The sequence below is a fragment of the Streptomyces sp. NBC_01214 genome (assembly GCF_026340975.1).
Classification (GTDB): Bacteria; Actinomycetota; Actinomycetes; order Streptomycetales; family Streptomycetaceae; genus Streptomyces.
This window is the reverse complement of sequence record NZ_JAPEOS010000001.1, coordinates 1607045-1722387: the sequence shown is the minus strand read 5'-3', so window position 1 is coordinate 1722387 and position 115343 is coordinate 1607045. Positions and strand designations below refer to the sequence as shown.

Genomic DNA, 115343 nt, shown 5'->3' with positions numbered 1-115343 from the left:
AGCTCTTCGCCATCAGCCAGGACGAAGAGTTCGCCCGGGTCACCGGTCTGCCGGTGCGCGCGCTGAACCTCCTGATGGCCGTCACGGCCGCCCTGACCGTCACGGTGGCGATGCGGATCGTGGGCCTGCTGCTGGTCAGCGCCATGATGGTGATCCCGGTCGCGGCCGCCCAGCGGGTCACCCGCGGCTTCGCCGCGACGCTGTCGCTCGCCATGCTGATCGGCGTGCTGGTCTCCCTCAGCGGCGTGACCGCCACGTACTACCTCGACGCACCCTCCGGCGCGGCGATCGTGCTGCTCGCCATCGCCGTCTTCGTCGTGATGGCCGCCGTGTCGGCGCCCCTGGCCGGGCGCCGGGCGAAGGCGGCCCGCGCCGCCGCCGAAGAGGTCTGTACGAGGGACGATGTGAAGGTCTAGAAAGGTCGGCCGCCTGGCACAATGGGCCGAGGCCGATACGAGGAGGAACCGGTGGCGACTGCGCCTGGCGAGATGAATACCGCGCCAGTACGAGGACGATCCACCCGGCAGCGGGCCGCGGTCGCGGCGGCGCTGGACGAGGTGGACGAGTTCCGCAGCGCCCAGGAGCTCCACGACATGCTCAAGCACCGTGGCGACTCCGTGGGCCTGACCACCGTCTACCGCACCCTCCAGTCCCTCGCGGACGCCGGTGAGGTCGACGTCCTGCGCACCAGCGACGGCGAGTCCGTCTACCGCCGGTGCTCCACCGGCGACCACCACCACCACCTGGTCTGCCGCAAGTGCGGCAAGGCCGTCGAGGTGGAGGGCCCGGCCGTGGAGAAGTGGGCGGAATCCATCGCGGCCGAGCACGGCTACGTGAACGTCGCCCACACGGTGGAGATCTTCGGCACCTGCGCCGACTGCGCCGCCGCGGGCTAGGCCGCCCGTTCCGGATCTCGCCGGGCCCGCAAGCGGAAGAGACTGCCTAGACCTGCTTCAGGTTCCGGGCCAGGATCGCGCGCATGCGGTCGATGTCGTCGGGGTGCTGGGCGCCCCGCTTCGGCACGGTCGCCACAGCAGCCGCACGCGCGCCCCCGAACAGGACGAACTGCTCCGGCGTCTCCGTGTACTGCGCGAAGAGCGTCCAGTCCATCGTGTACGACATGGTCTCGCCCGTGGTCGCCGCGCCCCGCTCGTCGGCCACCGTGCGGCACTCCCCGTACGGCTCCAACACGGAGAACACCCGGCGGGCCATGCTGCGCCGGATCCGGAAGACACCGACGGTCGCGACGCACAGGGCCGCGACCGCCGAGGCCACGATCACGGGCGGCTGGGAGCCGTTGAGCAGGCCCAGCCCCACGACAGCGACGGTCGTCAGCAGCGGCAGGAGCAGCGTCTCCGCCCGGCCCGCCGGCGTCCGGCGGGCCCGGGCCCGAACCGCTCCCCTGATGTCGGCGAGCGTCAGCCGGTAGGTGAGGACGACCTGCTCCTGCTCCCCCGTCGCACCGGCCCGATCGGTCTGCTCCACCACTTGCTGATCGTAATCCCCACCCATGTTCATGCGGTGAGGATAACGGCAACTCAGCCCGCTTAACCCGCCGGCTGGTTCGGGACGGCGCCGCCGAAGCGGCGGTCTCGCTGGGCGTACTCCAGGCAGGCCGCCCAGAGGTTGCGGCGGTCGAAGTCCGGCCACAGCACGTCCTGGAAGACCATCTCCGCGTACGCGCTCTGCCAGAGCAGGTAGTTGGAGGTCCGCTGCTCGCCGCTGGGGCGCAGGAAGAGGTCCACGTCCGGCATGTCCGGGTAGTACATGTACTTCGCGAAGGTCTTCTCGTTCACCTTCGACGGGTCCAGCCGGCCGGCCGCCACGTCGCGGGCGATCGCCTGCGCCGCGTCCGCGATCTCCGCGCGGCCTCCGTAGTTGACGCAGAAGTACAGGGTCATGGCGTCGTTGTCGACGGTCTGCTCCTGCGCGACCTGGAGCTCCTGGACGACGGACTTCCACATCTTCGGCATGCGGCCGACCCAGCGGATGCGGATGCCCAGCTCGTTCATCTCGTCGCGGCGGCGCCGGATGACGTCGCGGTTGAAGTTCATCAGGAAGCGGACCTCGTCGGGCGAGCGCTTCCAGTTCTCCGTCGAGAAGGCGTACAGGGAGAGGTTCTTGACGCCCATCTCCAGGCAGCCCTTGAGCACATCGAGCACGACGCCCTCACCGACCTTGTGCCCCTCGGTGCGCGGCAGACCGCGCTCCTTCGCCCAGCGGCCGTTGCCGTCCATGACGACGGCGACGTGGTTCGGAACCAGCTCACCGGGGATCTTCGGCGGGACCGCACCGGACGGGTGCGGCTCGGGAACCTTGTACTCCCGGCGAGAGCGTCCCAGAATCCCGCGTCGTGCCATGTGCCCAGCTCCTATTTCTCGACGTATCGCAGGGAGCGTAGCCCGCGCTCCAGATGCCAGTGCAAATAGGCGGAGACCAGCCCGCTGCCCTCCCGCACGTGACGCGCCTCACACGCGTCGGCATGCCCCCAGTCGCCCGTCAGCAGGGCGCTGAGCAGGGCGATGGCCTCTGATGAGGGTACGACGCTGCCGGGCACCCGGCAGTCCCCGCATATGACCCCGCCCGCGGCGACGGAGAAGTGCCGGTTGGGTCCGTGGATGCCGCACTTCGCGCAGTCCTCGAAGCTGGGCGCGTAGCCGTTGACGGCGAGGGAGCGCAGCAGGAAGGCATCGAGGATGAGGTGGGGCTCGTGCTCGCCGCGCGAGAGGGTGCGCAGGGCTCCGACGAGCAGCAGGTACTGCTGAACGGCGGGCTCGCCCTCGTTCTCGGTGAACCGCTCGGCGGTCTCCAGCATGGCGGTGCCGGCGGTGTAGCGGGCGTAGTCGGTGACGATGCCGTTGCCGTACGGGGCGATGATCTCGGTCTGGGTGCAGAGCGGCAGGCTGCGGCCGATCAGTTCGCTGCCCCGGGCGAAGAACTGCACGTCGGCGTGGGAGAAAGGTTCCAGCCCGGCGCCGAATTTGGACTTCGTACGCCGGACCCCGCGGGCGACCGCCCGTACCCGGCCGTGGCCGCGGGTCAGCAGCGTGATGATGCGGTCCGCCTCACCCAGTTTCTGGGTGCGCAGCACGATGCCGTCGTCGCGGAACAGACTCATGGGCCCATTGTCCCGTACGGCGACGCAACCACGGGCGGCGTGTCCCCTCGGTGCGCGGCAGCGACCCCGGCCGGGCGCGGGGCCCGGACCGGGGTCACCCCTTGGGAGGGTCAGGAGGCCGGCGTCCGGGCTTCTTCTCCCTCACCCGACGGGGCCGGTACGGCTGCCGAGGACTCCTCGCCCGCCGTCGGCTGGGCGGGCAGTTCGACCTTGGGGGCGTCGTGGGCGCCGTCCTTGCCCAGGCCGTTGAAGACCAGGTTGAGGACGATGGCGGCCGTGGCACCGAGCGTCACACCGCTGTTGAGGAGCGAGGACAGGTCCGGGTCCATGTGCTGGGTGAAGAAGACCGGGACGGTCGCGGGGAGCAGGGCGAAGGCGAGGGAGACGCCGACGATCAGCGCGTTCTTCTCCTCCTTCAGGTCCACCTTGGCCAGGGTCTGGATACCGGCCAGGGCGACCATGGCGAACATGACGGTCGCGGCGCCGCCGAGAACTCCGTGCGGGACGGCGGCGACGATCGCGGCGGCCTTGGGCAGCAGACCCAGGACGATCATGAAGACACCTGCGGCGACCACCACGAACCGGCTCTTCACCTTCGTCATCCGCACCAGGCCGACGTTCTCGGCGAAGGCCACGTAGGGGAAGGAGTTGAGGACACCGCCGAGCGCGGTCGCGGCGCCGTCGGCGCGCAGGGCGCGGGCCACGGTCTCGCTGTCGACCTCCTTGCCGACGATGTCACCGACGGCGTAGGTGTCACCGGTCGTCTCGACCATGGTGATCAGCATGACGATGAGCATCAGGACGATCGGGAACCACTCGAACTGCGGGGCACCGAAGTGGAAGGGGGTGGTGACGCCGATCCACTCGGACTTGCTCACGTCACCGAACTTCGCGTCGCCGAGCAGGAAGGCGACGGTGGTGCCGACGACCAGGCCGAGGAGGATCGAGATGCTGGAGAGGAAGGGCTTGCCGATCTTCATCAGGATGAGGATGAAGAGCATCGTGCCGCCGGCGTAGGCGAAGTGCTTCGGGTCTCCGAAGTCGGGGCTGCCGAGGCCGCCGGCCGCATCGTTGAGACCGACCGGGATCAGGACGATGCCCAGAACGGTGATCACCGTGCCGGTGACGACCGGCGGGAACAGCCGCATCACCGTCCGGAACGCTTTGGCCGGGAGCCAGGCGAAGGCGAAGGTGGCGATACCGGCGGTGATCACCGCGCCGTAGATGACCAGCAGGGCGGCGGTGCCGCCGCCGGCGCCGAGACCGATGGCGATCATCGGGGAGACGGCGGTGAAGGTGACGCCCTGGATCAGCGGCAGGCGCGCACCGATCCGACCGATGCCCCAGGCCTGGATGATCGAGGCGATACCGCAGGTGAAGAGGTCCGCGTTGATCAGGTAGACCAACTGTTCAGGGCTCAGCTTCAGCGCGTTGCCGACGATGATCGGAACGATCACCGCGCCGGCGTAGAAGGCGAGTACGTGCTGGAAGCCGTACAGCGCGAGCTTGGGGAGGGGGAGCACCTCGTCGACCGGGTGCGTGCTCCGCTCTCCGTCGGTGGAAAGCCGGGCGGCGACACGTGCCATCTCAGCCTTGCCCTTCAAGGTAGGTAAGTGAGAGGAGATCTGGTTATCCCTGGGGCGTAGTGGGTCGCTAACCCGTTGGTACGCCAGGGTTGTCAGTGCATTCACGGTGAAGCGAATCGAAGCCGCGCTGTGTTAACGGCGCCGTCTTGTCGTGTGACCGGAATTGAACGCCTGTGGGTGGCCTCACACATATCGTCGACTTCGACAAACTGTTGACGTTCAGGCCCGCTCGATCTGTAGGTTTCTCCAGTGGTGCGGAGTCCGCGACAGGCGTATGCGCACAGCGGTGCGGAGCCGGACCTTCCCACCGCGCACCCGTGAAGCACCTGCCCCATGACGTGCGGATACGAGGTTTGCAGCCCTTCGAACGGGCAAACTCGAAGGCGCCGTTCCGCCCGTCCGACTGGTGGACACATCGGGCACGGAGCCCGCGCCCGCACCCTTCACACGGCGTTCACGCGTCCCGGAACGGGCCCGGTGAGGCCGGATCGTTACGTCGCGGAAGGTCGTTTTGGACGGAACGGGCCCGCCCGGAGTCCACGGGGCGGACACGAGCGGCCCTGCACGATGAATGCGCAGGGCCGCTCGTGTGAGATCCGTGGAACGCCCCCTCAGGGAGCGCGTACCGCCGACAGCAGTCGGGTCACCTCGTCCGTGTCGATCCGCAGCGCCGAGCCGACCGTCACGAGCACCTCGCGCTCGGCCGGGGTGTACGGGCCGTCCGCGAGCGCGATGCGGGCCCCCTGGAGCAGGATCGATTCGCGGCCCGGGCCGGCCAGGTGCGGGGCCAACGGTTCCAGGGCCTCGTGGAGCTCTATCGACAGCGCGGCCCCGCAACACTCCGGGACGTCGTACAGCCCGAGCCGCCCCTCGTCCGTGGACAGAGCCTCCACGAGGGACTCCAGCTGCTCCTCGGTGCAGTCCTGGAAGCCCGCGGCCCGTACGGCGCCCACCGCGGCCTCCAGCGCGCCGCGCGAAGCCGTTCCGCCCGCGGTGAGCACGGCCAGCGCCACGGTGTGCACGGCGTCGCGCAGGAGGGCCGTGAAGCGGGTGGTGGTGAGGTGGTCCAGGACGTCGGTGGCGAAGCGCGCACGGCAGCCCTGGCACTCGATGACGGGCCCGGCCTGCCCGCGGGGCAGCAGCGGCACCCCGAGGACGGTGAACCGGCGCCGCCCGGTCCGCCTGCGGTAATTGCGGTCGCCACCGCAGGCGGGGCAGAAGAACTCCCCGTCTCCCACGGTGCTCCAGGTGGTACGGGTGCCCCAGACCGTCAGCTTCCGGCCGTCCCCACCCCGAACTGGCAGCACGTCGCACCTCCGTAACCTTCCGGCAACATCGCCGGGTGGGCGTGATGTTAGCCACATCGATGAGGATGCGTCAGTCGTGTGACAAGACAACATGTCCCGGGCCCCGGACTTGGCCGGTCTGCGTCCCCGACGTCCCCCCGCCCCTGTCCCGACCCCTCTAGGGTTCGCCGCATGAACGAGAAGTCCTGTCTGGTCACCGGCGCCGCGAGCGGGATCGGTCGGGCCACCGCCCGGCTGTTGGCCCGCTCCGGGGCCCGGGTGACCGCGGCCGACATCAATGGCCCCAGGGTCGAGGCCCTGCGTACGGAACTGGCCGACGAGGGGTGCGCGATCACCGCGGTCGCCGGTGACGTCTCCGATCCGGAGGCCAACCGCGCGATGGTCGCGGCCGCCGTCGGGGCGTACGGGCGCCTGGACGTGGCCGTGGCCAACGCCGGGGTGCTCCCCCTCTCCGACGTGCGCGAGACCAGTCCCGAGGACTGGGACCACGTCATGGCGGTCGACGGCCGCGGCATGTTCTTGACCTGCAAGTACGCCATCGAGGCGATGACCGCGCAGCCGCGCCCCGGCGGGGCCCTGGTCTGCGTGTCCTCGATCTCGGGAGTGGCCGGGCAGGCCCGCCAGGCCGCGTACGGACCCGCGAAGTTCGTGGCGTCGGGGCTGACGAAGCACCTCGCGGTGGAGTGGGCAGCACACGGGATCCGGGTCAACGCGGTGGCACCGGGAACCATCCGTACGGAGCGGGTGATCGCGCTGAAGGACGAGCCGGGCGGGCCGGAGTACCTGTCGGAGATCGCGGGGGCGCATCCGATGGGCCGGCTCGGGGAGCCCGAGGAGGTGGCCCGCGTCATCGCCTTCCTGGCCTCGGACGCGGCCTCGTTCGTGACGGGCGTGGTCCTGCCGGTGGACGGCGGCTACCTGGCCCGCTGAGCCCGCCCGACGCGCCCGACCCGCCCGGCCCGGGCGACCCTGGCGGGCCGAGCCGGGTTGGCGCGGGAACGACGGAACCCCGCCCCCTCCGGAAGGGAGGGAGCGGGGTTCACCTGCGAGGGGTCAGCGGCCCGCGCGGTTGACGGCGGAGATGACCGCCTTCAGGGAGGCGCGGGTGGTGTTGGCGTCGATGCCGATGCCCCACAGGACGCGGCCGTCGATCGCGCACTCGATGTACGAGGCGGCCACGGCGGAGGCGCCCTCGCTCATGGTGTGCTCGGTGTAGTCCAGCAGGCGGGCGTCGACGCCGATGCCGGCCAGCGCGTCGAAGAAGGCCGAGATCGGACCGTTGCCGGTGCCGTCCAGGACCGTCTCCACACCGTCCACGACCGCCTCGACGGTGAGCGTGTCCGTGCCGTCCTTGTCGGTGGCCGTCGAACCGGAGCGCAGCTGGATGCGGCCCCAGGGGTTCTCGGGGTTGGGCAGGTACTCGTCGGAGAAGACGTCCCAGATCGCCTTCGGCGTGACCTCGCCGCCCTCGGCGTCGGTCTTGGCCTGGATGATCCGGGAGAACTCGATCTGCATGCGGCGCGGCAGGTCCAGCTTGTGGTCGTTCTTCAGGACGTACGCGATGCCGCCCTTGCCGGACTGCGAGTTGACCCGGATGACCGCCTCGTAGGAGCGGCCGACGTCCTTCGGGTCGATCGGCAGGTACGGAACGGCCCACTCGATGTCGTCGACCGTCTTGCCCTGGGCGGCCGCGTCGGCCTCCATCGCGTCGAAGCCCTTCTTGATGGCGTCCTGGTGGGAGCCGGAGAAGGCGGTGTAGACCAGGTCGCCCGCGTAGGGGTGGCGCGGGTGGACCTCCATCTGGTTGCAGTACTCGCTGGTGCGACGGATCTCGTCGATCTGCGAGAAGTCGATCTGCGGGTCGATGCCCTGGGAGAACAGGTTCATGCCCAGGGTGATCAGGTCGACGTTGCCGGTGCGCTCGCCCTGCCCGAACAGGCAGCCCTCGATGCGGTCGGCGCCGGCCATCAGGGCCAGCTCGGCGGCGGCGACGGCGGTGCCGCGGTCGTTGTGCGGGTGCACGGAGATGCAGACGTGCTCGCGGCGGGTCAGGTTGCGGGCCATCCACTCGAAGCGGTCCGCGTGCGTGGACGGCGTCGAGCGCTCCACGGTGGCGGGCAGGTTCAGGATGATCTCGCGGCCCTCCGCCGGCTGCCAGACGTCGCAGACGGCCTCGCAGACCTCCAGGGCGAAGTCCAGCTCGGTGTCGGTGAAGATCTCCGGGCTGTACTGGTAGCCGAAGGTGGTCTCCGGGCCCAGCAGCTTCTCCGCGTACTCCATGACCAGGCGGGTGCCGTCGACGGCGATCTGCTTGATCTGCTCCTTGGAGCCGCGGAAGACGACCCGGCGGAAGGTCGGGGCGGTCGCGTTGTACAGGTGGACGGTGGCGCGCTTGGCGCCGACCAGGGACTCCACGGTCCGCTCGATCAGGTCCTCGCGGGCCTGGGTCAGTACGGAGATGGTGACGTCGTCCGGGATCGCGCCCTCTTCGATGATGGAGCGCACGAAGGCGAAGTCGGTCTCGCCGGAGGAGGGGAAGCCGACCTCGATCTCCTTGTAGCCCATGCGCACCAGCAGGTCGAACATCTCGCGCTTGCGGGCGGGGGTCATCGGGTCGATCAGCGACTGGTTGCCGTCGCGCAGGTCGGTGGAGAGCCAGCGGGGAGCCTTGGTGACGCGGGCGTTCGGCCAGGTGCGGTCGGGGATGTCCACCTGCTCGTACGAGCCGTACTTGTGGATCGGCATCCCGGAGGACTTCTGGGTGTGGGTCGCGTTGGTGATGGGCGTGGGGCGACCGACAAAAGGCTGCTGGCTCATGGCGTTGGGCTCCTCGCGTGTCCGCGTGTAGTTCGCTGGGACGGCCGACGGCGGTAGTGAAAACCGCAACACCAAACTCCGCGGGGAGGGGGTCGGCCTACGACTACAGACCCTCGCCGCGGCAGCTAAGGAGAAGCAGCCCGAAACGCATGATGGGCCGAGCCTAGCCGAGCCGCGCCGTGACGCGAGGACCTGTTTCAGTATGCAAGACCCGAGCGCCCGATTTGCACCAAATGTGAGCCAAGCCTCCTTTGCCCCGCCCGGGTCCGGTCGTTCCGTCAACCCAGCGTCACCACTTTCAGACAAGTGAATGAATCATGGTCGCAGGTAGTGACACCGCCATGACCCACTGCCACATTGCCGGGCATGGATGCCTCCCACACCCACCGCCATCACCCCGTCTTCTGCACGGTCGTACCGCCGCACCTCCTCGACAAGGCCGCCCTGTCCGAGGACTCCCGCCGCGCCGACCTCGCCCAGCGCACCCTGGAGCGCGACTCCCTGCTGCGCACCCGGCGCCGGGTCACCGCCGTCCGCGGGATCGTCCCCGCGCTCGCCGCGCCGGCCTCCGACGATCCGGACCGGACCGTCTACGACGCCCAGCACCGCACCCGGCTGCCCGGGACGAAGGTCCGCGGGGAGGGCGACCCGCTCAGCAAGGACGCCACCGTCAACCGCGCCTACGCGGGGCTCGGCGCGACGTACGAACTCTTCCTGAAGGGCTTCGGCCGGCGCTCGATCGACGACTCCGGGCTCCCCCTGGACGCCACCGTCCACTACGGCGAGGAGTACAACAACGCCTTCTGGGACGGCCAGCAGATGGTGTTCGGCGACGGGGACGGGGACCTCTTCCTCGACTTCACCGTGTCGGTGGACGTCATCGGACACGAGCTGACCCACGGGGTCACCCAGTACACCGCGAACCTGATCTACCGCGGCCAGTCGGGCGCCCTGAACGAGTCGATGTCGGACGTCTTCGGCTCGCTGATCAAGCAGTACTCGCTGGAGCAGAGCGCCGATGAGGCCGACTGGCTGATCGGGGCCGGGCTGCTCGGCCCCAACGTCACCGGGGTCGCGCTGCGCTCGATGAAGGCCCCGGGCACCGCGTACGACGACGACGAACTCGGCAAGGACCCCCAGCCGGCCACGATGGACGACTACGTGAACACCCACAGCGACAACGGCGGCGTCCACATCAACTCCGGCATCCCCAACCACGCCTTCTACATCGTGGCGACCGAGCTGGGCGGCAAGGCCTGGGAGCGGGCCGGACGGATCTGGTACGACACTCTGACCGGCGGCGACCTCACCCCCCGGGCGAACTTCGCGGACTTCGCCCGGCTCTCGACCGCGGCGGCCGTGACCCGGTACGGGGCCGGCGGCGCCGAGCACCAGGCGCTCCAGAAGGCGTGGTCCGCGGTGGGTGTCCCGCTCGCGGGGTAGAGGGCACCCATGCGCATTCAGGTGGTACGGACGGGCGGCTTCGCGGGCATCGAGCGCCGGGCCGAGGTGGACACCGCGGGCCGGCCGGACGAGGACGAGTGGAAGGCCCTGGCCCAGCTCGCGCTGCGGCCCGGTCCGCCGGGCGACCCGGCGGACCGGGTGCGCGACGGCTTCTCCTACCGGATCACCGCGGACGGGCGGACGGTGGCCTGCGCGGAGCCGAACCTGTCGGACGCCCAGCGGGCGCTGATCTCGCGCGTGCTGAAGGAGGGTGCCTGAGCGGGTCCGGAAAGGAGGTGCCCGCGCGGCGCCGCTTTGTTTGGATGGCCGGATGACCGACCACATGATCGATTCAACGCTGTCCGAGCTGGAGCGGTACTACGACACGGTGCCGCGGGTGGGCGGGGCCCGAGCCGAGGACTTCGGACCGCTGACCCTGTTCGTCCAGGAGGGCGCGGGCTGGCCGTACTACGCGCGGCCCTCGCTCGGCGGCCCCGAGGCGACCCGGGCCGACGTGGAGCGGGTCTGGCAGCGCCAGCGGGAGCTGAAGGTTCCCGAGGCCTTCGAGTGGGTGGCCGAAACCAGCCCCTCGCTCCGGGCCGCGGTCGAAGCGGCGGGACTCCACGTCCACGCCCACCCGCTGATGGTCCTGGACCCCTCTGCCGAGGCCCTTCCCCCGCACCCGGAAGTCCGTCTCCTCGACGCCGACGACCCGCTGCTCACCGCCGCCGTGACGGTCCCGGCCCTGGCCTTCGCGGCACCGGGAACGGCGGTCGGCGAGGCGGGCCCCGCGGAACTGGCGGCGGCGCTGACGGACCCGGCGGCCGAGGCGGGCCGGGCCCGGGTGGCCGGGAAGCTGGCGGCGGGCAGCACGGCCTTGGCCGCGGCCGTACGGGACGGCGTGGTGCTCTGCGCGGGCCAGTACAACCCGGTCGGGGACGTCGTGGAGGTGGTGGGCGTCGGCACCCTCCCGTCGGCCCGCCGCCAGGGCCTGGCCCTCGGGGTCACGGCCGCCCTGGTCGCACGGGCCCGGGAGCGCGGGGCCCGCACGGTCTTCCTGTCGGCGGGCGACGAGGACGTGGCCCGCGTCTACGCCCGCATCGGCTTCCGCCGGGTGGCCACCGCCCTGATCGCCGAGCCGGAGGTGTGATGCGCCTGTTCGGGCGGCTGCGGGCAGCGCGCAGAGCGCCGGCCCCGACTCCGGACCCGCCTCCGGTCTCGGTCCAGGACCAGGCCCGGGCCCGGGGGTGGCCCGCGCCGCCGTCCCCGCCGAACCACCCCCCGCTGACCGCGGCCGAGGTGGCCGAGGCCGAGGAGGAGCTGGGGATCCGCTTCCCGCCCGCGTACCGCTCGTACCTGACCGAGGTCAGCTCGGGCGGCAGGCTGCACCGGCTGGCGAAGGGCCCGGCCGGCTGGTGGTGGGACGAGAACGACACCGTGCAGCGCGACCTGCTGCGCCTCCCCTTCCCACACCCGGACTCGTACGCCGCGGACGGTGGCCTGTGGGGCGGGGCCGACGCGTACGAGGACCGTGAGACGGCCGGCGCCGTCGTCCTCCAGGACAACGGCTGCGGTTTCGCCACGCTGCTCGCGCTCACGGGACCGCTGGCCGGCACGGTGTGGTGGGACGGCCGCGCCACGTGCGAGCTGATCGTGCCGCTGTCCTTCGACCACCCCGGCGGCGCGCCCCCGCTGACCTTCCAGGAATGGCGGGACCTGGGCCTGACCGACCTCTCGCACCTGCTGGGGCCGGACTGGGGCCGACCCGCGGATTTCTGAACCCGTCAGACTCTTCTTTTGCCGGGTCGGCAACAAAGTTTGCCGTACCTCGTCGGGCGGGCGGAGCATCGGCCGTACCGGCACCCGACTGGAAGAGGAAGCCATGGCCGAGCACGCGCACACGCACACGCACACCCACCACCACCCCGAGCCCGGGGCGCTGGCGGGCGAGGAGTTCTGGGACGGCCGGTACGGGGAGAACCACCGCATCTGGAGCGGCGAGGCCAACGCCATGCTGGTGCACGAGGTGTCCGCCCTCGCCCCGGGCCGGGCCCTGGACCTGGGGTGCGGAGAGGGCGCCGACGCCGTGTGGCTGGCCCGCCGCGGATGGACGGTCACCGGGACCGACATCTCCGGGGTCGCCCTCGGCCGGGCGACCGAGCACGCGGCGGAGGCCGGGGTCGCCGACCGCGTCTCCTTCGCGCGGCACGATCTGACGGAGTCCTTCCCGCAGGGGGAGTTCGACCTCGTCTCCGCGTGCTTCCTGCACAACTACGGGGACTTCCCCCGTGACGCGGTCCTGCGCACGGCCGCCGCGGCCGTGGCCCCCGGCGGCACGCTGCTCGTGGTCGGCCACGCGGGCTGGGCACCGTGGCAGGAGGAGCGGGAGGAGGCCCACTTCCCCACGCCCGAGGAGGTCCTGGCGCAGCTGGAGCCGGTCACGGCGGGCTGGGAGGTGCTGCGGGCCGAGGAGACCGAGCGGATCCAGAACCAGCCCGACGGAACGCCCGGGACCCGTACGGACAACGTGGTCCGGGTGCGCCGGCCCGCGTAGCCCGACGGACGAACTCACGGACGCACGGACGGAACGACGAACGGACGCGGCCCCGAGCGGGGCGGCGTCCGTTCGTCGTCATGTCGTCATGTCGTCGCAGCGGGCGGTTCGCGCCTCAGAAGCCGAGCTTACGCAGCTGCTTGGGGTCCCGCTGCCAGTCCTTGGCGACCTTCACGTGCAGGTCGAGGAAGACCGGGGTGCCGAGCAGCGCCTCGATGTGCTTGCGCGACTTCATCCCGACCTCCTTCAGCCGGGAGCCCTTCGGGCCGATGATGATGCCCTTCTGGCTCGGCCGCTCGATGTAGACGTTGGCGTGGATGTCGAGCAGCGGGCGGTCCGCCGGACGGTTCTCGCGCGGGATCATCTCCTCGACGACCACGGCGATGGAGTGCGGGAGCTCGTCCCGTACGCCCTCCAGCGCGGCCTCGCGGATCAGCTCCGCGACCATGACCATCTCGGGCTCGTCGGTGAGGTCGCCCTCCGGGTACAGCGGCGGGCTCTCCGGCAGCAGCGGCGCGATCAGATCGGCCAGCAGCTGGACCTGGGTGTCGCCGACGGCCGAGACGGGAACGATCTCGGCCCACTCGAAGCCCAGCTCGGCACCGAGCTGGTGCACGGCGAGGAGCTGCTCGGCCAGCTGCTTGGACTCGACCAGGTCGGTCTTGGTGATGATGGCGATCTTGGGGGTCTTCTTGATCCCCGCCAGCTCCTTGGCGATGAACTTGTCGCCGGGGCCGAGCTTCTGGTCGGCCGGCAGGCAGAAGCCGATGACGTCGACCTCGGCCCAGGTGGTCCGTACGACGTCGTTGAGGCGCTCGCCGAGCAGGGTGCGCGGCTTGTGCAGGCCGGGCGTGTCCACGAGGACGAGCTGGGCGTCGGGGCGGTGCACGATGCCGCGGACGGTGTGGCGGGTGGTCTGCGGCCGGTTGGAGGTGATCGCGACCTTGGTGCCCACGAGTGCGTTGGTGAGGGTCGACTTCCCCGCGTTGGGGCGGCCGACGAAGCAGGCGAACCCCGCACGGTGCGGGGCGGTGGACTCGGGGGAACGATCGCTCATACGGGCCATTCTCCCCGATGCGGCTCCCAGCGCCGACCAGATCACGGCGACAAGGGCCGGCACGACCATCGGCGAGGGTCGCCGGACCAGGTCCGCACGGCCCTGAGCTGTGGTTCCGTCGGCCCGGGCGCGCACCGTGACCTCGGCCCATTCCGCTCTGGGCGCGCCCTCCCAACGGGCGCTGAGCCGTACTTCCTGACCCGGCAGCAGTTCGGCGGGCAGCCCGCCGAGCTCGCGGGCGAGGAGCGGGCGGCCGAGGGCCCCGGTGGCGGTGAGGGCGGCCCGGGGGCGCAGGGTGACATTGCCGATGTTGTGGAGCGTGTACGCGACGTCCGCGCCGGAGCCGCGACGCTTCACGGTGACGCCCCGGACGGTGAGGGCGGGGGCGGTGGGGCCGGTCACCCGCAGGTACAGCCGGGCGGCGACGGCCTTCTGCACGCCGATCCCCCGGGCGGTGTCGGCCACGGCCCCCGGCCGTTCCTCCAGGGCCACGACGGCGCCGGGGTGGTCCCCCGGTTCCGCCCGGTCGGGGACGGTGACGGTGAAGCGGACGGAGACCGACGAGCGGGCCGCTACGGTGACCCGCTCCCGGTCGAGCTCCGCCCACGCGGCGGTGGCCAGCCGCGGCTCGTCGGGGCCGCGCAGGGCGAAGCCGCCGTCGCGGGCGGTGTTGTAGGCGTCGGCGGCGTACAGCCGGAAGGTGCGGGGCCGGTCGGTGCGGTTGGTGAGGGTGACGGCGTCGGCGACGGACTGGCCGGGCGCGGCGGCGAGGTAGAAGGAGGGCCGCTGCCCGACGGTGTTCGCGACGGGCAGCACGGACCACTGCCCGTCGTCCGACGCTTGCCCGTTGTCCGACGCTTCGGCCGTTCCGCTGAGCCCGACGAGGATCGGCAAGGTCGCCCCGGCGAGGGCAAGCGCGGCGCGGAGCCGTCCCCGACCCGCCCTTCCACCGTTCCCCGGGCTCTGCCCGGACCCGGTCCTCACACGCCGGACGGGCTGAAGTACAGCCCCGCCGGGCGTCACGACAGGGTCAGGGTCAGGACCGCCGTGTACGCACCCGGCGGGGTGTACGGCGGCACCTTGAGCGTGACCGTGGCATCGATGGTGAACGTGCCGCCGACCAGAGGTGCGTCGGGGGTGGAGGCGAGCACCGCCCCGTCGGCCCCGACCACGCCCGCGCTGCCCGGCGTACAGACGCTGCGGCTCCCCTCGGCCGCCGCGCACCTCGGGGTCCAGGACAGGGAGGCGCCCGGGATGCGGATCCCGCCGGGTCCGGTGAAGTCGGTGACCTTGCCGATCAGGGTCCAGCCGGCCGGGCCGCCGCGGGCGTCGGTGACGGTCACCGTCCCGATCCGGCCGGGGGCTGCGCCGCCGTCGCCGTACGGGACGGCGCCCAGGGTGATGTCCGCGCCGCTCTGGGCCATGCCCAGGACGCCCGGCTCGACGGTGGCCGTGACCTTCTGCGTGGCGGCGGGCTGCGGCGGAGCCGCGTCGATGACCGTGTACGCGGCCGGGCCCGAGCCCTGGCGCGCCGACCAGGCCCGACCCTCGTAGGCGATCAGCGCGGTGGTGGCCCTGTCCGTGACCGGCAGCTCGACCAGGGCCGTGCCCAACTCGTCGGCGGTGGCGCTCCCCCGGTCGGCGGTCTCGGCGGCGCCGGCCCGACCGGCCACGGTGACGGCCGCGCCCGGCGGGAAGCCGGCGGCGGTGACCTTGACCTTGGCGCCCGGCCCGCCCTGGGCCGCGCCGAGGAAGACGGTGCGCAGGTTGGCCGTGGGCAGCCCGGTCGCACTCAGGCGGGCGGAGACGGGGACGGCGGACGCGGCATCGGCGGTGCAGGTGGTGTCGAGGTCCAGCAAGTGGCTGGTGTGCAGGGTGTAGCCGCCCGGGGCGAGCGTGGTTTCGCCGGGCGCGGTGACGGTGAACGTGCCGGTCATCGTGACGGCGGGGAGGGTCGCGCCCGCCGGCACGGGGTCGTTGCGCTTGGCCCCGACCACGGTGACCTCGCCGCTCTGGGCGCCCGCCAGCAGGATCCGGCCGGTCGGCGTCAGCACGTCGGCGGGGAGTTCGCCGCCGACCGGGTTGACGGCGGGGGTCCGGACCACCTGGTAGGTCACGGTGACGGTGTCGCCGACCTGCGGGGCCGGGTTGTCGACGGTGATCCGCGCGGCGGTCGGCCCGTCCGCGGGCGGGCGCCCGGCCTCCTGGGGCGCCGGGCAGTGGGTCGGGAAGTCCACCTGGCCCGGGGGCGCCTCCCCCTCGGCCGCGGCGGGTGCGCTCAGGGCGCTCCCGGTCGTGGCCGCCAGCACGGCCAAGCCCACGGCCGCCGGCCATCTCCGCTTCCGCGCCCCTGTTCGCACTGCCCGCCCCTTAGGTTCCCGCGCGCCCGAGCCCGGCGCAGGGGGCCATTCACGAGCGGGGGGCGGGAGAAGTCAATGCGCGGGTCCGGCAGCAACTGATGGCCCATCAGGAGCTGGCAGGGTGACCGTCCCGCCGGCCGCGCGGAAGGTGCGCCGGTAGGCCGTCGGGCTCACCCCCAGCGCCGCCTGCACGTGCTTGCGCAGCGACTGGGCCGTACCGAAGCCGCTGTCCCGCGCCACCTGCTCCATCGGCAGCTCCGTCTGCTCCAGCAGCTGCCGGGCCCGCTCCACCCGCCGGCCGACGATCCACTGGCCCGGGCTGACGCCGGACTCCTCGCGGAACCGGCGCGTGAAGGTCCGTACCGACATGGACTCCTGCCGGGCCAGGTCGGTCAGCCGGAGCGGTTCGTGCAGCCGGTCCAGCACCCATGCGCGGGCCGCCGTGGTGGTGGCGAGCTGCGGCTCCGGCATCGGGCGCGCGATGAACTGCGCCTGCCCGCCCTCCCGGTGGGGCGGTACGACGGTCCGCCGGGCCACCTCGTTGGCGACGGCCGCGCCGTGGTCGCGGCGCACGATGTGCAGGCACAGGTCGACCCCGGCGGCGACTCCGGCCGAGGTCAGCACGTCCCCGTCGTCGGTGTAGAGCACGTCCGGGTCGACCCGCACGGCAGGGAAGAGCCGCTGGAAGTGCTCGGCGGAGGCCCAGTGGGTGGTGGCGGGACGCCCGTCGAGGAACCCGGCCGCGGCCAGCACGTATCCGCCCGTACAGATCGAGACCAGCCGGGTGCCGGGCCGGATGTGCGCGAGGGCCGCCGTGAGCTCGTCGGTCAGCCGGCCATCCTCGTGCACCGGGCCCAGCTCGTACGAGGCCGGCACCACCACCGTATCGGCGGTGGCCAGGAGTTCCGGGCCGTGCTCGACGTGGATCGCGAAGTCGGCGTCCGTGCGCACCGGCCCCTGGGCGAGCCCGCAGGTGAGAATCTCGTACAGCGGCTGCCCGGCCGGGCCCTTGGCGCGCCCGAAGATCCGGTGCGGGATACCGAGCTCGAAGGGCAGCAGCCCGGTGAGGGCGAGGACGACGACCCGGTGTGCCTTCTTCTCCGACTCCATGGCCCGATCGTAGCGAAGCATGACAGTCAAGCCACTTTCCTGCGGTCCCCAGGTGGCCGGAAGCTGTCGTCGTGCCCCAGACAGCCTCCGCCTCCGCCCCCGTGGACCGCCGCTCCCCGCGGCGGCCCGCCCGCGTCCACCGCGCCTGGTTCGTCGCCGCCGTTGCCTTCGTGACGATCATCGGCGCGGCCGGCTTCGCCTCCCTGCCCGGACTGCTCATCGAACCGCTGCACGCCGAGTTCGACTGGTCGCGCGGGACCATCGGCCTCGCCGTCTCCGTCAACCTCGCGCTGTACGGGCTCACCGCCCCCTTCGCCGCGGCCCTGATGGACCGTTTCGGCATCCGCAAGGTCGTGGCCCTCGCCCTGCTCGTCATCGCCTCGGGCTCGCTGGCCACGGTGTGGATGACCGCGCCCTGGCAGCTCGTGCTGTTCTGGGGCGTCCTCGTGGGGCTGGGCAGCGGCTCCATGGCCCTGGCCTTCGCGGCGACGGTGACGAACCGCTGGTTCATCGCCCGGCGCGGGCTGGTCACCGGCATCCTGACCGCGGCCGGGGCCTCCGGCCAGCTGGTCTTCCTGCCGCTGCTGGCCTGGCTGGTCGAGCACCACGGCTGGCGCCCGGCGACGGTGACGGTCTCCCTCGCGGCCCTGGCCGTCGCCCCCTTCGTGTGGCTGCTGATGCGCGACCACCCGGCGGACGTGGGACTCGCACCGTACGGCGGCACGTACGCGCAGAAGCCGGCCCCGGTCCCGGGAGCTGCCCGGCGCGCGCTGCGGGTGCTCTTCGACGCGGCCCGCACCGGCCCGTTCTGGCTGCTGGCGGGCACCTTCGCGATCTGCGGGGCCTCGACCAACGGCCTGGTCAAGACCCACTTCGTACCCGCCGCACACGACCACGGCATGCCGGTGACGGCTGCGGCGGGGCTGCTGGCGGTGGTCGGCGTGTTCGACGTGATCGGCACGGTGGCGTCGGGGTGGTTCACGGACCGCTTCGACTCGCGGCGGCTGTTGGCCGTCTACTACGCCCTGCGCGGGATCTCGCTGCTCTTCCTGCCGATGCTGCTGGCACCGTCGGTGCAGCCGCCGCTGCTCTTCTTCATCGTCTTCTACGGCCTGGACTGGGTCGCGACCGTCCCGCCCACGATCGCCCTGTGCCGCGAGCACTACGGGGACGACGGGGCGATCGTCTTCGGCTGGGTCCTGGCCTCGCACCAGGTCGGCGCGGCGGCGGTGGCCTTCTTGGGCGGCCTGACCCGCGACCTCACCGGCTCGTACGACACCGTCTGGTACGCCTCGGGCGCGCTGTGCGCGATGGCCGCCCTGATGGCGATGACCATCCGCCGCCGCTAGCCTCCGGCGGCCTGCCCACTCCCGGCCCAGTAGCCCCGCTGGCTCCTTCAGCCTGGCCGGGGCCGATTCCAGCCCCGCCACTTCCAGCCCCGCCGGCGTTTGAGCAGGGGGCACCTCCCAGCGGTAGCTGGGGGAGGGTCCGGGCGGAGCCCGGTGCCCGGCGGAGCCGGGTTTCCTGGGGCTCCGCCCCAGACCCCGCGCCTCAAGCGCCGGCGGGGCTGGGTCCGGCCCTGCCGAGGCCGGGAGGGCCCGGACCCGGCGGTCGGGCGGACTCGGGCGCGGAAGGTTCGTCGGTCGCCCCGCCGGGAGGCTAGGGGCCGGCCGGGGTGCTGGACTTCAGGCTGCCGTCCGGGGCCGCCAGCAGGACCGGGGTGTCCGGGCCACCGAGGTCGCGGACGGCCGCGCGGTCGGCCTCGGCCGGGGCGTCGGCCGCGCTGACGACGGCCGCGGCCTCCAAGGACCGCGCACCGCTCGCCACGGCCATCGCGACCGCGGTTTGCAGCGCACTCAGTTTCAGGGAGTCGAGCTCCACCGTCCCGGCGACGTACGTGCGGCCCGTCTCGTCCCGCACCGCCGCCCCCTCGGGCACCGCGTTGCGGGCCCGGGCGCTGCGCGCCAGGGTGATGATCTTGCTGTCCTCGGGGTCGATCCCGGTGCTGTCGGTCATGGGCGAAAGCATAGGGAGCCGCCCCGCGCCCCCGCACGACCACCCCGCCGCCGGGGCGGGGGGCACCGCTACGGCCGGTCCAGCCGCAGCCGCTCCGCCTTCGGCAGGCCCGCGACCACCAGGTCGTACGAGTCCTCCACCAGCTCCCGCACCAGCCGCTCCGGCAGGCCGCCCGGCCCGCCCACGGTCACCGTGTTCCAGTGCCGCTTGTTCATGTGGTAACCCGGCACGATCGCCTCGTGCTCCTCGCGCAGCCGCACCGCCAGCTCCGGGTCGCACTTGAGGTTGACCTTGAGCGGATCCGCATCCAGCGCCGACAGCGCGAACACCTTGCCCAGCACCTTGAACACCGAGGTCTCCGGGGTGAAGGGGAACTCCTCCACCGCCGCGTTGAAGCCCAGGCAGAACGCGCGCAGTTGCTCCGGGGTCATTCCCCCTCCTCCCCCGCGGCCTCCGCCGCGGCCACCGGTTCGACCAGGACCGTCACGATCTTGTTCCGCCGGCCCGCCGGGGATTCGGCGGTCAGCCGCAGCGGGCGCCCGTCGGGCAGTTCCACCACCGAGGAAGCGCCCGCGATCGGCACCCGCCCCAGCGCCTTCGCCAGCAGTCCGCCGACCGTCTCCACGTCCTCGTCGTCGAACGCCTCGACCTTGAACAACTCACCGAGGTCGGTGATGTCCAGCCGCGCGGTGACCCGGTAGCGGTCCTCGCCGAGGTCCTCGACCGGCGGCAGCTCCCGGTCGTACTCGTCGGTGATCTCCCCGACGATCTCTTCGAGGATGTCCTCGATGGTGACGATGCCGGCCGTGCCGCCGTACTCGTCGATGACGACGGCCACGTGGTTGCGCACCTGCTGCATCTCGCGCAACAGGTCGCCCGCGTTCTTGGTGTCCGGTACGAAGACGGCCGCCCGCATCGCGGTCGAGACCAGGTCGGCCTCGGCCTCCCGGCTGATGTGCGTCTTGCGGACGAGGTCCTTCAGGTAGACGATCCCGACTATGTCGTCCTCGTTCTCCCCGGTCACCGGGATGCGGGAGAAACCGGACCGCAGCGCGAGCGTGGTCGCCTGACGGACCGTCTTGTACCGCTCGATGCAGACGAGGTCGGTGCGCGGCACCATCACCTCGCGCACCAGCGTGTCGCCGAGCTCGAAGACCTGGTGCACCATGCGGCGCTCGTCGTCCTCGATCAGCGATTCCTTCTCCGCGAGGTCCACCATCGCGCGGAGCTCTGCCTCGGAGGCGAAGGGCCCCTTGCGGAAGCCCTTCCCGGGCGTGAGCGCGTTGCCGATGAGGATCAGCAGCTGCGGGATCGGCCCCATGATCCGGGCCAGCGGCACGAGGACGTACGCGGCCGCGGTCGCCGTGTTCAGCGGGTGCTGGCGGCCGATCGTGCGCGGGGAGACGCCCACGGCGACGAAGGAGACGAGCACCATGACGGCGATGGCCACGAGCAGCGCGGTCCAGTTCTCGCCGAACTCGTCGAGGCAGACGTAGGTGACGAGCACCCCGGCCGCCATCTCGCACGTGACCCGGACGAGCAGGGCCACGTTGAGGTAGCGGGTGGGGTCGCCGGCGACCTGGGCGAGCTTCTCGCTCCCGCGCCGACCCTCCCGTACGGCCTGCTCGGCCCGGAAGCTGGAGATGCGGGCGATGCCGGACTCGGCGCAGGCCGCGAACCAGGCCACCACCACCAGCAGCACCGCCCCGGTGATCAGCTGGGGGGCGTTCACGAGACGGTCGGAGCCGGGGACGGACCGGTGATGCCGCGCTCACCGCGCCAGCCGTCGACGATGGCCGCCTGGAGGCCGAACATCTCTGCCTTCTCGTCCGGCTCCTCGTGGTCGTAGCCGAGCAGGTGCAGCACTCCGTGGACGGTCAGGAGCTGGAGCTCCTCGTCCATGGAGTGCTGCGTCGGGGCTTCCTCGCCCTGCCGCTTGGCGACCTCGGGGCAGAGCACGATGTCGCCGAGGAGCCCCTGCGGGGGCTCCTCGTCGTCCTTGGTCGGCGGCCGGAGCTCGTCCATCGGGAAGGACATGACGTCGGTCGGACCGGGCAGATCCATCCACTGGATGTGGAGCTGCTCCATGGCGTCCTCGTCGATGACGATGACGGAGAGCTCGGAGAGCGGGTGGATCCGCATCCGGGTGAGCGCGTAGCGGGCGATGTCGAGGATCGCCTGCTCGTCGACCTCGGTTCCGGACTCGTTGTTGACGTCGATCGACATGGTGCGCTGGGTTCTACTTCCGCTGGTGGCCGTTCGAGGCCTGCTGGCCGTCGTCGTACTTCTCGTACGCGTCGACGATACGGCCGACCAGCTTGTGCCGGACGACATCCTCGGACGTGAGCCGCGAGAAGTGGATGTCCGGCAGCCCTTCGAGGATTTCTTGGACCTGGCGCAGACCGCTCTTGGCGCCACCCGGCAGGTCGATCTGGGTGACGTCACCGGTGACGACGATCTTCGAGTCGAACCCGAGCCGGGTCAGGAACATCTTCATCTGCTCGGCGGTCGTGTTCTGCGCCTCGTCGAGGACGACGAACGCATCATTGAGCGTGCGTCCGCGCATGTACGCCAGGGGGGCCACCTCGATCGTGCCCGCCGCCATCAGCCGCGGGATCGAGTCGGGGTCGATCATGTCGTGCAGCGCGTCGTAGAGCGGGCGCAGGTACGGGTCGATCTTGTCGAAGAGCGTGCCCGGCAGGAAACCGAGCCGCTCCCCCGCCTCGACGGCGGGCCGGGTCAGGATGATCCGGCTGACCTGCTTGGACTGCAGGGCCTGGACGGCCTTGGCCATGGCCAGGTAGGTCTTGCCGGTACCGGCGGGGCCGATGCCGAAGACGATCGTGTTCTTGTCGATCGCGTCGACGTACCGCTTCTGGTTGAGGGTCTTGGGTCGGATGGTGCGGCCGCGGCTGGAGAGGATGTTCTGGGTGAGCACCTCCGCGGGCGTCTCGGCAGGCCCGTCGCCGTTGCCGTTGCCGTTGCCGCTCGCCTTGAGCATGGCGATCGAGCGTTCCACTGCGTCCTCCGTCATCGACTGCCCGGTGCGGAGCACCAGCATCATCTCGTCGAAAAGTCGCTGGATCAGGGCGACTTCCGCCGCTGCACCGATCGCGCTGACCTGATTGCCCCGAACATGGATGTCGGCCTTCGGGAAGGCCTTCTCGATCACGCGCAACAGGGCGTCACCCGAGCCGAGCACGGTCACCATCGGGTGCGTGGCCGGAACGGTGAAGTGGGCTCGCGCCTGCCCCGGCGCGGGGATGTGGGCTGTCGGTGTCTGAGTCATGGGCCGGCACTGTGGCCTGCGCATACCTCCCGCTGAGGGGCCGCGCCGATCGACGACCTCCGGAGTACCAAGCGTACGTCTCCGCCGCGGCTTCCCCGAGAGGTTTTACCGCCCGATCGCGCCGCGAGATCGCCTCTTTCGGATCGTGCCGGCCCGACGAGATCCGGGGGACGGCCTAGAGCGAGTGCCGGAAGCCGATCGTCGGTACGGCCCTGCGCCGGGCCGCCGGAGTCCCGCCCGGCGGGACCAGGTCGTCCAGGAAGCCGTAGCGGCCGCGCAGCTCCTGCGGGGCGTCCCGCCACCAGTGGGCCACCTCCGGCCAGCCGGGGGCCGACAGGGAGCCGCCGAACTCCTGCACCGACAGGGCCGCCGTCAGCCCAGCGAAGGCCAGCCGGTCCGCGAGCGGCCAGCCCGCCAGGGTGCCGGTCACGAAGCCCGCCACGTAGACGTCGCCCGCACCCGTCGGGTCCAGCTCGTCCACCGTGATCCCGGGGACGTGCGCGGTCTCCCCGGTGTGCCCGTCCACCGCGTACGAGCCCTCCGCGCCCATCGTCACCACGGCGATCGGCACCCTCTCGGCCAGCGCCCGGGCCGCGGCTCTCGGACAGTCGGTCCGGGTGTAGCGCATCGCCTCGCCCGCGTTCGGCAGGAAGGCCTCGCAGTGCTCCAGGTCGGCCAGGGCCCCCAGGTCCCACCGGCCGCTCTCGTCCCATCCCACGTCCGCGAAGATCCGCGAGCCGCGCCGGGCGGCCTCGCCGATCCACTCCTCGCCGCGGCCGGGTCCCAGCGCTGCCACGGCCGCGCGGGCCCGTGGCGGGCACTGCGGGAAGGGCCCGGGGCCGGCCGGCGGTGGGGCCTCGTGGCCGTGCGAGACCATCGTGCGCTCGCCCTCGTAGGCCATCGAGACGGTGACGGGGCTGTGCCAGCCGGGGATGGTGTGCGACATGGACAGGTCGATGCCCTCGCCCTGTTCGAGGGCGTCCCAGCAGTACTCGCCGTAGTGGTCGTCCCCGAAGGCCGCGGCCAGCGAGGTGCGCAGGCCGAGCCGGGCCAGGGCGGTGGCCATGTTGGCGACGCCGCCGGGGCTGGAGCCCATGCCGCGCGCCCAGGACTCCGTACCGCGCACGGGGGCCGAGTCGAGGCCCGTGAAGATGATGTCGAGGAAGACCGTTCCGGTCAGGAAGACGTCACAGCCGGGTTCCTGGGGGTCACGGAGCGGACCGAGCGGGTCCACTGCTGCTGCGCGGATTTCGTAGTCCCGACCGGTCACGGCGATCTCCCCGTTGTTCCTCGAAGGCCCGTTTCTGCATGACGTTTTCCAGCGGAAAGCTGCCAGCCCTGCCCACCCCGGGCAGGACCAAAACCCAGTGTGGCGCAGATCACCCCCGGAGGGCCCTTCGTCACTCAAACCACTCGGACCGCTCGACGAACACGGCCCCGGCCCGGTCCCGGCAGGGGCCCTGCCGGGACCGGGCCGGGACGGGACCGGGTCGGGCCCGCCGTCAGCCCCGCTTGGGCAGGGGCACCCGCACCAGGTCCGCGGCCACCGTGAGCTCGCCCTCGAAGCCGGCCGCGCGGGCCTGGCGCTCGAACTCGGCCGGGTCGGTGTAGCGCTGCGAGAAGTGCGTCAGCACCAGGTGCCGCACGCCCGCGTCCCGCGCCACCCGCGCCGCCTGGCCGGCGGTCAGGTGCCCGTGGTCGGTGGCCAGCCGTTCGTCCTCGTCGAGGAAGGTCGACTCGATCACCAGCATGTCGCAGCCCTCGGCCAGCGCGTCCACGCCCGGGCAGAGCCGGGTGTCCATGACGAACGCGAACCGCTGTCCGGGACGGGGCTCGCTGACCTCGTCCAGGGTGACCTCGCCGAGCCGGCCCTCGCGCTGGATCCGGCCCACGTCCGGCCCCTTGATCCCGTGCCGTGCGAGCAGCTCGGGCACCATGCGGCGCCCGTCGGGCTCGGTGATCCGGTAGCCGAAGGACTCGACCGGGTGCGAGAGCAGCCGGGCCTCCAGGACGTACGAGGACCCCTGCGCGAGCACGCCGTCCGCCGCCACCGGCTCCTCGCGGAGCGGGACGGTCTCCCGGTAGGCGGTGGCGTACCGCAGCCGGTCGAAGAACTTCTGCCCCGAGGCCGGGTAGTGCGCGGTGACCGGGTGCGGGACCTGGTCGAGGTTGATCCGTTGGATCACCCCGGCGAGGCCGAGGCTGTGGTCACCGTGGAAGTGCGTGATGCAGATCCGGTTGATGTCGTGCGCGGCCACCCCGGCGCGCAACATCTGGCGCTGGGTGCCCTCGCCCGGGTCGAAGAGGATGCCCTCGCCGTCCCAGCGCAGCAGGTAGCCGTTGTGGTTGCGGTGGCGGGTGGGCACCTGGCTGGCCGTGCCCAGCACCACGAACTCTCGTACGGACACGTGCTATCCGGGGGGCCACTGGAGGCCGCGGCCGCCGAGGACGTGCGCGTGGGCGTGGAAGACGGTCTGCCCGGCGCCGGAGCCGGTGTTGAACACGACCCGGTAGCCGTGTTCGACGATCTTCTCGTCGAGGGCGACCTGGCCGGCCTCGCGCAGTATGTCGGCGGCCACGCCCGGCTCGGCCTCCACGAGGGAGGCCGCGTCCGCATAGTGCACCTTGGGGATGACGAGCACGTGTGTGGGCGCCTGCGGGTTGATGTCCCGGAAGGCGACCGTGGTCTCGGTCTCCCGTACCACGGTCGCGGGGATCTGCCCCGCGACGATCTTGCAGAACAGGCAGTCGGCCTGCGGTTCCCCGGCCATTGCTTCGCCTCCCGTGACGGTGATCAGTCCGGGCATCGTATCCAGCCGGACGCCCGTGGCGGGCCGGCATTTCGGCCGGACGGGCCGATCGGTCCCGGCAAGGCCGGACCAGGAGCCGAAGCGGCCCGTCAGGACGGGCGGGCCGTCAGGACGGGCGGGCCGTCACGACCAGCGGCCGGTGCGAGCCAGCAGCACCGCCGTGGCCGCCGTCCCGGCCGTGGAGGTCCGCAGGACGGAGCGGCCCAGACGGTAGGGGTGGGCCCCCGCGGCGGCGAAGACGGCCAGCTCCTCCGGGGAGACACCGCCCTCCGGGCCGACCACCAGCACGACGGAACCGGCCTTCGGGAGCTCGGCCGTCGCCAGCGCCCCGGACGGGGTGTCGCGGTCCTCGTGGAGCACCATCGCCAGGTCGGCGCCGGCCAGCAGCGCCGCCACCTGCTTGGTGGACATCGCCTCGGCCACCTCCGGGAACCGCACCCGGCGGGACTGCTTGCCCGCCTCCCGGGCCGTGGCCCGCCACTTGGCCAGGGACTTGGCCCCGCGGTCGCCGCGCCACTGCGTGATGCAGCGCGAGGCCTGCCAGGGCACGATCGCGTCCACCCCGGTCTCGGTCATCGTCTCGACGGCCAGTTCGCCCCGGTCCCCCTTGGGCAGCGCCTGGACCACCGTGATCCGGACCTCGGGCTCCGGCTCCTCCGCGACGGTGTGCAGGTCCATGACGACCAGCCGGTCCTTGCCCTCGGCGGCCTTGACCACGCCCTCCGCCCAGTGGCCGCGCCCGTCCGTGAGGACCACGTCCTCGCCCGGGTTCAGCCGTTTCACGGACACCGCGTGCCGGCCCTCCGGGCCGTCCAGGACGAACTCCGGCCCCGCGGGGACCTCTTCCACCACGAACACCGGGGCGGTCATGACGCACTCCTCATCTGCTTTGCCTTCAACGTGCTCTGCGCCTGGGCCAGTTCGGCCGCCAGCACCTCCACCAGCTCCCCCGCCGGCAGCGGTCGCGCCAGCCGGTGCCCCTGGCCCGCCCACAGGGCCATGCCCTGCGGGTCCCCGGCCGCGGCGGCGGCCTTGCGCAGCCCCGAGGTCAGGTGGTGGACCTGCGGGTACGCGGCCGGGGCGTACGGCCCGTGCTCGCGCACGAAGCGGTTCACCAGCGCCCGCGCCGGCCGCCCGGAGAAGGCCCGGGTCAGCTCGGTGCGGACGAACAGCGGGTCCGTCAGCGCCTTCTTGTGGACCGGGTCCGCCCCCGATTCCGGGCAGGCCAGGAAGGCCGTCCCGAGCTGCGCCGACTCCGCGCCCGCCGCCAGCAGGGCCGCGATCTGCGCGCCCCGCATGACCCCGCCCGCCGCGATGATCGGGAGCGCCACGGCCTCCCGCACCTGGGCCACCAGCGCGAGGAGGCCCACGGTCGCCGTGCCGTCGATCTGCGGGTCGTCCCGGTGGGTGCCCTGGTGACCGCCGGCCTCGGCGCCCTGGACGCAGACCGCGTCCGCACCCGCGTGCTGGGCGCTGCGGGCCTCCTCGGCGGAGGTCACCGTGACGACGGTGTACGTACCGGCCTTGCGCAGGGCCGCCAGGGCCGCGAAGGCAGGACAGCCGAAGGTGAACGAGACCACCGGGACCGGGTCTTCGAGGAGGATGGCGAGCTTGGCGTCGTAGCCGTCGTCGCTGGTGCCGATGATGTCCTCCTCCGCGAGCGAGATCTCGTACCAGCTCGCCTCACCGGCCAGTTGCCCGCGGTAGGTCTCCACGGCGGCCGGATCGACGTAACCGGTCTGCGGCATGAAGAGGTTGACGCCGAAGCGGCGCCGGGTCAGCGCGCGCACCTGCTTGATCTCCTGGTACATCCCGTCGGCGGTCTTGTAGCCGCCGGCGAGGAAGCCCAGTCCACCCGCCTCGCACACGGCGGCGGCGAGCGCGGGACAGGAGGCGCCGCCCGCCATGGGAGCCTGCACGATCGGATACGGGGAGAGACCGTTCGATGCCGAGGACATGGACTGCATCGTGCCACGTCCGGCGCATGGGGCCGAATCATGGCATTCGCCTGGCATAGTCCGCTTCCCGACCGGTCTCCGGCCGGCGCGGGGCCCATGTGACGAGCCCGGCCGGGGAATCCCCAGGCCGGGCTCGTGACGGTGGATCGCGGTCGGTCAGCGACCGTTGAAAGCGTCCTTCAGACGGCTGAACAGACCCTGCTGACCCGGCGCGAACTGACCCATCGGCCGCTCCTCGCCGCGCAGCTTCGCCAGCTGGCGGAGCAGGTCCTCCTGCTGTGCGTCCAGCTTGCCCGGGGTGGTGACCTCGACGTGCACGATCAGGTCGCCGCGTCCGCCACCGCGCAGGTGGGTGACGCCGCGCCCGTGCAGCGGGATCGCCTGGCCGGACCCGGTGCCGGGCCGGATGTCGATCTCCTCCAGCCCGTCCAGCGTCTCCAGCGGGCACTTCGTGCCCAGCGCGGCCGCCGTCATCGGAATGGTGACCGTGCAGTGCAGGTCGTCCCCGCGCCGCTGGAAGGTCGGGTGCGCCAGCTCGTGGATCTCCACGTACAGGTCGCCGGCGGGGCCGCCGCCGGGGCCGACCTCGCCCTCGCCCGCGAGCTGGATCCGGGTGCCGTTCTCGACGCCCGCCGGGATCTTGACCGTGAGGCTGCGGCGGGAGCGGACCCGGCCGTCGCCCGCGCACTCGTGGCACGGGGTCGGGACCACGGTGCCGAAGCCCTGGCACTGCGGGCAGGGGCGCGAGGTCATGACCTGGCCCAGGAAGGACCGGGTGACCTGCGAGACCTCGCCGCGGCCGCGGCACATGTCACACGTCTGCGCCGAGGTGCCGGGAGCGGCGCCCTCACCGGAGCAGGTGTTGCAGACGACGGCCGTGTCGACCTGGATGTCCTTGGTCGTCCCGAAGGCCGCCTCGTCCAGCTCCAGGTCCAGACGGATCATCGCGTCCTGGCCGCGCCGGGTCCGCGAGCGCGGGCCGCGCTGCGAGGCCTGGCCGAAGAAGGCGTCCATGATGTCGGAGAAGTTGCCGAAGCCACCCGCTCCGAAGCCGCCCGCTCCGCCACCACCGCCCGAGGAGGACAGCGGGTCGCCGCCAAGGTCGTAGACCTGCTTCTTCTGCGGGTCCGACAGCACCTCGTAGGCCGCGTTGATCTCCTTGAAGCGCTCCTGCGTCTTCGGGTCCGGATTCACATCCGGGTGGAGTTCACGCGCGAGGCGCCGGAAGGCCTTCTTGATCTCGTCCTGCGATGCGTCGCGGCGCACGCCGAGAACGGCGTAATAGTCCGTGGCCACTTACGACTCCGCCAGGATCTGTCCGACGTAACGTGCCACTGCGCGTACCGCTCCCATCGTTCCGGGGTAGTCCATGCGGGTCGGTCCGACCACGCCGAGTTTGGCGACTGCTTCGCCGCCCGAACCGTAACCGACCGAGACGACCGACGTGGAGTTCAATCCCTCGTAGGCGTTCTCGTGCCCGATCCGTACGGCCATTCCCGACTCGTTTGCCTCGCCCAGCAGCTTGAGGAGCACGACCTGCTCCTCGAGTGCTTCGAGCACCGGCCTGATCGTCAGGGGAAAATCGTGTCCGAAGCGGGTGAGATTGGCGGTACCGCCGATCATCAGCCGCTCTTCGGCTTCCTCGACCAGGGTTTCGAGGAGTGTCGCGAGCACGGTGGAAACCGTGCCGCGGTCCTCGGCCTCGAAGGATTCGGGGAGGTCCTGGACGAGCGGGGGCACATCGGTGAAGCGGCGCCCGACGACCCGGCTGTTGAGCCGGGCCCGCAGGTCCGCCAGCGAGGTCTCCCCGAAGGGGCTCGGGCAGTCGACGAGCCGCTGCTCGACCCGCCCGGTGTCCGTGATCAGTACGAGCATCAGGCGCGCGGGAGCGAGCGAGAGCAGCTCCACGTGCCGGACGGTCGACCGGGTCAGGCTCGGGTACTGGACGACGGCGACCTGCCGGGTGAGCTGCGCGAGCAGCCGCACCGTGCGGCCGACCACGTCGTCGAGGTCGACGGCGCCGTCGAGGAAGTTCTGGATGGCCCGGCGCTCGGGCGACGACAGCGGTTTGACCCCCGCCAGCTTGTCGACGAAGAGCCGGTAGCCCTTGTCGGTGGGGATCCGACCGGCGCTGGTGTGGGGCTGGGCGATGTAGCCCTCTTCCTCCAGCACGGCCATGTCGTTGCGCACGGTGGCGGGCGAGACGCCGAGCCGGTGCCGCTCCGTGAGCGCCTTGGAGCCGACCGGCTCCTCCGTCCCGACGTAGTCCTGGACGATGGCGCGCAGCACTTCGAGTCTGCGTTCGCTGAGCATCGCGCACACCTCCAGCTGTGGTCCGTTGCCGTCTTCTGCCGTGTTCGTTGGCACTCTGATCGTTCGAGTGCCAGAGAGCCCCCGCTCAGTGTACGGCCGGGCGGTAAGCCCCTGGCAAGGGAGGCCCGCCAGGGTAGCGTCGCGGTATGGACGTGCATTGGGAAGGGGCCGGCTGGGAACGGCTGACCGGACGGGCCGGCCGGCGGCGGCTGCCGGTGTGGGACTGCACCGTGGGGCTAGTGGTGGGCGAGGATTCGGTCCTTCTGATCGACCCCGGCTCGTGCGTGCGCGAGGGCGCGCAGGTACGGGCCGAGGCGGAGCGGCTGACGGGCCGGCACGTGACCCATATCGCATTCACGCACGGTCATTTCGATCACGTCCTGGGCGCGGCCGCCTTCACCGGGGCCGAGGTCTTCGGGGCGGTCGGGTTGGATTCGCTGTTGGCGGCGGGGCGCGAGGAGCTGCGCGAGGACGCGGTCCGGCACGGGCTCGCGGAGGCCGAGGCGGCCCAGGCGGTGGACCTGCTGGTGCTGCCGCGGCATTCGGTGTCGGGCGAGTGGACGCTGGAACTGGGCGGCGTACAGGTGCTGCTGGCCAATGTGGGGCCCGGGCACAGCGGGCACGACCTGGCCGTCTTCGTACCGGGCGAGCGCGAGGTGGTCTTCTGCGGGGACCTGGTCGAGGAGTCGGGCGAACCCCTGGCGGGCCCGGACGCCACCCCCGGGCAGTGGCCCGCCGCCCTGGACCGGCTGCTGTCACTGGGCGGGGACGACGCACTGTACGTGCCGGGTCACGGAGCGGTGGTCGGGGCGGAGTTCGTCCGTGCGCAACGCGCCACACTGGCGGCCCGTTTCGGCGTGTCGGAGGCGTGACGCGCCCGGCTCTCCTACTGTCGGCCGGATGCGCGAGTACTCCCCCGACCTGACCCCCCAGTGGAAGCGACCCAAGGCGGTGCCCGAGGTGGCGGCGGACCGGGACCTCGTGGTCGAGGTCGCCGGTACGGACTTCTGCGGCGCGGTGGTGGCCTGCGAGGCGGGCACGGTGACCCTGGAGGACCGCTTCGGCAAGCGGCGGGTCTTCCCGATGGAGCCGCGCGGGTTCCTGCTGGACGGTGAGGTGGTCACCCTGGTCCGGCCCGCGCGCGGGCCCGCGGGGCCTCGCCTGACGGCCTCGGGCTCGCTGGCCGTGCCCGGGGCGCGGGCGCGGGTGGCGCGGGCGGGCCGGATCTACGTCGAGGGCCGGCACGACGCGGAGCTGGTGGAGCGGGTCTGGGGCGACGACCTGCGGATCGAGGGCGTGGTGGTGGAGTACCTGGAGGGCATCGACGACCTCCCTGCCGTCGTCGCCGACTTCGCCCCGGCCGCGGACGCCCGCCTCGGCGTGCTGGTCGACCACCTCGTCCCGGGTTCGAAGGAGTCCCGCATCGCGGCGTCGGTGACCTCGCCGGACGTCCTGATCGTGGGCCACCCGTACGTGGACGTCTGGCAGGCCGTGAAGCCGTCCGCGCTGGGCATCCCCGCGTGGCCGGTGGTCCCGCCCGGCCAGGACTGGAAGACGGGCATCTGCCGGGCCCTGGGCTGGCCGGAGAACACGGGCGCCGCCTGGCAGCACATCCTGTCCCGGGTGACGTCCTACAAGGACCTGGAGCCGACGCTCCTGGGCTCGGTGGAACACCTCATCGACCACGTCACGGCCTGACCGCCCACCCAGCCCCGCCGGCGGTTGAGGCGCTCTTTCAGCCCCGCCAGGGGGCACCTCCCAGCGGTAGCTGGGGGAGTTTGAGGCGATCTTTCAGCCCCGCCGGCGGTTGAGGCGCGGGGGTCCGGGGGCAGCGCCCCCGGCAACGGCGCCGCAGGCCGGTCAGTCCACCAGGTCCCGGACCACCGCATCGGCCAGCAACCGCCCCCGCAGGGTCAGCACGGCCCGCCCCGCCTCGTACGGCACGGCGTCCAGCAGACCGTCCGCCAGGGCCCTGCGGGCCGCCGCCAGCCCGGCCGGGGCGAGCAGCGACAGCGGGACGCCGTCCACCAGCCGGAGCTCCAGCAGGATCCGCTCCACCCGCCGGTCCTCCTCGGAGAGGAGCTCGCGACCCGCGCCCGGCGACCGCCCCTCCGCCAGCGCCGCGGCGTACGCGCCCGGGTGCTTCACGTTCCACCACCGCACCCCGCCCACGTGCGAGTGCGCGCCCGGCCCCGCGCCCCACCAGTCGGCGCCGCGCCAGTACAGCTCGTTGTGCAGGCAGCGCCCGGCCTCCGAGGTGGCCCAGTTCGAGACCTCGTACCAGGAGTACCCGGCCTCGGCCATGACCGAGTCCGCGATCAGGTACCGGTCGGCGTGCACGTCGTCGTCCGTCATCGGGACCTCGCCGCGGCGGATGCGGCGCGCCAGCTGCGTGCCCTCCTCGACGATCAGGGCGTAGGCGCTGATGTGGTCCGGCCCGGCGCCCAGCGCCGCCGAGAGGGTCGCCCGCCAGTCCTCGTCCGACTCGCCGGGAGTGCCGTAGATCAGGTCGAGGTTGACGTGCTCGAAGCCCGCCGCCCGCGCCTCCGCGACGCACGCCTCGGGGCGCCCCGGCGTGTGGGTGCGGTCGAGCACCTTCAGGACGTGCTGCTTGGCGCTCTGCATGCCGAAGGAGACCCGGTTGAAGCCCCCGGCGCGCAGCTCGGCCAGGTACTGCGGGTTCACCGACTCCGGGTTGGCCTCGGTGGTGATCTCGGCGTCCTCGGCCAGGCCGAATTCGTCCCGGATCGCCGCGAGCATCCGTACGAGGTCCCCGGCGGGCAGCAGCGTGGGCGTGCCGCCGCCCACGAACACCGTCCGTACGGCCCTCGGGTCGTCCCCGAGCACCTTCCGCGCGAGGCGGACCTCGTCGATCAGGGTGTCGGCGTAGTTCTCCCGGGAGGCGAGCACGCCACCGGTGCCCCGCAGCTCGGTGGCCGTGTAGGTGTTGAAGTCGCAGTACCCGCAGCGCGTGGCGCAGTACGGGACGTGCAGGTAGAACCCGAGCGGCCGCTCCCCCGCGCCCGCCAGGGCATGCGGCGGCAGCGCGCCGTCTTCGGGCATGGGTTCACCATCGGGGAGTGCGGAAGGCATGCCCCCATCATCCCGCACCCACCACACCGCCCGGCCCCGCGCAGGTCCAGCCCCGCCGCGTCACCTCCAGCCCCGCCGGCGTTTGAGGCGGGGGTCCGGGGCGGAGCCCCGGGAGACGGCTGGCAGGCGACACCCGGGGCCCGCCCGGGAAGGCGGGGTGCGCGGGGCGGTCCGCCGCCCCGCCCCGCCGGGCCCGCGGCAGGCGTTACGCCTCGCGGGACCCCTCGTACATCTCCTCGATCAGGTGCTTGAACTCACGCTCGACCACCGGCCGCTTCAGCTTCAGGCTGGGCGTGAGGTCGCCGTGCTCGACGTCGAGGTCGCGCGGAAGCAGCCGGAACTTCTTGATCGTCTGCCAGCGCTGCAGGCCCTCGTTCAGGGTCTGTACGTACGTCTCGATCAGGCGGTTGGTTTCCGGCGCCGCCAGGACCTGTCCGTACGTCTTGCCCTCCAGCCCGTTCTCGGCGGCCCAGGTCAGGATCGACGGCTCGTCGAGGGCGATCAGCGCCGAGCAGAAGTTCCGGTCGGCGCCGTGCACGACGATCGTCGACACGTACGGGCAGATCGCCTTGAACTGGCCCTCGATCTCCGCCGGGGCGACGTACTTGCCGCCCGAGGTCTTGATCAGGTCCTTCTTGCGGTCGGTGATGCGCAGGTAGCCGTCGGCCGACAGCTCGCCGATGTCGCCCGTGTGCAGCCAGCCGTCGGACTCCAGGACCTCGGCGGTCTTGTCGGGCTGGCGGTGGTAGCCCTGCATGATGCCGGGGCCGCGCAGCAGGACCTCGCCGTCGTCGGCGATGCGGACCTCGGTGCCGGGGAGCGGCTTGCCGACCGTGCCGGTGCGGTAGGCCTCGCCCGGGTTGACGAAGGAGGCCGCGCTGGACTCGGTCAGGCCGTAGCCCTCCAGGATGTGGACGCCCGCGCCGGAGAAGAAGAAGCCGATCTCGGGGGCCAGGGCGGAGGCGCCGGAGACGGCGGCGCGCAGCTTCCCGCCGAAGGCCTCGCGGAGCTTGGAGTAGACGAGCGCGTCGGCGATCTTGTGCTTGGTGGTGAGGCCGAAGGGGGCGGTGGCCTGGCCGGTGCGGCGGAAGTTGTCCTGGGTGACCTTCGCGTACTCGCGGGCGACGCCGACCGACCATTGGAAGATCTTGTACTTGGCTCCGCCGGCGGCGCGGGCCTTGGCGGCCACGCCGTTGTAGACCTTCTCGAAGATGCGCGGGACGGCGGCCATGTACGTCGGCTGCACGACCGGCAGGTTCTCGATGATCTTGTCGATCCGGCCGTCGACGGCGGTCACGTGCCCGGCCTCGATCTGCCCGGAGGTCAGCACCTTGCCGAAGACGTGGGCCAGCGGCAGCCACAGGTACTGGACGTCCTCCTTGCCGATCAGCCCGGTGGCGACCATGGCCTTGGCCATGTACGACCAGTTGTCGTGCGGCAGCCGGACGCCCTTGGGGCGGCCGGTGGTGCCGGAGGTGTAGATGAGGGTGGCGAGCTGGTCGGAGGTGATGGCCGCGACCCGCTCGTTGACCGCCTCGGGGTGCTTGGCGAGGTACTCCTTGCCGCGCGCCTCCAGCTCGGCGAGGGAGAGGACCCAGCCCTCGGGGTCGCCGTCGGCGGCGACCGCGTCGTCGGCGTCCAGGACGACGACGTGGGCGAGCCCCGGGAGCTCGGCGCGGCGCTCGCGCGCCTTCGCCAGCTGCTTGGCGTCCTCGGCGATGAGCACCCGGCTCTCGGAGTCCGAGAGGATGAACGCCGACTCGTCCGCGTTGGTGCTGGGGTAGATCGTGGTGACCGCACCGCCCGCGCACATCACGCCGAGGTCGGAGAGGATCCAGTCGACCCGGGTGTTGGAGGCGAGCGCGACGCGCTCCTCCGTTTCCAGGCCGAGGGAGATCAGCCCGGCGGCGATGGCGAACACCCGCTCGGCCGCCTGGCCCCAGCTGAGTGATTTCCAATCGTCGGCGCCGCCCTGGCCGCCGGCCGCCGGTACGGGGTACCGGTAGGCCTCGTCGTTCGGCGTCGCTGCGACGCGCTCAAGGAAGAGCACCGCCACGGTGGGCGGGCGGTTCTCGAGATAGGTCTGTGTGTCGCTCACGACATCCTCCGGACCGATCCACGCGGTAGTGCGTGGGCGTGGGGCGCTGGGGAGCGCTGGGGACTGGCAGGTAAACAGCCGGTGGCTTTTAAACTGGCGAGTAACCGTCGAGCAGTGATCAGACTAGAGCGCGACCGGCGCGTGCGTAAGGGCCCGCGAGCGGCCGCTTCATAACGAAACAGGCCCCCGCACCTGAGTGCGGGGGCCTGTTCGCGTCGGGTGACGGCGGGGCCGCTACTTCTTCTTGCCGCCGGACTCGTCACTGGAGAGGACGGCGATGAAGGCCTCCTGCGGGACCTCCACGGAGCCGACCATCTTCATCCGCTTCTTGCCTTCCTTCTGCTTCTCCAGCAGCTTCCGCTTACGGGAGATGTCACCGCCGTAGCACTTGGCGAGGACGTCCTTGCGGATGGCGCGGATGGTCTCGCGGGCGATGACGCGGGAGCCGATCGCGGCCTGGATCGGCACCTCGAAGGCCTGCCGCGGGATGAGCTCGCGCAGCTTGGCGACGAGGCGCACGCCGTAGGCGTAGGCGGCGTCCTTGTGCGTGACGGCGGAGAAGGCGTCGACCTTGTCGCCGTGCAGCAGGATGTCGACCTTGACCAGGCTGCCGGACTGCTCGCCCGTGGGTTCGTAGTCCAGGGAGGCGTAGCCGCGCGTCTTGGACTTCAGCTGGTCGAAGAAGTCGAAGACGATCTCCGCGAGCGGGAGGGTGTAGCGGATCTCGACCCGGTCCTCGGAGAGGTAGTCCATGCCGAGGAGGGTGCCGCGGCGCTGCTGGCACAGCTCCATGATCGCGCCGATGAACTCGGTGGGCGCGAGCACGGTGGCGCGCACGACCGGCTCGAACACGTCCGAGATCTTGCCCTCGGGGAACTCGCTCGGGTTGGTGACGGTGACTTCCTTGCCGTCCTCCATGACCACCCGGTAGACCACGTTGGGCGCGGTGGCGATCAGGTCGAGGCCGAACTCGCGCTCCAGGCGCTCACGGACCACGTCCAGGTGGAGCAGGCCGAGGAAGCCGACGCGGAAGCCGAAGCCGAGCGCCGCCGAGGTCTCCGGCTCGTAGACGAGCGCGGCGTCGTTGAGCTGGAGCTTGTCCAGGGCCTCGCGCAGGTCCGGGTAGTCCGAGCCGTCGAGCGGGTAGAGGCCCGAGAAGACCATCGGCCGCGGGTCCTTGTAGCCGCCCAGGGCCTCGGTGGCGCCGTTGTGCAGGCTGGTGATGGTGTCACCGACCTTGGACTGACGGACGTCCTTCACGCCGGTGATGATGTAGCCGACCTCGCCGACGCCGATGCCGTCGGACGGGGTCATCTCCGGGGAGGAGACACCGATCTCCAGCAGCTCGTGGGTGGCGCCGGTGGACATCATGCGGATGCGCTCGCGCTTGTTCAGCTGGCCGTCGACCACACGGACGTACGTGACGACGCCGCGGTACGAGTCGTAGACGGAGTCGAAGATCATGGCGCGGGCCGGGGCGTCCTTGACGCCGACCGGGGCCGGAACCGTGGCGACGACCTTGTCGAGCAGCGCCTCGACGCCGAGACCGGTCTTCGCCGAGACGCGCAGCACGTCCTCGGGCTGGCAGCCGATCAGGTTCGCGAGTTCCTCGGCGAACTTCTCCGGCTGGGCGGCCGGCAGGTCGATCTTGTTCAGGACGGGGACGATCGCGAGGTCGTTCTCCATCGCCAGGTACAGGTTGGCGAGGGTCTGCGCCTCGATGCCCTGGGCGGCGTCCACCAGGAGGACGGTGCCCTCGCACGCGGCGAGGGAACGCGAGACCTCGTAGGTGAAGTCGACGTGCCCGGGGGTGTCGATCATGTTGAGGATGTGGGTGTTGCCCTGACCCTCGCCCGTGGTGGGCGCCCAGGGCAGCCGGACCGCCTGGGACTTGATCGTGATGCCGCGCTCACGCTCGATGTCCATGCGGTCGAGGTACTGGGCGCGCATCTGCCGCTGGTCGACCACACCGGTGATCTGGAGCATCCGGTCGGCAAGGGTCGACTTGCCGTGGTCGATGTGCGCGATGATGCAGAAGTTGCGGATCAGCGCCGAGTCGGTACGGCTCGGCTCGGGCACGTGGCTGGGGATCGCGGGCACGCAGTGTCCTGATTCTCGGGTCGCAGTCGGACGCATTTGCGGAGCGTCGGTCGGAGCGAACGTCCGGCTCCCGTCGCTGTCGGCGGCGCGATGTCGGATCTATTCGCAGACTCCCATGGTCCCATGGACGGGGCAGTGCGCTCGGTTTGGGCCGCCCGCAGCGTGCCTGGTAGCCTGAGCAGCTGTGTCTCGTATGCCCTCTCAGCAGGGGGTCCCCCGGACGAAGTCTGGGGGAGAGGCACAATCCGAAGATCAAACTCTGAACCTGAAAAGGCTCTTTCGTGGCGAACATCAAGTCCCAGATCAAGCGGAACAAGACGAACGAGAAGGCGCGCCTGCGCAACAAGGCCGTCAAGTCCTCGCTCAAGACCGCGATCCGCAAGGCCCGCGAGGCCGTCGTCGCCGGTGACGTCGAGAAGGCCACCGTGGCTTCTCGCGCTGCCGCGCGTGCGCTCGACAAGGCTGTCTCGAAGGGTGTCATCCACAAGAACGCCGCCGCCAACAAGAAGTCGGCGCTGGCCACCAAGGTTGCCTCCCTGCAGGGCTGAGCTCCCTGATGTGATCGCCGGAAGGGACCCAGTGGGCCCTCTCTCCCGCTCCTGACCGGCACCCCGCTCCGCACACGAAGCGTTCGCCACGCGGGTGCGGCGCAACCAGAAGTAACCGAAGGCCCCGGCCGCCACCCTTCCCCAGGGCGGTGGCCGGGGCCTTCGTGCTGCGCGGCGCGCCCCAGCGGGCGGGCCCGCTCAGTCGTAGAGGTCCTGGGGCGGTACGCGGTGCGGCAGGGGGCGGCGCCAGTCGCCCTCGCGGGCGACGAGGACCTGCCGGGCCAGGGTGCGCACCTCGCTCCAGGCCGGCTCCGCGGTCAGTGAACCGGCCCACGGGCCGGCGCGGCCGCGGATGTCCGCCTCGGCGAGGATCCGGCCGATGGCCCGGAGGTCCCGCAGGGCCTCCGCTGCGAGGGTCCCCCGCTCCTGCATCCCCTGGGCCAGGTGGAGGACGAAGTCGACGTCCTCGGCCAGAGCGGCGCTCTTCACCCCGTGCTCACCGGCCCAAGCCAGCTGGTCCGGGGCATTGGCGGCGAGGACGGCCAGCAGCCTCGCGATCCAGCGCTCCCAGTAGTCGGCATCGTCATACATGCGAGGTCCGGGCTAGCGGCGCTGGGGACGGGCCGCGCGGGCCACCGCGACGACGGCCTTCTCCAAGGCGTACTCGGGGTCGTCGCCGCCGCCCTTGACCCCCGCGTCGGCGGCGGCCACGGCGCGCAGGGCGTCCGAGACCCCGTCCGCCGACCAGCCGCGCATCTGCTGGCGGACCCGGTCGATCTTCCACGGGGGCATGCCCAGGTCCCGGGCGAGGTCGCCGGGGCGGGCTCCGCGCGGGGCGGAGGCGAGCTTGCCGATCGCGCGGACGGCCTGGGCCAGGGCGCTGGTGATCAGGACCGGCGCCACCCCGGTGGACAGGGACCAGCGCAGGGCTTCGAGCGCCTCGGCCGCGCGCCCCTCGACCGCCCGGTCTGCGACCGTGAAGCTGGAGGCCTCGGCCCGGCCGGTGTAGTAGCGGGCGACGACGGCCTCGTCGATGGTGCCCTCGACGTCGGCGCACAGCTGCGCGGCGGCGCTCGCCAGCTCCCGCAGGTCGCTGCCGATCGCGTCCACCAGGTTCTGGCAGGCCTCCGGGGTCGCCGACCGGCCGAGCGTGCGGAATTCGCCCCGCACGAACGACAGCCGGTCCGCGGCCTTCGTCATCTTCGGGCAGGCGATCTCGCGCGCGCCCGCCTTGCGCGCGGCGTCCAGCAGGCCCTTGCCCTTGACCCCGCCCGCGTGGAGGAGGACCAGGATGATCTCCTCGTAGGGCGCGGCGAGGTAGGCCTTGACCTCCTTGACCGAGTCGGCGGACAGGTCCTGCGCGTTGCGCACGACCAGTACCTTGCGCTCGGAGAAGAGCGAGGGGCTCGTCAGCTCGGCGAGCGTGCCGGGCTGGAGCTGATCGGAGGTGAGGTCGCGGACGTCCGTGTCGGCGTCGGCGGCGCGGGCGGCCGTCACCACCTCGCGCACGGCACGGTCGAGCAGCAGCTCCTCCTGCCCCACCGCGAGGGTGAGCGGGGCAAGCGGATCGTCGGTGGAGTTCTTCCTGGTGGCCATCGGCTCCAGCATCCCACGCCGCACTGACAGCCCCCCGCCCCGCGTGCCCGAGAATGGTCGCGTGAATGTGCGACATGTACTCGTCCTGCCCGACCGCGACGCCGCCGAGGAGGTGGCCCAGGAGGCCGTCGACCGCTTCGGCCTCCCGGAGGAGCCGCAGTTGGTCCGCGACGCGCTGGCCGGCGAGGACGACGCCGAGGACGCCCAGTGGCTGGTGATCGTCGAGGACCCGCGGGAACGGCTCGACACCACCTCGCTGGACGACCTCGCCGCCGAGTACGAGGGCTGGCTGGAAGCCCCGTAGGGGACTGCGCGTCAGGCCTTGCGCACGGCCTGGACGTCCAGCGTCACGTCCACGCTCGAACCGATGGCCGCGATCCCGTGGGCCAGGATCGACTGCCAGTTCAGGGTGAAGTCCTCGCGGTGCAGCTCGGTGGTGGCCCGGCAGGCCGCCCGGAGCTCGCCCTCCAGGCCCGTGCCCAGACCGAGGTACTCGGTGTCCAGGGTCACGGACCGGCTGACCCCGTGCAGGGTGAGCGCGCCGGCGACGGTCCAGCGGCCGCCGCTGCGGTGGATGAAACGCTCGCTGTAGAACTCCACCGTGGGGTGGCGGACGGCGTCCAGGAAGTCCCCCGACCTCAGGTGGTCGTCGCGCAGCCGCAGCCCGGTGTCGATGCTCGCCGCATCGATGATCACGTGCATGGAGGAGTCCTCCATGCGCTCGGCGATCCGCACCGCCCCCGCGAACGTGGTGAACCGGCCGCGGATCCGGGCCAGGCCGATGTGGCGGGCCGTGAAACCGATGGACGAGTGCGTCGGGTCGAGCTCCCAGTGGCCGGGCTGGGGCAGCAGCGGCGGCTCCACCGTGTCCAGGATGATCTCCGCGGTGCCGGGCTGCCCCGGGTCCCCCACGATCGTCACCCCGTGGAAGGGCGCGTACCCCTCCGCGGTGACGGAGAGCCGGTACTCCCCCTCCGGTACGGCCACGGCGAAGCCGCCGTACGGGTCGGTCTCGCCGCTGACGATGCGGCGGCCGATCGGGTCGGTCACCTCGAACGCGGCCTGCCGGACCGGCCGGTGGACCGTGTCGAGAACCCGGCAGCTGAGCAGACGCGCCGTCGGCGGCAGCGTCAGTGTCGCGGATGTGGGCGGGCTGGAACTTCCGGCCGTCTCCATCCCCCGTCGGCGACCGAACATGACTGATGCACCCCCGTGCTGTGTGGACTTGGACCGTTCTGGCGAAGACGCATTCGATCATGCTGTCGGGTTGTGGGCAAACAGAGCGGTCACGCCCGGTATGGCCGCGCCGATTCCGCCGCCGATTGGCCGGAAATGAACGTAGCCGAACTCCGCTTCCGGCGACCGCGATCGAGCCGTCGGTGTCGGTGCGCAGCACGGTCGCACCCAACTCCCGCAACCGGGCGAGCGTACTCGGCGCAGGGTGTCCGTAGCGGTTGGCCACGCCGACGGGAACGAGCGCGAGCCGTGGCCGGATCCGGGCGTACAGCTCCGGGTCCTGGTGCGCGGAACCGTGATGGGCGACCTTGAGGACGTCCACCGGACCGAGGTCCGGATGCGCCCTCAAGAGGGCCTGCTGGGCGGGCGGTTCGAGGTCGCCGAGTAGGAGCAGGGTCAGCCCCGCGCCACGCACCAGCAGGGCGACGCTCGCGTCGTTGGGCCCCTCGGGAGGGGGTCCGGCCGGTGGCGGCCAGAGCACCTGCCACTCGAACGCTCCGGCCCGGCGCCGCTCGCCCTGCACCGCCGTGACGATCGGCACGCCGGCGGCCGCTGCGGTCCGCCGGACGAACTCGGCCTGTCCCGGCGGCTCTTCGAGCGCGGTGGCCTGGATCACGCCCACGGACCGGCCCCGCAGCACCCCCGACAGGCCTCCTACGTGGTCGGCGTGAAAATGCGTCAGCAGGAGCATCGGAACGCGGTGCACGCCCAGGGCGCGCAGACACTCGTCCACCGGTCCGGGCTCCGGGCCGGCGTCCACCACCAGGGCCTCCCCCGGGCCGACGGAGAGCGCAGCGGCGTCCCCCTGCCCCACGGCGCACTGGACGTAGCTCCAGTCCGGCGGCGGCCAGCCGGAAAGCGTACGGGTGAGCTGCGGCGGCCTCAGGACGGCCAGGAGCAGCAGTGCCGCCAGGGCGGAGCACAGCCACCCGCGCCCGCGGAACCGGGTACCGACGACCACTGCGACGGCCAGGGTGGCGGCGGCCAGCAGAACGCCGCCGGTGAGCCCGCCCGGCCATGACAGCTCCGCGCCCGGAAACCGGGCCCCGGCCCGGGCCACGCCCGCGATCCACCCCGCCGGCACCCCCGCACCACGGGCGAGCAGCTCCGCGGCGGGCATCCACACCGGGGCCGCCGCGAGCGCGGCGAAGCCGAGTACCGTCGCGGGACCGGCGGCCAGCTCGGCCAGCAGGTTGCACGGCACCGCCACGAGGCTGACCCGGGCGGCCAGCACGGCCACCACGGGCGCGCACACGGCCTGCGCGGCCGCTGCGGCCCCCAGCGCCTCGGCGAGCCGTGGCCCCGCCCCACGGCGCCGCAGGGCTTCGCTCCACCGCGGAGCGAGGGTGAGCAGCGCCCCGGTGGCCAGCACGGAGAGCAAGAAGCCGTGGCTGCGGGCCAGCCACGGGTCGTAGAGCACCAGCAGCAGCACGGCCGCGCCCAGGGCCGGGATCAATGACCTGCGCCGTCCGGTGGCGATGGCCAGCAGGGTGACCGCCCCGCAGCCAGCGGCCCGCAGCACGCTCGGTTCCGGCCGGCACACCACCACGAAGGCCAGTGTCAGGGCCGCCCCGCACAGGGCGGTCACCCGCAGCGAGAGGCCGAGCCGGGGCGCCAGCCCGCGCCGTTCGGCCCGCTGCGCCCGGGCCGGGGGCCCGATGAGCAGGAACAGCACCACGGTCAGGTTGGAACCGGAGACGGCCAGCAGGTGCAGCAGGTCGGTGGTCCGGAAGGCCTCGTGCAGATCGGGCGGAACCCTGGACGTGTCCCCGACGACCAGCCCCGGCAGCAGGGCCCTGGCGTCCGGTGCGAGCCCTTCGGTGGCCTCGCGCAGCCCGGCCCGCAGCCGCCCCGCGGTCCGTTGGACGGTGTCCGGGCCGCCGGTCACCCCGGGCGGGGTGTCACCGGCCGGGCGCAGCAGCGCCACGGCCCGCTCGCCGCCGTGCGCCGGGGCCAGCCGGGCGACCACCACCACCCGGGTGGAGGGCTGTAACCGGGCCCATCCCGGATGCCCGGCCAGCACGCGTACCGGGGATTCGACCCGGGTGCTCGACCCGTCGGGCCCGGTCACCCGGGTCACCACCGCGTCCAGCACCACCACCGGCGGCCCGCTCGTGCTCCGGGCGGTCCTCGGGTCGGAGCCGACGGTGAGCTCCGCGTGAACACGGGCGTGCTCCCGTGCCAGACCGGTCACCGGCCCGGCCCGCGCCTCGGCCCGCTGGAGCCCTGCCACCCCCGCGCCGGCGGCCCCGCACAGCAGGGCCGCCGCAGCGACCGGCGCGAGCCGCCACAGCCGACCCGGACGCCGGCACGCGCCCAGCATCAGCAGGCCCGCGCAGACCATCGCCAGGCCCACCCCGAGGGCGGTCTGGTGGACGGGCATGTCCAGGGCGACGGCGGCCGCCGCCCAGGCGGCCACGGCGGGCACCGCGAGGCGGAGGTCCGGCGGGACCGGTCCCGCCGGGCGGTTCACGGCCGCACCAGCGTGCGCAGGTCGGCGAAGCGCCGCTCACCGATGCCGTCGACCTGGCGGAGCTCCTCCACGGAGCGGAAGCCGCCGCGGGCGGTACGGAAGTCGACGATGTGCTGCGCCAGCACCGGCCCGACCCCCGGCAGGCCGTCGAGCTGGGCGACCGTGGCCGACCCCAGACTCAGCGGCCCGGGACCGAGACCGGCGCCGGGACCGGAGCCGGAGCCGGCGCCGGAGCCCGTCCCGGCGGCCGGCGGTGGCGGCTGCGCCGGGGCACCGACGACCACCTGCTCGCCGTCCACCAGTACACGGGCCCGGTTCAGCCCGGTCGTGTCGGTGCCGGGACGCACTCCCCCGGCGGCGGCCAACGCGTCTTCCACCCGCGAACCGGCGGGCAGCCGTCGTACCCCGGGATCCCGGACCTTGCCGCTGACGTCGACGACGATCCGCGCGGCCCCACCGGCCCCACCGGCCACCGCTCCCGCGGCCGGAGGCCCGGCCGGTGCCGTGGCCGCCGCCGGTACGGCCCCCGGGGCGACCACCGCGGGCACGTTCACCGCCCGCGGCCTGGCCGACCAGTACTGCTGCCCGGCGAAGCCGACCGCGGCGAGCAGCACCACCCCGAGGGCAGCCACCGCACGCGGCCGCACCTCGCAGCGGTCCTGTAGCCACAGCGGCAGTCGCTCCCGCACGGCCAGCCTCCGCGCGGCCCCTGAGGGCAGCCCGGACGCCCCCTCGGGCGGCGCCTGGACATCCACCCCGTCCGGGGCCCCGGACGGCGCTTGGAGCGCCCGGAGCGGCGGGGGCAGCGGCGGGGGCAGTGCATGCGGCGGGCTGCTGCCGCCCAGCAAGGCCTCGGCCCGGCGGCGCACCGCGCCGATCTCCGGATGAGGAACCCGCCGACCACGACGCGCCGTACGACGATGGCGCGGGCGACTGCCGGCGAGCCGGCCGTCGGAAAGTCGGCCGTCGGAGGGACGGGGGCGGCCCGGGCCACTGGTGGCGCCCGACGGATGCGAAGCACGCGTTCGAAGAGTCATGCCACGACCGTAGAGGCCGATCCCGTCTCCGGTTCGGATCACTCAATTCCGGTGGAAAAAAGCTCCGTTGTGGATAACCGAGCCACCCGTTCCGGTGATCAGCGGGGCGAGACGACCGCCGCCAGCAGCCCCGGGCCCGTGTGCGCCCCGATCACCGCTCCGACCTCGCTGACGTGCAGTTCGACCAGCCCGGGGATGCGCTCGCGGAGCCGCTCGGCGAGCTTCTCCGCCCGTTCCGGAGCCGCCAGGTGGTGTACCGCCACGTCGACGTCGGCGGACCCGGCGCGCTCGACGGCCAGCTCTTCCAGGCGGGCGATGGCCTTGGCCGACGTACGGACCTTCTCCAGCATCTCGATCCGCCCGCCGTCCAGCGTCAGCAGGGGCTTCACCGCCAGGGCGGAGCCGAGGAGGGCCTGCGCGGCCCCGATCCGGCCGCCGCGGCGGAGGTAGTCGAGCGTGTCGACGTAGAAGTACGCGGCCATGTCCGCCGCGCGCTTCTCGGCGGCCGCCACGGCCTCGTCGACGGATCCGCCCGCCTCGGCGACCTCGGCGGCGGCGAGCGCGCAGAAGCCGAGGGCCATCGCGATCATGCCGGTGTCGACGACACGCACGGGTACGGGTGCGGTCTTCGCGGCGAGCACGGCGGCGTCGTAGGTGCCGGACAGCTCGGCGGACAGGTGCAGGCTCACGATGCCGGTCGCCCCGGCGTCCGCGGCCGCCCGGTAGGCCCGGACGAACTCCTCCGGGCTGGGGCGCGAAGTGGTCACCGACCGGCGCTTCTGCAGGGCCAGGGCCAGGCTGCGCGCCGAGATCTCGGTGCCTTCCTCGAGTGCCTCGCCGCCGAGCACCACGGTGAGCGGGACGGAGGTGATTCCGTGCCGCGCCATGGCCGGTCGGGGCAGGTAGGCCGTGGAATCGGTGACGATGGCGACATGGCGGGACATGAGCCGGAGGTTACCGCCCGCCGGGGCATCACGGCAGCCTGGCCCCACGACGCGACCGTCGGCGGGGCTGCTACGTCCTGCCGTCGAAGTGGCGTCGGTGAGGCCCGCAGCGTCCGGTGCCGTGCACCACGAGGCCGGGGAGGGGGTCGACGCGGAGCGGCGGCGACCGACGAGACCGCGGCGGGCGAGCGTGCCGGACCCCGCGAGCCTGCGTGCCGGACGCCGCATGCGAGCGTGCTGGACCCCGCGAGCCCGGCCTGACCGACACGGCTCCCCCGAGCGGCGAGAGCCTACGGTACGAGCCGCCGCGCGCCCCGCCTCAGGTGGTGCTCTCCGGTCGGCGCGCCTTCTGCCAGGGGTACTGCGGCGCCGGAGCAGCCGGATTCAGGGCCTGCGGTTGATCCGCGCCCCGAGCCGGGCTCGCCGCCGCGGGCTGCCCCGCAGCGCTCCCCGATGCCTGTGCCGGAGCCTGCGCCGGACCCGTCGCGGCCCCGTTCGCCTGCGCCGCGTCCCACGCCGCGGCCGCCGCCGCGAGGTCGTCCACCGGCTCCCGCGCCCAGTCCCGCAGCGCATCGGACTCGACCTCGATCTGCGCCGACAGCGTGGACAGGTCGTCCTGTGCGAAGCGCTGTGCCCGGTCCCGCGCGGCCCACCGCAGCGAGTCCGCGGCCTGCTTGATCTTGGCCGTCCGCTCCCGCAGGTCCGGCAGGCGCTCCGCGATCCGCCCGCGGTCCGGGTCCTGCTCGAGCCGCTTCAGCTCGTCGTCGAGCTCGCGCCCGTGCGTGCTCAGCCGCTCGAACAGCGCGATCGACTCGTGCAGCGAGGCGTCCACCCGGACCCCGTCCTGCAGCGCCTGCTCCGTGGCGCGCATCGAAGTCCGCAGGTCGAGCCGCAGCTGCGCCAGCGCCCCCGTGACCCCGACCTGGCCGAAGCTCTTGGCGCGCAGCGTGGTGTCCTCCACCGTCCGTCGCGCCTGCGTGATGGTCCGGTCCACACCGCGCTTGGTCGCCTGCACCACCTTGACGGTCGCGTACACGCCCAACCCCAGGAAGGTGAAAAGCACCATCAGCGCGAAGATGATCAACGCGGCCTCCATGAGCATCCCTTCCCCAGTACCCGACGGCTCTTTTCCGTCCCCTCCACGGTAAACGCCACGGGCAGGCCAGGGGTTCCAATCGAACCCCCAACCTGCCCGTACGGGATTCCCCCTATGCGGGGGTGCACCCTCAGATGACGATGTTCACCAGCTTCGGCGCGCGCACGATCACCTTGCGGATCTCCGCGCCGCCCAGCGCCGCCACGACGCCCTCATCGGTCACGGCCAGCTGCTCCAGCTCCGCCTCGGAGATCGCCGGCGGCACCTCCAGCCGCGCCTTGACCTTGCCCTTGACCTGCACCACGCACGTCACGCTCTCGTCCACGACGTACGCCGGGTCCGCCACCGGGAAGTCCTGGTGGACCACCGACTCGCTGTGACCCAGCCGGTGCCACAGCTCCTCCGCGATGTGCGGGGCCAGCGGGGCGACCAGCAGCACCAGGGCCTCGGCGACCGAGCGCTCCAGCGGGCGGCCCGCCTTCGTCAGGGCGTTGTTCAGCTCGGTGATCTTCGCGATGGCGGTGTTGAAGCGCAGCCCGGTCAGGTCCGAGCCGGCCCCGTCGATCGCCTTGTGCAGCGCGCGCAGGGTGTCCTCGGCGGGCTCGGCGTCGACGACCGTCACCGCGCCCGTCTCCTCGTCCACGATGTTGCGCCACAGGCGCTGCAGCAGCCGGTACTGGCCCACCACGGCCCGGGTGTCCCACGGACGGGAGACGTCCAGCGGGCCCATCGCCATCTCGTACAGGCGCAGCGTGTCCGCGCCGTACTCCTCGCAGATCTCGTCCGGCGTGACGGCGTTCTTCAGGGACTTGCCCATCTTGCCGTGCTCACGCTTGACCGGCTGGTCCTGGTAGAAGTAGCCGCCGTCGCGCTCCTCGACCTCGGCCGCGGGCACGTAGACACCGCGCGCGTCGGTGTACGCGTACGCCTGGATCATGCCCTGGTTGAAGAGCTTGTGGAACGGCTCCGCCGAGGAGACGTGCCCCAGGTCGAACAGCACCTTCGACCAGAAGCGGGCGTACAGCAGGTGCAGCACCGCGTGCTCGGCGCCGCCCACGTACAGGTCGACACCGCCGTGCGGTGCGCCCTCACGCGGGCCCATCCAGTACTGCTCGATCTCCGGGTCCACCAGGGCCGAGGCGTTGTTCGGGTCCAGGTAGCGCAGCTCGTACCAGCAGGAACCGGCCCAGTTGGGCATGGTGTTGGTCTCGCGGCGGAAGGAGCGCACGCCCCGGCCGTCGCCCAGGTCCAGCTCCACGTTCACCCACTCGCCGTTGCGCGACAGCGGGGTCTCCGGCTTGGACGTGGCGTCGTCCGGCTCGAAGGTGCGCGGGGAGTAGTCCTCGACCTCCGGCAGCTCCAGGGGCAGCATCGACTCGGGCAGCGGGTGCGCGACGCCGTCCTCGTCGTAGACGATCGGGAAGGGCTCGCCCCAGTAGCGCTGACGGCTGAACAGCCAGTCGCGCAGCCGGAAGTTGACGGTGCCCTCGCCGATGCCGCGCTCGGTCAGCCAGTCGGTGATCGCGGCCTTCGCCCGGACGACGTCCAGGCCGTCCAGCGAGATGCCCGCGCCCGTCGAGTTGACCAGCTTCGCGTCGTAGGAGACGAAGGCGTCGTCCCACTCGGCCGGGTCGGTGCCGCGCCCGTCCGACGGCTCCACGACGCAGCGCATCGGCAGCTCGAAGGCGCGCGCGAACTCGAAGTCCCGGCTGTCGTGCGCCGGGACGGCCATGATCGCGCCGGTGCCGTAGCCCATCAGCACGTAGTCGGCGATGAAGACCGGGACCTTGTCGCCGCTGACCGGGTTGATCGCGTACTCGCCGGTAAAGACACCGGTCTTGTCCTTGGCCTCGGCCTGCCGCTCGACGTCCGACTTCGCGGCGGCCTGCTTGCGGTAGGCGCTGACGGCCTCGGCCGGCGTGGCGTGCCCGCCGGTCCACACCTCGTGGGTGCCCTCGGGCCAGGCGGCCGGGATGAACTTCTCCACCAGCGGGTGCTCGGGCGCCAGCACCATGTAGGTGGCTCCGAACAGGGTGTCCGGACGGGTGGTGAAGACGGTGATGGCCTCGTCGCCCAGCGCGAAGTCGACGCGCGCGCCCTCGCTGCGGCCGATCCAGTTCCGCTGCTGCAGCTTGATGGCCTCGGGCCAGTCCAGCGCGTCCAGGTCGTCGATCAGCCGGTCGGCGTAGGCGGTGATCCGCATGTTCCACTGGCTCAGCCGGGACTTGAAGACGGGGAAGTTGCCGCGCTCGGACCGGCCGTCGGCGGTGACCTCCTCGTTGGCCAGTACGGTGCCCAGCCCGGGGCACCAGTTCACCGGCGCGTCCGAGGAGTACGCCAGCCGGTACTCGTTCAGCACGTCGGCCCGCTCGGCCGCGGTCAGACCGGCCCAGGCGCGACCGCCGGAGACCTCACGGGAGCCGTCCTCGAAGGCGGCGACCAGCTCGGTGATCGGCCGGGCCTTCTTCGCATCGGCGTCGTACCAGGAGTTGTAGATCTGCAGGAAGATCCACTGGGTCCACTTGTAGTAGTCCGGGTCGATCGTGGCGAACGACCGGCGCTTGTCGTGGCCCAGGCCCAGCCGGCGCAGCTGGACCTTCATGTTCTCGATGTTGGCCTCGGTCGAGACGCGCGGGTGCGTGCCGGTCTGCACGGCGTACTGCTCCGCCGGCAGGCCGAAGGCGTCGAAGCCCAGGGTGTGCAGGACGTTGTGGCCGGTCATCCGCTGGTGGCGGGCGAAGACGTCGGTGGCGATGTACCCGAGCGGGTGTCCGACGTGCAGGCCCGCACCGGAGGGGTACGGGAACATGTCCATGATGAACTTGCTGGGCCGTGCGACCACTGCGGGGTCCCCGGCCAGGTCACCGGTCGGGTTCGGGGCCTCGTACGTGCCCTGCGCGTCCCAGACGTCCTGCCAGCGTGCCTCGATGTCGGCGGCCATGGCAGCCGTGTAGCGGTGCGCCTCGGCCGCCTCGGGGGCCGGGGTGTTCGTCTCGCTCATGATTTCTGAAGCTCCATCGATCGACTCTGCCGTCTCTGCCTGCCCAAACGAAAAAACCCCTCGCACAGGAGGGGGCGCCGCGCCGGGTCCGACCATCTCGAAGGGTCGGTACTGATCAGCGCGGCTCGGTAAGCAGAAGGCGTACGGCACGCATGGCGTCAGGGTACCGCAGCGGCCCCTTCCGACGCTCGGCCGTTCCACCCGTCGACACGACGCACGGGGACACGAGGGGCACCAGGGGCACGACGAGAAGCGGGCCACCCGATCCGGGTGGCCCGCTTCTTCACTGTGGAGCTAAGGAGAATTGAACTCCTGACCTCCTGCATGCCATGCAGGCGCTCTACCAACTGAGCTATAGCCCCTTGTTGTGCTTGCCGCTTCGGTTTCCCTTGCCGGTTCCCCTTGGCGACGTCCCAAACATTACACGGTCATGGCCCTGGTCCAAAAATCGGTTTCCACCGACCAGAGGCCATGTCCGGTTTGGGTCAACCTGTCACGCTCTCGCGAACTGATAGAACCGCTTGAGCGTGCAGTGCTCGTCGAGCAGCCGCCCGTAGATCGGCTCCCCTTCCAGCTCGCGGTACGTCTCGATCGGGTCGCCTTTTATGATCAGCGCCCGAGCGCATTCCTCGCACCAGTACTGGTAGTCGGGGTTGACCGGGTCCATGTCCCGCACGATCGGCGTGCCGTTGTTGCACCAGTCGCACCGGCGCCGGTGTGCACCCATCCGTCAGCGACTCCCTCCCGCGTCGGGCCGTCGTCTCCCCCTCCGGCGGTCACGATTCTGCCATGCCGGTGCGGGCCAGGTCAGCAAACGCTAAGGGTACAAAAGCAAGGATCCCGCCCCCTATTGGGGACGGGATCCTGATTGTGGAGCTAAGGAGAATTGAACTCCTGACCTCCTGCATGCCATGCAGGCGCTCTACCAACTGAGCTATAGCCCCGCTCTCCGCCGCGCTCCCCCGTCTCCGGTGTTCTGCGCTGCGAACAAGAAGAACTCTAGCCTGTGACCAGCCGGAAAGTGAAATCCGGGTGGCAGCCCCGCCGGGGAGCGGCAGAAGACCGCTCAGTCGTCGTCGCCGAGCACCGGTTCCGGCAGCGTGCCGGCGTTGTGCTCCAGCAGGCGCCAGCCGCGCGCGCCCTCGCCGAGGACGGACCAGCAGCAGTTGGAGAGCCCGCCGAGGCCCTCCCAGTCGTACGCGTTCAGGCCCAGCAGGCGCCCGATCGTCGTACGGATGGTGCCGCCGTGGCTGACCACGACGAGGGTGCCGGACCGCGGCAGCCGGTCGACGTGTTCCAGCACCACCGGCGCGGCACGGTCGGCGACCTCGGTCTCCAGCTCACCGCCGCCGCGGCGGACCGGTTCGCCGCGCTTCCACGCCGCGTACTGCTCGCCGTACTTCTCGAGGATCTCGTCGTGCGTGAGGCCCTGCCACTCGCCGGCGTACGTCTCGCGCAGCGCCGCGTCGTGCGACACCGTCAGCCCCGTGAGGGCCGCCAGCTCGGCAGCCGTGGCGGAGGCGCGCTGCAGGTCGGAGGCCACGATGGCGTCCGGCTTCAGCGAGGCGAGCAACCGCGCGGAGCGGCGCGCCTGCGCCACGCCCGCCTCGGTCAGCTCGATGTCCGTGGAGCCCTGGAAGCGGCGCTCCAGGTTCCACGAGGTCTGGCCGTGCCGCCAGAGGACGATCTTCCTGCCGGACTTGCCCGAGGTGGTCGCGCTCAGAACAGATCACCGTCCAGTTCGTCGTCGCCCGCCGCCTCGCGCAGCTTGGCGTGCTCTTCGGCCTTGCCGATGGTGAGCTTGGCGTCCTCGGGGAGTTCGATCTCGGGGCAGTCCTTCCACAGGCGCTCCAGCGCGTAGAAGACACGCTCCTCGCTGTGCTGGACGTGGACGACGATGTCGACGTAGTCGAGCAGGATCCAGCGGGCGTCGCGGTCCCCCTCGCGGCGCACCGGCTTGGCGCCGAGCTCCTTGAGCAGGCGCTCCTCGATCTCGTCGACGATCGACTTGACCTGGCGGTCGTTGGGCGCCGAGGCGAGCAGGAAGGCGTCGGTGATCGACAGCACGTCGCTGACGTCGTACGCGATGATGTCGTGCGCGAGCCGGTCGGCCGCGGCCTGGGCGGCGGCGGTGATGAGCTCGATGGAGCGGTCCGTGGCGGTCACTGGCCATGCTTTCGGGTTGGCGGGCAGATCCTTACAAGGGTCTCATGTACCGCCGACACCGCCCGCGCGCAGCGTCGCGCGCGGGCGAAAGCCTCCCTCGGTGCCGCTCCGGAGCCCGGTCAGAACGCCTTGTAGTCCTTGCCCAGGATCACCACGACCTCCGCGTTGACCGCGTTCTCCGCCTTCTTCACGGCCGTCTCGGGCAGTCCCAGCGTCTTGGCGACCTCGATCGCGCGGTCCCGCTGCGCATCGTCCTGGTAGGTGATCTGCGAGGTGGCCGCCGTCTTGTCGGCCTTGCCGCCGTCGACGAAGGCGTAGCCGCCGTTCACCAGCGCCGCCTTCGCCGCGACCTGCGTCTTCTCGTCGCCGCTGGCGTCCTTGAGGCCGACGCGCGGGGCCGCACCGGGCTGCGCCGCGGCGCCCGAGCCGCCCAGCACCTCCTTGACGACCGACTTGTTCGCGTCGTCCGTGAGCGTGCCGTCCGCCTTCACCGCGAGGACGTCCGTGCGGTACGCGCCCACCTTGGCGTGCGCGCCGAGCCGGGACAGGAGGGCACCGAGGGTCTGCGCGTTCAGGGCCGGGTCGAGGATCTGACCGACGCTCTCGACGGTCACGGCCGCCGCCTTCGGGTCGCTCGGGACCTTGCGCAGCACCGCCTGGAGCACCTTGCCCACGCGTTCCAGCTGCTTGGCCTCCGGTTCGCCCTGCCCGCGGAACGTGGCGTACGCGACGGCCATCGAGCCGCTCAGGCTCTGCTTCTGGCCCTGGGCCACGGCCGGGGTCTTGGCCGCGTCGTCGGCCGGGACCGCGGTGTCGGTGTCGACCTCGATGCCGCCGATCAGCTCGACCAGGCTCTCCAGGAAGGGGGTGTCCAGGCGCCAGGTGCCGCCGATGCGGGTGCCCAGCACGGAGTCGAGGGCCTCGCGGGTGCCGAGACCGCCTTCCTCGACCGACTTGCCGAGCCCCGTCGGCGTCCCGTCCTGGCCGCTGACGGCCAGGGCGTTCGGGAGCAGGACGGTGGCGCCCTGCTTGGTGGTGACGTTGTCGACGAGCAGCGCCGAGGAGGTGCCGCCCTTCTTGGTGTTGTGCAGGTGGACGACGATGATGTCGCGCTTCTGCGGGCCGGCGTCGGCACTCGCGCCGGTCTTCTTCTCGCCCGGGCCGTCGAGGAAGGGCAGCTTGCCCGCGTACCAGAGGTAGCCGAGTCCGCCGACGACGAACAGGGCGAGGACGACAATCAGCGCCACCACCCGGTTGCGGCCGCGGCGACGGGCCTCCTCGCGGCGTTCGGTGCGGCTCTCGGTGAACTTGAGCCAGTCGATGACGTCCTCGGAGTCCTCGTCCGGCTGGTCGATGAAGGCGAACATCTCGGTGCGGTAGTCCCGGTCCGCCCGGGGCCCGCCGTCGTGCTCGCGGTCGCGGTGGTCCTGCTCGCGGTCGCGGTCGCGCTCGTCGCCCCGCGCACCGCCCTCTTCGGCGTCCGGCCGGCGCGGCTCGGGGACCTGGGCGGCCGGCCGCTCGGCGGGGGCCGGGGGCTCCGGGGCGGTCTGCTGCGGGATCCACTGCTGGGTCTGCTGCGTGTCGTACCCGTAGGCGGGCGCCTGGGCGTACTCCTGCTGCCCGTAGTTCTGGGCGGCTGGCTGCTGCGGGTAGTACTGCTGCTGTTGCGGCTGCTGCTGGCCGTAGCCCTGGTAGTCGTAGCCGTACTGCTGCTGCTCGTACTGTTGCCCGTACTGCTGCGGGGCGGCCGGAGCGGGCTGGGCGGACTGCGCGGGCACCTGGCCGTACACCGGCCGCCCGTACGCGTCGTAGCCGACGAGCTGTTGTTCCTGGGCGGCATACGGGTCGTACGGATCCTGTCGGTCGTTCACCGCGGGGCCCCTCTCTCCGGAAGCTCAGGCTCCCCGGTACAGCTCACGCTTGTCGATGTAGCGCACGACGCCGTCCGGCACCAAATACCAGACAGGATCCCCCTGGGCCACCCTCGCACGGCAGTCGGTGGACGAGATCGCGAGCGCGGGCACCTCCACCAGGGAGACGCCGCCCTCCGGGAGCCCGTCGTCGGTGAGCACGTGGCCCGGACGGGTGACTCCGATGAAGTGGGAGAGCGAGAACAGCTCTTCTGCGTTGCGCCACGTCAGGATCTGCGCGAGCGCGTCGGCACCGGTGATGAAGAACAGGTCGGCGTCGTCGTTCTGCGCCTTCAGGTCCCGCAGGGTGTCGATGGTGTACGTCGGCCCGCCGCGGTCGATGTCGATGCGGCTCACCGAGAACTGCGGGTTCGAGGCCGTGGCGATGACCGTCATCAGGTAGCGGTCCTCGGCCGGCGAAACGGCACGCTGCGACTTCTGCCACGGCTCGCCGGTCGGCACGAACATCACCTCATCGAGGTGGAAAAGGGCGGCCACCTCACTGGCGGCCACCAGGTGTCCGTGATGGATCGGGTCGAATGTCCCGCCCATCACGCCGAGCCGGCGCTTGACCGGACCGGTAGGCATCTCCTGCTCTCCCATGAGCGCAGAGCCTACTGGCCCGGGGGACGCGTCGTTCTCGGCGGGTTCAGCCGGTTCGGCCGGTTCAGCGGTCGCGGTTCAGGCGCGTGGTGACCCAGAGCATCAGCATCAGGATGACGAAGGCACCGCCGCCGGTCAGGTACGGGTTCAGGCTGTCGTGGTTGCCGCCGTGCTGCTCGGCCCCCTCCGAGGCGAGGACGACCAGGTTGTGGGCGGTGGTGGAGAGGCTCATCAGGCAGGTACCTATCGAGTCGGGGAGCGGGCGGAGACTTCGCTCACATCGTATGCGGGGGCCTGGGGCACGCTCACGCCGACTCAGGCGTTGGAGAGGATAGACGCAGGGACGAAGAGGTCCATACAGGGGAGGGCGCAATGACGGAAACAGGGTTCGAGAAGGTGCCGGCGCGGGATCGCAGGCGGTTCCCCGGCATCTCGTCACGGGCGTACGAGCATCCGGCGGACCGCTCGGCGCTGGTGGCACTGCGCAAACTGAGCGGCTTCGACACGGTGTTCAAGGCGCTGAGCGGGCTGCTTCCGGAGCGGAGCCTGCGGCTCCTGTTCCTGTCGGAGTCGGTGCGCGTGGGCGAGACGCAGTTCCCGCACCTGCACGCGATGCTGCGCGACGCCTGCTACGTCCTGGACCTGGAGAAGGTCCCGCAGATGTACGTGCAGCAGGACCCGATCCCCAACGCCATGTGCATCGGGCTGGACGAGCCGATCATCGTGGTGACCACGGGCCTCGTCGAGCTGCTCGACGAGGAGGAGATGCGTGCGGTGGTGGGCCACGAGGTGGGCCACGCGCTGTCGGGGCACGCCGTCTACCGCACGATCCTGTTGTTCCTGACCAACCTGGCGCTGAAGATCGCGTGGATCCCGCTGGGCAATGTGGCGATCATGACGATCGTGACCGCGCTGCGGGAGTGGTTCCGCAAGTCGGAGCTCTCGGCCGACCGGGCCGGACTGCTGGTGGGACAGGACGTGCAGGCCTCGATGCGGGGCCTGATGAAGATCGCGGGCGGCAACCACCTCCACGAGATGAACGTGGACGCCTTCCTGGCCCAGGCCGAGGAGTACGAGTCGAGCGGCGATCTGCGCGACTCCGTGCTGAAGATCCTGAATCTGCTGCCCCGGACGCACCCCTTCACCACGGTGCGGGCGGCCGAGCTGAAGAAGTGGGCGGAGAGCCGCGACTACCAGCGGATCATGGACGGCCACTACCCGCGGCGGGAGGAGGACAAGGACACCTCGGTGACCGACTCCTTCCGCCAGTCCGCCGCGCACTACGCCGATGCGGTGCGCACCAGCAAGGACCCGCTGTTCAAGCTGGTCGGTGACATCGCGGGCGGCGCGGCCGACGTGGGCGGCAAGCTCCGCGACAAGTTCACGGGCTCCGGAGCCGGAGCCGGCACCGCTGCGCAGGACAAGGCAGGACCTACGGAGCAGGGCTGACGGGAGCGGCCTGCGGGGCCGGGGGCGGTGTCGCGGGCGGGCTCACGGCCGGGGTCGCGGGCGAGGCCAGGACGCCGCACAGCCCGGCCGTGCGCCGCGGTTGGCCGCTGGCGTACGGGTCGCTCGCGGCCGGGCCCACCGTGGTCGGGCCGGCTCCGGCCAGGAGCGGGCGGAAGGCCCCGGCCGGGTCGGCGGAGCAGTCCTGCGGCCCGGCCATCACATAGGCCGAGGCCAACTCCAGCCGGCGGGCCGTCAGGTCCTCCCGGTCGAAGCGCAGCCGTAGCTCTCGCCGGACGGTGAAGAGCGAGGCGCCTTCGGCCGCGGCCGGGGATCCGGTGGCGGGCCGTACGGCGTAGACGAAGGTGTGGTCGGTGGTGACCTCCAGCATGTCGGGGGCCACCTCCTCGAAGGTGAGCGTGCCGCTCACCCGTACCCGGGAGTCGGCCACGACGGCGGTGTCCTGGTCGAAGCGGACCAGCCAGCCGGTGGCCGCGTGGCGGCCGTCGCCGGAGGGCGAGGTCATGCTGCGGTCGAACTGCGCCAGCTGGTCCGGGTCGAGCAGGACGCGCACCGGGCGGGAGGCCGCTCCGGCGAGGATGTCGGGGTCCAGCGAGGACTGCACCAGGTAGTCCTTGGAGATGGACAGCGCGGCGACGACCTGGGCGTCGGTGAAGTGGTGCGTACGGCGCACGGCGGGCAGAGTGATGCCCGCCGCTCCGACCCGGTAGTCGGCGGCGGGGCTCTTCGCGTACAGCTCGGTGGGGCGGCCGCCGGGTACGTGGGTGGTCGGCGCGAGCGGGACCACGGTGCTGTTGAGCGCCTGGGCGGGTCCCCCGGGCGGGGGTACGTAGGGGTTGCGCAGCCCCATGTAGACGGCGAAGGCGAAGGCCGTGGCGATGAGCAACACGAGCAGCATGCCCTGCCGTGCGCCCCGGCCGGGGGTGCTGGTCCGGGACGCGGAGCCGCCGCCGGACCAGATGGATCGGCTGCGCACGGCACGGGCGTGTTCGCCCATGCGTTCCTGCGCGGAGTACTCCTGGAGCCGGGCGGCCCGGACGAAGTCCTCGTCGAACACCACCGACCGGTACTCGTCCGGCCGGAAGTCGTCCGGCCGGAAGTCGTCGTCGCCCCCGCCCATGCCCTCGGGGGTGCTGTTGGGTGGATCTCCTGGCACGGCCATCGCTTCTCCCCGCTGTCCCCGCTTCAGAGAAGCCCCCAGCTCCGGCGGATGCGAGTGGGGTCGTACCTTCAGGGTTGGCGAACGGAGGGGTACGTAAACGCGCCGACGCCGGTGACTTCACCCCTGGGGGTGCTGGCGGGAGCCGGAGCGGGGTCCGCCTCGCCCGAGGCACTGCGGTACACGGCGCTGAAGGCGAGCGCGACCATGCCGAGGCCCATCACGAAGGCGAGGACCCAGGCGACGGGGCGCAGCCACGGTGCGCGGCCGCGGTAGGGGCGCAGACTGCCGCCGTAGGCCCCGTACGGGCCGTCCGGGTATCCGTAGCCGCGGTCGTGGTCCCAGCCGTGGTCGTCGTCGTACCCGTCGGGGTGGCCGTACCCGTAGCTGTCGTAGTCGTCGTCGGCCGTCCAGCCGCCGGCCACGGCACGGGCGGCTTCGGCCTCCGCGCGCGCTCGGTCGGCCGCCCGTTGGCGCTCGGCGGCGCTCGGTTCTTGGATCTCGGCGTTCCGGACGAAGTCCTCGTCGAACACCACGGAGGCGAAGTCGAAATCCGCGCCTCCGCGGTCGTCGTCGGGCTCCCCGTCGTCCGGGAACGGCTTGCCCCCCACGTCGTCCGGCACAGCAACAGCCTAGACCTGGGGGGCCGCCTTGGGCAGGGTGTCCGCCGAATTCCGGCCACACCGTGCTCGAGGTGTCACTACCGAACGTGACCGTCGCCGGTGACGATGTACTTGGTGGAGGTCAGCTCGGGAAGGCCCATCGGGCCCCTGGCGTGCAGCTTCTGGGTGGAAATACCGATCTCCGCACCGAAGCCGAACTGGCCACCGTCCGTGAACCGAGTGGATGCATTCACGGCGACCGTGGTCGAGTCGACCAGCTGGGTGAAGCGGCGCGCGGCGGCCTGCGAGGTGGTGACGATCGCCTCGGTGTGGCCGGAGGTCCAGCGGCGGATGTGGGTGACGGCGTCGTCGAGGGATTCCACGACCGCGGCGGCGATGTCGTAGGACAGGTACTCGGCGGCCCAGTCCTCGTCCGTGGCGGGCAGGGCGGTGACCTTGCTGCCCTCGGCGGCGGCGAGGACCCGGGCGTCGCCGTGCACGGTGACGCCGGCGTCGGCGAGCGCGTCGAGGGCGCGCGGCAGGAAGGCGTCGGCGATGTCGCGGTGGACGAGGAGGGTCTCGGCGGAGTTGCAGACGGAGGGCCGCTGGGCCTTGGAGTTGATGAGGATGTCCACCGCCATGTCCAGGTCGGCCTGGGCGTCGACGTAGACGTGGCAGTTGCCGGTACCGGTCTCGATGACCGGGACGGTGGACTCCTCGACCACGGTCTTGATGAGGGAGGCGCCGCCGCGCGGGATGAGCACGTCGACGAGGCCGCGGGCGCGCATCAGCTCGCGGACGGAGTCGCGGGACTCGCCGGGGACGAGCTGGATCGCGTCGGCGGGCAGGCCGACGCTCAGGAGGGCGTCCCGCAGGATGGCGACGAGGGCGGTGTTGGAGGAGTAGGCGGAGGAGCTGCCGCGCAGCAGGACGGCGTTGCCGGACTTGAGACAGAGGGCGGCGGCGTCGACGGTGACGTTGGGGCGGGCCTCGTAGATGATGCCGACGACGCCGAGCGGGACGCGGATCTGCCGGAGGTCGATGCCGTTGGGGAGGGTGTTGCCGCGGACGACCTCGCCGACGGGGTCGGGGAGGGCGGCGACGTCGCGGACGTCGGAGGCGATGGCGGCGACCCGCTCCCGGGTGAGGGTGAGGCGGTCGATGACGGTCTCGCTGGTGCCGGCGGCGCGGGCCTTGTCCGTGTCCACGGCGTTGGCCGCGATGATCTCGGCCGTACGGGCCTCCAGCGCGTCCGCGATCGCCAGCAGGGCGGTGTCCTTGGCGGACCGCGGGAGTGGGGCGATCGCCGCGGCGGCGGTACGGGACCGCTGCGCGGTGGCGAGGACGGGCGAGGTGGCGCTGGCGGTGGCGGTGGCGGCATCGAGCGAGGTCATGCCGCCCAGGGTAATCCCCCGGCGGTACGCCACCGCTGGGGTTCCACCCCGCGAGACGGCCTCCGGCCGGGTCGGCGGGGTGGGGCCGGGGCTTCGCGGCTCCCGCGGCTCCCGCGGTCGGTGGCGGTCCGGGGTGGATGCGGGGCCGCTGCGCGGGGCCTTCTCCCCGCCCCGCCCTTTCGCCCCTTCCCCGGGCTCCGCCCGGACCCGGTCCTCAAACGCCGGACGGGCTGAAAGACCCGGCGCACTGCCCCGGACCGGCCCTCGAGCGCCGGACCAGCTGAAAGACCCGGGGCTCCGCCCCGGACCCGGACCTCCGAGCGCCGGACCAGCTGAAAGAGCCGGGGCTCCGCCCCGGACCCCGCTCCTCAAACGCCGGAGGGGCTGAATGGTCCAGGACCGGCTGGATGGCGCCGGGGGCTGAGTGGGCTAGTACGGGTGCACGCCCACCGGGTGGGCCGGGGGTGGGCCGTAGCCCTCCGCCACGCGTTGGTGGTACGTGGCGCGGTCGATGACCTCCAGGCCGACGATCTCCCACGGCGGGAGCTGCGCCGAGGAGCGGTGTTCGCCCCACAGCCGCAGGGCGACGGCCGCCGCGTCGTGGAGGTCCCGGGCCTCTTCCCAGTAGCGGATCTCCGCGTGGTCCTCGGCGTACCGGCTGGTCAGCAGGAAGGGATGGTCGTGGGCCAGTTGTTCCAGCCCGCGCCGGACCTCGGACAGCGGCGCCGGCTTGCCGGAGACGCTCAGGGTCACGTGCCACAGGCGCGATGCGTGATCCTGCTCCTCCCCGCCACCGCCGCCGTCACCGTCCCCCGTGCCGACGCTGGTCAGCGCTCGTCTCACCAGTCGCCTCCTGTCTCCGCCACGCGGGTCCGCCCGCCCCTCACAGTTGACCAGTCCACGGGCCGCCGCGCTCCGCTTTTACCGAACCTCAGCCCTCCAGCAGGACCAGATCGTCCCGGTGGACGACCTCCCGCTCGTACGCGGGTCCGAGTTCCCGCGCGAGCTCGCGAGTGGAGCGGCCGAGGAGCTGCGGGAGTTCCTTGGCGTCGAAGTTGACCAGGCCCCGGGCCACGGCGCGGCCGTCCGCGGAGCGCAGTTCCACCGGGTCCCCGGCAACGAAGTCGCCTTCGACCGCCGCGATCCCGGCGGGCAGCAGCGAGCTTCCGCGCTCGGTGACCGCGCGGACGGCGCCGTCGTCCAGGACCAGGTGCCCCTGCGGGGTCGACGCGTGCTGGAGCCAGAGCAGCCGGTCCGCCGAGCGGCGTCCGGTGGCGTGGAACAGCGTGCCGGTTCCCCGTCCGGCGAGGGCGTCGGCGGCCTGGCTCGCGGAGGTCAGCACCACGGGGATCCCGGCGGCGGCCGCGATCCGGGCCGCCTCGACCTTGGTGACCATGCCGCCGGTGCCCACGCCCGCCTTGCCGGCGCTGCCGATGGAGACGTGCGCGATGTCCTCGGGTCCGCGGACCTCTTCGATGCGCGTGGTGCCGGGCTGGGAGGGGTCGCCGTCGTAGAGGCCGTCCACGTCCGAGAGGAGGACGAGGAGGTCGGCGCGGACGAGGTGGGCGACGAGGGCCGCCAGCCGGTCGTTGTCGCCGAAGCGGATCTCGTCCGTGGCGACGGTGTCGTTCTCGTTGACGACGGGGAGGGCGCCCATGGCGAGCAGCTGGTCGAGGGTGCGGTAGGCGTTGCGGTAATGGGCCCGGCGGCTGGTGTCGTCGGTGGTGAGGAGCACCTGGCCGACGCGGACGCCGTACCGGGCGAAGGAAGCGGTGTAGCGGGCGACGAGCAGGCCCTGGCCGACGCTCGCGGCGGCCTGCTGCCGGGCCAGGTCCTTGGGCCTGCGGCGCAGGCCGAGCGGGGACAGCCCGGCGGCGATGGCTCCGCTGGAGACGAGGACGATCTCCTTCTCGCCTCCGCTGCGGGCCTTGGCGAGGACGTCGACGAGCGCGTCCACCCGGTCTGCGTCGAGCCCGCCGGCCGCGGTGGTCAGGGAGGAGGAGCCGACCTTGACCACGATCCTGCGGGCGTCCACGACACCTTGCCTAGCCGCTGACACGTCTGTCCCCTTGCCCCTTGCCGAAATGCCTGTCGGCGACATGCACGTCGCCGAGATGCCTGCCGTCTCAATCTACGGGGTGGGCGCGCGGGGCTGCTCGGGGGTTTCAGACCCTGGACGAGGACCCCGCCTCCACGACAGGGGCCTCCTCGGCCCGGGCGGCACCCGGGACGAGGATCTTGCGGGAGAGCAGGAAGGTGAACGGGATGGCCACGACCGCCGCGACCAGCGGGGCGATCCGGGTGTCCATCCCGGCCCAGGTCACCAGCGCGTAGAGGCCGACGGACTGGATGACGAAGTTGGTGATGTTCGTCAGCGGGAAGAGGAAGAACTTCTTCCAGGTCGGTCGGGTCCGGTAGGTGAAGTAGGTGTTCATGAAGAACGAGCCGACCATCGCCAGGACGAAGGCGAGGGAGTATGCGGCGAAGTACGGCATCCACGGGTGCAGGAGCAGGTAGATGACGAAGAAGGTGCCGGTGTTCACGCCGCCCACGAGGGCGAATCTGAACACCTGGCCGAGCTGGTCCTTGCGGCTCATCGGGCGCTGCGCTCCACGATCGTAGGCTCTGCGACCGGGGCCGCCGGCCGGTCATCGGTCCGCGGGAGCGGCTGTGCTCCGTGCGATTCCTTCACCAGGAAGTGCGGCCTGCGCTTGGCTTCGTAGTAGATGCGGCCGATGTACTCACCGATCAGGCCCAGCATGATCAACTGTACGCCGCCCAGGCCGGTGATGATCGCCACGAGGGTGACGTACCCCGGGGACTCGACGCCGTTGGTGATCGCCATGATCGTGATCCACAGGGCGTACAGGCCGGTCAGAGCGACCAGCGACACGCCGAACCAGATCCCGATCCGCAGCGGCTTGTTGTTGAAGGAGATCAGGCCGTCCATGCCGTAGTTCAGCAGGGCGCCGAACTTCCACTTCGTCTCGCCGGCCTCGCGCTGCGCGTTGCGGTAGTCGAAGTGGACGGTGTCGAAGCCGATCCAGGAGAACAGCCCCTTGGAGAAGCGGTTGTACTCCGGCAGCGACAGCAGGGCGTCCACGGCCGGGCGCGAGAGCATGCGGAAATCGCCGACGCCGTCGGTGAGCTCCACGTCGACCCAGCGGTTGACGCCCCGGTAGTAGAGGCTGCTGAGCGCGGAGCGGAGCTTCTTGTCGCCCTCGCGCGTGCGGCGGGCGATGATCTGGTCGTGTCCCTGCCGGTAGTGCTCCAGCATGGTCGCGATGAGCTCCGGCGGGTGCTGGAGGTCCGCATCCATGATCACTACGGCGTCGCCCGTGGCCTCGCGCAGGCCCGCGAGCATGCCGGCCTCCTTGCCGAAGTTCCGGCTGAAGGAGACGTAGCGGGTCTCCTCGCCGTGTTCGGCGGCGATCTTCCGGAGCTTGTCGAGGGTGCCGTCGCGGCTCCCGTCGTCGACGTAACAGACCTCGTACTCGACGGGGAGGGCGTCCAGGACCCTCCGGATCTCCACATCGAAGCTGTCGATGACGGCTTCTTCGTTGAAGCAGGGGACAACTACGGACAGCTTCGTCATGAACACTTCCTGCTGGATCCGAACGGGTGATTGTCGGCGGCCGGACCCGCCTCTCACCTCTTCCTTAGAAGTATGCACGGCGAGGGTCGGGCGGGAGTCGGACTGCGGGAGTCGAGGGCGGCACACGGTAGCGTGGACGAGATAAGCGGAATCAGCTGAACGTAACGAAACGAAGGGATCGAGGTGCACGTGCCCGACGTCTCCGTGGTCGTCATCGTCTACAACGACGCAGAGCGTCTGCCGACAGCAGTCCAGTCGGTTCTGGACCAGACCCTGCACAGCGTCGAAGTCGTGATCGTCGACGACTGCAGCAAGGACCGCTCGTACGCGGTCGCCCAGGAACTGGAATCTGCGCATCCAGGGAGAGTGCGCGCCTTCCAGCTGCCGGAGAACAGCGGCGGCTGCGGTGCGCCGCGCAACCACGGCATCCAGCAGGCCACCGGAACGTACGTGATGTTCCTCGACAGCGACGACGTGCTGGAGCGCAACGCCTGCCGGAACATGCTGGACGCCGCCGAGCGGACCGGATCCGACCTGGTCGCGGGCATGTGCGTACGCGTGCACCTCGACAACCGGTGGGGCAAGACCACCGAGTGGTACCCCTGGATCTACTCGCGCACCCGCACCCTGGAATCGATCACCGAGTACCCCGACCTGCTGGTCTACGACACCCTCTCCACGAACAAGTGCTACCGGCGCGCGTTCCTGCTGGAGCAGGGCCTGGAGTTCCCGGTCGGCATCCACTACGAGGACCTGCTGTTCTCCGCGCAGGCCTACGTGGCCGCCCGCCGCATCACGCTGATCCCGAACCACGTCTACTTCTGGAACGTGGTCGAGAAGGCCGCGGCCCTGTCGATCAGCAACCGGCGCCACGAGATCGCGAACTTCGTCCACCGGATGGAGATCCACCGCCGCGTCGACCGCCTGCTGGCCGAAAAGGGCCACACGGACATCAAGTCCGCGAAGGACGCCAAGTTCCTCAAGCACGACCTCGTGCTGCACCTGCGCGACCTACCGCTGCTGAGCGACGAGTACCGCCAGGAGTTCGCCCGCCTCGCCAACGGCTACCTGGAGGGGATCGACCCGGCGGCGTACGAGAACGTCACCTACCTCCAGGCGATCTGCGCCTACCTGCTGGGCAAGGAGGACTGGGACAACCTGCTCCCGGCCGCCGACGCCATGACCAACAAGGGCCGGCTCACTTCCCCCCTCGCCGAACGCGACGGGCGCGTCTACTGGTGTGCGCAGCACATCGACGGTCCCGACGGCGCCGAGGCCCGCCGGATACTGGACGTCACCGAGCAGGCCTTCCACACCACGCCGCTCACCTCCCTCACCCTGGGCAACCGGCTCACCTCCTACGAGGACGACGGCCGGGGCACAGTCACCATGTCCGGCGCCGTCGTGAACCCGCTGGGCCGGATCCCGGCCGACGCGCAGCTGAAGGCCACGCTGGAGTTCCGGGCCCGCCGGCAGATCGGCGTGCGCTCCTTCAGCTTCCCGGTGGAAACCGTCCGCCACGCCGGTGACACGATCGAGTGGACCGGCACCGCCGACGTCGCGAGCACGGTCCGCCCGCTCGGCATCATCGACGCCGTCTGGGACGTCCGCCTCAAGCTGACCGCGGGCGGCGAACGGATCACCACCCGTGTCGCGATCGGCGGGGTCGACCTGGAGTCGGCGGCCCGGCTGCGCGTGCGCCCGCGGCTGACCCGGCTGGTCTCCGACCGCTTCGGGCCCCAGATGACCAAGAAGGGCAACCTCAGCTACGTGCTGAGCGCCGAGGGCGCCGCCGCCGTCCGCACCCAGTCGCTGATCAACAACGCCATACAGGGCAAGGCGGCCGGCGTGGTCAAGCGGGGCCTGCGCAAGGCGCTGCGGGCTCGCCGCAACATGGGCTCCGGCGAGCAGAAGGTGAAGGTCTACCACGAGGTCTTCTCGAAGCTGCCGATCAAGAAGGGCACGGTCGTCTTCGAGAGCCACATGGGCAAGCAGTACAGCGACAGCCCCAAGGCGATCTACGAGGAGCTGGTCCGCCAGGGCGCGCCGTTCGAGGCGATCTGGTCGTACGCGGGCGCCAAGCCCACCGGCTTCCCCAAGGAGGCCACCTTGGTCAAGCGCTGGAGCTGGCCGTACCTGCGCGCCCTCGCCCAGGCCGAGTACTGGGTCGACAACCAGGGCTTCCCGCTGGCACTGGCCAAGCGCCCGGGGACCACGTACATCCAGACCTGGCACGGCTCGGCGCTCAAGCGGATGGGCTTCCACGAGCCGCGGACCAAGGCGCAGGGCCGGGCCGGCCAGGCCCGTTTCCAGGCGGCCGTCGACCGCTTCGACCACTTCCTGATCCGCTCCGAGCACGACACCCGCACCCTCGCCAAGGGCTTCCGGCTGCGCGACGAGGTGCTGCTGCGCACGGGCTACCCGCGCAACGACGCCCTCGTCGAGGCGCACCGGACCGAATCGCACAGCGGTGAACGGGTGCGCGGGCCCCTCGCGGGCGAGCTCGGCATCGACCCGGACAAGAAGGTGCTGCTGTACGCGCCGACCTTCCGGGCGGGCGCGGACGGCGCGGTGGAGGGCTTCGCCTTCCCCTTCGACGTGGAGGAGTTCGCGGACCGGCTCGGCGACCGCTTCACGCTGCTGGTGCGGACCCACTACCTCAACAGCGTCTCGCTGCCGCCGTCCGTCGCGGGCCGCGTCATCGACGTGTCCCGGCACCACGACATCACCCCGCTGCTGGCCCTCGCCGACGGTCTGATCACCGACTACTCGTCCGTGATGTTCGACTACGCGGTCCTGGACCGGCCGATGCTGTTCTTCGCGTACGACTACGAGAAGTACGCGACGGACATCCGCGGCACGTACTTCGACCTGAAGGAGAAGGCCCCGGGCCCGGTGGTGGCCACGGCGGACGAGCTCCTCCAGGCGCTCGCCGCCTTCGAGGAGGCCGACGTCAAGTACGCCCAGGCGCGGCAGCGTTTCCTCGCCGAGTTCGGCGAGTACGACCGCGGGGACGCGGCCCGCCAGATCGTAGAGAAGTTCTTCACCAGGAGCGGCAAGTGAGCCAGCAGACCGCCACCCCGGGCGGCCGTGACATCTTCATCGTCTCCAACAACGTCGACGAGATCGGCGGCGTGACCACCTGGTCGCACCAGATGGCCCGGCAGTTCACCGACCGCGGCCACCGGGTGCACATCGTGGGCATCGCCCCGGTCGCCGACGACATCCGGCAGCAGCTGCCGCAGGGTCTGCCGTACGAGATGACCACGCTCTACGACGCACACCCGCCGTCGGCCCGCCGGCTGCGCGGGATCAAGGGCCGGCTGAACGCGCCCGAGCGGCGCCGCCAGGCGGCCCGGCGGGCGCAGATGCGGGTCAAGGCGGAGCGGCTGAGCGAGCTGCTGCGGGCAGCCCGTCCGGGCGGTGTCGTCATCGTCACCCAGGTCTGGGCGATGGAGTGGGTGGCGCTCGCCGACACCAAGGGGCTCACCGTCATCGGGATGAGCCACGAGTCGTTCGAGGCCAGCCAGAAGTCCACCCGCGGGGAGCGGGTCCGCCGCTTCTACCCGCAGGTCGACCGGCTGTTGGTGCTGACCGCCGAGGACGCGGACCTGTGGATCCGGGCGGGCATGGAGAACGTGGGGAGCATGCCGAACCCGCTGCCCTTCATGCCCGACTCCCCCGCGCCGCGCACGGAGAAGGTCGTGGCGTGCGTCGGCCGCCTCGGCTTCGAGAAGGGCGTCGACCTGCTGCTCGACACCTGGGCGGACGTCGCACCGCACCACCCCGACTGGACCCTGCGGATCTACGGGGCGGGCGCGGAGGAGGCGACGCTGAAGGCGTACTGCACCTCGCTGGGCCTGGACGACTCCGTGGAGTGGATGGGGAGCACCGCCGACGTACTGGGCGCCCTGCGCGGAGCCTCGGTCTTCGCCCAGGCCTCACGGGCCGAGGGCTTCCCGATCACGCTGCTGGAAGCGATGGCGGCGGGCCTGCCGCCGGCCGCCTTCGACTGCGCGCCGGGCGTACGGGAGATCGTCGAGCACGGCGAGGACGGGCTGCTGGCCCGGCTGGGCAACACGATGGAGCTGGCCGGGCACCTGCGCGAGCTGATGTCCGACCGTGAGCTGCGCGACCGGCTCGGGGACAACGCCTTCCGTTCGGTCAAGCGCTACTCCAGCCCCGAGATCACCGACCGGTGGGAAGAGCTGTTCTCCTTCCTGGAACGCTGACCGCCGCCCCCTGCACGGTACGCATGTGAAGCAGCCCGCCCCGGACGCGTCCGGGGCGGGCTGCTTCACGTGCGGCACGGGCGGTTCGGCTGCCGCCCGGTCAGGGCTTGTGGACGTCCCGGTGGGCGTCCTTGCGGGCCACCTTGTTGGCCTCCCAACCCGCCCAGGCGGAGGTGACCATCTCACGGACGTCGTGCCGGGCCTTCCAGCCCAGCTCCCCGGTGATCTTGTCGGCCGAGGCGACGACCTTCGCCGGGTCGCCGGGGCGGCGCGGGCTGATCACGGGGGCGATGTCGTGCCCGGTGTTCTCGTTCATGAGCGCGACCATCTCGGCGACGGAGACGCCCTCGCCGCGCCCGATGTTGACGGTCAGGTCCTTGTAGTCGCCGGCCGCGGCCCACTCGGCGAGCTTGCGGGCGGCCGCCACGTGGGCCTCCGCGAGGTCCTCGACGTGGATGTAGTCGCGGATGCAGGTGCCGTCCGGGGTCGGGTAGTCGTCACCGAAGATCTTGGCGCCCTGGCCGGCGTCGTAGCGCTCGAAGACCATCGGGACCAGGTTGAAGACGCCGGTGTCGGCGAGCTCGGGGGCCGCGGCGCCCGCCACGTTGAAGTAGCGCAGGCAGGCGGTGGAGATGCCGTGCGCCCTGCCCGCGGCGCGCACCAGCCACTCGCCGGCCAGCTTGGTCTCGCCGTAGGGGCTCAGCGGCTTGCACGGGGTGTCCTCGGTGACCAGGTCCACGTCGGGCATGCCGTAGACGGAGGCGGAGGAGGAGAAGAGGAAGTTGCGGACGCCCGCGTCGGCCACGGCCTGGAGCAGGACGGCAAGGCCCTGCACGTTCTCGTGGTAGTAATACATCGGCTTCTCGACGGACTCGCCGACCTGCTTCTTGCCTGCCAGGTGCACCACGCCGGTGATCTTGTGCTTGCGGATGACCTCCTCCACGGCCAGCCGGTCGAGGACGGAGCCGACCACCAGCGGGACGCCTTCCGGTACGCGGTCCTCGTCGCCCGTGGAGAGGTCGTCGAAGACGACGACCTCCTCCCCCGCGAGCCGCATCGCGCGGACGACGTGCGCGCCGATGTATCCGGCGCCACCGGTGATCAGAAACGTCATGTGTGTCTCCTTGGTCCTGTCCGACTTCGGGATGAAGGGCGCGGCGGTGCGCAGGTCTGCGGCCGGGACCGCCTACGGGGCCTCAGCCCGCCCCACGGCCCGCCCGGGCCCGGTGGAGGCGGTTGCGCACGAGGTACAGCGCGCCCTCGGCGCCGGGCGCGAGGCGCAGCGCGAGGGCGCCGGCCCCCGTCCGGTAGGGCTGCGCCAGCAGCACACCGTACCGGCTGCTGGGCAGCGCCCGACGGCGAAGCAGCCGGCCCTGGGGGCGCAAGGAGGTGAACACCGAGCTCCCGTCGGCACACCGCACGCCCACCCCGACGTTCCACGCCTGCATCCTGCGCAGCCCCTGGCGGCGGCCCGTGACGGCCAGGTCGGCGAGGCGGAACGGCAGCACGGCGACCCAGCCGCCGCTGCGGTCGGGGTACAGCTCGACCGGCTGCGCGAGGACCGGCTCGCCGCCCGCGCGGGGCATGAAGCTCAGCTGCGCGGTGACGGGCCCGGCCTCGGCGAGGCGCCCGTACAGGTCGTGCAGGCGGATCCGTACGGCGGCGCGGCCGGCCGGTTCGGCGTCGACGGTGACGGGCAGCTCGCCGACCGGCAGCGCGGGCAGACCCGCCAGCTCGACCGGGAGCTCCTCGCTCCACACCGGAACTCCGGTGGGGCCGGTCGCGTACGGGGGCAGCAGCCGCGGCGGTTCGGCGGCCAGCCGGGTGAGCCGCTCGACATCGGCGGGCGGGGTGGCGGTGGCGCGCAGCACGGCAACGATCCAGCGGGCGTGGGCCGCGGCGGACTCGATGTCGGCGTCGGGGAAGGTGTCGACGTACTCGCGGGTCAGGGTCCACCAGGCGGCCTGGTACTCGGGGTCCCGGCCGAGCTCGCGCAGGTACATGCGCAGGTCGTACTCCAGGAACTTCACCCGGCAGGCGCTGCCCAGCACCGGGGAGGCCTCGGAGAGGATCCGGGCGGCCGTGCGGTGGGCCTCGATGCGGGAGCGCCAGTTCCCGACGTCCTTGCGGTCCAGGGAGATCGACACCTGGGCGGCGCTGCGGCGCACGTGCCAGACGTAGACGAGGTCGCCGGTGACGGCGATGCGGGGGGCCGCGGCGAGCACGCGGGCGGTGAAGACGAAGTCCTCGTAGATGAACCGGCCGTCGGGGAAGCGCAGGCCGTGTTCCTGGAGGAAGGCACGCTCGTACAGCTTGTTGACGCAGAGCGTGTCGCGGACGAGCTCGGGCCGGTCCACCGGCCGCTCGATCACCTCGCCCGGTACGTGCAGTCCGGGCATCCACGGGACGTCGTGGTGCTGGGGCAGCTCGCGCCGTACCGCCGCGCCGACGGTGACCGGGGCGCGGTGCTCCTCGGCGGTGCGCACGAGGGCGTCGGCGGCTCCCGGCGGCAGGACGTCGTCGCTGTCGAGGAAGAGCACGTACCGGCCGGAAGCAGCCGCGATCCCGTCGTTGCGCGGGGTGCCGCACCCCCCGCTGTTCTCCGTCCGGTGCACGACCTTGAGGCGGGGGTGGACGGCGGCCAGTTCGTCCAGCACCCGCGCGGTGCCGTCGGACGAGGCGTCGTTCACCGCGATGACCTCGGCGACCACCGGGCCCTGGGCGAGGGCCGAGGAAACGGCCTCGCCCACGAGCCCGGCGTCGTTGTACGCGATGACCACGACGGAAACCGTGGGGAGGTTGCTGCTGTTCACCCGGAAGATCCTAGGCGACCCACATAAAGGGGCCTTCAAACCTTCCGGGCACAAGTCCCTCGGGAGGGGCTCAGAACGGCTTGAATTCGTCGTATTCCTTCTGCGCCGAGTCCCCGCGCTGGGCTTCCTTGTCCTTGCGGCGGGTGGTGGCCGGACGCGGGGCGTCCAGACGGTGGTCCTCGCCGCGGCGGCCCAGCATCTCGGCGCCGGCCATCACGGTCGGCTCCCAGTCGAAGACGACCGCGTTCTCGTCGGAGCCGATGGCCACGCCGTCGCCGGCACGGGCGCCGGCCTTCTTGAGCGCCTCCTCGACGCCGAGGCGGTTGAGGCGGTCGGCCAGGTAGCCGACGGCCTCGTCGTTGTTGAAGTCGGTCTGGCGGACCCAGCGCTCCGGCTTCTCGCCGCGCACGTTGTAGACGTCCTCGACCTCGTCGTAGGTGACGGTGAAGCCGGTGTCGTCCACGGCCTTCGGACGGATGACGATACGGGTCGCCTCCTCCTTCGGCTTGCGGGCGCGGGCCTTGGCGATGACCTCGGCGAGGAAGTAGGAGAGCTCCTTCAGACCCGTACGGGCGACCGCGGAGACCTCGAAGACCTTGTAGCCGCGGGCCTCCAGGTCCGGGCGGACCATGTCGGCGAGCTCCTGGCCGTCCGGGATGTCGACCTTGTTGAGGACGACGAGGCGCGGACGCTTCTCCAGGCCGCCGCCGTAGAGCTTGAGCTCCTCCTCGATGACGTCGAGGTCGGCGATCGGGTCGCGGTCGGACTCCAGCGTGGCGGTGTCCAGGACGTGCACCAGCACCGAGCAGCGCTCGACGTGGCGCAGGAACTCCAGGCCCAGGCCACGGCCCTGGCTGGCGCCGGGGATCAGACCCGGGACGTCGGCGATCGTGTAGACCGTGGAACCGGCCGTGACGACGCCCAGGTTCGGGACGAGGGTGGTGAAGGGGTAGTCCGCGATCTTCGGCTTGGCGGAGGAGAGCACCGAGATCAGCGAGGACTTGCCGGCGCTCGGGAAGCCGACCAGCGCCACGTCGGCGACGGTCTTGAGCTCCAGGACGATGTCGCCGGTGGTACCGGGGACGCCGAGGAGCGCGAAGCCGGGGGCCTTGCGGCGGGCGGAGGAGAGCGCGGCGTTGCCGAGACCGCCGCGGCCGCCCTCGGCGGCCACGTAGGTGGTGCCCTGACCGACCAGGTCGGCGAGGACGTTGCCCTCCTTGTCGAGCACGACGGTGCCGTCCGGCACGGGCAGGATCAGGTCCTGGCCGTCCTTGCCGGAGCGGTTGCCGCCCTCGCCGGGCTTGCCGTTCGTGGCCTTGCGGTGCGGGCTGTGGTGGTAGTCCAGCAGGGTGGTGATCGCCTGCTCCACCACCAGGATGACGTCGCCGCCCCGGCCGCCGTTTCCGCCGTCGGGGCCGCCGAGCGGCTTGAACTTCTCCCGGTGAACGGAGGCGCAGCCGTGGCCCCCGTTACCCGCGGCGACGTGCAGCTCGACGCGGTCCACGAAGGTGGTCATGGGTGTTCCTCCAGATACATACGGGAATGTCCCGGGCAGGTCGTATGACTACCACTGCCCATTAAAACGTGGTCTGTATGACAACGCGCCGAGGGCGGACCTCTCTTCCCGGCTTGCGCCGGGAAGAGCTGAGATCCGCCCTCGGGAGGTTACGAACGCGCTAGATCAGCAGGAGCTGGATCAGGCGGCCGGAACGATGTTGACGACCTTGCGGCCACGGTGCGTGCCGAACTGGACCGAACCGGCCTGCAGCGCGAACAGCGTGTCGTCGCCACCACGACCGACACCCGAACCCGGGTGGAAGTGGGTGCCGCGCTGGCGGACGAGGATCTCACCAGCGGAAACGACCTGACCGCCGAAGCGCTTCACGCCGAGCCGCTGGGCATTGGAGTCGCGCCCGTTCCGGGTGGACGATGCGCCCTTCTTGTGTGCCATGTCTCAGTCCCTCTTACTTCGCAGCCGCGGGGATACCGGTGACCTTGATCGCCGTGTACTGCTGGCGGTGACCCTGGCGACGGCGGTAGCCGGTCTTGTTCTTGTAGCGCAGGATGTCGATCTTGGCGCCCTTGTGGTGGTCCACAACCTCGGCCGTGACCTTGATGCCGGCCAGGACCCACGGGTCGCTGGTCACGGCTTCGCCGTCGACAACGAGCAGGGTCGAGAGCTCGACCGTGTCGCCAACCTTGGCAGTGGAAATCTTGTCAACCTCAACGATGTCGCCGACAGCAACCTTGTGCTGGCGACCACCGCTGCGCACGATGGCGTACACGCGGATCTCTCTCTCACTCGGGACGGATGCTCCTGAAGCCAGCCGCTCAGGCAAGCCCCGCCGAGAAGGCGGAACCGCACCGATCCGGATTGGACGAGCGGCCTCTCTCGCCCGACGCTTGCGCGTACGGAACGTGAGGAAGGTGCTCAGGAGCGCGGCGCTCTCTAAGACACGCCGACGGTCTAGGTTACGGGGCCGGTTCCGGAGGGTCAAACCGGGCCCGTACGGCCGTGGGCCCCGCCACTCGGCGGGGCCCACGAACGTCGTGTCACTCAGCGGTGGATCAGGCTTCGGTCGGAGCCGAGACGGACGGAGGCGTCTGCTGCTCCGCCGCCGCGGTCTTCTTCGTCGCCCGCTTCACCGCGGTCTTCTTGGTCGTGGCCGCCTTCTTGGCCACGGTCTTCTTGGCGGCCGCCGCCTTCTTGGCCGGGGCCTTCTTCGCCGCGGTCGCCTTCTTGGCCGGGGCCTTCTTGGCGGCCTTCTTGGCCGGTGCGGCCTCCTCGACCACCGGTGCGGCTTCCTCGGCCGGAGCCGCGGGAGCTTCCTCGGGCGACGGGGCCTCGACGACCACCACGGCGGCCTCTGCCGCGCCGGCCGGGGAGCCGGCGGGGGCGGTGGCCTTGCGGGTGGCACGGCGACGCGGGCGGGCCGGAGCGGCCTCCACGACGGGGGCCTCCTCGACCTCGGCGACGACCTCGGGCTCGGGCTCCGGCACGACGACCGGCTCCGGCTCCGGGGCCACCTCGGCCGCGGGGGCCGGGGCGCCCGCCGGGGCGGTGGCCTTACGGGTCGCGCGGCGACGCGTACGGCCCTTCGGCGCGGCCTCCTCGACCGCCTCCGCGACCTCGGCGGTCTCGGCGACGAACTCGGGAGCCGGCTCCAGCACCGTCTCGGCCGGCTCGGTCACCGGCTCGTCCACGGCCGCGGGAGCCGGAGCCTGGACCGGAGCACGGTCCGGAGCGACCGCACCGCGCGGGGCGCCCGCCGGAGCGGTCGCCTTGCGGGTGGCGCGGCGCCGGTTGCGGCGACCGCTGATGCCCGCGGCGGCCTCGGCCTCGGCCGGGCTGCTGTAGAGCTCCTCGTCCGCGACGAACTCCGGCTCGGGCAGGGCGCGCGGCGCGGCCGCCTCGGCAGCCACCTCCGCCTCGGACTCGAAGGCCTCGGGCTCGACCGTCTCGACCTCGTGGTCGTGCTGGTCGAACTCGGCGCGACCTCCGCGGCGCTTGGAGCGCTTGCCGTTGCCACCGCCGCCGATCGCGGTCGGCTGCTCCATGTGCACGATGACACCGCGGCCGTTGCAGTGGACGCAGGTCTCGGAGAAGGACTCCAGCAGACCCTGGCCCACCCGCTTGCGGGTCATCTGGACCAGGCCCAGCGAGGTGACCTCGGCGACCTGGTGCTTCGTACGGTCACGGCCCAGGCACTCCAGCATGCGCCGCAGGACCAGGTCGCGGTTGGACTCCAGGACCATGTCGATGAAGTCGATGACGACGATGCCGCCCAGGTCGCGCAGCCGCAGCTGGCGCACGATCTCCTCGGCCGCCTCCAGGTTGTTCCTGGTGACGGTCTCTTCGAGGTTGCCGCCCTGACCGGTGAACTTGCCGGTGTTGACGTCGATGACGATCATCGCCTCGGTCTTGTCGATCACAAGCGAGCCGCCCGAGGGCAGCCACACCTTGCGGTCGAGCGCCTTGGCGAGCTGCTCGTCGATCCGGTACGTCGCGAAGACGTCGACCTCGGAGGTCCAGCGGGACAGCCGGTCGGCCAGGTCCGGGGCCACGTGGTTCACGTAGCCGTGGATGGTCTCCCAGGCGCCGTCGCCGCTGACGATGACCTTCGAGAAGTCCTCGTTGAAGATGTCGCGCACGACGCGGACGGTCATGTCCGGCTCGCCGTACAGCAGGCTCGGCGAAGAGGTCGAGATCTGCTTCGACTTCTTCTGGATGTCCTCCCACTGGGCCTGCAGGCGCTCGACGTCGCGGCGCAGCTCGTCCTCGCTCGCACCCTCGGCGGCGGTGCGCACGATGACGCCCGCGTCCTCGGGGACGATCTTCTTGAGGATGGTCTTCAGACGCGCGCGCTCGGTGTCGGGCAGCTTGCGGCTGATGCCGGTCATCGAGCCCTCGGGCACGTAGACCAGGTAGCGGCCGGGCAGCGAGACCTGGCTGGTCAGGCGGGCGCCCTTGTGGCCGATCGGATCCTTGGTGACCTGCACCAGGACGGACTGGCCGGACTTGAGGGCGGACTCGATGCGGCGCGGCCCGTTGGCCATGCCGAGCGCCTCGAAGTTGACCTCACCGGCGTACAGGACCGCGTTGCGGCCCTTGCCGATGTCGATGAAGGCGGCCTCCATCGACGGCAGCACGTTCTGGACCTTGCCCAGGTAGACGTTGCCGACGTACGAGGTGGCCTCTTCCTTGTTGACGTAGTGCTCGACGAGCACGTTGTCCTCGAGGACGCCGATCTGGGTGCGCTCGCCGGCCTGGCGGACGACCATGACGCGCTCGACGGCCTCGCGGCGGGCCAGGAACTCGGCCTCGGTGATGATCGGCACGCGTCGGCGGCCCTGCTCGCGGCCCTCGCGGCGGCGCTGCTTCTTCGCCTCCAGGCGGGTCGAGCCCTTGATGGACTGGACCTCGTCGGAGGACTCGGCCTTCTCCCGCGCGGGGCGCGGTTCGCGGACCTTGACGACGGTGCGCACGCCGTCCTCGTCGCCGGCTTCGGCGGCCTCGGCAGGGCCCTCGCCACTACGGCGACGGCGACGGCGGCGACGGCGGCTGGAGCTGGAGCCGAGGGCCTCGTCGGCCTCCTCGTCCTCTTCCTCCTCGGCGTCCCGCTCGGCGGTCTCCTGCTCGGCGCCCTCGGCCTCGTCCTCGGCGGACTCGTCGAGGTCGGCGGCCTCACCGCGACGGCGGCGACGGCCACCACGACGGCGGCGGCGCGACGGGCGCTCGCCCGACTCGTCGCCCTCTTCGAAGTCGGCGGACTCCTCGTCCAGCTCGGCGGCCTCGGCCTCCGGCTCCTCCGCGAGCACCTCGGGAAGGGAGACGGGGGCGGGCTCGGCGACCGGAGCGGCCTCGGCGGCGCCGCGACCACGGCGACGGCGGCGACCGGCGGGCTGCGCGACGGGGGCCGCGGTGACCTCGGCCTCGAACTCGGTCTCCTCTTCCTCCTCGACCTCTTCGGCCGGGGCGGCGGCGCGAGCGGCCGCGGCGGCCATGGCAGCGGTCTCGGGGGTCTGGAACATCGGCTCGGCGAAGACCGGGGCCTGGAAGACGGCCACGGCGGGACGCGCAGCGCGGCGGGCGCGGGCCGGGGCGGCCGGCTCGGCGCTCTCGGCGACGGGCTGCGGGGCGGCGGCCGGAGCGGCGGAGCGGGTGGCGCGGCGGCGGCCGCCGCGCTTGGGCGAGTCCACGGCGTCGGCGACGGTCACGGCGCGGACGGCCTTGGGGGCCTCCTCCTCCACGACGGGCGCCGGCTCGGCGGCGGGAGCCTCGACCACGGCAGCGGCCTCGGCGGCCGGAGCGGTCACGGCACGGGTGGCACGACGACGGGCACGCGGCGCCGGAGCGGCCGGAGCCTCCTCCTCCACCACGGGCGCCGGCTCGGCGGCGGGAGCCTCGACCACGGCAGCGGCCTCGGCGGCCGGAGCGGTCACGGCACGGGTGGCACGACGACGGGCACGCGGCGCCGGAGCGGCCGGAGCCTCCTCCTCCACCACGGGCGCCGGCTCGGCGGCGGGAGCCTCGACCACGGCAGCGGCCTCGGCGGCCGGAGCGGTCACGGCGCGAGTGGCACGACGACGGGCACGCGGCGCCGGAGCGGCCGGAGCCTGCTCCTCCACCACGGGCGCGGCCTCGACCACGGCGGTCGGAGCCTCCGGGGCGGCGACGGCGCGGGTCGCGCGGCGACGGGTCCGCGGAGCGGGAGCGGCGGGCTCCTCGGCGGCGGGGGCGGCGGCAGGGGCCACCGGCTCGGCGGCCGGGGTCTCGACGACGACGGCCTCGGCGGCCGGGGTCGCCGGGGCGGCCACGGCGCGGGTCGCGCGGCGGCGGGGACGAGCGGGGGCGGCGGCCGGAGCGGCCTCTTCGGCGGGGGCGGCCGGGGCGGCCTCGGTCACCGGGGCCGTCTCGGCGACGGCGCCACCGGGCGGGCCCGCGGGCCGGGAGGCGGCACGGCGGCGACGGCGCGGCGGCAGGTTGTCGCTGGGGCTGCCGTTGTCGGCGCTACCAGCAGGGGTGGTGTCGTTTTCGTTGTTGAGCATTGCGGGCGGTTCTCCCGTCACGCTCCCGGGCGCCGCGGCTGACTTCCGGTCCGGCACGGCTCCGCGTAATGAGCGCGGAACCGGCCTCCGGGGCGCGTTCGCCACACGGGAGCTGTAGTCCATGGCCGCCGGTTCCGTACGTCTTGTCCGTACGGCCTGGCGGAAGTCTTCAGGTCTGTGCGCGGCCCGACCCAGGTGGCTCCCGAGTGCCAGGGCTGCGCGACGACGGCGTTCCTTACGCGGCGGGACCTTCCGGCGCCGTCGCGTCGGCTGCTACGGCGGCCGTGGGTGGAGCGGCCGTGTCAGCCTCGCGGTCGGGCGCGAGCGGGTCGGTCACCGTGCCGGACTCCTCGTCGAAGAGCCCCTGCGCCAGCCTGGTCACCGCTGAGGGGACCGGCGGCGCCAGGTCGGCCACAGCTCGGAGACCGGACAGGACGTCGTCGGGTCGCACGGCAGGTGTCAGATGCCGAACAACCAGCCGCAGTATCGCACAGGCATTGTCCAGCGGCCTATCAGCCGGGGCGGGAAGCGCTTCGAGACTGACGACCGCGCCACGCGTGTCGAAGGTCCGCATTCCGTTCTTGGTCCGGCGCTGCACCTCCACGTTCTCGGCGGCGAGGAAGGCCGACACGGCCCGCTCGGCCTCGGCGAGCTCCACTCCGTCCAGGCGCAGCTCCCAGACGGAGGCGGTCAGCCGGTCCGCGAGGCCCGAGGTGCGGGCCTCGACGGCGTCGATGATGTCGAGTCCGGTGGGCATCGACTCGTCGAGCAGCTCGCGGAGCTTGTGCGGGTCGCGGGGCTCTGCGAGGGCGATCTCCAGGTACTCGGCCTCGCTGCCGGTGCCGGTCGGGGCGGCGTTCGCGTACGAGACGCGCGGGTGCGGGGTGAAGCCGGCCGAGTACGCCATCGGCACCTCGGCGCGGCGCAGGGCCCGCTCGAAGGCGCGCTGGAAGTCACGGTGGCTGGTGAACCGGAGGCGGCCGCGCTTGGTGTAGCGCAGTCGGATGCGCTGCACCACCGGTGCGGGAGGCGGGCCTTCGGGCTGTCGCTTGCCCAGTGGTTCTTCTCCTTGTGCGGGGCTCCGCGGCTCGCGCGTCGCCCTGAGGTCTGTCGACCCGCTCCGGCTCACCCCTGCCGTCGGGGCAAGGAGATCTCGTCAGCGGGTGCCGCGTGGGCGGCTGTCGTACTACCCAGAGTACGCGCCCGTGACCTCGACGGTTCCACGGGAGGAGCACCGAACAGCGCTCGGCGTACGGTGGCGCGCGCCTCGCGGACCGCGGCGCGACCGCTCCGCCAGACCTCGCGCACGGCGTGCCCGACGGGGGTGAGCACGTGCCGGTACACCCGGGAGGCGGGCCAGCCGACCAGCACCCAACCGACCCACTTGAGCCCCCGCCACAGGGCGCCGACGATCCGCCCGGCCACGTGCCAGGCCCATACGAGGACCTGCCCGACCGGCGCGAGCACGTACCGGTACAGGGCGACGGCCAGCCACGCGACGCCGAGCCCGACGGGCCGCAGCAGGTACCGGTACCCGGCGACCGCCAGCCATACGAAGCCCAGCCCGACCGGACGCAGCAGATACCGGAACACCGCGACCGCCAGCCATACGAGCCCCAGGCCGACGGGACGCAGCACGTACCGGTGGAACACTGCGGCCAGCCACACGATCCCGCGGCCGACGGGCGCGAGCACGTAGCGCCACAGCCCGACCCACGGCCACACGAACAACGTCATGCCGAGGGCCCATCCGATCCAGCCGACGCCCTTGGCGAGGGGCGCGAGCAGGTAGCGCATGCCACCCCGGCCGACCCAGGCCAGCGCTTCCCCGAGCGGACGCAGGAGGCGGACGGTCAGGAACCGCCCGGCCGGCGCCAGCACCTGGCCGTACAGACCCCGCCACACCCATGTCAGCCCCTGGCCGACCGGAACGATCACGTACCGCCACAGCCCGACCCACGGCCAGACGAAGACCAGCTTGAACAGGGCGGTCAGCAGCCAGCCCAACGCCCGGAGCAGCGGCTCGAGGACGTGGACGTACAGCGGCCGCAGGACGTGCCGGTGCACGGCCCGGCCCCCGGCGACCAGCAGTTCCCAGACCACTCGTACGGGCAGTACGACGAGTACGGCGACGACCTTCACGGGGACCCTGATGACGCCCACCAGGCACCCGTCGCCACCGCCGGCCGGAGGCCGCTTGTCCGTTTCCATGCAGGTGAGGACACGACGGAGGCCCCCACCCGTTGCGGGCGGGGGCCTCTCGTGACCCAACGGTTACTTCACGACGGACAGCGGCAACAGCTTCTTGCCGGTGGGGCCGATCTGGATCTCGGTCTGCATCTGAGGACACACGCCGCAGTCGAAGCACGGGGTCCAGCGGCAGTCGTCGACCTCGGTCTCGTCGAGGGCGTCCTGCCAGTCCTCCCAGAGCCAGTCCTTGTCGAGACCGGAGTCCAGGTGGTCCCAGGGCAGGACCTCCTCGTAGGTGCGCTCGCGGGTCGTGTACCAGGCCACGTCCACGCCGTAGGCGGGCAGCGTCTTCTCGGCCGCCTCCATCCAGCGGTCGTAGCTGAAGTGCTCGCGCCAGCCGTCGAAGCGGCCGCCCGACTCGTACACGGCGCGGATGACGTCGCCGATGCGGCGGTCACCGCGCGAGAGGAGGCCTTCGACGATGCCCGGCTTGCCGTCGTGGTAGCGGAAGCCGATGGAGCGGCCGTACTTCTTGTCGCCGCGGATCTTGTCGCGGAGCTTGCCCAGGCGGGCGTCCGTCTCCTCGGCCGACAGCTGCGGCGCCCACTGGAAGGGGGTGTGCGGCTTGGGCACGAACCCGCCGATGGACACCGTGCAGCGGATGTCGTTCTGGCCGGAGACCTCGCGGCCCTTGGCGATGACGTTGACCGCCATGTCGCCGATCTGGAGCACGTCCTCGTCGGTCTCGGTGGGCAGGCCGCACATGAAGTACAGCTTCACCTGGCGCCAGCCGTTGCCGTACGCGGTGGCCACCGTCCGGATCAGGTCCTCTTCCGAGACCATCTTGTTGATGACCTTGCGCATGCGCTCGGAGCCGCCCTCGGGGGCGAAGGTCAGGCCGGAGCGGCGACCGTTGCGGGTCAGCTCGTTGGCCAGGTCCACGTTGAACGCGTCCACGCGGGTCGACGGCAGGGACAGGCCCACCTTGTCGTCCGTGTAGCGGTCGGCGAGGCCCTTGGCGATGTCGGCGATCTCGGTGTGGTCCGCGGAGGACAGGGAGAGGAGGCCGACCTCCTCGAAGCCGGTGGCCTTCAGACCCTTCTCCACCATCTCGCCGATGCCGGTGATGCTTCGCTCCCGCACGGGGCGCGTGATCATGCCGGCCTGGCAGAAACGGCAGCCGCGGGTGCAGCCGCGGAAGATCTCCACGGACATGCGCTCGTGGACGGTCTCGGCGAGCGGGACCAGGGGCTGCTTGGGGTACGGCCACTCGTCGAGGTCCATGACGGTGTGCTTGGACACGCGCCACGGCACGCCGGAGCGGTTGGGCACGACACGGCCGATGCGGCCGTCCGGCAGGTACTCGACGTCGTAGAAGCCCGGCACGTAGACGTTGCCGGTCTTGGCGAGACGGAGGAGGACCTCTTCGCGCCCGCCCGGCCGCCCCTCGGCCTTCCAGGTGCGGATGATCTCGGTCATGTCGAGGACGGCCTGCTCGCCGTCGCCGATGACCGCGCAGTCGATGAACTCCGCGATCGGCTCGGGGTTGAAGGCCGCGTGGCCGCCCGCGAGGACGATCGGGTGGTCGACGGTGCGGTTGCGGGCCTCCAGCGGGATGCCTGCGAGGTCCAGGGCCGTGAGCATGTTGGTGTAGCCCAGCTCCGTGGAGAAGGACAGGCCGAACACGTCGAAGGCGGAGACCGGGCGGTGGCTGTCCACGGTGAACTGCGGCACCTTGTGCTCGCGCATCAGTTCTTCGAGGTCGGGCCACACGCTGTAGGTGCGCTCGGCGAGGACGCCCTCGCGCTCGTTGAGCACCTCGTACAGGATCATGACGCCCTGGTTGGGCAGCCCGACTTCGTACGCGTCCGGGTACATGAGCGCCCAGCGGACGTCGCAGCTCTCCCACTCCTTGACCGTGGAGTTGAGTTCACCGCCGACGTACTGGATGGGCTTCTGCACATGCGGAAGCAGGGCCTCAAGCTGAGGGAAGACCGACTCGGTCATCACGCGACTTTCGTGAAGCGGGCAGGGGGCAGCTCTCAAGCGTACCTCGATGCTCAGCCGCCCCCACCCACATGATCATCCCAGGCCGGCCCGCAGCGCCGGGTCGGAGCACTTCGCCCAGACGTCGGGGAGCTCCCTCTCGCGCCGCTCCGCCAGGGCCTCCTCGCGCGCGTAGAGCACGCCCCAGGTGAAGGCGGACTCCCCCGCGGCCGTCGCCTGGACGGCGAGGCCGCGCAGGGCGCCGCGGGCCACCACGCTGTCCTGGTGGTCGCCGAGCAGGTTCTGCACCGCCTTCCCCGCCTTGGCCAGGTTCTTCGCCGGTCCGCCGAGTACGGGCACGGCCGACTCGGCCGCGTACCGGACGCGCTTGGCCGCCTTGCGGGCGTCGTGCAGGGCCAGGTCGCGCTGCTCGCCCTCGGCGAGCGAGAGGGCGCTCTCGACGCGGACGGCGAGGCGCGCGTAGTCGCGGAGCACCGCCTTCGGCAGGACCGCCTCCGGGGGCCGGGCGGCGCCCTTCAGCAGGGGCGGCGCGTCCAGCACGGCGTCGAGGGAGTCCAGCAGGGCCACGTAGCGCGGGCTGTCGAGCACGGCCAGGGCCCGGCGTCGCGAGCCGGAGCGGCGGGCAGTGTTCCACACGCGCAGCCTGCTGCGGACCGGCCCGATCATGAGGGTGCGGGGCAGCTCGCCGAGGTGGGTCTGGATCCGCTCCAGCAGGACCTCCTGGTCGCGGTCGACGCCGAGCTCGGCGGCCAGCCAGCGCAGCTCCTCGCCGATCGGGTCGGTGGCGGCCCGGTCGATCACCTTGCGGTACGTCTTGAAGGCGCTGCGGATCCGGCGGCTGGCGACCCGCATCTGGTGGACGGAGTCCGGCAGCCCGCGGCGCACGGCCGGGTCCTGGGCGACGAGCGCGTCGCGCTGTTCGCGCAGGTACGCGAGCACGTGCGCGCCCGTGGTGCCTTCGGGGCCGCCGCCCGCGGGCCGGGCCGGGGGCTCGCCCGCGGTTTCGGCGAGGGCCCGGGCGAGCTTCGAGGGGGCGTCGGAGACCCGGAGTCCGGCCTTGCGGAAGGTCTTCTCCACGGCGTCGAGCAGTTCGGGGTCGACGCCGTCGGCGAGTTCCACCTCGACCTCGGTCCAGGTGACAGTGGTCTCGCCGCGCTCGGCGACGACGGCGTCGGTGCTCAGTTCCGCGAGGAGGGCGCCGCCCGCGTCGAGGAGGTGGCTGACCTTGCGCGAGGAGAGGAGTCTGACCTGCGGCTGGAGCCCGGCGCCGCGGACGCGGGAGCGGACGAGGGCGGCGAGGGAGGGCGGGACCGTGTCGCTGAGCGCGGCCCCGATCTCGTCGCGCACTCCCGGGGAGACGGGGAGTTTGAGGTGCCAGCCCTCGTCCGCGCCGCCGGTTCTGCGCCGCAGGGTGAGGCCGTCGGCGGCGAGCCGCTGGTCGGGGGTGTCGTAGTAGACGGCGTCGAGGTCCACGGTGCCCTGGTCGGAGACGGCCGCGATGGCGGCCGTGCCCGTTAGGTCCGGCACCCCGTGCCGGGCAGATTTGGCCTTGGAGAACTCGAATTTCCGCTCGATTTCGCGCTTGGTGTCCGCCATAGACCGAACTTAGTCCTGAACGGATCACGTCGGCAGGGTGAACGGAACATCAGGCTGACAATGGCCGCTGCACCTTGATCGACTGAAGGAGGCCGATCGCCACCCACACCGCGAACATCGATGATCCTCCGTACGAGACGAACGGTAGGGGGAGCCCGGCCACCGGCATGATCCCGAGGGTCATCCCGATGTTCTCGAAGGACTGGAAGGCGAACCAGGCGATGATCCCGGCGCACACGATCGTCCCGTACAGCTCGGTGGTCTCCCGGGCGATCATGCAGGCCCGCCACAGGATGACGCCGAGCAGCAGCAGGATCAGTCCGGCCCCGACGAAGCCGAGCTCCTCCCCCGCCACGGTGAAGACGAAGTCGGTCTGCTGCTCGGGCACGAACTGGCCGGTGGTCTGCGAGCCCTTGAAGAGCCCGGAGCCGGTCAGACCGCCGGAGCCGATCGCGATGCGCGCCTGGTTGGTGTTGTAGCCGACGCCCGCCGGGTCGAGCTCGGGGTTGGCGAAGGCCGCGAAGCGGTTGATCTGGTACTCGTCGAGGACGCCGAGCTGCCATATCAGGACGGCACCGCTCGCGCCGGCGCCGAGCAGGCCGATCACCCAGCGGTTGGAGGCGCCGGAGGCCAGCAGCACGCCGAGCACGATCACGATCATGACCATCACGGAGCCGAGGTCGGGCATCAGCATGACGATGCCCATCGGGGCCGCGGCCAGGCAGAGCGACTTGACGACCGTGCGGTGGTCGGGGTGGGCGAGGTCGCCCGCGTCCACCCGGGTGGCCAGCAGCATCGCCATCACCAGGATGATCGTGATCTTCACGAACTCGGACGGCTGGAGGGAGAATCCGCCGCCGATGACGATCCATGCGTGGGCGCCGTTGATGGTGGCGCCGAGCGGGGTCAGTACGGCGAGGATCAGCAGCAGGGAGAGCCCGTAGAGGATCGGCACGGCGCCGCGCAGGGTGCGGTGGCCGAGCCAGATCGTGCCGATCATCAGCACGAGGCCGATGCCGGTGTTCAGGGCGTGCCGGGCAAGGAAGTAGTACGGGTCCCCCTGGTTCAGCGCGGTCCTGTTGCGGGTCGCCGACCACACCAGCAGGGCGCCGATGCAGGAGAGGGCGGTCGCGGAGAGGAGTATCGGCCAGTCGAGCCGGCGCACCACCGAGTCGCGGGCGGTGAGCTTGGCCATCGCCCCGCGCTCGGGCGCGTACCGGGAGACGGAGAACTTGTTGGCGGTCTGCATGTCTTCCCTTAGTCCTGGCGAGCCGCGGGCGGTGCGGGCGGCCCGGCGAGCACGGCCGGTTCCAGATCCTCCGGGGACGCCGGCACGTACGGCCGGATCTCCGGGGGGATGATGGAGCCGTCGGGCTCGATCCGGGGCAGCTTCGCCTCGGGGCCCAGCAGCAGGGCCTTCTTGAGGTCCTGCTTCCCGTCCATGGTCAGACCGTAGATGGCGTTGTAGAGGTTGCGGACGGCGGGGCCGGAGGCGCCGGAGCCGGTGCCGCCCTGGGAGATCGTCATGACGATCGTGAAGTCCTTGGTGTAGGTCGCCAGCCATGACGTGGTCTGCTTGCCGTAGACCTGGGCGGTGCCGGTCTTGGCGTGCATCGGGATCTTGTCCATCGGCCAGCCGCCGAACCGCCAGGCGGCGGTGCCGCCGGGCTCGACGACCGAGCGCAGGCCCCCGTCGAGGTCGCGGATGGTCTTGGCGTCGATCGGCAGCCTGCCGTGCGACTGGGGCTTGATCATCTCGATGTGCTTGCCGTCGGGGCTGATCACGGCCTTGCCGACGGTGGGGTTGTAGAGGGTGCCCCCGTTGCTGATGGCGGAGTACGCGGTGGCCATCTGGATGGGGGTGACGAGGACGTCGCCTTGGCCGATGGCGAAGTTGATGCTGTCGTAGGCCTTCAACTGGTTGCCTTCGAGGCAGCTCTCGTAGGCGATCTGCTCGACGTAGGTGCCGCCCCGCTTGCCCTGCTTGCACCAGGCGTTCTTGTTGGCCTTCCAGAAGTTCTGCTTCCACTTCCGGTCGGGGATCCGGCCGGTGACCTCGTTCGGCAGGTCGATCCCGGTTTCGGAGCCGAGTCCGAACTCCCGGGCGGTCCGGTAGAACCAGTCGTGGGCGTCCCTCTTGGGGCTGAGGCCGCCGTCGCGCTGCCACTCCTTGTGGCCCAGGGCGTAGAAGACGGTGTTGCAGGAGAACTTGAGGGCGTCCCCGAGGGTGATGGGACCGTGCCCCTTGGACTCGAAGTTCGCGAAGCTCCGGCCGCCGAGGCTGTAGGAGCTGCTGCAGTTGTACTTGTCGTCGAACTTGTAGCCGGCCCGGACGGCCGCGCTCGCGGAGACCACCTTGAAGATGGAGCCCGCGGGGGCCATGCCCTGGATGCCCCGGTTGAGCAGCGGGTAGTTGGAGCCCTTGCTGGTGAGCTTGGCGTAGTCCTTGCCGGAGATGCCGCCGACCCAGGTGTTGGGGTCGTAGTCGGGCTGGGAGGCCATCGCGACGATGCGGCCGGTCTTGGCCTCCATGACGACGACGGCTCCGGAGTCGGCTTCGTACTTGCGGCCGGTGATGTTGTCGGTCTCGTTGCGGACGACCTTCATCGCGTCCTGGAGCTCGTACTCGGCGACGGCTTGGACCCGGGCGTCGATGCTGGTGACGAGGGTGGATCCGGCCACGCCCGGGTCGGACTTGGTCTGGCCCATGACCCGGCCGAGGTTGTCGACCTCGTACGAGGTGACCTCCGCCTTGCCGCGCAGCTGCCGGTCGTAGGTGCGTTCGATGCCGGAGCGCCCGACCTGGTCGGAACGCAGGTGCGGCGAGTCCGAGTCCTTGGCCTTTTGGATCTCCTCGTCGGTGACCGGCGAGAGGTAGCCGAGCACCTGTGCGGTACGGGCCCCGCCGGGGGCCGGGTAGCGGCGGACGGCGGTGGGTTCGGCGGTGATGCCGGGGAAGTCCTCCGGGCGTTCGCGCAGCTGCAACGCCTGCTGCGTGGTGGCTTCGAGGGTGACCGGGATCGGCTGGTAGGGGGAGCCGTTCCAGCAGGGCGCGGGGGTCTGGGAGTCGCAGAGCCGGACCTTGTCCATGACCTCCTTGGGGGTCATGTCCAGGACGTCGGCGAGGCGGGTCATGACGCCCTTGCCCTTGTCCTTCATCTTCATCAGCGCGGTGCGGCTGGCGGAGACGACGAGGCGGGTCTCGTTGTCGGCGAGCGGGACCCCGCGGGCGTCGAGGATCGAGCCGCGCACGGCGGGCTGGACGACCCGCTGGACGTGGTTGCTCTTCGCCTCGTGGTAGTACTCGTCGCCGTTGCGGATCTGGAGGTACCAGAGCCGCCCGCCGAGGGTGAGCAGCATCGAGAGCACCAGCACCTGGATCATGACGAGCCTGATCTGCACCCGGGAGGTTCGGCCGGTCTCCGGAACGTTGGTCACGACTGCTCCTCCCTCACAGCTTTTTGACGCTCTTCACACCCTTGACCGCCTTGACCCCCTTTATACGGACGGCTTTGTTGGCCCGCGAGCGGGCGGTCTTCAGGCGCAGGCCGCCGCGCTGGCTGCCGATGCGCAGGCCCGTTCCGCCGGCCAGCCAGCCGGCGGAGACGTCGGCGGCCTTGTTGGCGGGGCCGCCGCCGGCCTCGACGGCCATCGGGTCGTTCTCGGCGCGCCGGGCGAGGGCCATGATGAACGGCACGGTGAACGGCGCGAGCAGCAGGTCGTAGAGGGTCGCGGTGAACAGCAGACCGGTCAGACCGACGTGGCGGGCGGCGGTGTCGCCGACGAGGGCGCCCACGCCCGCGTAGAGCAGGGTGGAGCCGATCGCGGCGGCGACGACGGTGAGCATCGGGCCCCAGGCGGAACGGAACCGGCCGCCGTCGGGGCGGGTCAGCCCGGCGACGTAGCCGATGACGCACAGCACCAGCGCGTACCGCCCGGCGGCGTGGTCGGCGGGCGGGGCCAGGTCGGCGAGGAGACCGGCGGCGAAGCCGATGAGCGCCCCGCTGACGTGCCCGTACACGAGTGCGAGCGAGACGACCGTGAGGAGCAGCAGGTCGGGCACGGCGCCCGGCAGTTGGAGTCGACCCAGGACGGTGACCTGGATGACGAGCGCGACCACGATGAGGGTGGCCGAGAGCAGGATCCGGTTGAAACGCATGCGTGGTCTGCTCCTAGTCGTCGGCCGGCTTGGCGGGGGCGCCGGCGGACCCGGACGGGGTGACCGTGACGGTGACCGTCGGGGTGGGCTTGGGGGCCTCGGGCTTGGGCGGCAGGACCGCGTCGCGGGGGTCCTCGCGCGGCGGCATCACCACGACGCCGACGATGTCCAGGCGCGAGAAGCCGACGAACGGACGCACCCAGACGGTGCGGGTCAGGTCGCCGCGCGAGGGGTCGACCTTGACCACCTCGCCGATCGGCACGCCGGGCACGAAGGGCTTGTTGCCGCGCGAGCCGAAGGTGACGAGCCGGTCGCCGGGGTTGACCTTGGCCTTGCCGTTGAGCATCTGGACGGACAGGGCGCGGTCGCCCTGGCCGGTGGCGAAGCCCAGTTCACCGGTCTTCTCCAGCCGGGTGCCGACGGTGAAGTCGGGGTCGTTGGCGAGGACGACGGTGGCGGTGTCGGGACCGACGGTGCTGACCCGTCCGACGAGTCCGTCCCCGTTGAGGACGGTCATGTCGCGTTCGATGCCGTCCTTGCTGCCGGCGTCGATGGTGACGGTCCACGAGAAGCCCTGGGCCGCTCCTATGGCGATGACCTCGGCGCCCTTGATGCCGTACTGCCCGGCACCGGCCCGCTTGAGCATCTCGTCGAGCTCGTGGATGCGGCTGCGGGTCTGGTCCTCGCTGCCCAGCTTGGCCTTCAGCGCCGCGTTCTCGCGCTCCAGCGTGGCGATGCGGTTGTGGCGCTCGCCGGAGTCCCGTACCGCCCCTATGGCGTTGGCGACCGGGTCGACCGCGGTCGCCACACCTTCCTCGACCGGGCCGAAGACCGCTGCGGCGGCCTGCCGGGCACCGTCGACCGGCGACTCCTCGCCTGCCCTGATGTCCACCGTGATCAATGCGAACGCGATGGCGATCAGGAGCACCAGGAGCAGCCGGCTTTCTCGTGTGTCCCTCACGTGCGGCGGCCGTGCCTTCCTCGTCGGATTTCTCTTTTGCCTGTATATCAACGATCCGCCGCACGGGCCCGGTAGCACCCGTACGGCGGATCCTTGTGTGTTCCGCATGGCCCCTCCGGCAAGGAGGGGCATCTGTCAGCGACGGGGCTGGGCGTCCAGGACCTGCTGGAGGGCCTCGAACTCCTCGACGCACTTGCCGGAGCCGAGCGCGACCGAGTCGAGCGGGTCCTCCGCGATGTGGATCGGCATGCCGGTCTCCCGGCGCAGCCGCTCGTCGAGGCCGCGCAGCAGCGCGCCGCCGCCGGTCAGGACGATGCCACGGTCCATGATGTCGCCGGAGAGTTCCGGCGGGCACTTGTCGAGCGTGGTCTTGACCGCGTCGACGATGGAGTTGACCGGCTCTTCGATGGCCTTGCGCACCTCGGCGGCCGAGATGACGACCGTCTTGGGCAGGCCGGAGACGAGGTCACGACCGCGGATCTCGGTGTGCTCGTCCTTGTCGAGGTCGTACGCCGACCCGATGGTGATCTTGATCTGCTCGGCGGTGCGCTCACCGAGGAGGAGCGAGTACTCCTTCTTGATGTGCTGGATGATCGCGTTGTCGAGCTCGTCGCCGGCCACCCGGATGGACTGTGCCGTGACGATTCCGCCGAGGGAGATGACGGCGACCTCCGTGGTGCCGCCGCCGATGTCCACGACCATGTTGCCGGTGGCCTCGTGGACGGGCAGGCCCGAGCCGATGGCGGCGGCCATGGGCTCTTCGATGATGTGCACCTGGCGGGCGCCGGCCTGCGTGGACGCCTCGATGACGGCGCGTCGCTCCACTCCCGTGATGCCGGAGGGAACGCAGACCACCACGCGCGGGCGGGCCAGGTAGCGGCGCTTGTGGATCTTAAGGATGAAGTACCGGAGCATGCGCTCGGTGATCTCGAAGTCGGCGATGACGCCGTCCTTGAGGGGCCGTACGGCGACGATGTTGCCGGGCGTGCGCCCGATCATCTTCTTCGCCTCCGAGCCGACCGCCAGGATGCCACCGGTGTTCGTGTTGATGGCGACCACGGACGGCTCGTTCAGGACGATCCCCCGGCCCCTCACGTACACCAGCGTGTTGGCGGTCCCGAGGTCGATCGCCATGTCACGGCCGATGAACGACATTTTGTTCCCCTTGTTCCCCATGAGGAGCGTCTGGCCTTCCAGTTGATAGCGGCTGCTGTCAGGTCGGCGAGGTGGGTGTGTGGGTGGAGGCCCCATCGTAGTGCCGCAAGTACGAAGACCGCGCGACGGGACTCCGGCAATCCCGCCGGAATGGATAGCCGCCCCCTCAGTGGTGACGACGTGTCCTGCCCAGGCGTTCCCGCTGCGCCCCGGAAATACCGTGGGGCGACCGAAATTACTTCGGTCGCCCCAGGTCATGAGCGCTATTCGGCTGATGTTCCGTCAGGAAAGAGTGCTCAGAGCGCCGGGAAGAACAGCTTCAGCTCACGCTCGGCGGACTCCTCCGAGTCCGAGGCGTGGATCAGGTTCTCACGCGTGATCGTGCCGAAATCACCCCGGATGGAGCCCGGCGCCGCCGCGATCGGGTCAGTGGGTCCGGCCAACTGGCGGACACCCTCGATCACCCGCTCGCCTTCGACCACCAGGGCGACGATCGGGCCGCTCGCCATGAAGCCCATGAGGGGCTCGTAGAACGGCCGGCCCACGTGCTCGGCGTAGTGCTGCTCCAGGATGCTCCGATCGAGCGTGCGCAGCTCCAGGGCCGGGATGCTCCAGCCCGCCTTGCGCTCGATACGGCCGATGATCTCGCCCACCAGGCCACGCCTGACCGCGTCCGGCTTGAGCAGGACGAGCGTGCGCTGGGTCATGTTGTAACTCCTTGCGGCAAACGGGTGCGGTTACCCGAGGCTACAGGGATGGGGCAGGGCGGGCGCACGGACCCCGAACCCCACACCCGCGAGGAGTGGGACGCGCATCGCGGCGCACACGAGGGCGAGCCCGGGCCGGCCCCGCCAAGGCGGGGAAGCGTGCGCCGCCCAGGACCGCTCGAGCACGCGGGCGGACGCCCGCACCACGCCCGGACCACGCCCGTACCAGATCAGGCCTGGGCTTCGCCCTGCGCGGCCGCCCAGCGCGCCTTGATCGTGTCGATCTTGCGGCCGTAGTGCACGGAGCACCACCACAGCCCGGCGAACACCGCGCCGAGGAAGAACATCGTCGGCACGACGAACCCGCTCACGATCAGGCCGATCTGCAGGGCCCAACCCAGCTGGACCGCCCCGGGACGCGACAGCATCCCGCACAGCAGCACCGACAGCAGCATGGCGATCCCGCACACCGTCCAGACCGTGGCCTGGGTCAGATCGGGGTCCTTCATCGCCACCAGCCCCGCGAAACCGATCACGAAGAACTCGCCGATCAGCGTGCTCGCACACAGCGTGCGCATCCCTCAGCCCCTCTTCAGCAGCAGGCGGGCCTCGCCCACCGTGATCACGGAACCGGTCACCAGGACCCCGGCCCCTCCGTATTCGGCCTCTTCCTCCGCCAGGGTGATCGCCGCCTCCAGGGCGTCGTCCAGCCGTGGCTCCACCTGCACCCGATCGGGGCCGAAGACCTCGACCGCGACGGCCGCCAGCTCGTCCGCGCCCATCGAGCGGTGACTGGAGTTCTCCGTCACCACCACCTCCGCGAAGATCGGCTCGAAGGCCTCCAGCACCCCGCGGACGTCCTTGCCCTCGCTCGCGGCGACGACCCCGATCAGCCGGCTGAAGCCGAAGGACTCGGTGACCGCCTCCGCGGTGGCCGCCGCGCCCGCCGGGTTGTGCGCCGCGTCCAGGACCACCGTCGGGCTGCGCCGCACGACCTCCATGCGGCCCGGCGAGGACACCGAAGCGAAGGCCTTGCGCACGGTGTCCACGTCCAGGACCCGGGCGTGCTCCTGGCCGATCCCGAAGAAGGCCTCGACGGCGGCCAGCGCCACCGCCGCGTTGTGCGCCATGTGCGCGCCGTACAGCGGCAGGAAGATGCCGTCGTACTCGCCGCCCACACCGCGCAGCGTCAGCTGCTGGCCGCCGACCGCGACCTCGCGCGAGACGACGCCGAACTCCATGCCCTCGCGGGCCACCGTGGCGTCCACCTCGACGGCCTTCTTCAGCAGCACCTGCGCCGCGTCCACCGGCTGCTGGGCCAGGATCACGGTCGCGTCCTGCTTGACGATGCCGCCCTTCTCCACGGCGATCTCACCGGGCGTGGAGCCGAGCCGGTCGGTGTGGTCCAGGCTGATCGGGGTGACCACCGCGACGGACGCGTCGATGACGTTGGTCGCGTCCCAGCTGCCGCCCATGCCGACCTCGACCACGGCCACGTCCACCGGGGTGTCCGCGAAGGCCGCGTAGGCCATTCCGGTGAGCACCTCGAAGAAGGACAGCCGGTACTCCTCGGCGGCGTCGACCATCTCCACGTACGGCTTGATGTCGTGGTACGTCTCGACGAACCGCTCGGCGGTGATCGGCGCCCCGTCGAGGCTGATCCGCTCGGTGATCGACTGCACGTGCGGGCTGGTGTAGCGCCCGGTGCGCAGCTCGAAGGCGTTCAGCAGGGCCTCGATCATGCGGGCCGTGCTCGTCTTGCCGTTGGTACCGGTGACGTGGATGGACGGGTACGCGCGCTGCGGCTCGCCCAGCACGTCCATCAGTGCCGCGATCCGCGACACCGAGGGCTCCAGCTTGGTCTCGCCCCAACGGGTGGCGAGCTCCTGCTCCACCTCCAGCAGCGCCTTGGCGACCTCGGGGTCGACGGGCGGGGCGGGTACCGGGTCGCCCTGGGGCGGTCCGGCCTGGGCGCGCAGGGTGCGGCTACCGGCCTCGATCACCGCCAGGTCGGGGTCGCGGTCGGACTCTTCCGCCACGATCTGGTCGAACTCGTCGAAGGACGCGGCGAGGTCGTCGTTGTGGTCGCGGTCGTGGCTCTCGGGCTGCTGGTCACTCACAGGGCCAGTCTACGGACGGGGACCCGGGGGACTTTCGGCCCGGCCTTTTCGGGACCTCCGGCGCCGGGAGCGACCGGACCGTTATGCAAGCCTTGCGGCAGGAGATAGGGGAATAAATGCCGCAGGCCAGCAGCAATAAGACGACATCCAGCCGCGACATAGGGATGGACCTGGGCACCGCCAACACCCTCGTCTACGCACGGGGGCACGGGATCGTCCTCAATGAGCCGTCCGTGGTCGCCGTGCGGGCCGGCACCACCACCGCCCTGGCCGTCGGTACGGACGCCAAGGAGACCATCGGCCGCACCCCCGGCTCCATCACCGCGATCCGCCCGCTCAGGGGCGGCGTGATCTGCGACTACGAGGCCGCGGAGGAGATGATCCGGCACTTCGTCCGCAAGGCCGTCCCGGGCCGGCGGCCCCGCACCCGGATGGTGATCTGCGTGCCCTCCGGCGTCACCCCGGTCGAGCGGCGGGCCATCGTCCAGGCGTCCACCCGGGCGGGAGCCAGGGTCGTGCACCTGATCGAGGAGCCGATGGCCGCGGCGATCGGCGCCGGGCTGCCCGTGGCCGAACCCCGCGGTTCGATGGTCGTGGACATCGGCGGCGGCACCTCCGAGGTCGCCGTCATCTCCCTGGGCGGCATCGTCACGTCCCGGTCGCTGCGCGTCGGCGGGGACCGGCTCGACGCTGCGGTCATGGACCACGTGCGCAAGGAACACGCTCTGCTCATCGGGGAGCGCACCGCCGAGGACGTCAAGCTCGCCATCGGATCGGCCTGGCCGGTCCCGGACCGGCCGGAGCTGGAGACGCGCACCTTCACCGTGCGCGGCCGCGAGAAGGTCGGCGGCATGCCCAAGACCCTCCGGCTGACCGTCCAGGACGTCCGGGCCGCACTCGACGAACCGATCGAGGCGATCATCGCCGCCGTCCGCGCCACCCTGGAGGAGTGCCCGCCGGAGCTGTCCGGCGACGTGATGGAACACGGCATCGTGCTGACCGGCGGCGGCGCCCTGCTGCCCGGCCTGGACCTGCGGATGGCTTCCGCCACGGGCATCCCGGTCTTCGTCGCGGACGACCCGCTGGACTGCGTGGCGCTGGGCTCCGGCCGCTGCGTGGAGGACCTGGACACCCTGGGCGTCCTGCTGGCCCCGGCGAAGGCCTAGGGGGCCGTAAGGGACGGCCCGGGCCGTCCCTCCCGGACCTCGTCGGCCGAACCCGCGGCGTCCGGTGGCGTGCAGGCCACGTGACGTCCCGGGCGGGCCGGGCCCGGCGCGACCCGGAGGGGACGGCCTAGCCGCGCGGGAGGGTGGCGACGACCTCGTACGAGTTCCGCGTGCGCGTCGTCGTCAGGGTCCCGCCCAGGCTGCGCACGCGCTCGGACATGCTCGCCGTGCCCGAGCCCGCCGAGACGGGTGCCCGGCCCGGGGTCCGGTCCGGCAGGGCGTTGCTGACCGCTATCCGCAGCCGCGGGCCGTCCGCCGTGATCGACACGTCGATGGTCTCCCCGTGCGCGTGCTTGGCGGCATTGGTCAGGCACTCCTGCACCACCCGGTAGACCGCCGCCTGCCGCAGCGGGGAGAGCCCGTGCACGTCCTGGTCCATCGCCAGCCGGACGGGCGAACCGGCCCGCCCGCTCTCCTCGGCGAGCGCCGGCAGCCCGTCCACGCCCGGTGTCGAGGCCCGTTCCCCGCGCTGCACGATGATCTCGTTGAGCACCAGATGGGCCCGCCGGGCGGTGTCGGCCAACTCCTCGAAGTCCGGCCCGTACGCCGTCTCGCGCGCCCGCATCGACAGCACCTCGGAGCGGACCGTGAGCAGGGTCAGCTCGCGCCCGACGAAGTCGTGGACGTCGCGGGCCACGGAGGTGCGCTCCTGCTGGACGGCGTGGAGCACGGCCGACTCGGCCCGTCGGGCGGTCAGCTCCCCCACCAGGTCGTGCCGGTAGGCGGCGATGCCCACCGCGGAGGCGAGCACCCCGATGGGCACGACCACGCTGAGGAACCCGCTGAGGGTCTGCCCCGCGGGCTCGGGCCAGCCCGGCAGGACGAACATGACCAGCGCGAAGGCGACGTAGCCGAGCGTGGCGAGGATCCCGGCCCGGCGCCCGCGGTAGCGGCCGACCGAGTAGAGGGCGAACTGGACCAGGGTGAGCTCGTGCAGCCACCCGATGAACAGCAGAGCGGCCAGGTACGAGATCCAGGGCTGCCGGCGGCGCACCAGCAGGGTGGCGCAGCCCAGGGCGAGCACGACGGCGGCGGTCGACCCGGTCAGCGAGTTGTCGGCGGCGGCCAGACCCGGAAGGTCGAGGGCCATCAGGCCGAGGCAGCCGAGCGCGGTGAGCACGTCCACGGCCCGCGGCGACCCGGCCCAGCTCTCGGTGTGCCGGCGGCCGGAAGCCACCAGCCGGTCGAAGGCCGGGACGACGGGCTTGACGCGCATGCCCTCCATCATCCGTGGTCAGCGCTGCGGTTCGGATCACCGGGAACCGAAAAAGTAGTGATGTAGGGCACTTCGGACAGTCTCCGCCGTGACGCCCGCTCCCGCACGGGGAAGGGATGCGGCGAAGGCCCCCGCGTCGACCGACGGCGCGGGGGCCTTCTCCTGTGCGTGCGTACCGGGTGCTAGGCGGCCGGGAGACCGTCCAGCTGCGCCTGGAGCCGGGCGATGTCCGCCTCGGCCTTGGCGAGCCGGCCCTTGATCTTGTCCACGACGTTGTCCGGGGCCTTGGCGATGAACGCCTCGTTCCCGAGCTTCGCCTCGGCCTGCTGCTTCTCCTTCTCCGCGGCGCCCAGGTCCTTCGTCAGGCGCTTGCGCTCGGCCGCCACGTCGATGGTCCCCGACAGGTCGAGCGCGACGGTGCCGCCGGCGACCGGGAGGGTCGCGGTGGCGCTGAAGGAGTCACCCTCCGGCTGGAGGCGCAGCAGCTGCCGGATGGCCGCCTCGTGCGCGCCCAGCCCGGTGGCGCCCAGCTCCAGACGGGCCGGAACCTTCTGGCCGTCCTGCAGCCCCTGCTCCTTGCGGAAGCGGCGGACCTCGGTGATCACCGACTGGACGGAAGCGATCTCCGCCTCGGCCGCCGCGTCGCGGAAGCCACTGTCCTTGGGCCAGTCGGCGATGACGAGGGACTCGCCACCGGTCAGCGTGGTCCACAGCGTCTCGGTGACGAAGGGGACGACCGGGTGGAGCAGTCGCAGCATGACGTCGATGACCTCGCCGAGGACGCGGCCGGAGACCTTGGCCTGCTCGCCGCCCGCGAAGAAGGTCGTCTTCGACAGCTCGACGTACCAGTCGAAGACCTCGTCCCACGCGAAGTGGTAGAGCGCCTCGCTGAGCTTCGAGAACTGGTAGTCCTCGTAGTACGCGTCGACCTGCGCGACCGTCTCGTTCAGCCGGGACAGGATCCAGCGGTCGGTGGCCGACAGCTGCTCGACGGGCGGCAGCTCGCCCTCGATCGTGGCGCCGTTCATCATCGCGAAACGGGTGGCGTTCCAGATCTTGTTCGCGAACTTGCTGGAGGCCTGGACCCAGTCCTCGCCGATCGGGACGTCGACACCCGGGTTGGCGCCGCGGGCCAGGGTGAAGCGGACGGCGTCGGAGCCGTACTTGTCCATCCAGTCCAGCGGGTTGACCACGTTGCCGAAGGACTTCGACATCTTCTTGCCGCGCTCGTCACGGACCATGCCGTGCAGGGCGATGGTGTGGAACGGCGGGGTGCCGTCCATCGCGTAGAGGCCGAACATCATCATCCGGGCGACCCAGAAGAAGAGGATGTCGTAGCCGGTGACCAGGACGGCGTTCGGGTAGAACTTCGCCAGGCTGTCGGTCTGCTGCGGCCAGCCGAGCGTGGAGAACGGCCACAGGCCCGAGGAGAACCAGGTGTCCAGGACGTCGGTGTCCTGGGTCCAGCCCTCGCCGGTGGGCGGCTGCTCGTCCGGTCCGACGCAGACGACCTCGCCGTTCGGGCCGTACCAGACCGGGATGCGGTGACCCCACCACAGCTGGCGCGAGATGCACCAGTCGTGGAGGTTGTCGACCCAGTCGAAGTACCGCTTCTCCATCTCCTGCGGGTGGATCTTGACCTCGCCGTTGCGGACCGCGTCACCGGCGGCCTTGGCGAGCGGGCCGACCTTGACCCACCACTGCATCGACAGACGCGGCTCGATGGTGGTCTTGCAGCGCGAGCAGTGACCGACGGAGTGCGTGTACGGGCGCTTCTCGGCGACGATGCGGCCCTCGGCGCGCAGCGCGCCGACGATGGCGGAGCGGGCCTCCAGCCGGTCCAGGCCCTGGAAGGGGCCGTGGGCGGTGATGATCGCGTGCTCGTCCATAACGGCGAGGTTCGGCAGGTTGTGGCGCTGGCCGATCTCGAAGTCGTTCGGGTCGTGCGCCGGGGTCACCTTGACGGCGCCGGTGCCGAACTCCGGGTCGACGTGCTCGTCCGCGACGACCGGGATGCGCCGGCCGGTGAGCGGCAGCTCGATCTCGGTACCGACGAGGTGCTTGTAGCGCTCGTCCTCGGGGTGGACGGCGACGGCCGTGTCACCCAGCATCGTCTCGGCGCGGGTGGTCGCGACGACGATGGACGCGTCGCCCTCGCCGTAGCGGATCGAGACGAGCTCGCCCTCGTCGTCCTGGTACTCGACCTCGATGTCGGAGATCGCGGTCAGGCAGCGGGGGCACCAGTTGATGATGCGCTCGGCGCGGTAGATCAGCTCGTCGTCGTAGAGCTTCTTGAAGATGGTCTGGACGGCCTCGGAGAGGCCCTCGTCCATGGTGAAGCGCTCGCGGGACCAGTCGACGCCGTCGCCGAGGCGGCGCATCTGGCCGGAGATCTGACCGCCGGACTCGCCCTTCCAATGCCAGACGCGCTCGACGAAGGCCTCGCGGCCGAGGTCGTGGCGGGACTTGCCTTCCTTGGCGAGCTCGCGCTCGACGACGTTCTGGGTGGCGATGCCGGCGTGGTCCATGCCGGGCTGCCACAGCGTCTCGTAGCCCTGCATGCGCTTGCGGCGGGTGAGGGCGTCGATCAGCGTGTGCTCGAAGGCGTGGCCCAGGTGCAGGCTGCCGGTGACGTTGGGCGGCGGGATGACGATCGCGTACGGAGGCTTCTCGCTCTTGGCGTCCGCCTCGAAGTAACCGCGCTCTACCCAGCGCTCGTAGAGCTTCCCTTCTACCTCGGCCGGCGCGTACGTGGTCGGCAGTTCGGAGGTGGGGCTGCTGGGTGTCTGCGTGTTCTCGGTCACGGGGCACAGTTTAGAGCGGTAACAGTCCAGTCATGAAACCGGTATTCCCCGGGCCCGGCACCTTTCCCGCGCCTGGCTTCCGTCAGGATGTGTGAAACGTATAAGCAACCTCATTGGGGGACGCGGGATGAGCTACAACCAGCCAGGGCCCTACGGGCAGCAGCCCCAGCAGCCGGGACCGTACGGGCAGCAGCCCCCGCCGCCGCCCGGCCCCTACGGCCAGCCCGCCCCCCAGCCCAACCCGTACGGTCAGCCCGCGGCCCCGCAGCCCGGTTACGGCTACCCGCAGCAGCCGGGCGTCCCCCCGCAGGGCTACCCCCAGCAGCCCCCGACGCCGGCGTACGGCTACCCGCAGCAGCAGGCCCCGTACGGCGGCCAGCCCCCGAAGAAGTCCAAGGCCGGCGTGATCATCGGCGCGGTCGTCGCGGTCGCGCTGATCGCGGGCGGCGGCTGGTACTTCCTGGGCGGCGGCACGGACGGCGACGTCTCCGCGGACACCAAGGGCTACAAGCTGGTCGCCCCGGAGTCGGTGGACGACTTCAAGAAGGACCCGGCATACAAAGAGCCGCCCTTCAGCGACCAGGACAAGAAGGAGGCCGAGGCCGGCGGCGTCAAGAACCCGTCCCGGGTCGGCATGACCTACACAGCCGGCGACCCGAAGAACCCGCTGACGGGCAAGGGCCTCAACTTCAAGGGCCTCTACGGCGAGATCGCCGACCCGGAGAAGGCGGTGGACGGCTACTTCGCCCTGGCCAAGGTGAACGCGGCGAAGGACGGCAAGTCCGACGTCCAACTGATCGGCAGCCCCAAGGCGATGACGCCGACCGGCTTCAAGGGCGCCGTGATGAAGTGCCAGGAAGCGAAGCTCACCGTCAAGGACACGTCGACCAAGGGTCCCAAGGAGTTCACCCTCCCGATGTGCATCTGGGGCGACTACAGCACCCTGACCATGGTCACCGCCACGGATGTGGCCTCCGTGTTCGCGAACAAGCCCGGCTACACGCTGGAACAGACCGCGGAGCTGGCCGCGAAGCTTTACAACACCGCCCGCGTCAAGAGCTGATCAATCCGGGTAGGCGTGGGGCATCATGCATGCCCCACGCCATCCTTCCCGGACTTCAGGCGAGTTGGTAACAGGCCGTAGAGGCGTCGTTCTGCTTCACGCCGAGGTTCACCAAAGCCATGAAGCAGGCATGCCGATTCATGCCCGACAAATCCCAGGCGGCGGCATGATCACATGCATCCTGCACCCGCGGACCCACCGTGTAGCCCACGTTGCGCAGGTAGACCTGGCAGTCCGCCGACGAGGCCGACGCGGGCGAGGCGGCCACCAGAGGCAGGGCGGCTGCCGCGAATGTCGACACCAGGACACCGACCGCGCGCTTCTTCTTCATTCCTCGTCCCTCCGTGGAAAGTTCGACATACGGAGTTGATCAAGGAAATCGACCCAAGGCATCACAGATCGAATACAGGGCCGATTATCGACCAAGATGGTCCGGAATGCGAGGAGGGGCGTCAGGCCATCGGCCTGACGCCCCTCCTCAATCCCTTGGCTGCTAGGCCGACTTCTCGTGCGGGCCCTGGTCCTTCGGGACGATCCGGGGGACCAGCGTCGGGTTGACGTTGGAACGGACCACCTCCGAGGTGATGACCACGCGGGCCACGTCCTTGCGGGACGGGACCTCGTACATCACCGACATCAGGACCTCTTCCATGATGGCGCGCAGGCCGCGCGCGCCCGTCTGGCGGAGGATCGCCTGGTCCGCGATGGCCTCGAGCGCCTCGCGCTCGAAGTCCAGCTCCACGCCATCGAGTTCGAACAGCCGCTGGTACTGCTTGACCAGCGCGTTCCGCGGCTCGATCAGGATCTGGAGCAGGGCCTCACGGTCCAGGTTGTGCACGGAGGTCAGCACGGGCAGGCGGCCGATGAACTCGGGGATCATCCCGAACTTCACCAGGTCCTCCGGCATGACCTCCTGGAACTGGTCGCTGGCCTCGATCTCGCGCTTCGAGCGGATCGTCGCCCCGAAGCCGATGCCCTTGGCACCCGCACGCGACTCGATGATCTTCTCGAGGCCGGCGAAGGCGCCGCCCACGATGAAGAGCACGTTCGTCGTGTCGATCTGGATGAACTCCTGGTGCGGGTGCTTCCGGCCGCCCTGCGGCGGTACGGAGGCGGTCGTGCCTTCCAGGATCTTCAGGAGGGCCTGCTGCACGCCTTCGCCGCTCACGTCGCGCGTGATCGACGGGTTCTCGCTCTTGCGGGCCACCTTGTCGATCTCGTCGATGTAGATGATCCCGGTCTCGGCCTTCTTGACGTCGTAGTCGGCGGCCTGGATCAGCTTCAGCAGGATGTTCTCGACGTCCTCGCCGACGTACCCGGCCTCCGTCAGCGCCGTCGCGTCGGCGATGGCGAAGGGGACGTTCAGCATGCGGGCGAGCGTCTGCGCGAGCAGCGTCTTGCCCGAGCCCGTGGGGCCCAGCAGCAGGATGTTGGACTTGGCGAGCTCGATCGCGTCGTCCCGGCCCTGCGCGCCGCCGTTCTCGCCGGCCTGCACGCGCTTGTAGTGGTTGTAGACCGCTACGGAGAGGGCCTTCTTCGCCGGCTCCTGGCCGACGACGTAGCTCTCCAGGAACTCGTAGATCTCACGGGGCTTGGGGAGTTCCTCCCACCGGACCTCGGAGGTCTCCGCGAGCTCCTCTTCAATGATCTCGTTGCAGAGGTCGATGCACTCGTCGCAGATGTAAACACCGGGTCCTGCGATGAGCTTCTTCACCTGCTTCTGGCTCTTTCCGCAGAACGAGCACTTGAGCAGATCGCCGCCGTCACCGATGCGTGCCACGAGGTGCTTCCCCTTCGCCTGGGAGACGCCTGGTTCAGCGCTCCTGGTGCCTCATATCCGACGGTACCTTGCCGGGGGCCCCGTGCGGGGCCCCCTTGACGTGGTTCACATCGCTGAATCCGACGATGTGCCCGCGTCAACTGGCGGCAAGGATCAGTGGGAGTTCTTGCGGGTCGAGACGATCTGGTCGATCAGGCCGTACGCCAGGGCGTCCTCGGCCGTCAGGATCTTGTCGCGCTCGATGTCGTCGCGGATCTTCTCGATCGGCGTCGTCGAGTGCTTGGCCAGCATGGTCTCCAGCTGGTCGCGCATGCGCAGGATCTCGTTGGCCGCGATCTCCAGGTCGGAGAGCTGCTCGCGGCCGGTGCCACCGGAGGGCTGGTGGATCAGCACGCGGGCGTTCGGCAGGGCCATGCGCTTGCCGGGGGTACCGGCGGCCAGCAGGACCGCGGCGGCGGAGGCCGCCTGGCCCATGCAGACCGTCTGGATGTCCGGCTTCACGAACTGCATCGTGTCGTAGATCGCCGTCAGCGCGGTGAAGGAGCCACCGGGGCTGTTGATGTAGATGGAGATGTCGCGGTCCGGGTCCATCGACTCCAGGCACAGCAGCTGCGCCATGACGTCATTGGCCGACGCGTCGTCGATCTGCACGCCGAGGAAGATCACGCGCTCCTCGAAGAGCTTCGCGTACGGGTCGTACTCGCGCACGCCCTGCGAGGTGCGCTCGACGAAGCGCGGGATGACGTAGCGGTTGTCCACCTGCGGGCCGGTGTAGAGGCCGCTCGCGGAGAAGTTGTTCTGCATCTGGGTGTTCACCATCCTGGTGGCGTTCTGCGGGCTGTCGGCTGCTGGGTACTGACGGTGGTTACCGGGATCAGGCCCCGGTGCCGCCGCCGCCCGGAACGTTGGACGCGGCCGAGATGATCTCGTCGATGAGGCCGTACTCCTTGGCCTCCTCGGAGGTGAACCAGCGGTCGCGGTCACCGTCGCGGATGATCGCCTCGACGGTCTGGCCCGAGTGGAACGCGGTGATCTCGGCCATCCGCTGCTTGGTGCGCAGCAGGTACTGGGCCTGGATCTTGATGTCCGACGCGGTGCCGCCGATGCCGGCGGAGCCCTGGTGCATCAGGATGTCGGTGTTCGGCAGGGCGAAGCGCTTGCCCTTGGCGCCACCGGTGAGCAGGAACTGGCCCATCGAGGCCGCCATGCCCATGCCGATGGTGACGACGTCGTTGGGGATGTACTGCATGGTGTCGTAGACGGCCATGCCGGCCGTCACGGAGCCACCGGGGCTGTTGATGTAGAGGTAGATGTCCTTCTCCGGCTCGGCGGCCAGGAGGAGGAGCTGCGCGGTGATCTTGTTGGCGATGTCGTCGTCGACCTGCTGGCCGAGGAAGATGATGCGCTCGCCGAGCAGCCGGTTGTAGACATGGTCGCCGAGGCCGCCACCGATGGACGGCTCACCCGCGGCGTAAGGCTTCAGATTCGTCACGTATCCACCTGCTCGTCTCCGACGGCCATGTGCCGTCTCAGCGTCTCGTTCTGGGGTCCGGTCCGGCCGGAGCGGACGGGTCCGCCGGCGCCCGGGTACTCACGTGCCCTCGTATTCATGGACCCTAACGCGCAGGTAGGACAACGCCATCCCGCTTCCCGAACTGTTCGCTCGGAGCGCAAGCTCCGGCGGCCTTACGGGGCCCATACCGAAGGGCCCGGACACGACTGCGTCCGGGCCCTTCGGGGCACTGCTCAGTGGGCTTCGCCCGGGGTGTTACTTGGCCTCTTCGTCCTTGACCTCGTCGTCACCGTCGACGGCGGCCAGGGCGGTCTCGGCGGCCTGCTCCTCGTCCTCGTCGGACAGGTCCACGACCTCACCGTTGGTGTCGACGACCTTGGCGGCCTCGACGACGACCGCGAGGGCCTTGCCGCGGGCGACCTCGCCGACCAGCATCGGAACCTGGCCACCCTCGACCACGGCCTGGGCGAACTGGTCGGGGGACATGCCGGAGGAAGCGGCGCGGCGCATGAGGTGCTCGGTGAGCTCCTCCTGGTTGACGCCCAGCTTCTCCTTGTTGACCAGCGCGTCGAGGACGAACTGGGTCTTGATGCCCTTGATCGCCTGCTCGGAGGTCTCGGCGTCGAACTCCTCGACCGTCTTGCCCTGGAACTCCAGGTACTTCTCGATGGTCAGACCCATCTGGCCGAGCTGGTGGTGCTCCAGGTTGTGCTTGCGGGTCTGGACCTCGTCCGCGAGGAGCTTCTCGGGGATCGGGACCTCGACGAGCTCCAGCAGCTTCTCCAGGACGCGCTCCTGGGCCTGCGTGGCCTGGTCGTACTGCTTCATGTTCTCGAGGCGCTTGCGGCTGTCGGCCTTGAGGTCCTCGATGGTGTCGAACTCGCTCGCGAGCTGCGCGAACTCGTCGTCCAGCGCCGGGAGCTCCTTGGCGGAGACCTTGGTGACCTTGACGGTGACCTCGGCGTCCTTGCCCTCGGCGGAGCCGCCCTTCAGCTGCGAGGTGAAGGTGGCCTCGCCGCCGGCCTCCAGGCCGGTGACGGCCTCGTCGATGCCCTCGAGGAGCTCGCCCGAGCCGATGGTGTAGGAGACGTCGGAGGCGACGCCGTCGGGCAGCACCTCGCCGTCGACCTTGGCCTCGAGGTCGATGGTGACGACGTCACCCTCGGCGGCGGCGCGCTCGACGTCCGTGGTGGACGCGAAGCGGCCGCGCAGCTGCTCGACGGACTTCTCGACGTCCTCGTCCGAGACCTCGATGGCGTCGACCTCGACCTCGATGCCGGAGAAGTCCGGGATCTCGATCTCGGGACGAACGTCGACCTCGGCCGTGAAGGCGAGGACCTCGCCGTCCTTCAGCTCGGTGATGTCCACGTCCGGCTGGCCCAGCGGGTTCAGGTCGGCCTCGTTGACGGCCTCGGTGTAGAACTTCGGGAGCGCGTCGTTGACGGCCTCCTCCAGCACCGCACCGCGGCCGAAGCGCTGGTCGATGACGCGGGCCGGGATCTTGCCCTTGCGGAAGCCCTTCACCGTGACCTGCTGGTTGATCTTCTTGTACGCCGCGTCGAGGCTGTCCTTGAGCTCCTCGAAGGGCACCTCAACAGTGAGCCGAACCCGAGTCGGGTTCAGGGTCTCCACGGCGCTCTTCACGGTTCGGTCTCCTTGTGGCTGACTGCTGGGGATTCTGCCGTCGCGCTGTGATTCAGCGGTTCAGCGGACTTCGGCCCGGTACATCAGACACACGGGCACGCAGCTTGCATAGTAACCGCAAGCGGCAATCAGCCCACAACGCGATCTTGTGGAGACACTGCTGCTGGTCGGGGTGGCCGGATTCGAACCGACGACCTTCCGCTCCCAAAGCGGACGCGCTACCAAGCTGCGCCACACCCCGTCGGTGCGACACGTAGGGTACATGCCCGGAGACACTCTGATGCGCGGGGTTTCCGAAGGCATTTCGGGCGGACCTCCGCCACGACGCCGAATGTGGTGTGCACCCACCGGGAGCGACCCGCTAGGATGCTGTCCGTGCCGAGGTCCCCGGACCTGCGGCGCGCGCATTGCGGGTGTAGCTCAATGGTAGAGCACTAGTCTTCCAAACTAGCTACGCGGGTTCGATTCCCGTCACCCGCTCAGAAGTACGAAGGGCCAGGTCAGAGGAGGTTTCCTCAACCTGGCCCTCCGTCGTTCCCGGGGCCGTGATCAGCTCCGCGTGCCGCCTGCGTGCCCCCTGCGTGCCCGCTGCGTGCCCGCTGGGGCGGTGGATCCTCCTTCGCGCCGGTGGCGGCCTTTCGGCCCTTCTCCACGAGCCCGATCGGCGCTCGCGTGCGGTGCTGTGACCCATGTGCGTCATCAACTCCCGCGTACTGGCGCCCGTTGACGCGGCGAGCGTGTTGCCCGTGTGTGCCGAAGATCATGAAAGTGCACCCCCTCGGCCCGACGAAGACACGCCCTGCGGGTGCAGGTCGGCGGGGCGGGGCGTCAGTCGTGTGGGTGCAGGGCCATGGGCTTGGCGGCCTCCTCCAGGTCGCCCGCGGCGCACAGCTCGACGAGTTCGGCCACGTCCGTCCGGAGGGTGCCGAGGGTGTCCCGCCGTCGGTGAACACCTCGTACTCGATGTTGCCGAGCATCAACAGGATGGGAAAGCGTGCGGGACTGCGGGCTGTCAGTGATCGGGCATACCGTCTGGCCCGTGACGAACAGACCCCCTGAGAACTGGCGTGCCTACATGGCCGAGACGGCCCGCGAGGTGGCGGCCGGGACCTTGCCCCCGGAGTGCGCCGGCGTGGCGGATCTCTACCCCGAGTCGTTGCTGCGGGCGACGGACGCAGCCCTGGAAGCGTTCGAAGACGAAGTGCACGCACTGCGGGAGCCGTCCGACGAGGCTGTCTTCGGGACGGTTGAGCGAGTGGCTCTCGCACTCAACGCAGTCAACCGGGACAAACAGCATGGTGGCCCTCACTTCTGCACGGAAGAGCGGGAGCAACTGTGCGAATACATCGACCTCACCCTGAGCGGGCACGGTGTGGACGTCGCCGCTCTGGCCGCGAGGCGGGGCATCGATCGGGCGGCGATCACAGACCGCTGGCGCGACTGGTGAGGCCCCTGTCCGCGCCGGACGCGTGCCAGGTAGGGCCGGGGGGAACAGCGATCAACGACGGCTGTCAGAGCGAGCCTCCAGGCGCTCTCTGCCGCCCGTTTGCTCGGGCCGGCGCCCGGAATGGGGTGCCGAGCATGTCGAGCGGCCCTCCCAGATGCCCCCGGTGCGGTCAGCCGATGAGGAGCCGCGGTCTCGCCCTCTTCACGCGTGAGGACGACGGGCGGCAGATCTGGTGGCATGGGGCGGATCGGCCGGACGAGCCCGTGGAGCTCTGTCCGACCCCGCACCTCTTCGACGGGTGACGGTGCCGGGCTGCTGCGTGCCGCCGTCCGACCACCTTGCCGCTGTGACCGGCGGGTTTCGCTCCGGTCCCTCAGCTGCCGCTCAGTGGCGATCCCCATGCGGGATCGTGGCGCGGTCTTCTCGTCAGGTGGGCGAGCAGATGCTGCGCCGTGCTGAAGGCGGTCTCTTGCGGCGCTCCCACGGAAGTCAGGGCGGCGCTGAGCCTTGCCGGCGCCGACTCCGACACGTCGGAGTCGGTGAGGAGGGGAAGGAGCAGCAGGAGGCGGGCGGCCGTGTCCTCGACGCCTTCGGCCGCGGAGGGCGGGCTGTCGGCGAGGCGGACCAGTTCGTGCCACGTCAGCCCGGTCCCCGAAAGGTCTCCCCGGCCCGGATGGGTGAGGAGGTAGTCGGTGCCGTAGTCGCCGACCAAGTTGCGGTAGATCACCACGACTCCGGGACCGTTTTCAGCCGGTACCCGGAACACCGGCCAGCCTTCGGGATCGAAGAGGACCTCGGACAGGGCATCCGCATCGGCGCCGTCATCGCCGAACCACTCCGGAACGGGACGCACAGGGCTCGCCCCCTCGCCACACATCTCCATGAGGTGGTTCGACCAGAAGCCCGGCCGGGCCAGCAGTGGCTCGCCCGCAACCAGCGGGCCGTCGTCGTATCCCTTGAGCAGCACCCCTGGATGCTGTCACCAGCCACTGACACGCCCCCTCCGAGCTCGGCGGAGCGCAGGGGATGTTCATCACCGTCTTCCGTGAGGAAGACCGTGTAGATCCATGACCTGTCGCCACCGACGTCCCCCAGGGCTCAGCGGGCCGTGCCCCTTCTTCGCCCGCGCCGAGCGGGCTCGGTGCGCGGCCTAGTCCGCGCCACCGCCACCGCCGCCACCGCCGCCCCCGCCGCAGCTGAAGCCGCCGTCCGCGGCGTGGTGATCGGACTCGTTGTCGAGGGCTTTGCCCATGCGGCGCAGGGTGCGTCCGAGGCCGTCGGGGCCGGTGACGAGCAGTGCGTACCGGACGGGGCCCGGGTCGAGGAGCGCCGGGCCTTCCCGTACGTACGGGGGAAGGCTTCCCCCGGCTACTGTTGCCGCCAGGCGGCGGCGCCCCGCCCGGGTGGGCCGTCGGCGCCAGTTGCGCACGAGGCCGAGGAGGACGAGGCGGCGGGCGAGTTCGTCGACCTCGTCGCAGTGCCCGAGCGCCTCGAACACCTCGTGGACGCGCTTGCTCCGCGGGCAGGCGGCGATCACCGCGCGTTCGACCGGATGCTGCGGGAGTTCTGCACCGATGGTGCGTAGCCGAGCGGCCTGCAGGGACAGGGTCCCGCGCTCGACGAGCGAGATGATCGCGCTCTCCACGACCCGCCGCTCGCCACCGGCGAGGTAGGCGTACTCGTACAGATCGAGTGCCTCTCCCCCGCTGACCGCTGCCGTCTGGTGGTGCTCCCTTGCCATACCGTCTCCCCCGGCTGGACGCCCTGTGCCGCATGGTGTCCCGGAGTTGACGGTTCCGGCCCGCCTTCAGCCGTACTCAGAGCTTCTTCTGAGCCTTTGCGGCTTCCTGGGCTGCCGGGATGGACGCGGAACGGGCGGCGAGGGTCGCCGGGACGGCGCCTGCCGGCGCCTGACGACGCCGTGCGCGGGGGTCAGAGCTTGATGTTCGCGATCATCGTCGCGAGGGAGTTCAAGAAACGATTCACGTCGTCAGCGATCGAGCTGGACGCGAGGAAGAAGCCGAAGAGCGCCGCGACGATGGCGGGGCCCGTCTTGATGTGGTTGCCGCGGATCAGCACCACCAGGATGACCGCCAACAGAACCACCACTGACAGCGAAATGGCCACTACTGATCACACCTTCGGTCGTCCCCTGGTCGGCCCGGGGCGCACGGCCAGGCACACCCCCACATGGACCATCCTCCCACCAACGGGCCTTGGCTATACGCCCCGTGCCGAACAGCCGTCGTTCCGTTTCCGCCAACCACATGTGCGACACGAATATTTCGGGCGCGGTGCACGGGTCACGGGGTGGCGAGGCCGAGGAGGGAACGGATATTCGCATACTTTGCGGACAGCCTCTCGCGCGTGGGACCGTCCAGCACGGAGAGGCGTACGGGGTCCGCGTTGTGCGCGAGGTCGGCCTCCTTGATGAGCAGGGCGCCCGGGGTGGCCAGGATGCGGGCCGCGTACTGCTCGACCGGCTCGTCCGGGCGTTTGGTGACCGCGAGGACCATGTCCTTCACCGTCTGCGGGAGGGCCGCAGCGTCCAGCCAGGTGAGGCTGAGGGCCTCGTCCTCGATGGCGTCGTGGAGCCAGGCCGCCGCCTGTTGTTCGGCGTTGCCTCCGCGCAGCCGCACGCCCTCGGCCACGGCCGCGAGGTGTTCGGCGTACGGCCGACCGGCCTTGTCGGTCTGGCCCTCGTGCGCGCTGCGCGCCAGGGACTCGACCTCGATCAGAGTCAGGGGGCTGTTGGTCATGCGATCTCCCTTGCCGCTGCGCCGAGTGCCTCCGCTGCCCGGCGTACGTCCGCTTGCGTGGTACGCCAGTTGGAGAACGCGGCACGCAGGGCGGCGGTTCCCCCGTAGACGGTGGGAGTGACGAACACCTCGGTGGCCACCGCCTCCCGCAGGGCGGTGAGGCGCTCCGGGGTGGGGGCCTCGGCGAGGGTGAAGCAGACGACGTTCAGGCGGACCGGGGCGAGGACGGTGAAGGCGGGGTCCGCCTCCAGGGCGGCGCCCAGCGCGCGGGCGCAGGCGATGTCGCGTTCGACGATCTCCCGGTGGCCCTGGCGGCCGTACGCGCGGAGCGTGAACCAGGCGGCGAGGGCGCGCAGCCGGTGGGAGTTCTCGGGGGTGAGGTGGACGAGGTCGGGGTGGTCGCCGAGGGGGCCGAGGTAAGCGGCGGAGTTCTGGAAGACGCGGGCCTGCAGGTCGCGCCGGCGGGTGAACTGCACGGCGCTGTCGTAGGGGACGTTGAGCCATTTGTGCAGGTCGACGCAGACGGAGTCGGAGGCGTCGAGGCCGTCGACGAGGTGCGCGTGCTCCGCGGAGAGCGCGGCGAAGGCTCCGAACGCGGCGTCGGTGTGCAGCCAGAAGTCGTGGCGCTCGCGCAGGGTTTCGATCGCCCGGAGGTCGTCGAAGTCGACGGTGTTGACGGTGCCCGCGTTGGCGACGACCACGGCCGGCCCCGGGGTGTCCGCCAGCGCGCGCTCCAGGGCGGCGGGGTCGACGGCCTCGCGGCCGGGCAGGGTGGGCACCCGCACCAGGGAGTTGCGGCCGAGGCCCAGCACCGAGAGGGCCTTGGCGATCGAGGAGTGCGGGGCGCCGGAGAGCACGCGGACCGGGCCGAGGGCCGCCGCACCGTCCTCGGCCGGGGACACGCCGAGGCGTTCGCCGAGCCATTCGCGCGCGATGGCGAGGCCGGTGGTGTTGGACATGGTGGCGCCGGAGACGAAGGTGCCGGAGTGGGCGGCGGTCAGGCCGAACAGGTCTCGGAGCCAACCGACGGTCTCGCGTTCGAGGTCCTGTCCGCCGCCGTCGAGGGCGGAGTTGGAGTTCTGGTCGTGGACGGCGGTGAGCCAGTCCCCGGCGAGGGCGGCGGGGGTGGCACCTCCCGTGACGAAGCCGAGGTAGCGCGGTCCCGCGGAGGCCGACAGCCGCGGCTCCCAGCGGTCGCGGAAGGCGGCGAGCGCGGCGTCCGTGCCGGTGGCGCGCTCCGGGAGGGGCTCGGGGTCGTGCGGTTTTCCGGCGGGCGGTACGACGGGACGCGCGTCCAGGGTGGCGAGCGCGTCGGCGGCGGCGTCGCGGGTGGCGTCGAGGAGTTCGGGGAGCCGGGCGAGATCGGCGGCGAGCGTGCGGTCCATGGGGGCACGTTAGGCGCGGCCGGGGCCGAGGGGGCGGGCCAATCCACGGGAACTGGCCCGCGCGGCGTCGTAGGCTCGCCGGATGATCGCAAAACGGTGGTGGGGGCGAGGAATACCGGGCCTGGTCACGGCGGGAGCTCTGGCGGGGGTGCTGGCGGGGGCGGCCGGATGTTCGATGCCGCCGGCCCCGAGGGCGGCTCCGGGGCCCACCGCGGTGAGCGTGCCGGCGAAGCCCGCGCCCGTCCGGAGTGCGCCCTCGACACCGCCCGCCACGGTGGAACCCTGCCCCGAGGGCGGGGTCCGGCTCGTCGAGATGGAGGGCAACGCGGCCATGGGGCTGCGGGTGGCGAGCTTCCAGCTGGTCAACTGCGGTGCGCAGCCGTACGTACTGGAGGGCTACCCGCAGCTGTCGCTGCGCGACGACCGCAACGATCCGCTGGAGGTCGCGGTGGAGCACGGGTCGGCGGGGATCACCACGGGCACGCCGAACCTGGACGAGGCGCCGCGGCCGGTGACGCTGGCCCCGGGACAGGCGGCCCTCTTCGGGATCGTGTGGCGCAACCTCGTCACCGAGTCGGCGACGCCGGCCGTGACGGCGCGGATCGTGGAGGTCGAGCCCCGGCCCGGCGCCCCCCAGCTGTGGCTGCGGCTCGAGGCACCGGTGGACCTCGGGAACACCGGGAAGCTCGGGCTCGGGCCGTGGCAGCCGTTGGTCCGCTGAGCCTCAGGCGGCGGCGACAGCACCGGCTGCTACAGCACCGGCGGCCGGAGCGCGGCGGGCGGTGAGTGCGGTCATCCGGGCCGCGACGGCGGCCGCGGAGCTGCGCGGCAGCCGGTCCGCGATCAGGCCGTCGGCGAGGAAGAGCACCTGGTCGGCGTGGGCGGCGGCGGCCGGGTCGTGGGTGACCATGACGACGGTGGCGCGCAGGGAGTCGACGGCGTCCCGGAGCAGCCCGAGGACCTCCGCCGCGGTGGTGGTGTCGAGCGCGCCGGTGGGTTCGTCGGCGAAGACCACGTCGGGTCGGGTGACGAGGGCCCGGGCGATGGCCACGCGCTGCTGCTGGCCGCCGGACAGCTCGGCCGGGCGGCGGCCGCCCTTGCCCTCCAGACCGACGCGGGCGAGCAGCTCGGCGGCGCGGGCCCGGCCCTCGTGCGCGCGGCGGCCGCCGGCGAGCCGCATCGGGAGCAGTACGTTCTGCTCGACGGTGAGGGACGGCAGCAGGTTGAAGGCTTGGAAGACGAAGCCGAGGCGGCTGCGGCGGAGTTCGGTGAGCTCGTTCTCGTTCATCGCCGTGATCTCGGTTCCGCCGAGCCGAACGGATCCCTCGGTGGGCAGGTCGAGTCCGGCGGCGCACTGCAGGAAGGTCGATTTGCCGGAGCCGGAGGGTCCCATGACGGCGGTGAAGCTGCCGCGCGGCAGGCTGAGGTCGATCCCGCGCAGCGCGTGTACGGCGGAGCCCCCGCGTCCGTAGGCCCGCCGTACGCCGCGCAGCTCGACGGCGGCCGCGGTGTCGGACGGCTCCCGTGCGGCCTGCCGGTGCTGCTCGTGCTGCTCGTGCTGGCCGTGCTGGCCGTGCTGCCGCTTGCTCCGTCGGAGCCCCGTGGTGTGCCGCCTCTCGCCGCCGTCCTGCTCGTGGCTCCGACGCTACGGATCATGGTGGGGCGGCGGCCATGACGCCGCCCGGCGGACCGGTGGTGGGGCAAGCCCCACCCCGCGGTCAGGCGGAGCGGCGGATGAGCAGCAGCGCGCGGTCGTCGTTGACGTTCTTGGCGACCTTCTCGATCAGGTGCCAGGCCGCGCCGTCCCATCCGGCGGCGACGTAGCGGTCGGCCTCGCCGGTGAGGCGGTCCATGCCCTCGCTGATCTCCCGGTCGGAGGTCTCGACGAGGCCGTCGGTGAAGAGCATCAGGACGTCGCCGGGGCGCAGGTTGCCGCGGGCGGGGATGAATTCGGCGCCGTCGTAGACGCCGAGGAGCGGGCCCTCGCCGGACTTCTCCTGCCAGCGGCCGGTGCCCGCCGAGAGCTGGAGGGCGGGGAGGTGGCCGGCCGAGAGGAGCTCGTAGTCGCCGGTCTCCAGGTCCAGGACGAGGTGGATGGAGGTGGCGAAGCCCTCGTCCCAATCCTGGCGGAGCAGGTAGCCGTTGGCGGCGGGCAGGAAGCCGTGGGCGGGCAGCGCGCCGAGCAGTCCGCCGAAGGCGCCGGAGAGCAGCAGGGCCCGGGAGCCGGCTTCCATGCCCTTGCCGGAGACGTCGGTCAGGACGATCTCCAGGGTCCGGCCGCCGTTGGTGCGGGCCGCGACCACGAAGTCGCCGGAGAAGGACTGGCCGCCGGCCGGGCGCAGCGCCATCTCGCGGTGCCAGCCGCGCGGCAGGGCGGGCAGTTTGCTCTGCACCCGGATGCGTTCGCGCAGGTCGAAGAGCATGGTGCCGCCGCGCCGCCAGGGCACGCCGACGCGGCTGCGGAACTGGGCGATGACCAGGCCGAAGAACCCGCAGGCCGCGACCACGAGCACGGTGCCGGGGGTGACCCTGGCCGGTCCCTGGGTATAGGGGCCGAGTACGAGGGCCTCGACGATCAGCGCGGTCGCGGAGGCGGCGTACAGGGCGAGGAGGCTGGCGGGGCGCAGCAGGAGGCCGCCGGCCACGATCGGCAGGACGAGGGCCGAGGGCGAGAACCAGACGGGCAGCATCAGCGTGCCGCAGGCGATCGCGGGCACGGTGAGCAGCAGGCCACCGAAGGCGAGCCAGTCGGAGGCGTCGCCGCGGAAGTAGTCGACGGCTGATTTGCGCAGGGCTGTGCGGCACCGGTGCGACAGCATGCGCATCCGGGCCATGAGGGGTTCCACTCGTGCTCCGGCCATTGCTTCGGGACCCTATCCATCCTGACTGTGGATGCGCAGGGGTACCCCCGGACCTGGGGCTCGGGGCGCCCGAAAACTCTTCGACTGCGACGGAGTGGCCGGGTGAGGATGGCGGTATGGATCTTGAGATGCGCGTTTTGCAACGAGACGAGTGGGATGTCTGGTTCGATCATCTAGAACTGGCTTTCGGTGGCGTGGCCGAGCCCCCGGAGGGCCGGACGCTGTTCCGGGCCCTGACGGAGCCGGACCGTGCGCTCGGGGTCTGGCAGGGCGAGACGTGCGTCGGCTCGGCGGCGGCCTTCAGCTTCCGCCTCTCGGTGCAGGGTGGCGCACTGGTTCCCGCGGCCGCGGTGACCTTCGTGGGAGTCGCGCCGACGCACCGTCGTCGCGGCATCCTCGGCTCTCTGATGCGGCGCCAGCTGGACGACGTCCGGGCGGCCGGTGAGCCGCTCGCCGTACTGACGGCCTCCGACCCGGCGATCTACGGGCGCTTCGGGTACGGGCTGGCGACCTACTCCATGTCCCTGGAGATCGACACGACGCGCGTGCGGCTCGAGGTGCCGCCCGGGACGGACGCGGTGCGGCTGCGGCTCGCCGACCCGGAGAAGTCGCTGGCCGCCTGCGAGCGGGTGTACGCCGACCTGGTGACCCGGCGGCCCGGGGCGCCGGCCCGGCAGCCCGGCTGGGAGCGGATGGCCATCACGGATCCGCCCGGGGAGCGGGGAGGCGCCTCCCCGCTGATGTGCGTGGTGGCGGAACGGGCGGACGGCGAGGTCGCCGGGTACGCCCGCTACCGGGTCAAACCGGACTGGAACTCGTCGGGTTCGGACGGGACGGTCCAGGTCGAGGCCCTCGACGCACTGGATCCGGCGACTACGGCGGCGCTGTGGCGCTACCTGTTCTCCATCGACCTGACGTGGACCGTACGGGCCGCCAAGCGCCCGGTGGACGACCCGCTGCTGCACCTGGTCAGCGACGTCAGGCGGTCGAAGCCGGCCATGCGCGACTCGCTCCACGTGCGCCTGGTGGACCTGCCGGCGGCCCTGGAGGCGCGCTCGTACCGGTCCGCGATGGACGTGGTCGTGGAGGTCGAGGACGCGTTCTGTCCGTGGAACGAGGGGCGGTGGCGGCTGGTCGCGGACGCCGAGGGCGCCGCCCGGTGCACCCGCACCGCGGAGCCGGCGGACCTGGAGCTGTCGGTCCGGGAGCTGGGTTCCGCGTATCTGGGCGGGATCACCCTCACCTCGCTGGCCGCGGCGGGCCGGGTACGGGAGCTGCGCCCGGGAGCTCTCGCGGAGGCCTCGCGCGCCTTCGCGGGCGACGTGGCGCCCTGGCTGCCGCACGGCTTCTAGGAACGGCGCGACCGAACGCCCCGGCGGCGCGGTGACCCGGCGGCCCAGTGACCCGGTGACCCGGTGACCGCGTCAGCGGGGCTGGCAGCCGGGGCACCAGAAGAGGTTGCGGGCGGCGAGGTCGGCGGTGCGGATCTCGCCGCCGCAGATGTGGCAGGGCATGTTCGCCCGCCGGTAGACGTACACCTCGCCGCCGTGGTCGTCGACGCGCGGCGGCCGGCCCATGGCCTCGGGCAGGTGCTCGTCGCGGACGGTGTCGATGCGGTTGTTGCGCACGCCCTCGCGCATCAGCGCGACCAGGTCGGCCCACATGGCGTCCCACTCGCCGCGGGTGAGGTCACGACCCGGGCGGTACGGGTCGACGCCGTGCCGGAAGAGGACCTCGGCGCGGTAGACGTTGCCGATGCCCGCGACGATCTTCTGGTCCATGAGCAGGGCGGCGACGGTGGTGCGGGAGCGGGAGATCCGGGCCCAGGCGCGGTCGGGGTCGTCGTCGGCGCGCAGCGGGTCCGGGCCGAGGCGGTCGTGTATCGCCTTCTTCTCGCCCTCGCCGATCAGTGCGCAGGCGGTGGGGCCGCGCAGGTCGGCGTAGTGGTCCTCGTTCAGCAGGCGCAGCCGGACGGTGTCCGTGGCGGGCGGGGCCGGGGCCGGGCCGAAGCCGAGCTTGCCGAACAGGCCGAGGTGGATGTGGATCCAGGCGTCGCCCAGTTCCAGGAAGAGGTGCTTGCCGTGCGCCTCGGCGCCGTCCAGCACGCGCCCGTCGAGCACGGCCGCGCTCTGCTCGAAGCGGCCCTGGGGGCTGCTGACGCGGACCGGCCGGCCGGCGAACCGCTCGGCGTGGTCCTGGGCGAGGCGGTGGATCGTATGCCCCTCGGGCACGGCGGAGCTCCTCGGAAAGAGAAACCGGCCGCACCGCCCCCGGGAAGGGGCGGCACGGCCGGAAGCGGGATCAGCCCTGCTGCGGGTGGTGGGCCGGGATCGGGGGGAGCTCGCCGGTGGTCTCGTAGGCGGAGAGCATGTCGATGCGGCGGGTGTGGCGCTCCTCGTCGGAGTACGGGGTCGCCAGGAAGGCCTCGATGAAGCTGACGGCCTCGTCCTGCGTGTGCATCCGGCCGCCGACGGAGATGACGTTGGCGTTGTTGTGCTCACGGCCGAGCTGGGCGGTCTGGACGCTCCAGGCCAGGATGGCGCGGACGCCCTTGACCTTGTTCGCGGCGATCTGCTCGCCGTTGCCGGAGCCACCGATCACGATGCCGAGGCTGCCGGCGTCGGCGGCGGTCTTCTCCGCTGCGCGGAGGCAGAACGGCGGGTAGTCGTCCACCGCGTCGTAGATGTGGGGCCCACAGTCGACGGGCTCGTGGCCGTTGTTCTTGAGCCAGTCCACGAGGTGGTTCTTGAGCTCAAAGCCGGCATGGTCGGATCCGAGGTACACGCGCATGGGACGAGTGTGGCACGAGGAGGCCCGACAGCCCGCAGCGGGTGTCGCGTAAGTCACTTCTAAAGCTCAAGTAAACCCAAAGAACGCAGATGGGACAGGGCGGCGCGGCGTCCTGGACGTTCACACCAAGGCAACGATCCGGATTGGGGTCTTCCGTCTCGCGTTCATCTCAGGTTTGAATGCCGGGGCTCGCAACCCGAGAACCTAAGGATCCGTCCATGAGCTCCACGACGACCCTTCAGAAGGAAGGCGGCCCCATCGGCAACCCCGGTGATGGCCAGCCCTCCGACGGTCTGAAGGCCGGTCTCAAGAACCGCCACCTGTCCATGATCGCCATCGGCGGCGTCATCGGCGCCGGCCTCTTCGTCGGTTCCGGTGGCGGCATCGCCAAGGCCGGCCCCGCCATCCTGATCTCCTACGCGCTGGTCGGCGCGATGGTGGTCTTCGTGATGCGGATGCTCGGCGAGATGGCCGCCGCCAGCCCGAACTCGGGCTCCTTCTCGGCCTACGCCGACCGCGCCCTCGGCCGCTGGGCGGGCTTCTCCATCGGCTGGCTCTACTGGTTCTTCTGGGTCGTCGTGCTCGCCGTGGAGGCCACCGCCGGTGCCGCCATCCTGGAGAACTGGATCCCGGCCGTCCCGCAGTGGGCCTGGGCGCTCATCGTGATGGCGGTGCTGACCGTCACCAACCTCGGCTCGGTCGCCTCCTACGGTGAGTTCGAGTTCTGGTTCGCGGGCATCAAGGTCGTCGCCATCGGCGCGTTCGTGATCGTCGGCATGCTCGCCGTCTTCGGCCTCCTGCCCGGCTCCGACAACCCGGGCGCGGGCTTCGCGCACCTCACCGACGCCGGCGGGTTCTTCCCCAACGGCTACGGCGCCGTCCTCACCGGTGTGCTGATGGTCGTCTTCTCCTTCATGGGCAGCGAGATCGTCACCCTGGCGGCCGGCGAGTCGGAGAACCCCCGCAAGGCGGTCACCCAGGCCACCAACTCCGTCATCTGGCGGATCGGCGTCTTCTACCTCGGCTCGATCTTCATCGTGCTGACCCTGCTCCCGTGGAACGACAAGTCGATCACCGAGAAGGGCTCGTACGTCGCCGCCCTGGACTCGATCGGCATCGCGCACGCCGGCACGATCATGGAGGTCATCGTTCTGACCGCCGTGCTGTCCTGCCTGAACTCGGGCCTCTACACCGCCTCCCGCATGGCCTTCTCGCTCGGTGAGCGCGGCGACGCCCCCAAGGCGTTCGCCAAGGTCAACAAGAACGGTGTGCCGGTCGCCGCGATCCTGGGCTCCACGGTCTTCGGCTTCGTCGCCGTCTACTTCAACTACGCCTTCAAGGACACGGTCTTCAACTTCCTCCTCAACTCCTCGGGTGCCATCGCGCTCTTCGTCTGGCTGGTGATCTGCTTCACCCAGCTGAAGATGCGCGGGATCCTGGTCCGCGAGGCCCCGGAGAAGCTGACCGTGAAGATGTGGCTGTTCCCGTGGCTGACCTGGGCCACCGCCGCACTGATCATGTTCGTGATCGGCTACATGTTCGTGGACGACGCCAACCGCGAGGTCGTCACCCTGTCCACCCTGGTGGCCGGTGTGGTCGTGCTCGTCGGCGTGGTCCTGGACGTCCGCCGCAAGAAGGCCCTGCAGGGCTGATCGCACGTGCACCTACGCCGGAGCCCGGCCCGCCTCGTGGAGGCGGGCCGGGCTCCGGTGCGTAGCGGGGGCGGCTCAGCCGCGGCGGCCGACCAGCTTCCAGGCGGCCGGCAGGGCGCCCATGGCCAGCGCGGCCTTGAGGGCGTCGCCGATCAGGAACGGGACCACGCCCTTCGCGACGGCCACGCCGAGGGACATCCCGGTGGCGGCCATCAGGTACGGCACGCCCACCGCGTAGATCACGGCCGAACCCAGCACCATCAGGCCGGCCGTGCGCAGCACCGAGCGGTCGCCGCCGCGCCGCGCGAGGGCGCCGACGACGGTGGCGGCGAGCAGCATGCCGAGCACGTAGCCGAAGGAAGCACCGCCCGCGCCGGAGGTCCCGCCCGCGAACCACGGCACGCCGGCCATGCCGACGAGGGCGTACAGCGCCAGCGCGAGGAAGCCGCGACGGGCACCGAACGCGGTGCCGACGAGCAGCGCGGCGAAGGTCTGGCCGGTGACGGGGACCGGGGAGCCGGGAACGGGAACCGCGATCTGGGCGGCGAGCCCCGTGAGCGCGGCGCCGCCGACGACGAGCGCGATGTCGCGGACGCGGCTCGCGGGCAGCAGATCGGCGAGGACGGCGCCGGGCCGGAGAGAGACGGAGGCAGTGCTCATCGGGAGGCTCCACGGGGTGGGGGTGGCGGGACGATCACCGACGCTAGTGCGCGCTCCGCCGCCGCCCCACCGCCGCCCGGGACAAAGCCGCACTCCCCACTTTGGTGGGGACTTCACAAACCCAACGCCCCACACCCGAGCCCGCGTGATCCTCGTCACGAGGAACATCAGACAGCACGTCCGTTTTGCACGGAAGAC

At 71.4% G+C, this 115343-nt stretch carries 102 protein-coding genes, 4 tRNA genes and 3 pseudogenes (1 of these 109 cut by a window edge); 24 read left to right on the top strand and 85 right to left on the bottom strand.

Features of this window, described 5'->3' with window-relative positions; genetic code table 11:
- A protein-coding gene (locus tag OG594_RS08080; protein WP_266596630.1) for a metal ABC transporter permease crosses the window boundary here: on the top strand, positions 1–416 show its final stretch. 451 nt of this gene lie to the left of the window's left edge; 416 of the gene's 867 nt are visible here — the last part of the coding sequence; its start codon lies off the left edge, out of view; the stop codon is at positions 414–416.
- A gap of 51 nt (positions 417–467) precedes the next feature.
- The gene (locus OG594_RS08075; RefSeq protein WP_078626133.1) at positions 468–896 is read left to right on the top strand and encodes a Fur family transcriptional regulator; all 429 of its coding nucleotides are present in this window, start codon (positions 468–470) and stop codon (positions 894–896) included.
- A 46-nt stretch (positions 897–942) separates the two neighbouring features.
- On the opposite strand, the gene OG594_RS08070 is transcribed toward OG594_RS08075, so the two are convergent.
- The 5 genes from OG594_RS08070 to OG594_RS08050 all read right to left on the bottom strand — a co-directional run bounded on the left by OG594_RS08070 (position 943) and on the right by OG594_RS08050 (position 6011).
- Entirely contained in the window at positions 943–1488 is a 546-nt protein-coding gene (locus tag OG594_RS08070) for a YcxB family protein (RefSeq protein WP_266596628.1), read from the bottom strand.
- A gap of 59 nt (positions 1489–1547) precedes the next feature.
- Entirely contained in the window at positions 1548–2360 is an 813-nt protein-coding gene (locus OG594_RS08065) for an isoprenyl transferase (RefSeq protein WP_266596626.1), read from the bottom strand.
- A gap of 11 nt (positions 2361–2371) precedes the next feature.
- Positions 2372–3118 (bottom strand): DNA repair protein RecO, encoded by a 747-nt coding sequence (gene recO / locus OG594_RS08060; RefSeq protein WP_030009060.1) that lies wholly within the window; start codon positions 3116–3118, stop codon positions 2372–2374.
- 110 nt (positions 3119–3228) lie between these two features.
- Positions 3229–4704, bottom strand: coding sequence for a nucleobase:cation symporter-2 family protein (locus tag OG594_RS08055; protein ID WP_266596619.1), 1476 nt, complete (start codon positions 4702–4704; stop codon positions 3229–3231).
- Between the two features lie 611 nt (positions 4705–5315).
- On the bottom strand, positions 5316–6011 hold the full coding sequence (locus OG594_RS08050; protein WP_266596617.1) for a TerB family tellurite resistance protein: 696 nt from the start codon (positions 6009–6011) through the stop codon (positions 5316–5318).
- Positions 6012–6182: 171 nt separating this feature from the next.
- Between OG594_RS08050 and OG594_RS08045 the strand changes: the two genes are divergently transcribed.
- Entirely contained in the window at positions 6183–6941 is a 759-nt protein-coding gene (locus OG594_RS08045; RefSeq protein ID WP_266596615.1) for an SDR family NAD(P)-dependent oxidoreductase, read from the top strand.
- A 123-nt stretch (positions 6942–7064) separates the two neighbouring features.
- On the opposite strand, the gene leuA is transcribed toward OG594_RS08045, so the two are convergent.
- The gene (gene leuA / locus OG594_RS08040) at positions 7065–8828 is read right to left on the bottom strand and encodes a 2-isopropylmalate synthase (RefSeq protein ID WP_266596613.1); all 1764 of its coding nucleotides are present in this window, start codon (positions 8826–8828) and stop codon (positions 7065–7067) included.
- Positions 8829–9194: 366 nt separating this feature from the next.
- Here leuA and OG594_RS08035 point away from each other — a divergent pair, with 366 nt between their 5' ends.
- The 5 genes from OG594_RS08035 (at position 9195) to OG594_RS08015 (ending at position 12825) form a co-directional block, all read left to right on the top strand.
- On the top strand, positions 9195–10271 hold the full coding sequence (locus OG594_RS08035) for a M4 family metallopeptidase (RefSeq protein ID WP_266596611.1): 1077 nt from the start codon (positions 9195–9197) through the stop codon (positions 10269–10271).
- 9 nt (positions 10272–10280) lie between these two features.
- Positions 10281–10550 carry a protealysin inhibitor emfourin gene (locus OG594_RS08030; RefSeq protein WP_266596609.1) on the top strand — a complete coding sequence of 90 codons (270 nt, stop codon included), beginning with the start codon at positions 10281–10283 and terminating at the stop codon, positions 10548–10550.
- A 52-nt stretch (positions 10551–10602) separates the two neighbouring features.
- Positions 10603–11421 carry a GNAT family N-acetyltransferase gene (locus OG594_RS08025; RefSeq protein ID WP_266596607.1) on the top strand — a complete coding sequence of 273 codons (819 nt, stop codon included), beginning with the start codon at positions 10603–10605 and terminating at the stop codon, positions 11419–11421.
- The gene (locus tag OG594_RS08020) at positions 11421–12050 is read left to right on the top strand and encodes an SMI1/KNR4 family protein (protein WP_266596605.1); all 630 of its coding nucleotides are present in this window, start codon (positions 11421–11423) and stop codon (positions 12048–12050) included. Before OG594_RS08025 ends, OG594_RS08020 begins: the two co-directional genes overlap by 1 nt.
- 103 nt (positions 12051–12153) lie before the next feature.
- On the top strand, positions 12154–12825 hold the full coding sequence (locus tag OG594_RS08015; RefSeq protein ID WP_266596603.1) for a cyclopropane-fatty-acyl-phospholipid synthase family protein: 672 nt from the start codon (positions 12154–12156) through the stop codon (positions 12823–12825).
- A gap of 115 nt (positions 12826–12940) precedes the next feature.
- Here OG594_RS08015 and era read toward each other — a convergent pair whose 3' ends face one another.
- The 4 genes and pseudogenes from era to OG594_RS07995 all read right to left on the bottom strand — a co-directional run bounded on the left by era (position 12941) and on the right by OG594_RS07995 (position 17352).
- The gene (gene era, locus OG594_RS08010; protein ID WP_181382474.1) at positions 12941–13882 is read right to left on the bottom strand and encodes a GTPase Era; all 942 of its coding nucleotides are present in this window, start codon (positions 13880–13882) and stop codon (positions 12941–12943) included.
- A 504-nt stretch (positions 13883–14386) separates the two neighbouring features.
- A pseudogene (locus OG594_RS08005) lies at positions 14387–14698 on the bottom strand (DUF916 domain-containing protein); the annotation flags it as partial.
- Between the two features lie 203 nt (positions 14699–14901).
- Positions 14902–16197, bottom strand: coding sequence for a beta-xylosidase (locus OG594_RS08000; RefSeq protein ID WP_266602715.1), 1296 nt, complete (start codon positions 16195–16197; stop codon positions 14902–14904).
- A gap of 117 nt (positions 16198–16314) precedes the next feature.
- Positions 16315–17352: a GlxA family transcriptional regulator gene (locus OG594_RS07995; RefSeq protein ID WP_266596601.1), complete on the bottom strand. Its 1038-nt coding sequence runs from the start codon at positions 17350–17352 to the stop codon at positions 16315–16317.
- Positions 17353–17423: 71 nt separating this feature from the next.
- On the opposite strand from OG594_RS07995, the gene OG594_RS07990 reads away from it, so the two are divergent.
- On the top strand, positions 17424–18701 hold the full coding sequence (locus tag OG594_RS07990) for an MFS transporter (protein WP_266596599.1): 1278 nt from the start codon (positions 17424–17426) through the stop codon (positions 18699–18701).
- A gap of 310 nt (positions 18702–19011) precedes the next feature.
- On the opposite strand, the gene OG594_RS07985 is transcribed toward OG594_RS07990, so the two are convergent.
- The 12 genes from OG594_RS07985 to hrcA form a co-directional block, all read right to left on the bottom strand.
- The gene (locus OG594_RS07985) at positions 19012–19368 is read right to left on the bottom strand and encodes a cytidine deaminase (RefSeq protein ID WP_266596597.1); all 357 of its coding nucleotides are present in this window, start codon (positions 19366–19368) and stop codon (positions 19012–19014) included.
- 68 nt (positions 19369–19436) lie between these two features.
- Positions 19437–19799: an MmcQ/YjbR family DNA-binding protein gene (locus OG594_RS07980; RefSeq protein ID WP_266596595.1), complete on the bottom strand. Its 363-nt coding sequence runs from the start codon at positions 19797–19799 to the stop codon at positions 19437–19439.
- Positions 19796–21100, bottom strand: a complete 1305-nt coding sequence (locus tag OG594_RS07975) for a hemolysin family protein (RefSeq protein ID WP_266596593.1) — start codon at positions 21098–21100, stop codon at positions 19796–19798. Before OG594_RS07975 ends, OG594_RS07980 begins: the two co-directional genes overlap by 4 nt.
- Positions 21097–21594 carry an rRNA maturation RNase YbeY gene (gene ybeY, locus OG594_RS07970; protein ID WP_266596591.1) on the bottom strand — a complete coding sequence of 166 codons (498 nt, stop codon included), beginning with the start codon at positions 21592–21594 and terminating at the stop codon, positions 21097–21099. The genes OG594_RS07975 and ybeY overlap by 4 nt, the downstream gene beginning before the upstream one ends.
- A 13-nt stretch (positions 21595–21607) precedes the next feature.
- Positions 21608–22657 (bottom strand): PhoH family protein, encoded by a 1050-nt coding sequence (locus OG594_RS07965; protein WP_266596589.1) that lies wholly within the window; start codon positions 22655–22657, stop codon positions 21608–21610.
- 175 nt (positions 22658–22832) lie between these two features.
- The gene (locus OG594_RS07960; RefSeq protein ID WP_266596587.1) at positions 22833–23927 is read right to left on the bottom strand and encodes a PfkB family carbohydrate kinase; all 1095 of its coding nucleotides are present in this window, start codon (positions 23925–23927) and stop codon (positions 22833–22835) included.
- A 232-nt stretch (positions 23928–24159) separates the two neighbouring features.
- A complete protein-coding gene (locus tag OG594_RS07955) occupies positions 24160–25065 on the bottom strand; it encodes a ribonuclease Z (RefSeq protein ID WP_266596585.1) in 906 nt (301 codons plus the stop codon).
- 3 nt (positions 25066–25068) lie between these two features.
- The gene (locus OG594_RS07950; protein WP_189736867.1) at positions 25069–25428 is read right to left on the bottom strand and encodes a histidine triad nucleotide-binding protein; all 360 of its coding nucleotides are present in this window, start codon (positions 25426–25428) and stop codon (positions 25069–25071) included.
- Positions 25429–25590: 162 nt separating this feature from the next.
- Positions 25591–26337: a 16S rRNA (uracil(1498)-N(3))-methyltransferase gene (locus tag OG594_RS07945; protein ID WP_266596581.1), complete on the bottom strand. Its 747-nt coding sequence runs from the start codon at positions 26335–26337 to the stop codon at positions 25591–25593.
- Positions 26334–27425, bottom strand: coding sequence for a nitronate monooxygenase (locus OG594_RS07940; protein ID WP_266596579.1), 1092 nt, complete (start codon positions 27423–27425; stop codon positions 26334–26336). The genes OG594_RS07945 and OG594_RS07940 overlap by 4 nt, the downstream gene beginning before the upstream one ends.
- Positions 27426–27581: 156 nt before the next feature.
- Positions 27582–28721: a molecular chaperone DnaJ gene (gene dnaJ / locus OG594_RS07935; RefSeq protein ID WP_030010180.1), complete on the bottom strand. Its 1140-nt coding sequence runs from the start codon at positions 28719–28721 to the stop codon at positions 27582–27584.
- Positions 28722–29738 (bottom strand): heat-inducible transcriptional repressor HrcA, encoded by a 1017-nt coding sequence (gene hrcA / locus OG594_RS07930; RefSeq protein WP_053703005.1) that lies wholly within the window; start codon positions 29736–29738, stop codon positions 28722–28724.
- 146 nt (positions 29739–29884) lie between these two features.
- Here hrcA and OG594_RS07925 point away from each other — a divergent pair, with 146 nt between their 5' ends.
- Positions 29885–30610 carry an MBL fold metallo-hydrolase gene (locus OG594_RS07925; protein WP_266596575.1) on the top strand — a complete coding sequence of 242 codons (726 nt, stop codon included), beginning with the start codon at positions 29885–29887 and terminating at the stop codon, positions 30608–30610.
- A 28-nt stretch (positions 30611–30638) separates the two neighbouring features.
- Complete coding sequence (locus OG594_RS07920; RefSeq protein ID WP_266596573.1) at positions 30639–31436, top strand: DUF3097 domain-containing protein; 798 nt, start codon at positions 30639–30641, stop codon at positions 31434–31436.
- A gap of 162 nt (positions 31437–31598) precedes the next feature.
- On the opposite strand, the gene hemW is transcribed toward OG594_RS07920, so the two are convergent.
- From hemW to lepA, 3 genes are all read right to left on the bottom strand, one after another.
- Positions 31599–32831, bottom strand: a complete 1233-nt coding sequence (gene hemW, locus OG594_RS07915) for a radical SAM family heme chaperone HemW (RefSeq protein ID WP_266596571.1) — start codon at positions 32829–32831, stop codon at positions 31599–31601.
- A gap of 205 nt (positions 32832–33036) precedes the next feature.
- Positions 33037–34929: a long-chain fatty acid--CoA ligase gene (locus OG594_RS07910; RefSeq protein WP_266596569.1), complete on the bottom strand. Its 1893-nt coding sequence runs from the start codon at positions 34927–34929 to the stop codon at positions 33037–33039.
- A gap of 234 nt (positions 34930–35163) precedes the next feature.
- A complete protein-coding gene (lepA, locus tag OG594_RS07905) occupies positions 35164–37029 on the bottom strand; it encodes a translation elongation factor 4 (protein WP_030384650.1) in 1866 nt (621 codons plus the stop codon).
- Positions 37030–37310: 281 nt separating this feature from the next.
- Here lepA and rpsT point away from each other — a divergent pair, with 281 nt between their 5' ends.
- Entirely contained in the window at positions 37311–37577 is a 267-nt protein-coding gene (rpsT, locus tag OG594_RS07900; RefSeq protein ID WP_030384651.1) for a 30S ribosomal protein S20, read from the top strand.
- 198 nt (positions 37578–37775) lie between these two features.
- Here the strand turns inward: rpsT and OG594_RS07895 are convergent, their stop codons facing one another.
- Together OG594_RS07895 and holA are read right to left on the bottom strand one after the other, a co-directional pair.
- Entirely contained in the window at positions 37776–38168 is a 393-nt protein-coding gene (locus OG594_RS07895; RefSeq protein ID WP_266596566.1) for a hypothetical protein, read from the bottom strand.
- A 12-nt stretch (positions 38169–38180) separates the two neighbouring features.
- Complete coding sequence (gene holA / locus OG594_RS07890; RefSeq protein ID WP_266596564.1) at positions 38181–39173, bottom strand: DNA polymerase III subunit delta; 993 nt, start codon at positions 39171–39173, stop codon at positions 38181–38183.
- A 61-nt stretch (positions 39174–39234) separates the two neighbouring features.
- On the opposite strand from holA, the gene OG594_RS07885 reads away from it, so the two are divergent.
- Positions 39235–39477, top strand: coding sequence for a hypothetical protein (locus OG594_RS07885; RefSeq protein WP_266596562.1), 243 nt, complete (start codon positions 39235–39237; stop codon positions 39475–39477).
- 11 nt (positions 39478–39488) lie between these two features.
- On the opposite strand, the gene OG594_RS07880 is transcribed toward OG594_RS07885, so the two are convergent.
- The 14 genes and pseudogenes from OG594_RS07880 to OG594_RS07815 all read right to left on the bottom strand — a co-directional run bounded on the left by OG594_RS07880 (position 39489) and on the right by OG594_RS07815 (position 53871).
- Positions 39489–40349, bottom strand: a complete 861-nt coding sequence (locus OG594_RS07880; protein ID WP_266602713.1) for a YceI family protein — start codon at positions 40347–40349, stop codon at positions 39489–39491.
- Positions 40350–40506: 157 nt separating this feature from the next.
- A pseudogene (locus OG594_RS07875) lies at positions 40507–42732 on the bottom strand (ComEC/Rec2 family competence protein); the annotation flags it as partial.
- 146 nt (positions 42733–42878) lie between these two features.
- Positions 42879–43919: a ComEA family DNA-binding protein gene (locus OG594_RS07870; RefSeq protein WP_266596560.1), complete on the bottom strand. Its 1041-nt coding sequence runs from the start codon at positions 43917–43919 to the stop codon at positions 42879–42881.
- A gap of 98 nt (positions 43920–44017) precedes the next feature.
- Positions 44018–44863 (bottom strand): DegV family protein, encoded by an 846-nt coding sequence (locus OG594_RS07865; RefSeq protein WP_266596558.1) that lies wholly within the window; start codon positions 44861–44863, stop codon positions 44018–44020.
- Between the two features lie 319 nt (positions 44864–45182).
- Entirely contained in the window at positions 45183–45959 is a 777-nt protein-coding gene (locus OG594_RS07860; protein ID WP_266596556.1) for a hypothetical protein, read from the bottom strand.
- Between the two features lie 130 nt (positions 45960–46089).
- On the bottom strand, positions 46090–48960 hold the full coding sequence (gene leuS / locus OG594_RS07855) for a leucine--tRNA ligase (protein WP_266596555.1): 2871 nt from the start codon (positions 48958–48960) through the stop codon (positions 46090–46092).
- A 289-nt stretch (positions 48961–49249) separates the two neighbouring features.
- A tRNA-Ala gene (locus OG594_RS07850) sits at positions 49250–49322 on the bottom strand.
- Between the two features lie 131 nt (positions 49323–49453).
- Entirely contained in the window at positions 49454–49687 is a 234-nt protein-coding gene (locus tag OG594_RS07845) for a hypothetical protein (protein WP_008738908.1), read from the bottom strand.
- A gap of 144 nt (positions 49688–49831) precedes the next feature.
- Positions 49832–49904, bottom strand: a tRNA-Ala gene (locus tag OG594_RS07840).
- 122 nt (positions 49905–50026) lie between these two features.
- The gene (locus tag OG594_RS07835) at positions 50027–50683 is read right to left on the bottom strand and encodes a histidine phosphatase family protein (protein WP_266602711.1); all 657 of its coding nucleotides are present in this window, start codon (positions 50681–50683) and stop codon (positions 50027–50029) included.
- Positions 50680–51126, bottom strand: coding sequence for a ribosome silencing factor (rsfS, locus tag OG594_RS07830; RefSeq protein WP_030008628.1), 447 nt, complete (start codon positions 51124–51126; stop codon positions 50680–50682). The genes OG594_RS07835 and rsfS overlap by 4 nt, the downstream gene beginning before the upstream one ends.
- A gap of 119 nt (positions 51127–51245) precedes the next feature.
- On the bottom strand, positions 51246–52997 hold the full coding sequence (locus tag OG594_RS07825) for an LCP family protein (RefSeq protein ID WP_266596552.1): 1752 nt from the start codon (positions 52995–52997) through the stop codon (positions 51246–51248).
- A 24-nt stretch (positions 52998–53021) separates the two neighbouring features.
- Positions 53022–53639: a nicotinate-nucleotide adenylyltransferase gene (nadD, locus tag OG594_RS07820; RefSeq protein WP_030008626.1), complete on the bottom strand. Its 618-nt coding sequence runs from the start codon at positions 53637–53639 to the stop codon at positions 53022–53024.
- 64 nt (positions 53640–53703) lie between these two features.
- Complete coding sequence (locus OG594_RS07815; RefSeq protein WP_033224011.1) at positions 53704–53871, bottom strand: hypothetical protein; 168 nt, start codon at positions 53869–53871, stop codon at positions 53704–53706.
- A 140-nt stretch (positions 53872–54011) separates the two neighbouring features.
- Here OG594_RS07815 and OG594_RS07810 point away from each other — a divergent pair, with 140 nt between their 5' ends.
- The gene (locus OG594_RS07810) at positions 54012–55088 is read left to right on the top strand and encodes a M48 family metallopeptidase (RefSeq protein WP_266596550.1); all 1077 of its coding nucleotides are present in this window, start codon (positions 54012–54014) and stop codon (positions 55086–55088) included.
- Here the strand turns inward: OG594_RS07810 and OG594_RS07805 are convergent.
- The 7 genes from OG594_RS07805 to OG594_RS07775 form a co-directional block, all read right to left on the bottom strand.
- Complete coding sequence (locus tag OG594_RS07805; protein WP_266596548.1) at positions 55072–56268, bottom strand: hypothetical protein; 1197 nt, start codon at positions 56266–56268, stop codon at positions 55072–55074. The genes OG594_RS07810 and OG594_RS07805 overlap by 17 nt on opposite strands.
- A gap of 68 nt (positions 56269–56336) precedes the next feature.
- On the bottom strand, positions 56337–56888 hold the full coding sequence (locus tag OG594_RS07800) for a hypothetical protein (protein WP_266596546.1): 552 nt from the start codon (positions 56886–56888) through the stop codon (positions 56337–56339).
- Between the two features lie 77 nt (positions 56889–56965).
- Positions 56966–58261, bottom strand: a complete 1296-nt coding sequence (locus tag OG594_RS07795) for a glutamate-5-semialdehyde dehydrogenase (protein ID WP_266596544.1) — start codon at positions 58259–58261, stop codon at positions 56966–56968.
- A gap of 429 nt (positions 58262–58690) precedes the next feature.
- Positions 58691–59092 (bottom strand): hypothetical protein, encoded by a 402-nt coding sequence (locus tag OG594_RS07790; protein WP_266602709.1) that lies wholly within the window; start codon positions 59090–59092, stop codon positions 58691–58693.
- Between the two features lie 100 nt (positions 59093–59192).
- Positions 59193–60320: a glutamate 5-kinase gene (proB, locus tag OG594_RS07785; protein ID WP_030008620.1), complete on the bottom strand. Its 1128-nt coding sequence runs from the start codon at positions 60318–60320 to the stop codon at positions 59193–59195.
- A 106-nt stretch (positions 60321–60426) separates the two neighbouring features.
- Complete coding sequence (locus tag OG594_RS07780) at positions 60427–60858, bottom strand: GtrA family protein (RefSeq protein WP_266596542.1); 432 nt, start codon at positions 60856–60858, stop codon at positions 60427–60429.
- Positions 60855–61856 (bottom strand): glycosyltransferase family 2 protein, encoded by a 1002-nt coding sequence (locus OG594_RS07775; protein WP_266596540.1) that lies wholly within the window; start codon positions 61854–61856, stop codon positions 60855–60857. The genes OG594_RS07780 and OG594_RS07775 overlap by 4 nt, the downstream gene beginning before the upstream one ends.
- 183 nt (positions 61857–62039) lie before the next feature.
- On the opposite strand from OG594_RS07775, the gene OG594_RS07770 reads away from it, so the two are divergent.
- Both OG594_RS07770 and OG594_RS07765 read left to right on the top strand, forming a co-directional pair.
- A complete protein-coding gene (locus OG594_RS07770) occupies positions 62040–64919 on the top strand; it encodes a bifunctional glycosyltransferase family 2 protein/CDP-glycerol:glycerophosphate glycerophosphotransferase (protein ID WP_266596538.1) in 2880 nt (959 codons plus the stop codon).
- Complete coding sequence (locus OG594_RS07765; RefSeq protein WP_266596536.1) at positions 64916–66088, top strand: glycosyltransferase; 1173 nt, start codon at positions 64916–64918, stop codon at positions 66086–66088. The genes OG594_RS07770 and OG594_RS07765 overlap by 4 nt, the downstream gene beginning before the upstream one ends.
- A 100-nt stretch (positions 66089–66188) precedes the next feature.
- On the opposite strand, the gene galE is transcribed toward OG594_RS07765, so the two are convergent.
- From galE to OG594_RS07675, 18 genes are all read right to left on the bottom strand, one after another.
- A complete protein-coding gene (galE, locus tag OG594_RS07760; protein ID WP_266596534.1) occupies positions 66189–67202 on the bottom strand; it encodes a UDP-glucose 4-epimerase GalE in 1014 nt (337 codons plus the stop codon).
- A gap of 82 nt (positions 67203–67284) precedes the next feature.
- Positions 67285–68901, bottom strand: coding sequence for a glycosyltransferase family 2 protein (locus tag OG594_RS07755; RefSeq protein ID WP_266596532.1), 1617 nt, complete (start codon positions 68899–68901; stop codon positions 67285–67287).
- Positions 68902–68971: 70 nt separating this feature from the next.
- Positions 68972–70417, bottom strand: a complete 1446-nt coding sequence (gene obgE / locus OG594_RS07750) for a GTPase ObgE (protein WP_266596530.1) — start codon at positions 70415–70417, stop codon at positions 68972–68974.
- Between the two features lie 180 nt (positions 70418–70597).
- Complete coding sequence (rpmA, locus tag OG594_RS07745) at positions 70598–70852, bottom strand: 50S ribosomal protein L27 (RefSeq protein WP_030840805.1); 255 nt, start codon at positions 70850–70852, stop codon at positions 70598–70600.
- Positions 70853–70865: 13 nt separating this feature from the next.
- Complete coding sequence (gene rplU, locus OG594_RS07740; RefSeq protein WP_030013082.1) at positions 70866–71186, bottom strand: 50S ribosomal protein L21; 321 nt, start codon at positions 71184–71186, stop codon at positions 70866–70868.
- Positions 71187–71469: 283 nt separating this feature from the next.
- Positions 71470–75450 (bottom strand): Rne/Rng family ribonuclease, encoded by a 3981-nt coding sequence (locus tag OG594_RS07735; protein ID WP_266596526.1) that lies wholly within the window; start codon positions 75448–75450, stop codon positions 71470–71472.
- Positions 75451–75685: 235 nt separating this feature from the next.
- On the bottom strand, positions 75686–76465 hold the full coding sequence (locus OG594_RS07730) for a TIGR03936 family radical SAM-associated protein (RefSeq protein ID WP_266596524.1): 780 nt from the start codon (positions 76463–76465) through the stop codon (positions 75686–75688).
- Positions 76466–76575: 110 nt separating this feature from the next.
- Entirely contained in the window at positions 76576–77661 is a 1086-nt protein-coding gene (locus OG594_RS07725) for a hypothetical protein (protein WP_266596522.1), read from the bottom strand.
- 63 nt (positions 77662–77724) lie between these two features.
- Entirely contained in the window at positions 77725–79650 is a 1926-nt protein-coding gene (locus OG594_RS07720; protein ID WP_184791952.1) for a TIGR03960 family B12-binding radical SAM protein, read from the bottom strand.
- 72 nt (positions 79651–79722) lie between these two features.
- Positions 79723–81243: a CYTH and CHAD domain-containing protein gene (locus OG594_RS07715; protein WP_266596519.1), complete on the bottom strand. Its 1521-nt coding sequence runs from the start codon at positions 81241–81243 to the stop codon at positions 79723–79725.
- 49 nt (positions 81244–81292) lie between these two features.
- Positions 81293–82492, bottom strand: a complete 1200-nt coding sequence (gene rodA / locus OG594_RS07710; protein ID WP_266596517.1) for a rod shape-determining protein RodA — start codon at positions 82490–82492, stop codon at positions 81293–81295.
- Positions 82493–82500: 8 nt separating this feature from the next.
- Positions 82501–84681 carry a penicillin-binding protein 2 gene (gene mrdA / locus OG594_RS07705; protein ID WP_266596515.1) on the bottom strand — a complete coding sequence of 727 codons (2181 nt, stop codon included), beginning with the start codon at positions 84679–84681 and terminating at the stop codon, positions 82501–82503.
- Between the two features lie 13 nt (positions 84682–84694).
- Positions 84695–85402 (bottom strand): rod shape-determining protein MreD, encoded by a 708-nt coding sequence (gene mreD / locus OG594_RS07700; protein ID WP_266596513.1) that lies wholly within the window; start codon positions 85400–85402, stop codon positions 84695–84697.
- 13 nt (positions 85403–85415) lie between these two features.
- Entirely contained in the window at positions 85416–86363 is a 948-nt protein-coding gene (mreC, locus tag OG594_RS07695) for a rod shape-determining protein MreC (protein ID WP_266596511.1), read from the bottom strand.
- Between the two features lie 135 nt (positions 86364–86498).
- Positions 86499–87518 carry a rod shape-determining protein gene (locus OG594_RS07690; RefSeq protein ID WP_030008578.1) on the bottom strand — a complete coding sequence of 340 codons (1020 nt, stop codon included), beginning with the start codon at positions 87516–87518 and terminating at the stop codon, positions 86499–86501.
- 296 nt (positions 87519–87814) lie between these two features.
- Positions 87815–88225 (bottom strand): nucleoside-diphosphate kinase, encoded by a 411-nt coding sequence (ndk, locus tag OG594_RS07685; RefSeq protein ID WP_266596508.1) that lies wholly within the window; start codon positions 88223–88225, stop codon positions 87815–87817.
- 230 nt (positions 88226–88455) lie between these two features.
- Positions 88456–88803 (bottom strand): DUF4233 domain-containing protein, encoded by a 348-nt coding sequence (locus OG594_RS07680; RefSeq protein ID WP_266596506.1) that lies wholly within the window; start codon positions 88801–88803, stop codon positions 88456–88458.
- 3 nt (positions 88804–88806) lie between these two features.
- Positions 88807–90264 carry a folylpolyglutamate synthase/dihydrofolate synthase family protein gene (locus OG594_RS07675; RefSeq protein ID WP_266602707.1) on the bottom strand — a complete coding sequence of 486 codons (1458 nt, stop codon included), beginning with the start codon at positions 90262–90264 and terminating at the stop codon, positions 88807–88809.
- A gap of 197 nt (positions 90265–90461) precedes the next feature.
- Here OG594_RS07675 and OG594_RS07670 point away from each other — a divergent pair, with 197 nt between their 5' ends.
- A complete protein-coding gene (locus tag OG594_RS07670) occupies positions 90462–91511 on the top strand; it encodes a rod shape-determining protein (RefSeq protein ID WP_266596503.1) in 1050 nt (349 codons plus the stop codon).
- Positions 91512–91638: 127 nt separating this feature from the next.
- On the opposite strand, the gene OG594_RS07665 is transcribed toward OG594_RS07670, so the two are convergent.
- Together OG594_RS07665 and OG594_RS07660 are read right to left on the bottom strand one after the other, a co-directional pair.
- On the bottom strand, positions 91639–92787 hold the full coding sequence (locus tag OG594_RS07665; protein ID WP_266596501.1) for a sensor histidine kinase: 1149 nt from the start codon (positions 92785–92787) through the stop codon (positions 91639–91641).
- A 182-nt stretch (positions 92788–92969) separates the two neighbouring features.
- The gene (locus tag OG594_RS07660) at positions 92970–95591 is read right to left on the bottom strand and encodes a valine--tRNA ligase (protein WP_266596499.1); all 2622 of its coding nucleotides are present in this window, start codon (positions 95589–95591) and stop codon (positions 92970–92972) included.
- A gap of 127 nt (positions 95592–95718) precedes the next feature.
- Between OG594_RS07660 and OG594_RS07655 the strand changes: the two genes are divergently transcribed.
- Complete coding sequence (locus OG594_RS07655) at positions 95719–96654, top strand: hypothetical protein (protein ID WP_266596497.1); 936 nt, start codon at positions 95719–95721, stop codon at positions 96652–96654.
- A 55-nt stretch (positions 96655–96709) separates the two neighbouring features.
- Here the strand turns inward: OG594_RS07655 and OG594_RS07650 are convergent, their stop codons facing one another.
- The 6 genes from OG594_RS07650 to OG594_RS07625 form a co-directional block, all read right to left on the bottom strand.
- Positions 96710–96985, bottom strand: a complete 276-nt coding sequence (locus OG594_RS07650) for a hypothetical protein (protein ID WP_266596495.1) — start codon at positions 96983–96985, stop codon at positions 96710–96712.
- Between the two features lie 162 nt (positions 96986–97147).
- Positions 97148–98434, bottom strand: coding sequence for an ATP-dependent Clp protease ATP-binding subunit ClpX (gene clpX / locus OG594_RS07645; protein ID WP_030008569.1), 1287 nt, complete (start codon positions 98432–98434; stop codon positions 97148–97150).
- A gap of 153 nt (positions 98435–98587) precedes the next feature.
- Entirely contained in the window at positions 98588–99253 is a 666-nt protein-coding gene (locus tag OG594_RS07640; protein ID WP_150257432.1) for an ATP-dependent Clp protease proteolytic subunit, read from the bottom strand.
- 55 nt (positions 99254–99308) lie between these two features.
- Positions 99309–99926 carry an ATP-dependent Clp protease proteolytic subunit gene (locus OG594_RS07635; RefSeq protein ID WP_030649990.1) on the bottom strand — a complete coding sequence of 206 codons (618 nt, stop codon included), beginning with the start codon at positions 99924–99926 and terminating at the stop codon, positions 99309–99311.
- Positions 99927–100202: 276 nt separating this feature from the next.
- Positions 100203–101591, bottom strand: coding sequence for a trigger factor (gene tig / locus OG594_RS07630; protein WP_266596492.1), 1389 nt, complete (start codon positions 101589–101591; stop codon positions 100203–100205).
- A gap of 164 nt (positions 101592–101755) precedes the next feature.
- Positions 101756–101832: transfer RNA gene (locus tag OG594_RS07625), tRNA-Pro, on the bottom strand.
- Between the two features lie 168 nt (positions 101833–102000).
- Between OG594_RS07625 and OG594_RS07620 the strand changes: the two genes are divergently transcribed.
- Positions 102001–102071: transfer RNA gene (locus tag OG594_RS07620), tRNA-Gly, on the top strand.
- 190 nt (positions 102072–102261) lie between these two features.
- Here the strand turns inward: OG594_RS07620 and OG594_RS07615 are convergent.
- Positions 102262–102365, bottom strand: a pseudogene (locus tag OG594_RS07615) (integrase); the annotation flags it as partial.
- Positions 102366–102630: 265 nt separating this feature from the next.
- Here OG594_RS07615 and OG594_RS07610 point away from each other — a divergent pair.
- A complete protein-coding gene (locus tag OG594_RS07610) occupies positions 102631–103038 on the top strand; it encodes a hypothetical protein (protein WP_266596490.1) in 408 nt (135 codons plus the stop codon).
- Between the two features lie 373 nt (positions 103039–103411).
- Here the strand turns inward: OG594_RS07610 and OG594_RS07605 are convergent, their stop codons facing one another.
- From OG594_RS07605 to OG594_RS07585, 5 genes are all read right to left on the bottom strand, one after another.
- Complete coding sequence (locus OG594_RS07605; RefSeq protein ID WP_266596488.1) at positions 103412–104005, bottom strand: hypothetical protein; 594 nt, start codon at positions 104003–104005, stop codon at positions 103412–103414.
- 183 nt (positions 104006–104188) lie between these two features.
- Complete coding sequence (locus OG594_RS07600; protein ID WP_266596486.1) at positions 104189–104779, bottom strand: TIGR04222 domain-containing membrane protein; 591 nt, start codon at positions 104777–104779, stop codon at positions 104189–104191.
- 191 nt (positions 104780–104970) lie between these two features.
- Positions 104971–105165: a membrane protein gene (locus tag OG594_RS07595; RefSeq protein WP_030008564.1), complete on the bottom strand. Its 195-nt coding sequence runs from the start codon at positions 105163–105165 to the stop codon at positions 104971–104973.
- A gap of 176 nt (positions 105166–105341) precedes the next feature.
- The gene (locus tag OG594_RS07590) at positions 105342–105797 is read right to left on the bottom strand and encodes an HD domain-containing protein (RefSeq protein WP_266596484.1); all 456 of its coding nucleotides are present in this window, start codon (positions 105795–105797) and stop codon (positions 105342–105344) included.
- Positions 105794–107182 (bottom strand): pyridoxal-dependent decarboxylase, encoded by a 1389-nt coding sequence (locus OG594_RS07585; RefSeq protein ID WP_266596482.1) that lies wholly within the window; start codon positions 107180–107182, stop codon positions 105794–105796. Before OG594_RS07585 ends, OG594_RS07590 begins: the two co-directional genes overlap by 4 nt.
- Positions 107183–107264: 82 nt before the next feature.
- Here OG594_RS07585 and OG594_RS07580 point away from each other — a divergent pair, with 82 nt between their 5' ends.
- A complete protein-coding gene (locus OG594_RS07580) occupies positions 107265–107903 on the top strand; it encodes a DUF4232 domain-containing protein (RefSeq protein ID WP_266596481.1) in 639 nt (212 codons plus the stop codon).
- 3 nt (positions 107904–107906) lie between these two features.
- On the opposite strand, the gene OG594_RS07575 is transcribed toward OG594_RS07580, so the two are convergent.
- Positions 107907–108674, bottom strand: coding sequence for an ABC transporter ATP-binding protein (locus OG594_RS07575; protein ID WP_266602699.1), 768 nt, complete (start codon positions 108672–108674; stop codon positions 107907–107909).
- Here OG594_RS07575 and OG594_RS07570 point away from each other — a divergent pair.
- Positions 108627–108857: a hypothetical protein gene (locus OG594_RS07570; protein ID WP_266596479.1), complete on the top strand. Its 231-nt coding sequence runs from the start codon at positions 108627–108629 to the stop codon at positions 108855–108857. The two genes, OG594_RS07575 and OG594_RS07570, sit on opposite strands and share 48 nt — an antisense overlap.
- Positions 108858–108900: 43 nt before the next feature.
- Here OG594_RS07570 and OG594_RS07565 read toward each other — a convergent pair whose 3' ends face one another.
- A complete protein-coding gene (locus OG594_RS07565) occupies positions 108901–110043 on the bottom strand; it encodes a PP2C family protein-serine/threonine phosphatase (RefSeq protein WP_266596477.1) in 1143 nt (380 codons plus the stop codon).
- A 116-nt stretch (positions 110044–110159) separates the two neighbouring features.
- Between OG594_RS07565 and OG594_RS07560 the strand changes: the two genes are divergently transcribed.
- Positions 110160–111395 (top strand): GNAT family N-acetyltransferase, encoded by a 1236-nt coding sequence (locus OG594_RS07560; RefSeq protein WP_266596474.1) that lies wholly within the window; start codon positions 110160–110162, stop codon positions 111393–111395.
- Between the two features lie 72 nt (positions 111396–111467).
- Here the strand turns inward: OG594_RS07560 and OG594_RS07555 are convergent, their stop codons facing one another.
- Both OG594_RS07555 and OG594_RS07550 read right to left on the bottom strand, forming a co-directional pair.
- The gene (locus tag OG594_RS07555) at positions 111468–112274 is read right to left on the bottom strand and encodes an Fpg/Nei family DNA glycosylase (RefSeq protein WP_266596472.1); all 807 of its coding nucleotides are present in this window, start codon (positions 112272–112274) and stop codon (positions 111468–111470) included.
- A gap of 70 nt (positions 112275–112344) precedes the next feature.
- Positions 112345–112833: a ribose-5-phosphate isomerase gene (locus tag OG594_RS07550; RefSeq protein WP_266596470.1), complete on the bottom strand. Its 489-nt coding sequence runs from the start codon at positions 112831–112833 to the stop codon at positions 112345–112347.
- A gap of 218 nt (positions 112834–113051) precedes the next feature.
- Here OG594_RS07550 and OG594_RS07545 point away from each other — a divergent pair, with 218 nt between their 5' ends.
- Positions 113052–114485 (top strand): amino acid permease, encoded by a 1434-nt coding sequence (locus tag OG594_RS07545; RefSeq protein ID WP_266596468.1) that lies wholly within the window; start codon positions 113052–113054, stop codon positions 114483–114485.
- Positions 114486–114560: 75 nt separating this feature from the next.
- On the opposite strand, the gene OG594_RS07540 is transcribed toward OG594_RS07545, so the two are convergent.
- Positions 114561–115145 (bottom strand): biotin transporter BioY, encoded by a 585-nt coding sequence (locus OG594_RS07540; protein WP_266596466.1) that lies wholly within the window; start codon positions 115143–115145, stop codon positions 114561–114563.
- Between the last annotated feature and the right edge of the window lie 198 nt (positions 115146–115343).

Excerpts from the sequence above, each read along its gene's own strand:
- OG594_RS08065 (WP_266596626.1), bottom strand. The coding sequence starts at position 2,360 with ATGGCACGACGCGGGATTCTGGGACGCTCTCGCCGGGAGTACAAGGTT.
- recO (WP_030009060.1), bottom strand. The coding sequence starts at position 3,118 with ATGAGTCTGTTCCGCGACGACGGCATCGTGCTGCGCACCCAGAAACTG.
- OG594_RS08055 (WP_266596619.1), bottom strand. The coding sequence starts at position 4,704 with ATGGCACGTGTCGCCGCCCGGCTTTCCACCGACGGAGAGCGGAGCACG.
- OG594_RS08045 (WP_266596615.1), top strand. The coding sequence starts at position 6,183 with ATGAACGAGAAGTCCTGTCTGGTCACCGGCGCCGCGAGCGGGATCGGT.
- leuA (WP_266596613.1), bottom strand. The coding sequence starts at position 8,828 with ATGAGCCAGCAGCCTTTTGTCGGTCGCCCCACGCCCATCACCAACGCG.
- OG594_RS08035 (WP_266596611.1), top strand. The coding sequence starts at position 9,195 with ATGGATGCCTCCCACACCCACCGCCATCACCCCGTCTTCTGCACGGTC.
- OG594_RS08030 (WP_266596609.1), top strand. The coding sequence starts at position 10,281 with ATGCGCATTCAGGTGGTACGGACGGGCGGCTTCGCGGGCATCGAGCGC.
- OG594_RS08025 (WP_266596607.1), top strand. The coding sequence starts at position 10,603 with ATGACCGACCACATGATCGATTCAACGCTGTCCGAGCTGGAGCGGTAC.
- OG594_RS08020 (WP_266596605.1), top strand. The coding sequence starts at position 11,421 with ATGCGCCTGTTCGGGCGGCTGCGGGCAGCGCGCAGAGCGCCGGCCCCG.
- OG594_RS08015 (WP_266596603.1), top strand. The coding sequence starts at position 12,154 with ATGGCCGAGCACGCGCACACGCACACGCACACCCACCACCACCCCGAG.
- era (WP_181382474.1), bottom strand. The coding sequence starts at position 13,882 with ATGAGCGATCGTTCCCCCGAGTCCACCGCCCCGCACCGTGCGGGGTTC.
- OG594_RS07995 (WP_266596601.1), bottom strand. The coding sequence starts at position 17,352 with ATGGAGTCGGAGAAGAAGGCACACCGGGTCGTCGTCCTCGCCCTCACC.
- OG594_RS07985 (WP_266596597.1), bottom strand. The coding sequence starts at position 19,368 with ATGACCGACAGCACCGGGATCGACCCCGAGGACAGCAAGATCATCACC.
- OG594_RS07980 (WP_266596595.1), bottom strand. The coding sequence starts at position 19,799 with ATGACCCCGGAGCAACTGCGCGCGTTCTGCCTGGGCTTCAACGCGGCG.
- ybeY (WP_266596591.1), bottom strand. The coding sequence starts at position 21,594 with ATGTCGATCGACGTCAACAACGAGTCCGGAACCGAGGTCGACGAGCAG.
- OG594_RS07965 (WP_266596589.1), bottom strand. The coding sequence starts at position 22,657 with ATGACTCAGACACCGACAGCCCACATCCCCGCGCCGGGGCAGGCGCGA.
- OG594_RS07950 (WP_189736867.1), bottom strand. The coding sequence starts at position 25,428 with ATGGCCGGGGAACCGCAGGCCGACTGCCTGTTCTGCAAGATCGTCGCG.
- OG594_RS07945 (WP_266596581.1), bottom strand. The coding sequence starts at position 26,337 with ATGACCGCCCCGGTGTTCGTGGTGGAAGAGGTCCCCGCGGGGCCGGAG.
- OG594_RS07940 (WP_266596579.1), bottom strand. The coding sequence starts at position 27,425 with ATGTCCTCGGCATCGAACGGTCTCTCCCCGTATCCGATCGTGCAGGCT.
- hrcA (WP_053703005.1), bottom strand. The coding sequence starts at position 29,738 with ATGCTCAGCGAACGCAGACTCGAAGTGCTGCGCGCCATCGTCCAGGAC.
- OG594_RS07925 (WP_266596575.1), top strand. The coding sequence starts at position 29,885 with ATGGACGTGCATTGGGAAGGGGCCGGCTGGGAACGGCTGACCGGACGG.
- OG594_RS07920 (WP_266596573.1), top strand. The coding sequence starts at position 30,639 with ATGCGCGAGTACTCCCCCGACCTGACCCCCCAGTGGAAGCGACCCAAG.
- hemW (WP_266596571.1), bottom strand. The coding sequence starts at position 32,831 with ATGCCTTCCGCACTCCCCGATGGTGAACCCATGCCCGAAGACGGCGCG.
- OG594_RS07895 (WP_266596566.1), bottom strand. The coding sequence starts at position 38,168 with ATGTATGACGATGCCGACTACTGGGAGCGCTGGATCGCGAGGCTGCTG.
- holA (WP_266596564.1), bottom strand. The coding sequence starts at position 39,173 with ATGGCCACCAGGAAGAACTCCACCGACGATCCGCTTGCCCCGCTCACC.
- OG594_RS07880 (WP_266602713.1), bottom strand. The coding sequence starts at position 40,349 with ATGGAGACGGCCGGAAGTTCCAGCCCGCCCACATCCGCGACACTGACG.
- OG594_RS07870 (WP_266596560.1), bottom strand. The coding sequence starts at position 43,919 with ATGACTCTTCGAACGCGTGCTTCGCATCCGTCGGGCGCCACCAGTGGC.
- OG594_RS07865 (WP_266596558.1), bottom strand. The coding sequence starts at position 44,863 with ATGTCCCGCCATGTCGCCATCGTCACCGATTCCACGGCCTACCTGCCC.
- OG594_RS07860 (WP_266596556.1), bottom strand. The coding sequence starts at position 45,959 with ATGGAGGCCGCGTTGATCATCTTCGCGCTGATGGTGCTTTTCACCTTC.
- leuS (WP_266596555.1), bottom strand. The coding sequence starts at position 48,960 with ATGAGCGAGACGAACACCCCGGCCCCCGAGGCGGCCGAGGCGCACCGC.
- OG594_RS07845 (WP_008738908.1), bottom strand. The coding sequence starts at position 49,687 with ATGGGTGCACACCGGCGCCGGTGCGACTGGTGCAACAACGGCACGCCG.
- nadD (WP_030008626.1), bottom strand. The coding sequence starts at position 53,639 with ATGGGAGAGCAGGAGATGCCTACCGGTCCGGTCAAGCGCCGGCTCGGC.
- OG594_RS07815 (WP_033224011.1), bottom strand. The coding sequence starts at position 53,871 with ATGAGCCTCTCCACCACCGCCCACAACCTGGTCGTCCTCGCCTCGGAG.
- OG594_RS07810 (WP_266596550.1), top strand. The coding sequence starts at position 54,012 with ATGACGGAAACAGGGTTCGAGAAGGTGCCGGCGCGGGATCGCAGGCGG.
- OG594_RS07805 (WP_266596548.1), bottom strand. The coding sequence starts at position 56,268 with ATGGCCGTGCCAGGAGATCCACCCAACAGCACCCCCGAGGGCATGGGC.
- OG594_RS07795 (WP_266596544.1), bottom strand. The coding sequence starts at position 58,261 with ATGACCTCGCTCGATGCCGCCACCGCCACCGCCAGCGCCACCTCGCCC.
- OG594_RS07780 (WP_266596542.1), bottom strand. The coding sequence starts at position 60,858 with ATGAGCCGCAAGGACCAGCTCGGCCAGGTGTTCAGATTCGCCCTCGTG.
- OG594_RS07775 (WP_266596540.1), bottom strand. The coding sequence starts at position 61,856 with ATGACGAAGCTGTCCGTAGTTGTCCCCTGCTTCAACGAAGAAGCCGTC.
- galE (WP_266596534.1), bottom strand. The coding sequence starts at position 67,202 with ATGACGTTTCTGATCACCGGTGGCGCCGGATACATCGGCGCGCACGTC.
- obgE (WP_266596530.1), bottom strand. The coding sequence starts at position 70,417 with ATGACCACCTTCGTGGACCGCGTCGAGCTGCACGTCGCCGCGGGTAAC.
- rpmA (WP_030840805.1), bottom strand. The coding sequence starts at position 70,852 with ATGGCACACAAGAAGGGCGCATCGTCCACCCGGAACGGGCGCGACTCC.
- OG594_RS07735 (WP_266596526.1), bottom strand. The coding sequence starts at position 75,450 with ATGCTCAACAACGAAAACGACACCACCCCTGCTGGTAGCGCCGACAAC.
- OG594_RS07725 (WP_266596522.1), bottom strand. The coding sequence starts at position 77,661 with ATGGAAACGGACAAGCGGCCTCCGGCCGGCGGTGGCGACGGGTGCCTG.
- OG594_RS07715 (WP_266596519.1), bottom strand. The coding sequence starts at position 81,243 with ATGGCGGACACCAAGCGCGAAATCGAGCGGAAATTCGAGTTCTCCAAG.
- rodA (WP_266596517.1), bottom strand. The coding sequence starts at position 82,492 with ATGCAGACCGCCAACAAGTTCTCCGTCTCCCGGTACGCGCCCGAGCGC.
- mreD (WP_266596513.1), bottom strand. The coding sequence starts at position 85,402 with ATGCGTTTCAACCGGATCCTGCTCTCGGCCACCCTCATCGTGGTCGCG.
- OG594_RS07690 (WP_030008578.1), bottom strand. The coding sequence starts at position 87,518 with ATGTCGTTCATCGGCCGTGACATGGCGATCGACCTCGGGACCGCCAAC.
- ndk (WP_266596508.1), bottom strand. The coding sequence starts at position 88,225 with ATGACCCAGCGCACGCTCGTCCTGCTCAAGCCGGACGCGGTCAGGCGT.
- OG594_RS07680 (WP_266596506.1), bottom strand. The coding sequence starts at position 88,803 with ATGCGCACGCTGTGTGCGAGCACGCTGATCGGCGAGTTCTTCGTGATC.
- OG594_RS07670 (WP_266596503.1), top strand. The coding sequence starts at position 90,462 with ATGCCGCAGGCCAGCAGCAATAAGACGACATCCAGCCGCGACATAGGG.
- OG594_RS07665 (WP_266596501.1), bottom strand. The coding sequence starts at position 92,787 with ATGCGCGTCAAGCCCGTCGTCCCGGCCTTCGACCGGCTGGTGGCTTCC.
- OG594_RS07655 (WP_266596497.1), top strand. The coding sequence starts at position 95,719 with ATGAGCTACAACCAGCCAGGGCCCTACGGGCAGCAGCCCCAGCAGCCG.
- OG594_RS07650 (WP_266596495.1), bottom strand. The coding sequence starts at position 96,985 with ATGAAGAAGAAGCGCGCGGTCGGTGTCCTGGTGTCGACATTCGCGGCA.
- OG594_RS07640 (WP_150257432.1), bottom strand. The coding sequence starts at position 99,253 with ATGGTGAACACCCAGATGCAGAACAACTTCTCCGCGAGCGGCCTCTAC.
- OG594_RS07600 (WP_266596486.1), bottom strand. The coding sequence starts at position 104,779 with ATGGCAAGGGAGCACCACCAGACGGCAGCGGTCAGCGGGGGAGAGGCA.
- OG594_RS07590 (WP_266596484.1), bottom strand. The coding sequence starts at position 105,797 with ATGACCAACAGCCCCCTGACTCTGATCGAGGTCGAGTCCCTGGCGCGC.
- OG594_RS07585 (WP_266596482.1), bottom strand. The coding sequence starts at position 107,182 with ATGGACCGCACGCTCGCCGCCGATCTCGCCCGGCTCCCCGAACTCCTC.
- OG594_RS07580 (WP_266596481.1), top strand. The coding sequence starts at position 107,265 with ATGATCGCAAAACGGTGGTGGGGGCGAGGAATACCGGGCCTGGTCACG.
- OG594_RS07565 (WP_266596477.1), bottom strand. The coding sequence starts at position 110,043 with ATGGCCGGAGCACGAGTGGAACCCCTCATGGCCCGGATGCGCATGCTG.
- OG594_RS07560 (WP_266596474.1), top strand. The coding sequence starts at position 110,160 with ATGGATCTTGAGATGCGCGTTTTGCAACGAGACGAGTGGGATGTCTGG.
- OG594_RS07550 (WP_266596470.1), bottom strand. The coding sequence starts at position 112,833 with ATGCGCGTGTACCTCGGATCCGACCATGCCGGCTTTGAGCTCAAGAAC.
- OG594_RS07545 (WP_266596468.1), top strand. The coding sequence starts at position 113,052 with ATGAGCTCCACGACGACCCTTCAGAAGGAAGGCGGCCCCATCGGCAAC.
- OG594_RS07540 (WP_266596466.1), bottom strand. The coding sequence starts at position 115,145 with ATGAGCACTGCCTCCGTCTCTCTCCGGCCCGGCGCCGTCCTCGCCGAT.